The following is a 113,243-nucleotide window of genomic DNA, read 5'->3' as shown; positions in this document are numbered from 1 at the left end:
GCGTTGTACCAGCAGGTCGACAAAGGCCTGGGCCTGTTGCCGGAAGCCGAGCTGGACGCGCGCTACAGCGTGCTCGAATCCAGCCTGGGACGCTTCGGCACGCCGGAGCACTGGGTCAAGATCACCAGCAAGCTCAACCTGCTGGGCGAAGAAGACAAGCGCATCAATTTCTGGGTCATCAGCGGCGACCCGGCGTACGAGTACGGCAACGTCACCCCACCGATCCGCGCCTTCGCCCAAGGTCCGCTGGGCATGCGCGACCTGCACCTGCCGGGCCAGCCCTACCCGCTCAAAGTGCTGGTCAGCCAGCTCCCGGCCAAGGACCAGCGTCCGCCGCTACGCTTCATGATCGGCATCGACACCCAGACCGTCTATGAAACCCAGCATCACCTGCTGGTGGCCCTGATCAGCCTGGCCATCGTCGGTGTACTGTTGGCCTCGGCCTTGGGCTACTGGGTCGCCCGGATCGGCCTCAAACCGCTGATCAAACTGTCCGACGAAGTCCAGCGCCTGGCCCCTCCACTGCTGTCGGCGCGCCTGCAGTTGTCACCGTTGCCGCCAGAACTCAATCAGTTCGTCAGCTCGTTCAACTCCACCCTAGAACGGGTCGAGCAGGCGTACACGCGGCTGGAGTCGTTCAACGCCGACGTCGCCCATGAACTGCGCTCGCCCCTGACCAACCTGATCGGCCAGACCCAAGTGGCGCTGACACGCGGACGTTCGGCCGAACACTACTTTGAAGTGCTGCAATCGAACCTCGAAGAGCTGGAACGCCTGCGCAGCATCATCAACGACATGCTGTTCCTGGCCAGCGCCGACCAGGGCAGCAAAGCCACCCAACTCACCGCCACCTCGCTGGCCGCAGAAGTGGCCACGACCCTGGACTATCTGGACTTCATCCTCGAAGACGCCCAGGTCAAGGTGCACGTCAGTGGCGACGCCCTGGTGCGAATCGAAATCGCCCACCTGCGCCGAGCCCTGATCAACCTGCTGAACAACGCCGTGCAACACACCGAGCCCGGGCAAGTCATCGAGGTGCACATCGAAGCCCAGGAAGGCCGGGTACGCCTGGGCGTCGCCAACCCCGGCGAACCGATTGCCCGCGAGCACCTGACGCGGCTGTTCGAACGCTTCTATCGGGTCGACGCCTCACGCAGCAACAGCGGCGCCAACCATGGCCTGGGCCTGGCCATCGTCAAGGCAATAGCCCTGATGCACGGCGGCGATGTGTTTGCGCGCAGCGATGCTGGGATCAACACGTTTGGCATCTACCTGCCGGTGTGAGCTTGCTTGCGAAAGCCGTCAGGCAGAGAACTCGATACTGAGTGTCGGGCCGCTTTCGCCGGCAAGCCGCCCTCGCTCCCACAGAGGATCGAATACACCCGAGAAACATTGGTCGGCCGGAAGGCCGTCTTCGCGACGATGCGGCAATCCCACAAGGGATAATCGTTGCCTGGCTGTACACAGGACCAACCACTATTGCCGCTGACGCAACAGTCCTTTATCCAATCCACGCTGTTTCCCCCGCCTCTTGCCCCTTATCTTTGCCCGCACCAAACAGCACTTGCCAAGCAAGAAGGTCCTAAAGATGTCCAACAGTATGGGTATTGCCAGCGCGTTCGTTTTGTCGTCCCTGTTCCTCTCGCCGCTCGTCATGGCCGAGGAATCGCCGGCCTTTGTCGCGCACAACACCGCACGCGCCGCCGCCTTCGACCAGGCCCAGGCCGAACTGACCGCCAAGGCCCAAGCCCCATCCCAAGCCCCACAGGCAACGTTCAATCAAGCACAGCCACAGGCTGAAAAAGACAGCTGATTGCCAAGCCCCATCGCTTTCCCCGGACACTTGATCAGGCTCTTTCCCTCATCCAGTTGTCTTCCAGGCCGCTGCTATCAGCGGCTTTTTTTATGCTGTTTGAAAGCCCCGCCACCGATAACCACTGAACAAAAAACACCCTGACCACAAACACTACTGACCCCAGGCACTGCGCCTCACCGCCCCCTTCAAACCACCGTTCGTTGCAATCGCCGCAACGATAGCGACCTGGCCACCAACGATGACAATTACCCCCTGAACGGCACCGCATGACCTGGAGCGGCGGCTGGGGCTGGCCTTTTTCAGCCCCGGGATTTATATAGAGGCTTGGAAAAATAATCACTGAACTGATATCTGCCATGCCTCCCGAATCCGTTCGGGTACTACGCTGAAGACGTCCCCGTGCAGAAATCAGAACCATGACCCCCAGCCGCACGCACCTCCCCGTGACAGGTAATACCCGTCGGCCAGAGTTCATGCTGATTCTCGGTAGCTCACTGACCGTCATCGCCATCCTGGCCATCGTCACCTTCCTGCTGATTCGCGAACACGCCAACGCCATGCAGTCGGCCACCCGCTCGGCGACCAACATCGTGCAACTGATCAACGCCGATGTACTGCGCAACGTCGAACTCTATGACTTGGCGCTGCAAGGGTTGGTCGCGGCCTCCCAGCGTGACGACTTGCAAGGGGTCTCACCGCAGATCCGCCACCTGGTGCTGTTCGACCGTTCAAGCAGCGCGCGCTTCAAAGGCGACCTGTTGTTGCTCGACAAGCAGGGCAACGTGATCGCCGACTCATCGCTGCTCACGCCCAAGCCGGGGAACTTCGCCGACCGAGATTACTTCCAGGCCCATGTGCGCAGCAGCGACACCGGCCTGTTCATCAGCCGCCCGTTCAAGCCGCGCTGCGACTGTCCCGACGCCGATGAATGGCGCATCAGCTTCAGCCGGCGCATTTCCTCGCCCAGCGGTGAGTTTCTCGGCGTCGCGGTGGCGTCAATGCGCCTGGCGTACTTTAACGAACTGCTCAGCGCCCTGAACATCGGCATCGACAGCACCCTCAATGTGCTCGACAAGGACGGCATCCTGCTGGCGCAAGTACCGATGCTGGAAACCGACAGCATTGGCCGCAGCTATGGCGCCCGACCCAACGTGGCGCGGATGCTGCGCGAAGGCACCGGCAGCTTCAGCAGCATCTCCAGCCTGGACCAGCGCGGCCGCCTGTACACCTTCTCCCGTGTTGGCAATCTACCGCTGACGGTCAGCGTGGCCCTGTCGCTGGACGAGGTGTTCGCCACCTGGAAGCGCACGGCCTACATCATCAGCGGCGCAACCGGGGCGCTGTGCATCGGTCTGATGTGGCTGACCTTGCTGCTGTGCCGCGAGTTGCGCCTGCGCCATCACGCCGAGAAGGAGTTGGCACAACAGGCGGCCGTCGACGCCCTCACCGGCGTCGCCAACCGGCGCACCCTGGACCAGGTGCTGAAACGCGAATGGTCCCGCGCCATGCGTTCGGGCAAGCCGCTGTCGGTGCTGATGATCGATGCTGACCACTTCAAGGCCTTCAACGACCGCCACGGCCATCAGGGAGGTGACGATGCGCTGCGGGTACTGGCCAAGGTCATCGGCGAAAACATCCGTCGTCCCGCCGATCTTGTGGCCCGGTACGGCGGCGAGGAATTTGCCGTGGTGCTGGCCGAGACTGACGCCGCCGGCGCCTTGCGCACGGCCGAAAAGATCCGCGCAGCGGTCGAGCACATGTCGTCGTTCGAGGGCGATGAATCGCCGATGACCGTCAGCATCGGCCTCAGCACCTCCACCGCTGAACCAGGCCAGGACCTGGAGAACCTGATGCACACCGCCGACAAGGCGCTGTATGAGGCCAAGCGCCGCGGGCGCAATTGCGTGGTCAGTGCGCTGGGGTAATCGGTTCGGTGGATCGCCTCTTCGCGGGCAAGCCTCGCTCCTACAAGCGTTATGCCGGCATCCGCCTCGACACCCGGGCATAAAAAAAGGCCACCCGAAGGCAGCCCTTAAAAACTAGAGAGGTTTTTGGTTACACGGCCGCAACTGGACGCATGTAAGAGATCGGTGCAGTGCTGGCATCGTCGAAGGTCACAACTTCCCAAGCATCTGTCTGCTCAATCAATTTGCGCAGAAGCTGGTTGTTCAGTGCATGGCCCGACTTGAAACCCTTGAACTCACCAATCAGGCTATTGCCCAGCAGGTAGAGGTCGCCAATGGCGTCGAGGATCTTGTGCTTCACGAATTCGTCTTCATAGCGAAGGCCGTCTTCGTTCAGTACACCATCCGCATCCACCACGATGGCGTTTTCAACGCTACCGCCGAGTGCGAGGTTGTGCTTGCGCAGGTACTCGATATCACTCATGAAACCGAAGGTCCGGGCGCGGCTGACTTCTTTTACAAACGAAGTGCTGGAAAAATCCACGCTGGCACTTTGGGTGCGGTCACGGAACACTGGGTGATCAAAATCGATCTCGAAGCTCACCTTGAAGCCTTCGAAAGGGACGAAAGTGGCGCGCTTGTCGCCATCTTCCACTGTCACTTCACGCAGGATGCGGATGAACTTCTTCGGCGCGTCCTGTTCTTCCAGGCCGGCCGATTGAATCAGGAATACGAAAGGTCCAGCGCTACCATCCATGATCGGGACTTCGGACGCGGAGAGCTCGACGTAGGCGTTATCGATGCCCAGGCCAGCCATGGCCGAGAGCAAATGCTCCACCGTGTCTACTTTGACGTCACCGTTGACCAGAGTGGTCGACATCGTGGTTTCGCCAACGTTTTCTGCGCGAGCAGGGATCTGCACCACAGGGTCCAGGTCGGCACGACAAAACACGATGCCGGTGTCGACGGGCGCAGGCTTGAGGGTCAGGTATACCTTCTCCCCAGAGTGCAGGCCTACACCTGTGGCACGGATAATATTTTTCAGGGTGCGTTGTTTAATCATGGCTTGGACCGCTTCAGCGCAAATTGCGAACTGGTATCAACAAAGGCTGGCGATAATAGCAGACCAGACCTTTGCTGAACACCAATCACCTTCATAGCCCTGATACATTCCATCAATCGGCCTGACGACGCAGGAAGGCCGGGATGTCCAGGTAGTCCAGATCGTCTTGCGGATTGAGCTTCGCCGCTGCCGCGACACCGGCCTGGGCCTGGTTGCGCATGACGGTTGGACGATCCAGGTCACGGTAGTTGACCGACGGCAGGTCCTGGCGAGGTGCCGGGGCGGGTGCGGTCGACAGGGTCGTGTGGACGGTGTTGTCGATAACCTTCACCGGCTTCTCGATCTTCGCGCCCAGGCCCGTGGCAACCACGGTCACGTGCAGCTCGTCGCGCATGTCCGGGTCGATCACAGTGCCGACCTTGACCATCGCGTGCTCGGAAGCGAAGGCTTCGATGATGCTACCCACGTCGGAGTACTCACCCAGGGACAGGTCAGGACCGGCGGTGATGTTCACCAGGATGCCGCGTGCACCTTGCAGGTTCACGTCTTCGAGCAATGGATTGCGGATGGCCGCTTCGGTGGCCTCGCGTGCACGGTTCGGACCGCTGGCGCAGCCAGTGCCCATCATCGCCATGCCCATTTCGCTCATCACGGTACGCACGTCGGCAAAGTCGACGTTGATCATGCCCGGACGCTTGATGATGTCGGAGATACCGCGAACGGCACCGGCCAGTACATCGTCAGCCTTGGCAAACGCCGACAGCAGGCTGGCGTCCTTGCCCAGGATGGTCAGCAGCTTCTCATTGGGAATGGTGATCAACGAGTCGACGCTTTCGGACAACAGGCGGATGCCTTCGTCGGCCAGTTGCATGCGCTTGCGACCTTCGAACGGGAACGGACGGGTCACGACCGCAACGGTCAGGATCCCCATTTCCTTGGCCACTTCGGCAATGATCGGTGCCGCACCGGTACCGGTACCACCGCCCATGCCCGTGGTGATGAACACCATGTTGGTGCCTTGCAGCACTTCGGCAATGCGCTCGCGGTCTTCCAGGGCGGCCTGACGACCTACCTCAGGATTTGCGCCGGCACCCAGGCCTTTGGTCACGCTGGTGCCCAGTTGCAGGATGGTCCGCGCGCTGATGCTCTTGAGCGCCTGGGCATCAGTGTTGGCGCAGATGAATTCAACGCCTTCAATGTTGCTCTTGACCATGTGGTTGACAGCGTTGCCGCCGCCTCCGCCAACACCGATAACTTTAATGACCGGGCTTGCGGGGATGTTGTCTACGAGTTCGAACATTTTCCCTCTCCTTACGTTCTCTAGTTTTTTTCGCCTACTGCCTACTGCGTCCAACGGTGTTGCGGTAAATCGTTAGAAATTGCCTTGCACCCAGCTCTTGATGCGATCGATCAGCGGGCTCTTGGCCTCTTCATTGCTGTAGCTATCGCGGCTGCTGCTGATCCCCGAGAAGGAAATGCCGTCGGACTGCTTTTGCAGGCCGTACATCAGCAAACCAACGCTGGTGGAATAAATCGGGTTGCGCACCACATCACCCAGGCCCTTGACGCTGTGAGGCACGCCCAGGCGGACCGGCATGTGGAAAATCTCTTCGGCCAGCTCGGTAGCCCCTTCCATCTTCGAGGTACCACCGGTCAGCACGATGCCGGCCGGGATCAGGTCTTCGTAGCCACTGCGACGCAGCTCGGCCTGGATCAGGGTGAACAATTCGTCGTAGCGTGGCTCGACCACCTCGGCCAGGGCCTGGCGGGACAGTTCACGCGGTGGACGGTCACCAACGCTCGGCACCTTGATGGTTTCGCCGGCACCGGCCAGCTTGGCCAGGGCGCAGGCGTAACGGATCTTGATCTCTTCGGCGTACTGGGTCGGGGTGCGCAACGCCATGGCGATGTCGTTGGTCACCTGGTCGCCGGCAATCGGGATCACGGCGGTGTGGCGAATCGCGCCTTCGGTGAAGATCGCGATGTCAGTGGTGCCACCCCCGATGTCCACCAGGCACACGCCCAGCTCTTTCTCGTCATCGGTCAGCACCGCGTACGCCGACGCCAGTTGCTCAAGGATGATGTCGTCGATTTCCAGGCCACAGCGACGCACGCATTTTTCAATGTTCTGTGCCGCGTTCACCGCACAGGTGACCACGTGGACCTTGGCTTCCAGGCGTACGCCGGACATACCCAGTGGCTCGCGAACGCCTTCCTGATTGTCGATCACGTAGTCCTGCGGCAGCGTGTGCAGCACTCGCTGGTCGGCCGGGATCGCCACGGCCTGGGCCGCGTCCAAGACCCGTTCCAGGTCAGCCGAGCTGACTTCGCGGTCGCGAATCGCCACGATGCCGTGGGAGTTCAGGCTGCGGATGTGATTGCCCGCCACGCCCACGAATGCCGAGTGAATCCGGCAACCGGCCATCAGTTGCGCTTCTTCGATGGCGCGCTGGATCGATTGCACGGTGGACTCGATGTTCACCACCACGCCTTTCTTCAAGCCGCGGGACGGATGGGTACCGATCCCGACGATTTCCAATTGACCATCGGCCGCGACCTCGCCTACCAGCGCCACCACCTTGGAGGTGCCGATATCCAGACCGACGATCATTTTGCCGCTTTGCACGTTTGCCATGGTCCTGCCTCTTCTCAATTCTTCGCGACAGCGGGTTTGTCTGTCGTGGGCGCTACAGGTTCCCGCCAGCCGACGGCCAGGCCGTTGGCATAACGCAGGTCGATGCGCGCAATGTTCGTAATCTGGTCTTTAAGCGTCTTGTCATAGATGGCAAAGAAGCGTCGCATCTTTTCCACCAGGTTGCCGCGGCCCAACAACAACTCGATCCCCGGCCCCGCACTGCCCGCACCGGTGGTCAGGAACCAACTGCCGCGTTCACGCAGTTCCAGCCGGGCAATCGAAAAACCCATTGGCCGAAGCATCTGGCTCAACACCTGATACTGCTGCATCACTTGCTGCTGGGCCCGCTGTGGACCGAACAACTGTGGCAAATGTTCGTAGTTGGCCAGCTCACGCGGGGTAAACGCCTGGCCTTGATTGTTCAGCAATGCCTCGTCGCCCCAACGGGCCACCGGCAGTTGTTCTTCGAGGCGGATCACCACCTGGTCCGGCCACACGCGACGCACTTCGGCGTGGGCGATCCAGGGCATGGTCTCCAGCTCCGCCCGCATGCTCGCCAGGTCGATGGTGAAGAAGCTCGCGGCCACGAAGGGCGCGATCCGCTGCTGCACCGCTTGCTGGCTGATGTAGCTCAAGTCGCCCTGCACGTTGATCTTGGCGATCGGCCGGTCGGCGTAAGGCAGCAAACGCTGCGCGCCTTCATACGTACCGAACCCCAACGCCACCAGCAGCACCGGCCAGAACAGCGCCTTGAGAAAGCCGAAGTTGGCTTTGGGCAGGCGCACCGACATCGGCTCTTTAGCCACCATTCGGCTGGCACCCCGCGGCACCGGCTTGCGGCCGGGTGCGGGGGGCTGATGACGGAGCTGGGCGCCTTGCATGGCTTTAACCTCGCAACTCAATGCTGGCCGCCAGGATCGCCAACACCAACTGTTGGAAATCCAGGCCCGCGGCTTTCGCCGCCATCGGCACCAGGCTGTGATCGGTCATGCCCGGTGCCGTGTTGACCTCCAGGAACCAGAACTGCCCATCGGCGTCCTGCATGACATCTGCACGGCCCCAACCGGCGATACCCAGCGCCTCACAGGCCTTTGCCGTGAGGTCCATCAATTCCTGCTCCTTGGCGCTGTCCAGGCCACAGGGAATCCGGTACTGGGTATCGGATGCCAGGTACTTGGCGTCGTAGTCGTAGAACGTGTGGGGCGTGCCCAATGCAATCGGCGGCAACACCTGGTCACGCAGGGTGGCGATGGTGAACTCCGGGCCTTGAATCCATTGTTCGACCAACACTTGCGAATCGTAGACAGCGGCTGCTTTCCAGGCTTCGGTCAGCTCGGCTGTCGACGTCACTTTGGCCATGCCGATACTGGAACCTTCATGCGCCGGTTTGACGATCAAAGGGAAGCCCAGTTCCGCTGCCGCCGAAATACAGTCCGCTTCGCTGCTCAACACCGCGTGACGTGGCGTCGGAATCCCCAGCGTGTGCCACAACTGCTTGGTGCGCAGTTTGTCCATCGCCAGGGCCGAAGCCAGGATGCCGCTGCCGGTGTACGGAATGCCCAGGCACTCCAGCAGGCCCTGCATGCTGCCGTCTTCGCCGCCACGGCCGTGAAGAATGATGAACGCACGGTCGATCTTTTCGTTCAGCAGGCGTTGCAGCAAGTCGTCGCCAACATCGATACCGAACGCATCCACACCCGCGCCCTGCAGGGCTTCAAGCACCGCGTTGCCGGACTTGAGCGACACTTCGCGCTCGGCACTCTTGCCACCGAACAGCACGGCAACACGACCGAAGTCCTTCGGGGCGAGGGTGGAGAACAGGTTGGCGTAGGCAGCAGTCATTTCAACTTCCCCTCGCTGGACGCTACAACGGCGCCCGCGAACAACGGACTCTTCAACAGTTTCGGTGCGAGACCGCCGATATCGCCGGCGCCCTGGCACAACAAGATGTCACCGGCACGCAGCAGCGGCTTGACCAGCGGCGCCAGGTCGACGCCACGCTCGATGTAGATCGGGTCCAGTTGCCCGCGCTGGCGGATGCTGTTGCACAGCTTGCGGCTGTCGGCACCGGGGATCGGCTCTTCGCCGGCCGGATAGACTTCCATCAGCAGCAGCACGTTGGCATCGGCCAATACATTGACGAAATCGTCGTACAGGTCGCGGGTCCGGCTGTAGCGGTGCGGCTGGTAGACCATCACCAGGCGACGCTCCGGCCAGCCACCGCGTACGGCCTTGATCACGGCAGCGACTTCGGTCGGATGGTGGCCGTAGTCGTCCACCAACATCACGTGGCCGTCTTCGACCGGCAACTCGCCGTAGACCTGGAAGCGTCGACCCACACCCTGGAAGCCCGACAGGCCCTGGACGATGGCTTCGTCACTGACGCCTTCGTCGCTGGCGATGCAGATGGTCGCCAGGGAATTGAGCACATTGTGGTTGCCCGGCATGTTCACCGAGACATCCAGCGGCTCGCGGTCTGGACGCAGCACGGTGAAGAAGGTTTGCATGCCCTGCTGGCGTACATTGATCGCCCGCACATCGGCGTCTTCGCTGAAGCCATAGGTCACGGTCGGACGCTTGACCTGCGGCAGGATCTCGCGCACCACCGGATCGTCCAGGCACATCACCGCCAGACCATAGAACGGCAGGTTGTGCAGGAACTCGACGAAGGTTTTCTTCAATTTGTTGAAGTCGCCGTCGTAGGTGGCCATGTGGTCGGCGTCGATGTTGGTGACCACGGCGACCAGCGGTTGCAGGTGCAGGAAGCTGGCGTCGCTTTCATCGGCTTCGGCGATCAGGTAGCGGCTGGTACCCAGTTGTGCATTGGTGCCTGCTGCATTCAGCCGGCCACCAATCACGAAGGTAGGGTCCAGGCCACCGGCGGCGAACACCGAGGCGATCAGGCTGGTGGTGGTGGTCTTGCCGTGCGTACCCGCGACGGCGATGCCGTGACGGTAGCGCATCAACTCGGCGAGCATCTCGGCGCGCGGGACCACTGGGATACGACGTTCCAGGGCAGTGGCGACTTCCGGGTTGGAGGTGTTCACGGCGCTGGACACCACCAGCACATCGGCGCTCGCGGCGTTCTCGGCACGGTGGCCGATGAAGATATGGGCGCCAAAGGATTCCAGGCGCTCGGTGACCGGCGACGCCTTGAGGTCGGAACCGGACACTTCATAGCCCAGGTTCAGCAGCACTTCGGCGATCCCGCACATGCCCACGCCGCCGATCCCGACGAAGTGGATGCGACGGATGCGGCGCATTTCCGGTTGCGGCATGGCTTTCTGATTCTCAACCATGGGCCACCTCCAGGCAGATATCGACCACGCTACGGGTAGCGTCGGGTTTGGCCAGGCGACGGGCGGCGTCGGCCATGTCGTTGAGTCGTTGTGGTTGCATCAAGACCTCTGTCAGGCGTGCGGCAAGATCCGCGGCGCCAGTCGTTCTTTGTGGCATCAGGAAGGCAGCGCCTTCACGGGCCAAATAATCGGCATTGCGGGTCTGGTGATCGTCGATGGCGTGGGGCAAAGGCACCAGCATCGAGGGCAGACCGGCAGCAGCCAGCTCACTGACAGTCAGCGCGCCTGCGCGGCAGACCACCAGGTCGGCCCAGCCATAGGCGTGGGCCATGTCTTTGATGAAAGGCTGTACCTGTGCCTCGACACCGGCCGTGCGGTAACGCTCGGCGGTCACTTCATCGTGGTGCTTGCCAGCCTGGTGCAACACCTCTGGGCGCAGGTGTTCGGGAACCTGCGACAGGGCTTCAGGCAGCAATTTATTCAACGGTTCTGCCCCCAGGCTTCCACCCAGGATCAGCAAACGCGCCTTGCGCCCGGCCAATGCCGGACGCGGTGTTTCGAGGAACAACTCACTGCGCACCGGGTTCCCGGTGGTGCGGCGACGGCCGCTGGCAGCGAAGGTGTCCGGGAAAGCTTCGCAGACTCGCGCAGCCAACGGCACCAGCAGCCGATTGGCGGTACCGGCAACGGCGTTTTGTTCATGAACGATCACCGGCACGCCGGCCATCTTGGCTGCTACGCCACCAGGTCCGGTGACATATCCGCCAAAGCCCAGGACACACACCGGCTTGAGCTGGCGAATCACCGCCCGCGCCTGCCAGATCGCCTTGAGCAGGACAAACGGCGCCTTGAGCAGCGCCAGCTTGCCTTTGCCCCGCAAGCCACTGACGTTGATCAGGTGCAGCGGCAGGCCGGCATTGGGCACCAGTTCGTTCTCGATCCCACGTGGTGTGCCGAGCCAGTGCACGGTGTAGCCACGGGCCTGGAACTCGCGGGCACAGGCCAGCGCCGGGAACACGTGGCCGCCGGTGCCGCCCGCCATGATCAGCACGTTAGCGCCCATGGGTCGGCTCCTCGGCAAAGTCACTTTCCTTGAATTCCATCTCTTCGCTGCCCAGGTGGGTTCGTGTCTCCCATTCGATGCGCAGCAACAATCCCAGGCAGGCACAGCAGATCACCAGGGAGCTGCCGCCGTAACTGAGGAACGGCAGGGTCAGGCCCTTGGTCGGCAACAGCCCGACGTTCACCCCGATGTTGATCAGGAACTGACCAATCCAAAGGAACGACAAGCCGTAGGCCACATAGGCGGCGAAGAACTGCTTGGCCTTTTCCGCCCACAGGCCGATGTACATGCCGCGGATACACACGAAGCAAAACAGCGCGACGGTCGCCAGGGAACCGACGACACCCAGCTCCTCGGCCAACACCGAGAACACGAAGTCGGTGTGGGCTTCGGGCAAGTAGAACTGCTTCTGCACGCTGTTACCCAGGCCAACACCCAGCCACTCGCCACGCCCGAAGGCAATCAGCGCTTGGGTCAGTTGGTAACCGGAGCCGAACTGGTCGGCCCACGGGTCAGTGAAGGTAGTCAGGCGAGCCATCCGATAAGGCTGGACCTGGACCAGTACCACCACGGCCCCCACCGCCAGCACCACCATCAAGGCAAACCGGAACAGCCCGACGCCGCCGAGGAACAGCATCGCCGCGGCCGCCCCCATCATCACCACGGTGGCACCGAAGTCCGGCTCCATCAGCAACAGGCCGGCCATGGGCAGCAGCACGATGAATGGCTTGAAGAAGCCCATCCAGCTCTCGCGAACTTCTTTCTGGCGCCGCACCAGGTAGCCGGCGAGGTAGATCACCACGAACACCTTGGCGATTTCCGAGGGCTGGACGTTGAAGAAGCTGAAGCCGATCCAGCGCATCGAGCCGTTTACCTCTCGGCCGATCCCCGGAATGATCACCATCACCAGCAAACCGAATGCACCGATCAGCATCATCCAGCCCAGGCGTTGCCACGTGGCAATCGGGATCATCATGGTGACAACGCAGGCACACAGCCCCAGCACCACATAAACCAGGTGGCGGTTCATCATGTACAGGGTGTTACCTGCCTGCACGGCCGCCACTTCGGAGGACGCCGAGGTAATCATCACCAGGCCCAGGCCCAGCAATGCCAGGCAACCGGCCAACATCGGGAAGTCTAGGTCGATCCCACGCCCGGTGATCAGCGGCGAAGGATAGGGCTTGATGAAATTCTTCCAGTTCATGCCAAGTCCTCCACGGCGCGGGCGAACAGCTGGCCGCGCTCTTCGTAGTTCTTGAACATGTCGAAACTGGCACAGGCCGGCGACAGCAGCACGGCATCGCCCGCTTGCGCGAGGGCACGGCATTGTTCGACGGCTTCAATCAGCGAATTGACGCGCACCAGCGGTACCCCATCACCGATGGCCTGGCCGATCAGGTCGCTGTCGCGGCCCATCAGCACCACGGCGCGGCAGTTGACCGCCACCGGGTCGCGCAGGTCCTTGAACTCGGCGCCCTTGCCATCGCCACCGGCGATCAGCACCAGCTTGCCTTCGATGTCGGCGCCCAGGCCTTCGATGGCGGCCAGTGCGGCCCCCACGTTGGTCGCCTTGGAGTCGTTGTAGTAACTCACGCCATCCAGGTCACGGACCCACTGGCAGCGATGCTCAAGCCCGGCGAACGTGCGCAGGGTGGCGAGCATGGCATCGAACGGCAGGCCAACGGCGTGCCCCAGGGCCAGGGCCGCCAGCGCATTGGCCTGGTTGTGGGCGCCACGAATCTTCAACTCGCGCACCGGCATCAGGTTCTGGAACTCGAAGGCCAGGTACTTCTCGCCCTCTTCTTCACGAATGCCAAATGCCTTGAAATCAGGTTTGCCCAGGCCGAACGTCCAGCACGGCAGGCCTTCGCTCATCAGCGGACGACTCAACGCGTCCTGGCGATTGACCACCACTTGCCGGGCCCCGCGGAAAATCCGGTGCTTGGCCAGGTGATAGGCCGGCAGGCCGCTGTAGCGATCCATATGGTCTTCGCTGACGTTGAGCACGGTGGCCACTTCAGCGCCCAGTTGATCGGTGGTCTCCAACTGGAAGCTCGACAACTCCATCACGTACAGCTCGACGTCATCGCTGAGCAGATCCAGCGCCGGCGTCCCGAGGTTGCCGCCCACGGCGACGCGCTTGCCGGCCGCAGCCGCCATGTCGCCCACCAGGGTGGTCACGGTGCTCTTGGCGTTGGAGCCGCTGATGGCGACGATCGGCGCCTTGGCATTGCGGGCGAACAGTTCAATGTCGCCGGACAACTTCACGCCACGGGCAGCGGCCGCTTGCAGGGCCGGAGTCGCCAGCGCCAGGCCGGGGCTCACGTAGAGCTCGTCGGCACGGCAGAGGAATTCGACGTCCAGTTCGCCACAACGCACTTCCACGTGCGGATAGTCACGGCGCAGCGTGACCAGTTCCGGTGGATTTTCCCGCGTGTCGGCCACGGCAAACGACGTGCCCCGGCTCGCCAGGAAGCGAACCAGGGACATGCCGCTCTTGCCGAGGCCGACAACGATGCGGAAGTGGTCAGAAGCGATCAGAGACACTCGTTCTACCTCAGCTTCAGGGTGGCAAGGCCGACCAACACGAGAATCACGGTGATGATCCAGAAACGGACGATCACGCGTGGCTCAGGCCAGCCCTTGAGTTCAAAGTGGTGGTGGATCGGCGCCATGCGAAACACGCGGCGGCCGGTCAACTTGAAGGAAGCCACCTGGATCACCACCGACAGGGTTTCCATCACGAACACGCCGCCCATGATGAACAGGACGATTTCCTGACGGACGATCACCGCAATGGTGCCCAGGGCCGCGCCCAGCGCCAGGGCGCCGACATCACCCATGAACACTTGGGCCGGATAGGTGTTGAACCAGAGGAACCCCAGGCCTGCGCCGATCAGCGCGCCGCAGAACACGATCAACTCGCCCGCGCCCGGCACATAGGGGATCAGCAGGTATTCGGCGAACTTCACGTTACCCGACAGGTAGCAGAAGATCCCCAGCGCGCCGCCAACCATTACGGTGGGCATGATCGCCAGGCCGTCGAGGCCGTCGGTCAGGTTGACCGCGTTGCTGGAGCCGACGATCACGAAGTAAGTCAGGACAATGAAGCCTGCGCCCAGGGGAATGCTGTAGTCCTTGAGCATCGGCAGGATCAGCGTGGTTTCCACCGCCGTCGGGGCGGTCATATAAAGGAAGATCGCCGCGCCCAGGCCGAACACCGACTGCCAGAAGTACTTCCAGCGACTTGGCAACCCACGGGAGTTCTTCTCGATCACCTTGCGGTAGTCGTCGACCCAGCCGATGGCGCCGAACAACAGGGTGACCAGCAGCACCACCCAGACATACCGGTTGTGCAGGTCGGCCCACAGCAAGGTGCTGACGCCGATGGCGGACAGGATCAACGCGCCGCCCATGGTCGGGGTACCCGACTTGGACAGGTGCGATTGCGGACCGTCGTTACGCACGGACTGGCCGATCTGACGGTTCTGCAGGGTCCGGATCATCCAGGGGCCGAAGCACAACGACAGCACCAGGGCGGTCAGTACGCCCAGGATCCCGCGCAACGTCAGGTACTGGAAGACCGCGAAGCCCTTGTGGAACTGTTGCAGATACTCCGCTAGCAGCAGCAGCATTAATGTTTCTCCCCGCTCGAACCGCACAAAGCCGCGACGACGTTTTCCATCGCAGCGCTGCGCGAGCCCTTGATCAAAATAGTGGTGTTTGTATCGTGTTCGGCGCCCAGTGCTGCAATCAAGTCGGCCTGATTGGCGAAGTGGCGAGCGTGCTCGCCGAACGCCATGACCGCATGCGCCATCATCGGGCCGACGGCGTACAGAGCATCAACCTTGCCGCGGGCATAAGCGCCAACGTCGCGGTGCCCCTGCTCCGCCCACTCGCCCAACTCGCCGATATCTCCGAGCACCAGGACGGTGCGGCCGGAAAAGCCGGCGAGTATATCAACGGCGGCGCACATAGAGGTGGGGTTCGCGTTGTAAGTGTCATCGATAACGCGCATGCCGCGGGTCGACAGCTGTGCCACCGCACGTCCCTTGACCGGTTGCACCGCATTCAAGCCTGTGGCGATACCGAACAACGACACGCCCAGGGCGTGAGCGGCAGCCGCGGCGGCCAGGGCATTGGCCACGTTGTGGTTGCCCAGCAGGTTCAGTTGAACGTGCTCGACACCTTGCGGGCTATGCAGGTTGAAGGACGGGCAGCCCCGAGCATCTCGGCCCAGGTCGCTGGCATGGAAATCGGCACGCTGGTCGGCCAGGGCGAACGTCAGCACCTGGCGACCGGCGGCACGCGCCTGCCAAATGGCGAACGCCTTGTCGTCAAGGTTCAGCACGGCGATGCCATCGGCATCCAGCCCTTCGAGAATCTCGCCCTTGGCTTCAACGATTTTGTCCGGCCCGCCAAACTCGCCGACGTGGGCGGTCCCGGCGTTGTTGATCACGGCCACGTGCGGCTTGGTCATGTTGACGGTGTAGGCTATCTCGCCGATCCGCGAAGCCCCCAACTCGATGACCGCTGCCGTGTGCTCGGCCGTCAGTTCAAGCAGGGTCAACGGCACGCCGAGGTCGTTATTGAGGTTGCCGCGGGTCGCCAACACCGAGCCACGGGTACGCAGGATGCTGGCCAGCATTTCCTTGACCGTGGTCTTGCCGCTGGAGCCGGTAATCGCCGCCACCGGGTTGGTGTACGCCGCGCGGTTCAGCGCGCCGAGCTGGCCCAGGGCCAGGCGAGTGTCCTTGACCAGCAACTGCGCCAGGGTGGTGTTACTCACTTCACGCTCGACCAACGCGGCAACGGCACCTTTGCCGGCAACGTCGTTGAGGTAGTCATGACCGTCGAAATTGGGACCCGCCAGGGCGACGAACAGTTGCCTCGGGACAATGGCCCGGCTGTCGATGCTCACGCCATCAAAGCTGCAATCGCTGCTCAATAGGCGACCCGCCAAGGGTCCGGCCACTTCGCTGAGTTTCAAGGCCTTAAGCATGGGCCACCTCCCACGCGGTCAAGGCCCGATCGGCTTCGACCAGATCGGAAAACCCGTGGCGCTCGCCGTTGATTTCCTGGTAGTCCTCGTGCCCCTTGCCGGCCAGGACGATCACATCGTCGGCGCTGGCACTGGCAATCAACTCGGCAATCGCCTGGCCACGGCCGGCGACGAAGCGCACGTTATCCACAGCGCTGAAGCCGGCGCGGATATCGTCGAAAATCTGTGCAGGGTCTTCGCTGCGCGGGTTGTCATCGGTGACCAACACGCGGTCAGCCAGGCGCTCGACCACTTCGGCCATCAGCGGACGCTTGCCGCGATCACGATCGCCACCGCAACCAAACAGGCACAGCAACTGCCCCTTGGCGTGAGGACGCAGGGCCGTCAGGACTTTTTCCAGCGCGTCCGGGGTATGGGCGTAATCGACCACCACCAGCGGCTGCGTGCCGCCACCCAGGCGCTGCATACGACCGACCGGACCTTCGAGTTTCGGCAGTACGCTCAGGATCTCGTCCAGGGCGTAGTCCAGACCCAACAAGGCGCCAACGGCAGCCAGGACGTTGCTCAGGTTGAAGCGCCCCAGCAGGGTGCTGCGCAAATGGTGTTCGCCCTGCGGCGTCACCAGGGTCGCGCGAACGCCATCGTCGTCAAACTGCGCTTCACGGCAATACAGGTAGGCACTGGCGTCTGCCAGGCTATAGGTGATCAGCCGGGACTCACGTTTGTCGGCGGCCAACTGCCGGCCAAATTCGTCATCGAGGTTGATCACGCGGCACTTCAGGTCATTCCAGGCGAACAGCTTGGCCTTGGCCTCGCCGTAGGCTTGCATGCTGCCGTGATAGTCCAGGTGATCGCGGGACAGGTTGGTCATCACCGCCACATCAAAGGCCAGCGCCGTGACGCGCCCTTGGTCCAGCCCGTGGGACGAGACTTCCATGGCCACGGCCTTGGCGCCGGCCTTTTTCAGGTCGGCCAGGGTGGCCTGTACGGCAATCGGGTTAGGCGTGGTGTGCAGGCCGCTTTCCAGCGCACCGTAGAACCCGGTGCCGAGGGTACCGACGATGCCGCAGCGTTGTCCCAGCAGGTCCAGCGCCTGGGCCACCAACTGAGTCACGCTGGTCTTGCCGTTGGTGCCGGTCACGCCGATCAGATTCAGGTTGCGGCTAGGGTCGCCATAAAACCGCCCGGCGATATCCGACAGTTGTGCAGCGAGGCCTTTGACCGGAATCAACGGCACGTCGGTGATCGGCAATACGGTGGCACCATCGACTTCATAAGCGACGGCCGCCGCGCCGCGCTGCAGGGCGTCGGCGATGTGCGAGCGACCGTCGAGCTTGCCGCCCGGGACGGCGAGGAACAAGTCGCCAGCGCGCACGCTGCGGCTGTCCAGGGTCAACTCGCGAATCAGCAGGTCACGGCCGGCATGGGCGAAAATCTTGTTCAGGCTAAGAGACATCAGCCGCGCCCTCCATTGGCTTTAAGCGGGATCACCGGTGTCGCATTGGCTTGCTGGGTCTGCGGCAGGTTGTCCGGGGTGATGTTCATCAGGCGCAGGGTGCCCGACATCACTTTGCTGAACACCGGCGCCGACACCAGACCACCGAAATAGCCGGCCTTGGTCGGTTCATCGATCACCACGACGATCGCGTAACGTGGATCGTTCATCGGACCGAAACCGGCAAACAGTGAGCGGTAGGAGTTCTCGGCGTAGCCTTTGGTGCCCACCGACGTCTTACGCGCGGTACCGGATTTGCCGGCAACGTGATAGGCCGGCACTTGCGCACGGAATACGCCACGCGGGGCCTCGATCACTTGTTGCAACATGCCCTGCATGGTTTTCGCGACGGACTCCGGAATCACCTGGGTGGTCTGCGGGAGCTTGTCGGTCTTGATCAGGGTCAACGGCGCAAGGCGACCGTTGTTGGCCAGCGCGGAGAACGCGTGGACCAGTTGAATCGCGGTCACCGAAAGACCGTAGCCATAAGACAGCGTGGCGGTCTCGGCCTTGCGCCACTCACGGTAGTTGGGCAGGTTGCCAACGCGCTCGCCGGGGAAGCCCAGACCGGTGTCCTGGCCCAGGCCGACCTTCTGCGCCAGGCGGAAGATGGTTTCGCCGCCAATGTCGAAAGCGACCTTGCTCATGCCCACGTTACTGGAGTTGATCAAGATCCCGGTCAGGTCCAGAACGGGACCTTCGGTCTTGGACACGTCGCGAATGGTGTACTTGCCCAACTGCAGGGTGCCCGGGTAAACCTCGACCGTATCGCTCGGTTTCCAACGCCCGCTTTCCAGCGCAGCGCTCATGGAGATCGCTTTCATCGTCGAACCTGGCTCGAACACATCGATCATGGCGCGGTTACGCATCATCGCCGGCTGCAGGTTGCGACGGTTGTTGGGGTTGTAGGTCGGCTGGTTGACCATGGCCAGGATCTCGCCGGTCTTGACGTCCATGATCACCAGGCTGCCAGCCTTGGCGCCGTTCTCGATGATCGCGTTGCGCAACTCGCGGTTGGCCAGGTACTGCAGGCGCAGGTCAATCGACAACGCCAAGGGCTTGCCAGCCTTGGCGTTTTTGGTCACTTGCACGTCTTTGATCAACCGACCGCGCCGATCCTTGATCACCTGGCGCTTGCCGGGCACCCCGGCGAGCCACTCGTCATAGGCCAACTCCACGCCTTCACGGCCGTGGTCGTCGATGTCGGTAAAGCCGACCATGTGCGCGGTGACTTCGCCAGCCGGGTAGAACCGCCGGAACTCCTCGATGCCATAGACCCCAGGCACTTTCAGGTCGAGCACCGTCTGGCCCTGCTCGGGGGTCAGCCCACGCACCAGGTAGATGAATTCTTTATTGGCCTGGGCTTCCAGGCGTTCGGTCAATGCCTTGGGGTCCTGCCCCAGGGCTGCCGCGAGCGCCGGCCACATGCCTTTGGCTGCCTGCATCTCCTTGGCGTTGGCCCACAAGGTAGTGACCGGGGTACTCACGGCCAGGGGTTCGCCATTGCGGTCGGTGATCAAACCACGGTGAGCGGGGATCGGGATGTGCCTGAGACTGCGCGCATCGCCCTGGCCCTTGAGGAAGTCACGATTGAGCACTTGCAGGTAAATGATTTGGCAAGCGATAGCGCCTGCCAGCAGCGCCAGCAATGCCAGCACCACGCGAAAACGCCACGGGTAGAGTGCGCCTTCGAGTTTGATCATGGCGCAACCATCCGCACTTCGGCGGCGCTCGGGATACGCATCTTCAATTGCTCGGTGGCCAGCACTTCGATACGACTGTGGGCCGTCCAGGTGCTCTGCTCGAGAATCAACCGGCCCCACTCGGCCTGCGCCTTGTCACGCACGCTCAACTCGCCGTACAGCGCGTTGAGCAACTGACGGTTCCAGTGGGCGCTGTAAGACACGGCAATCGCCGAAACCAGCACGGCAATAAACAGCAGCAGCATGAAAAAGCTTCCGCCTGGAAGTGGCTTGGCGAAAAGCTTGCTCACCGAAGCTTCTCCGCGACACGCATGATGGCGCTACGGGAACGTGGGTTGGCTTTGAGTTCGGCCTCGGAGGCGGACTGCGCTTTGCCATGGACTTTGATTTTCGGTTCGAAGGCGACGTGACGTACTGGCAGGTTGCGTGGCAGGTTGTCGGCCTCGCCTTTCACCAGCTTGCGCATGAACAGCTTGACGATGCGGTCTTCCAGGGAGTGGAAGCTGATGACGACCAGGCGGCCGCCGATTTCCAGGCTTTGCAGCGCGGCTTCGAGGCCGGTTTCCAGGTCGCCCAGTTCGTTATTGACGTGGATGCGCAAACCCTGGAATGCACGGGTAGCCGGGTTCTTGCCCTTCTCCCAGGCAGGGTTGGCGACTTTCAGGACTTCGGCCAGGTCGCCGGTGCGCTCGAACGGCTTGATGTCACGGCGCTCGGCCACGGCACGGGCCATGCGTCCGGAGAAGCGCTCTTCGCCGTATTCCTTGAACACCCGGGCAATTTCTTCGACGGGCGCGGTGTTGACGAACTCCGCAGCGCTGATCCCACGGGAGGGATCCATGCGCATGTCCAGCGGGCCATCGTTGAGGAAGCTGAAGCCACGCTCCGGGTCGTCGAGCTGTGGCGACGACACGCCCAGATCGAGAAGGACACCGCTGACCTTGCCAGCCAGTCCGCGCTCGGCCACTTCAGAGCCCAGCTCCGCAAAACTACGCTGCACAACGACAAAGCGGCCGTCTTCGGCCGCTAGCGTTTGCCCGGTGGCAATCGCTTGTGGGTCCTTGTCGAACCCCAGCAACCGACCCTCGGGACCGAGCTGGCTGAGAATCAGGCGACTATGACCGCCGCGCCCGAATGTGCCATCCAGATAGCAACCATCAGGGCGTACGGCGAGAGCCTCGACGGCTTCGTCAAGCAATACGGTGATGTGGTTAAAGCCGCTATCAATAGTCACAGAATCAAATCACGCAGTTCATCAGGCATAGCGCCCGGTTGTTGAATAGCAGCCAGGTCAGCAGCAGACACTGCATCCCAGGCATCCTCGTCCCACAATTGGAACTTGTTCAGTTGGCCTACCAACATTGCGCGCTTATCCAACTTGGCATATTCGCGCAGACGTGGCGGAACCAGGAAACGACCACTGCCATCGAGTTCGAGGTCGACGGCATTACCAATCAGCAACCGTTGCAGGCGACGGTTCTCTTCGCGAAGCGAAGGCAGTGCGCGCAGTTTGGTTTCAATCAGCTCCCACTCATCGAGGGGGTAAACACACAAACAAGGATCAACGGCATCAATCGTGACAATTAACTGTCCGGAACTTCGCGAAACGAGCTCGTCACGATACCGGCTCGGCATGGCGAGACGGCCTTTTGCATCGAGACTGATAGCGTTAGCTCCGCGAAACACGTTTGCGTTTCTCCAAATTCTAGCGTTTTACGCTCAAAAAACCCACTTCATGCCACTTTCCGCCACTTGCGCACACTATAGGAATGCGCCCACCACACCGTCAAGGCGCTCTTTGAAGGAAAAGCCTTACAGATCGGAGATTTAGCGTCGTAACAGAAGGGGTTTTGAGTATTTGACGGAGAAAAAAAGCGGATAACTTGAAGCAGCACCGAAGGCTACGTTCGAAAGTTAAAGTAGTTTGTTAAGAGTAAGATTTTTTTGATATTACAAAAGCGCATCTGCTAGTGATTCAAGCAGGAAGGGAACGGGGTCACTGTCCGCGGTATCTCATCGACGACCCACCCAGGTGGGTCATGGATATTTATTGCCTAGGCCTTGCTCGATGATTCAAGCAAAGCGCAAAAAAAGGTGGAGAGTCGATCTGTAAGCCGGGTTCTGTCTTGAACAGTCATTCGTCTACGATGGCCATCACTGGACACCTTTAGCAACCTACCCGGTCCCAGCGCGGGCCACGCCTTGGGACCCTATTTGGTCTTGCTCCAAGTGGGGTTTACCTAGCCACGAACTGTTGCCAGTCGTGCGGTGCGCTCTTACCGCACCTTTTCACCCTTACCGGCACCGAAGTGCTTAGGCGGTTATTTTCTGTGGCACTTTCCGTAGGCTCACGCCTCCCAGGCATTACCTGGCACTTCGCCCTATGGAGCCCGGACTTTCCTCCCCCCCCTAATTTTCATAGAGGGCAGCGACTGTCCAATCGACTCTCCGCCGCGAAGGTTAACGGCACCGCGCCCGAAGAACAAGCAATAAAAGCCTTTTACCGCTCTGCAACCCCCGTTGTTACTCGCCCTTCTGCTTTTCCAGTGCCACCTGATAGAGCACATTCTTGCGCTCACCGGTAATTTGCGCTGCCAACGCAGCTGCACGCTTGAGTGGCATCTCTTCGAGCAGCAGATTGAGGATACGCATCGCTTCACTGCTGACGGCCTCGTCAGTCTCGGGCACGGTCCAGCCGGCCACCAACACCACGCACTCGCCACGCTGTTGATTGCTATCGTTCTCAACGAACGAGCGCAACTCAGCCAATGGCAGGCCCTTGAGGGTTTCAAAGGTTTTGGTCAGTTCTCGCGCCAGCAACGCCGGACGCTCGGGCCCGAAGACCAACTCCATGTCTTGCAGGCACTCGAGGATCCGATGCGGCGCTTCATAGAAGATCAGGGTGCGCGGCTCTTCCTTGATGGACTCCAGGCGCGCCCTTCGCCCAACAGCCTTGGCCGGCAGAAAGCCTTCAAAAATGAAGCGATCGGACGGCAATCCCGCCGCCGATAACGCCGCAATCAGCGCACAGGCCCCCGGAACCGGTACGACATTGATACCTGCCGCCCGAGCCTGTCGCACCAGGTGATAACCCGGATCGGAGATCAGTGGCGTGCCCGCATCCGAAATCAGCGCAACGTTGTCACCCGCCAGCAGGCGCGTAATGAAGCGGCTACCTTCTTCACGTTCGTTATGCTCATGACAGGCCGCCAGCGGCGTCCCGATCCCGAAGTGTTGCAGCAAGCGCAGGGAGTGACGCGTATCTTCGGCAGCAATCAGCGCAACCTCGCGCAAGATCTTCAGCGCACGAGCACTGATGTCATCCAGGTTGCCGATGGGCGTCGCCACCACATATAGCGAGCCAGCAGCGGAATTCAAAGCACCTGGAGCAGTCAAAGCACACACCTCACGGTCGATAAAGCCGGCATTGTAGCGCTTTCGAGCCCTTCAAATGCTCGCCACAACCACAGCGGCATGGTCTTTTTCCAGGCTACTCACCCGTTAGATGACCTAAATTGAACGTTTCACGCCAGTAACATCGCGCCCCGGCCAGTGCTTGGGTACAATTCCACGCTAATTTGATCGAGTATCAGGAACACTTACATGATCGCTTGCCTGCGGCTGCTCACTGCCCTCTGCCTCGCTGCCTTATTGGCGGCTTGCGCCAGCTCGCCCTCGTCCAGCCTTGGCGACTTGCCACGGACGGCTGATGCCAGTATCGAGCAACTGCTCGAACAAGCCGCCACCAGCAAAACGCCGGAAAAGGCGGCCCTATTGCGCCTGAGTGCGGCCGATCTGGCCTACCACCAAGGCAATGCCGCCCAATCCGCGCAAATCCTGCAGCAAGTGCCCATGGAACAGTTGAAGCCAGGCCAGCAGATTTTCGCCAGCACCCTGGCTGCCGAGCTGGCAATGACGCGCAACCAACCCAAGGCCGCGCTGACCGCTCTGAGCCATCCAAGCCTGCAACGCCTGGATGACATGCCCGTCGAGCAGCAAGTACGCACCGGCCTGGTGCGGGCTCGCGCGCTGGAAGCGGATGGCCAGACCCTGGCCGCTGCCCGCGAACGCATCAACATTGCCCCGATGCTGAAGGGCGAAGGCGCCAGCAAGAACCACGAGACCATCTGGGCGCTCATCGCGTCCCTGCCGACCGATCAGCTTCAACCAACCGGCACTGACGACCTCAATGGCTGGATGAGCCTGGCCCTGGCGGTGAAAACAGCCGGCACGCTGGAACAGCAGCAAGCCGCCATCGATAACTGGCGCGCACAGAATCCGAAACACCCGGCAGCGATTCAACTGCCTTTGCCACTGACCCAACTCAAGCAGATGGCCAACCAACCCATCAGCAAGATTGCCCTTCTACTGCCACAAGAAGGCCCTCTTGCGACTGTTGCCAAGGCCCTGCGCGAGGGTTTCATCGCCGCTCACTACCAGGCCCAGCAAGCCGGGCAGCAGCCACCTGCCATCGAGTTTTATGACAGCTCGCGCCTGACCTCGATTGACGAGTTCTATCGCAAGGCACAAGCCGACGGCGTGCAACTGGTGGTTGGCCCCCTGGAAAAACCACTGGTCAAGCAACTGAGCGCGCGCGCGCAACTGCCGATCACCACCCTGGCACTGAATTACAGCGAGGGCGAACAAGGCCCGCCGCAGTTGTTCCAGTTTGGCCTGGCCGCTGAAGACGAGGCCCGCGAAGTCTCCCGTCGCGCACGCGCAGACGGCCTGCATCGTGCCGCGGTACTGGTTCCCAAGGGTGAATGGGGCGATCGCGTCCTCAAGGCCTTCAGCCAGGACTGGCAGGCCAATGGCGGCAGCATCGTGGGTGTCGAACGTGTCGACCAACCCGTGCAACTGGCCCAACAGATCGCTGATCTGTTCCAGCTACGCCAGAGCGAAAGCCGCGCCAAGAGCCTGCAAAGCACCGTGGGGTCGCAAGTAGCCGCCCAGCCTTCGCGCCGCCAGGACATCGAGTTCATATTCCTCGCCTCGACTCCGCAACAGGCCCAGCAGATCAAGCCAACGCTAAATTTCCAATACGCAGGCGATGTTCCGGTCTACGCCACCTCCCACGTCTTCAGCGCCAGCGGTGACCAGAACCAGTACAACGACATGAACGGTATTCGCTTCTGCGATACCCCATGGCTGCTCAACCCAAGCGATCCGCTGCGCCAACAGGTTTCCGCGCAATGGCCACAAGCCAACGGTGCACTGGGCCGCCTGTATGCCATGGGTGTCGACGCCTATCGCCTGGCACCGCGCCTGAGCCAACTCAAGGCACTGCCCGACAGCACCATCGAAGGTCAGTCGGGCAGCCTGAGCATGAGCCCTTCGCAACGCATTCAACGCCAACTGCCTTGGGCACAGTTCGTAAACGGCCAGGTTCAACGCCTGCCGGATACCGCTCATTAATGCCCGACAGGTCACGCCAGCAAAGCGGCCGGGATGCCGAAGGCCTGGCGCTCAAGCATCTCCAGCAACAGGGTCTGCGCCTGCTGGCGCAGAACTGGTTGTGTAAGCGCGGCGAGCTTGATCTGGTCATGCTTGACGGCGATACAGTAGTATTCGTCGAAGTCCGCTACAGAAAAAACACCCAATGGGGTGGTGCGCTCGACAGCATCGACGCACGCAAGCGTCAAAAACTGATACTCGCCGCGCAGTACTTCCTGCAAAGCGAGTCGCGCTGGGCTGACTCTCCCTGCCGTTTTGATGTGGTCGCCATGGATAGCACCGCAAATGATCTGAACTGGCTACGGAACGCCTTTGATAGCTGAGCGCTTTCAATCTCAGCCATTATTCACCCACACTTTTGCTCTTTGCTTTGCGGGCCGCACATCGCTGTGCCACCAAGCCGCGCCACTTAAGGTCACACAGATGGACATGCAATCCCGAATTCGCCAGCTTTTTCAGGCCAGTATCGACACCAAGCAACAGGCGATGGACGTACTTGCACCGCACATCGAGCAAGCCAGTCAAGTGATGGTCAATGCCCTGCTCAACGAAGGCAAAATGCTTTCGTGCGGCAATGGCGGGTCGGCCGGCGATGCCCAGCATTTCTCATCCGAGCTGCTCAATCGCTTCGAACGCGAGCGCCCAAGCCTGCCGGCCATCGCACTGACCACCGACAGCTCGACGATCACCTCGATCGCCAACGACTACAGCTACAACGAAATCTTCTCCAAGCAGATCCGCGCCCTGGGACAACCAGGCGACGTCCTGCTGGCGATTTCCACCAGCGGTAACTCGGCCAACATTATTCAAGCGATCCAGGCCGCACATGATCGCGAAATGATTGTCGTAGCATTGACCGGTCGCGACGGCGGCGGCATGGCATCGCTGCTATTGCCCGAGGACGTCGAGATTCGCGTTCCGGCCAATGTCACTGCACGCATTCAGGAAGTTCACCTGCTGGCGATCCACTGCCTTTGCGACTTGATCGACAGCCAACTGTTCGGGAGTGAAGAATGACCCTTAATCGCCTAGGCCTTCTGGCCCTGACCTTGAGCGTAATCGCCATCAACGGCTGCACCTCCGTGGTGAGCGCCACCCGTGAAACCCCTATCGAGGATGATCGCGGCACGCGCACCTTCGGCAGCAAGATTGACGACTCCCTGATCGAAACCAAGGTCGGCGTCAACGTGGCCAAGGCCGATCCAGCCCTGGACAAGGATTCGCACATCGTCGTCACCAGCTTCAACGGCGTGGTGCTGCTGGCCGGGCAAACGCCTCGCGAAGACCTCAAGGCCAAGGCCGAACAGGCCGCAGCCGATGTCCAGCGGGTGAAAAAGGTCCACAACGAGCTGCAAATCCTGCCACCGTCCAGCTACCTCGCCCGGCAAAACGACGCCTGGCTGACGACCAAGATCAAAACCCAGATGCTGGCCGATGCGAACATCCCCGGCTCGCGCATCAAGGTCGTGACCGAGAACGGCATCGTCTACATGTTGGGCCTGCTGACCCAGCAGGAGGCGAACCAGGCCACCAATCTCGTGCAAAGTGTTTCCGGCGTGCAAAAGATTGTGAAGCTGTTCGAGTACATCAATTGATGTAGCCAGACCGGCAGGCACAAAAAAGGCGATCCTTCTGGATCGCCTTTTTTATTACTTCACCACTTTCAGACTTGGCCGACCGCTAGGGCGCGGCGGTTCGTTGTCCGGCGGCAGATCATCTTCCGGCTCGACCTCTTCCTCGTCGCCTACAGGCGACTCCAGATCGAACACCATGCCCTGACCATTCTCCCGGGCGTAAATGCCCAGGATCGCGGCAACAGGCACGTACAGCGTGTGCGGCACACCACCGAAGCGGCCTTCGAAACTTACGGCATCGTTATCCATGTGCAAATGACGCACGGCGGCCGGCGAAACGTTCAGGACGATCTGTCCATCGCTGGCAAAACCCTGCGGCACCTGTACCGATGGATACTCGGAATTGACCAGCATGTGCGGGGTGCAATCGTTGTCCACAATCCACTCATAGAGCGCACGGACCAAATAAGGTCGACTGGAGTTCATAACGGCTCCTTAAGCCTTAGCGCATGTCGCGCTCGACACCAGACAAACTCGCCTGGAATGCCTCACGCGCAAACTGGCGCTCCATATAATCAAGCAGCGGCTTGGCTGGCCGCGGCAGTTCAATACCCAGAATCGGTAAACGCCAGAGTATTGGCAATAGGCAGCAGTCCACCAGGCTTTGTTCCTCACTCAAGAAAAACGGCTTGTCGGCGAACAGCGGCGAAACACCCGTGAGGCTTTCACGCAGCTCTTTACGCGCCTGAACGCGAGCGGGCTCCTTGGTGCGCGAATCCAGGATCAGGTCCACAAGACCACACCAGTCGCGCTGAATGCGATGGATCAGCAGCCGACTGTTGGCACGCGCCACCGGATAAACCGGCAGGAGCGGCGGATGCGGGTAACGCTCATCCAGATATTCCATCACCACGGTAGATTCCCACAGCGCCAGGTCACGATCGACCAGCGTGGGCAAACTGCCGTAAGGGTTCACTTCGATCAGTTTTGGTGGATGACGACCCACCTCCACGCTAATGATCTCGGCGCTGACACCCTTCTCTGCCAGTACGATTCGCACTCGGTGGGAATAGTGGTCGGCGGGGTCGGAGTAACAGGCCAACCGATTGGTCACGCCCATGGCGGTCCTCCTCGCTTGTAGAAATTATCGGGAGCGGAAAAACGAGCGCGCCCAGAGGGCGCCTCCCGTAACACCTGGATCACCAGATTCGTTACGTTTCAGAGGCGCCCTTGGGCGCGCGCGATTAACAGCAATTGCTTGAAACTTTATCAGTGCACGTCTTTCCAGTATTCGCGCTTGAGCAAGTAAGCGAATACGAAGAAGAACGCCAGGTACAGCAATACATAGGTACCAATGCGCTGATGCTCCAGCTTAACCGGGTTAGCCGAGTAAGCGAGGAAGGTTACCAGATTCTTGACCTTCTCATCGAACTGCTCTTCAGTCAGAGCACCGGTCTTCGGCACGATGGTCAACTGATCGCACGCTTCATGCGTCAGCGGCGTACCGGTCAGCGGATCATATTGCTTCTTACCGTCTTCGACGATCTGAACCTGCTTGCAACCGACAACCTGGCGACCTTGAAGCCCGACCAACACGTTAGGCATACCCACGTTCGGGAACACCTTGTTGTTCACGCCCCAAGGACGTGTCGGATCTTCGTAGAACGATTTCAGGTAGTTGTAGAGCCAGTCAGTGCCGCGAACACGAGCTACCAGGGTCAGGTCAGGCGGTGCAGCACCGAACCAGGCCTTGGCGTCTGCCGGCTGCATGCCGATGCTCATGTGGTCGCCAATCTTGGCGCCGGTGAACACCAGGTTCTTGAGCATCACATCGTGGGGAATCCCCAGATCGTCGGCAACGCGCTCATAGCGCTGGAACTTGGCACTGTGGCAACCCATGCAGTAGTTGGCGAACGTACGCGCGCCATCTTGCATTGCCGCTTTGTCAGAGACGTCGATATCGACCTTTTCAAGCTCTGGACCACCGTGCTCGGCCGCGAAGGACAAGACAGGCAAAGCAGCAAGAATCAGTACAGCAAATAGCTTTTTCATCAGCCAGTCACCCTTTCCGGAACCGGTTTGGTCTTCTCGAGCCTGGTATAGAACGGCATCAGGAGGAAGTAGGCGAAGTACAGGAAGGTGCATACCTGCGACAGCAGCGTACGACCTGGTGTAGGCGCCAACACACCCAGCACACCCAGGATCACGAACGAAATGCAGAACACCCAGAGCCAAATCTTGCTCATCCAGCCTTTGTAGCGCATGGATTTGACCGGACTACGGTCAAGCCAGGGCAGGACGAACAACACGGCAATCGCAGCACCCATGGCAATCACGCCCAGGAGCTTGTCTGGAACCGCACGCAAAATCGCGTAGAACGGGGTGAAGTACCAGACCGGAGCGATGTGCTCAGGGGTCTTGAAGGCGTTCGCTACTTCAAAGTTCGGCTTCTCAAGGAAGTAACCGCCCATTTCCGGGAAGAAGAACACGATCGAGCAGAAGATGAACAGGAACACCACTACGCCGACGATATCTTTCACGGTGTAGTACGGGTGGAAGGCGATGCCATCCAGCGGTACGCCGTTTTCGTCCTTGTACTTCTTGATGTCCACGCCGTCCGGGTTGTTGGAACCGACTTCGTGCAGTGCCAGGACGTGCAACACCACCAGGCCGAGAATCACGATCGGCAGGGCCACGACGTGCAAGGCGAAGAAGCGGTTCAGGGTGATGCCCGAAATCAGGTAGTCACCACGGATCCACTGGGTCAGGTCGTCACCGATGACCGGGATCGCACCGAACAGCGAAATGATCACCTGGGCGCCCCAGTAGGACATCTGGCCCCACGGCAGCAGGTAGCCCATGAAGGCCTCTGCCATCAGCGCCAGGTAGATCAGCATGCCGAACACCCACACCAGCTCACGCGGCTTCTGGTACGAACCGTAGAGCAGGCCACGGAACATGTGCAGATAGACCACGATGAAGAACGCCGAAGCGCCAGTGGAGTGCAGCAGGCGCAGGATCGAGCCGTACTCGACGTCGCGCATGATGTATTCGACGGAGGCAAACGCCTCTTCTGCCGAGGGGGTGTAGCTCATGGTCAGCCAGACACCGGTAACGATCTGGTTAACCAGAACCAGCAGTGCCAGCGAGCCAAAGAAATAGAAGAAGTTGAAGTTCTTCGGGGCGTAATACTTGCTGAGATGGTCTTCCCACATTTTGGTCGCGGGAAAACGCGCATCAACCCAATCCATGAACTTGCTCATCACGCTTTCTCCGTATCGACGCCGATGATAATGATCTCATCGGTCTCATAGGAATGCGGGGGAACTGGCAGGTTCAAAGGCGCAGGTTGCGACTTGTAGACGCGGCCAGCCAGGTCGTAGTGGGAGCCATGGCAAGGGCAGAAATAGCCACCCACCCATTTCGGACCAAGATCCACTGGCGCCACTTCTGGACGGAAGGTTGGCGAGCACCCCAGGTGGGTGCAGATACCGATCAGCAGCAGAATTTCTGGCTTGATCGACCGCGTCTCCGGATTGACATAGGCCGGTTGCACCGAATTCTTGGAGTCCGGATCGGAGAGTTGGTCTTCGATCTTTTTCAGGTTGCCCAGAATCTCCTCGGTTCGACGAACGATAAACACCGGCTGACCGCGCCACTCAGCAATCAATTGCTGACCCGGCTCGATTTTGCTGACATTCACTTTCACCGGTGCACCGGCGGCTTTCGCCTTGGCACTAGGGAACCACGACCCCACGAACGGGACCGCAGCCCCCACCGCTCCTGCAGCACCCACCACGGATGTGGCTGCTACCAAGAAGCGACGCCGGCCTGTATTCACGCCGTCATTGCTCATCCAGTCCTCTCCCATCAGCTTTGTGGCCTGTTAAATCAGGCATCTACTAAGTAAAAATCTGAACTTATAAAAATTTTGCCGAATGGTAATGAAAAGCCCCAATTCTGACAAGGTAATTACCACCTGGGCAAACCGCCAAGCCTTGTAGTATAGGGCCCCTGCGGATGTGGCAAGTTGTCACACCAAAAAACTTCACCCATAAAAAACGCCCAGCTCCGCGAGGAGACTGGGCGTTTTGAACGCGAAAGCGAATTAACGCTTCGAGTACTGCGGACGCTTACGCGCTTTACGCAGACCGACTTTCTTACGTTCAACTTCACGGGCATCGCGAGTTACGAAGCCAGCTTTGCGCAGAGCGCCACGCAGGGTTTCGTCGTACTGCATCAGTGCGCGAGTGATACCGTGGCGGATTGCGCCAGCTTGACCACTTACACCACCACCGATCACGGTGACGTAGATGTCGAACTTCTCGACAGTCTCAGTCAATTCCAGCGGCTGGCGAACTACCATGCGGGCAGTTTCGCGACCGAAGAAATTTTCCAGGGTGCGGTTGTTGATGGAGATGTTACCGGTACCCGGACGCAGGAAAACGCGTGCGGTTGCGGTCTTGCGACGGCCAGTGCCGTAATTTTGAGTCGCCGACATAATGAACTATTCCGTTAAAACTTCAGTTCTTGGGGCTGCTGAGCAGTATGAGGGTGAGCAGCGCCCGCATAGACTTTCAGCTTACGGTACATGTCGCGACCCAGCGGGTTTTTAGGCAGCATGCCTTTAACCGCGGTCTCGATCACGCGCTCAGGGGCCTTGGCGATCAGCTTTTCAAAGTTGATCGACTTGATGCCGCCCGGGAAACCGGAGTGGGAGTAGTACATTTTGTCAGTGGTTTTAGCACCAGTAACACGTACTTGCTCAGCATTGATCACGACGATGTAGTCGCCAGTGTCAACGTGCGGAGTGTACTCAGGCTTGTGCTTGCCACGCAGACGGCTCGCGATTTCGGTGGCCAGACGACCCAGGGTCTGACCAGCAGCATCGACGACGAACCAGTCGTGCTTTACTGTTTCCGGTTTAGCAGTAAAAGTTTTCATTCTTTATAGCCTCAGGGGCCGCCTTGTAAATTAGACGGCGGATCTTACTGAATAGTGCGTACTTTGACAAGTCAAAGGCAGCCGGGTACAGACGCTATCGGGGGCTCGGGTCGGCGCGTCCGTTCAACGGCAAGATTCTTCGGCGGCGGCGCATCACTTCCACTGCAGAAAGAGGTGCGCAATTATGCAGATTGCGAAAAATATATCAACCTGCTTTTATGATTGTTTTGCCCAAGGAGCACCCGATGGACTATCGCCAACTAGGCCGCACCCAACTGAATGTGAGTGCCATCTGCCTCGGAACCATGACCTGGGGTGAGCAAAACAGCGAAGCTGAAGCCTTCGCGCAGATCGAGCGGGCTAAAAGCGCCGGGATCAATTTCATCGACACCGCCGAAATGTACCCGGTGCCACCCAAGGCAGAAACCTACGCCAGCACCGAACGCTACATCGGCAATTACTTCAAGACTCGTGGCGACCGCGCCGACTGGATCCTGGCCAGCAAGATCGCCGGCCCAGGCAACACCATCAACTATATTCGCGACGGCCACCTCAAGCACAACCGCGAACACATCGTGCAAGCCCTGGATGCCAGCCTCAAGCGCTTGCAGACCGACTACATCGACCTGTACCAACTGCACTGGCCGGAGCGCAGCACCAATTTCTTCGGGCAACTGGGCTACAAGCACACCAGCGAGGTCAACCTGACCCCGCTGGAAGACACGCTCGAAGCCCTGGACGAACAGGTCAAGGCTGGCAAGATTCGCCACATCGGCCTGTCCAATGAAACCCCGTGGGGCACCATGCGCTTCCTGGCCCTGGCCGAAGCCCGAGGCTGGCCGCGCGCAGTATCGATCCAAAACCCCTACAACCTGCTGAACCGCAGCTTCGAGATCGGCCTGGCGGAAGTCGCCATTCGCGAACAATGCGGCCTGCTCGCCTACTCGCCGCTGGCGTTCGGGTTCCTCTCGGGCAAGTACGAGGGCGGCGCGCGCCCGGCAAAAGGCCGCTTGAGCCTCTACAGCCGCTTCAGCCGCTATTTCAACCCACAGTCGGAAGCCGCCTGCAGCCGCTACGTGGCACTCGCCCGTGAGCACGGCCTGGACCCGGCACAGATGGCGCTGGCCTTTGTCACCCAACAACCGTTCGTCACCAGCAACATCATTGGCGCAACGACACTGGAGCAACTGGACAGCAACATCGCCAGCTTCGACCTGACGCTCTCGGACGAAGTCCTGGCGGGGATCGAGGCGATCCACAAGGACCACCCGAACCCGGCGCCTTGATCGCTCGCTAGCCCCCCATCGCGAGCAGGCTCGCTCCCACAGAAGATCTGCGTCGATGCACATCAGTGCGATCGACACAGGTCCTATCTCTGTGGGAGCGAGCCTGCTCGCGAAAACGGTCTGGAGCAATCACCGCCGACTCAAAGCGAGCGCGCAATGATCTCCTTCATGATTTCGTTGGTCCCGGCATAAATCCGCTGCACCCGCGCATCTGCCCAGGCCCTGGCCACCGGGTACTCCCACATGAAGCCGTAACCGCCGTGCAACTGCACGCACTCGTCGAGCACCTTGCATTGCAGGTCGGTGCCCCAGTACTTGGCCATCGCCGCCGTCGGCACGTCCAGTTTGCCTTGCAGGTGCAGTTCCAGGCAGCGATCGACAAAGACGCGGCCGATCTGAATCTCGGTGGCCATTTCCGCCAGCTTGAAACGCGTGTTCTGGAAGTCGGCAATCGACTTGCCAAACGCCTTGCGCTCACGGGTGTAGTCCAGCGTCCACTGCAACGCCGCTTCGGCCGAAGCCAGGCCACCGATGGCGACCGTCAGGCGCTCCTGCGGCAATTCCTGCATCAGGTAGGCAAAGCCCATCCCCGCCTGCCCCAGCAGATTTTCCTTGGGCACCCGCACGTCCTGAAAGAACAGCTCGGAGGTGTCCTGCGCCTTCATGCCCACTTTCTCCAGGCGCTTGCCCTTGTCGAAACCGGGGGTATTGGCCTCCACCAAGAATAGACTGGTTCCCTTGGCGCCAGCCTTGGGATCGGTCTTGGCCACGACAATCACCAGATCGGCGAGAAAGCCGTTGGTGATGAAGGTTTTCGAGCCGTTGATCACGTATTCATCGCCGTCCAGCACGGCAGTGGTCTTCACCCCTTGCAGGTCAGAGCCCGCCCCCGGCTCAGTCATGGCAATGGCGGTGACCATTTCACCGGACACCAGCCTGGGCAGGTACTTGTGCTTCAAGGCCTCACTGCCGTAATGCAGGATGTAGGGCGCCACGATGTCCGAGTGCAAAGAAAAGCCGATACCGGTCAGGCCCAGCCGCCCAACCTCTTCGATCACCACCGTACTGTAGAGAAAATCAGCACCGAAACCACCGTACTCTTCCGGCAGATGAGAGCAGAGCATCCCCGCCTCCCCCGCCTTGTTCCAGAGCGTGCGGTCGATGTAACCCTGCTTTTCCCACTGAGCATGAAACGGTACGGCTTCCTTTTCGAGGAAGGTTCGTACGGTGTCGCGAAACAATTCGTGCTCGGAGCTAAACAAGGTTCTGGGGATCATCGGGGCACCTGTCGTTATTGTGAGTTGGATACGAATCCCAGAGCCTAAGCCCCCAGCCTGGAACGGGACACTGGACACATCAGCCAAAAAATAAGACGATCCAGCCGCTTGGTGACCACTTTCTCCTATAAGAATAAATTGAATTATGTCTATCCAACTCACAACGCCCCTGCGGCGCGTCAGTATCCTGGCTATCGACCGGGTTTTTGCGTACACCCTCATGCAGGCCAAGGACTTTTTCCACCTGGCCAGCCTGCGCTATGGCAAACAACAGGGCCAAGGCCTGACGCCCGGCTTTGAAACCCGCGTGGTCAGCCCCGACGGCAAGCCCGTCAATAGTTTCAGCGATGTGCTCATGCCGGTCGATGGCGGCCTGGAAAACACCGACATCATCATCCTTCCCGCCTTCTGGGACGACTTCCAGACCCTCTGCCAGCGTTATCCACAGGTGCTGCCATGGTTGCGCGAGCAACACGCTCGCGGTGCGGTACTGTGCGGCGAGGCCACCGGGGTGTTTTGGCTGGCCGAAGCCGGGTTGCTCGATGGCAAGGAGGCCACCACCTACTGGCGCTTCTTCAATGCCTTCGAAGAACGCTTCCCCAACGTCCAGCTCAACAAAGACAAGCACCTGACCGACGCCGACAACCTGTATTGCGCCGGCGGCACCACCTCGGCTTGCGACTTGTACATCTATTTGATCGAGCGCTTCTGCGGGGCCAACGTGTCCCAGGCCGTGGCCCGTGACATCTTGTATGAAGTACAGCGCAGCTATTCGCCAGGGCGCATCGGTTTTGGTGGGCAGAAGCTGCACCAGGACGTGATCATCCTGCAGATCCAGCACTGGCTCGAAGAGCACTTCGCCGACAAGTTCCGCTTCGAAGATGTCGCCCGCGAGCACGGCATGAGCATTCGCAACTTCATGCGCCGCTTCCAGACCGCCACCGGCGACAAACCGTTGCACTACCTGCAGCGCCTGCGCATCGAGACGGCCAAGGGCTTGCTGTCCGGCAGCCGCAAGAGCATCAAGACCATCAGCTACGAAGTCGGCTACGACGATGCGAGCTTCTTCGCACGCCTGTTCCGCCAGCACACCGAACTGTCACCGAACCAGTATCGGCAGCAGTTCCAGCAGGCGGCCTAAGGCAAGGTGTACACAGGACAAATGTGGGCTTGCCCGCGAAGGCGATGTGTCAGCCTGCACATCTGTGACTGATGTACGGCGTTCGCGAGCAAGCCCGCTCCCACCCTGGTCCACGGTGAACACCCATCCCGTGTCAGGCCCGGATTCCTTGTAGGAGCGAGGCTTGCCCGCGAAGACGGTAAACCTGACGACATTGATGTTGGATGGACTGGCCGGTTCGCGGGCAAGCCTCGCTCCTACGGGCTCAACCCAGATTCCTGCTCGCGATGGCGGTGACGAGCGGCATGGCTAAGACAGTTGCTCCCACATTTGATCTCTGGCGTTAAACAGACTGCAAAAAAAGGCCTGCATCGCTGCAGGCCTTTTTTCATTTCAAGCACAGCACTTACGGCTTGTGCGCCCGCGACAGGAACTCGTGGGACTGCATTTCCAGCAAGCGGCTCAAGGTGCGCTGGAACTCGAAGTTCAGGCGACCGCCGGTGTAGAGGTCCTTGAGTTCGACCTCGGCCGAGATGATCAGCTTGACGTTACGGTCGTAGAATTCGTCGACCATATTGATGAACCGTCGAGCGATGTCATCGGTGGTGACGCTCATCTGCTCTACGCCACTGAGCAATACGGCGTGGAAGATCTTGCCGAGCTCAATGTAGTCGTTCTGGCTGCGCGGGCCGTCACACAACTCTCGGAAGTCGAACCAGGCCACGTCGTCGCAGGTACGCAGCGCGCGGATCTCGCGGTTCTCGATCATCAGCACGTCGTTTTCGATCGCCTGGGTGCATTCCGGCGTCAGGGCGCGGAAGCTTTTACGCAGGCTTTCGTGGGACGCTTCGTTGAGCGGGAAGTGGAACAACTCCGCCTGCTCCAGGTGACGCAGACGGTAGTCGACGCCACTGTCGACGTTGACGATGTCAGTGTGTTGCTTGATCAGCGCAATGGCCGGCAAGAACCGCGCACGCTGCAGGCCGTCCTTGTACAGGCCGTCCGGCACGATGTTGGACGTCGCCACCAGGGTCACGCCATTCTTGAACAGTTCTTCCATCAGGGTGCCGAGGATCATCGCGTCGGTGATGTCGGACACGAAGAACTCATCGAAACAAATGACCCGCGCTTCATCGGAGAAACGCTTGGCAATGATGGTCAGCGGGTTCTTCTCGCCCCCCAGGGTCTTCATCTCTTCGTGCACACGCTTCATGAAGCGGTGGAAGTGAGTACGGGACTTTTCCTTGAACGGCAGCGCCTCATAGAAGGTGTCGACCAGGTAAGTCTTGCCGCGACCTACCCCGCCCCAGAAGTACAGGCCCTTGACCGGCACCTGGTCCTTCTTGCCAAACAGCTTGCCGAACAGCCCCGGCTTGTTCTGCGAGGCCGCAACCAGGTCATCGTACAGACGCTGCAAATGACGCACGGCAGTTTCCTGGGCGGCGTCATGGAAGAAATCCGGACGTTTGAGATCAGCTTGATATCGTTCTAGGGGCATCATAATTCGTTAGCAAGGCAACAAAAACGGGCCGTCACTGTAGCGACGGCCCTGAAGAATGGCAATCGGCCCTTGGTCGGGCCACGCCGTGGATTATTCCTGGATCGGTGTCAGAGCGACCCGCAGGGCCTCGATGGCAAGGTCCCGCGCCGCACTGTCGGCGAACGCCGGGCTGTCGCCGACACATGCGCCCTCCAGCCATACGCTGAAGCTCAGGCCGTCGCTGCGCACGTCCAGCGGTTCGCCCGCTTGCAGTTGCTTGGTCACTTGACCGGCCGCCTTGCCGTCCGCGAAGTTGCGCGACAGCAGCAATTGCTCACCATCCGCCGCCAGCAGGCGGAAGCGGAAGCTGCCGTCCTCCTCGCGGAAGCTGACAAAGCGTGCGGCCTTCGCGGCTTTCTTCTTGGTGCTGGCAGCGACCTGGACCTGATTGACGAAGGAGCGCAGGCCAACCGCCTCACGCAACTCGCTGAGGAAAGGGGTCGCCACGGCACGGGCTTTTTTCGCGCCCGCCTGCAGGATGTCTTCCAGGTCCGACGGACGCTCGATCAGTTGGTAGTAACGCTCGCGGGACTCGCCCAGTTCGCTGTCGAGCAGTTGGAACAGACGGTTCTTCGCCTCGCCCCAGCCCAGGCCCTGCAACAGTTCGCTGCGGAACTCGTCGGCCTGCGCCGGAGTGGCGAACGCCTGGAACAAGGTGAACAGGTGCGAGTTGTCCGGGTCCTTGGCTTCGCCAGGGGCGCGGGAGTCGGTGACGATCCGCGAGATCGCGTCCTTCATTTCCTTGGCGCTGGAGAACAACGGGATAGTGTTGTCGTAGCTCTTGGACATCTTGCGGCCATCGAGGCCCGGCAAGGTGGCAACGCTTTCTTCGATCAGCGCCTCGGGCATGGTGAAGAACTCTTTGCCCTGGCCGAACAGATGGTTGAAGCGCTGACCGATGTCGCGGGCCATTTCCACGTGCTGGATCTGATCGCGACCGACCGGCACCTTGTGTGCGTTGAACATCAGGATGTCCGCCGCCATCAGTACCGGGTAGCTGTACAAGCCCATGGTGATGCCGGCATCCGGGTCTTCGCCGGTTTCCAGGTTCTTGTCCACCGAGGCCTTGTAGGCATGGGCGCGATTGAGCAGGCCCTTGGCCGCGACGCAGGTCAGCAACCAGGTCAGCTCGGGAATTTCCGGGATGTCGGACTGACGATAAAAGGTCACGCGGTCCACATCCAGGCCACCGGCCAGCCAGGTCGCGGCGATTTCCAGGCGCGAGCGCTGGATGCGCAGCGGGTCATCGCACTTGATCAGGGCGTGATAGTCGGCCAGGAAGTAGAACGAATCGGCATTGCTGTCACGGCTGGCCAGGATCGCCGGGCGAATGGCGCCCGCGTAGTTGCCCAGGTGCGGGGTGCCAGTGGTGGTAATGCCGGTGAGGATGCGCGTACGAGTCGTCATGGGTAATCGCTTATCTGACTGCAATCAATTCGAAAGGCGCGGCAGGATCAGATCCTTGAGATCGGTCAGCTTGCCGTGAAAAAAGTGTCCGCATTCTGCCACTTTCAGCAGCTCATGGGGACGTTCGAGCGCATCGGACCAATCGTAGACGCATTGCGGGTCGATAACTTCATCGGTTTCTGGCTGGATCAGTGTCAGTGCACAGTGCTGAGGCAACGGATCCTGATCCCCCAGGCGCATCACCGCCGGCGCCACCATGAACAGCCGGGCCACGGTTTCGCCTTGGGCTTCCAGGCGTCCGCCCAGGCTGGCCGCCACGAAGCCGCCGAAGGAAAAGCCAAACAGGGTCAGTGGCAGTTCGGGGTGCCGGGCGCGCAACCATAGGGCTGCCGCCAGGGCATCATCCACCTCGCCCGAGCCCATGTCATGGCTACCGGCACTGGCGCCGACGCCGCGGTAATTGAATCGTAATGTGATCAGGCCGGCGTCGCGCGCGGTGCGCTGCAAGGTCGACACGACTTTATTGAGCATGGTGCCACCCTGCACCGGGTTCGGATGGCAGATCAGCGCCAGGCCGCGGGGCTGGTCGTTGTCCAGGTAGAGGGCCTCAAGTTGGCCGACGGGGCCATCAATCACGACAGGGGTTTCACGCATTAGCAAGGAAGGAACTCCGTGACCTCGAATCGGGTCAACTCGTCTAGCAAATTGTCTGTGCCAATCTATTGCGAGTGAATCGCGGTATACAGCGCAGGTTCGAGCCGTTAACGTAAAGCAAAGCCGTTTATAGAGGAAGGACTCGTGGAACACTCGCTCTTAGTTTGGTTGTTGCCGACTCTTGCCCTGGTTGCCGGTGTCGCCATTGGATTCCTGGTCGCTCGCCTACTGCCCAACGCCGTGCCTAACAGCACACAGCGTCAGCTGGATGACATTCAGGAACGTTTTGACAGCTATCAAAATGAAGTGGTGACTCACTTCAACAGCACCGCGACCCTGGTAAAGAAGCTCACCCAGAGCTACCAGGAAGTACAGGATCACCTCGCCGAGGGCGCCAATCGCCTGGCCCTGGACGAACAGACTCGCCAACGCCTGCTGGCCGCTCTGCATGCCGATGCCGCACAAGCACCACGCGAACGCCTGACGCCACCGCGCGATCAGGAACCACCACGCGACTACGCACCCAAGTCGCCCAATGCGCCGGGTATGCTCGATGAGCACTACGGCCTGAAGAAGTAATCAGCCGGCATTAAAAAGCCCGCCCGATCTGATGATCGGGCGGGCTTTTTTACACCTGGGGTTCAATCAGGCGCTTAGGGGTACTGCTGGACCGTACCGGGTTGCTGGCCCTGTGGCTGGCCATACTGCTGACCAGGAATAGGCTTGAGGTTAACCTCGACACGACGGTTCTGCGCACGGCCATTCACGTCGGCGTTGCTGGCAATCGGGTTATCCGGACCGGCACCACGGGCGCTCAGGTTGGCACCGCTCACGCCCTGGGATGTCAGGTAAGCAGCCACGCTCTGGGCGCGACGCTGGGACAGGTCCATGTTGTGGGCCCGGCTGCCGGTGCTGTCGGTGTAACCAACGATTTCAATCTGGTTCTGGCTGAACTCCCGAAGCGAACCTGCCAGGTTATTCAACGGCTGGTAGAAACTTGGAGCGATGTTCGCCGAATCGGTAGCGAAGGTGATGTTACCCGGCATGATCAGCTTGATCTGGTCACCCTGGCGCTGCACCTCAACCCCGGTATTGGCCATGCTGGCCCGCAGTTTCTTCTCCTGCTGGTCCGCGTAATAGCCGTAACCGGCACCCGCCAGGCCCGCCAATGCGCCGCCGACCATGGCACCTTTGCCACGATTATCGTGGTTGATCAGCGCGCCCGCTGCAGCACCGGCCAGTGCGCCCAGGCCGCCGTACTTGGCGGTGTTGCTCACACCACCGCTGCTGGCCTGGCCCTGGTTGTCATACGGGTTGGGGGACGCACAACCGGACAACATGGCCACGGCAGTAGCGACAAGAATCAAATGACGCGAAGTGAACATGGAGACGCTCCTACTCTTACATTCTGTGGTGCAACGGACGTTGGCAAAAATAGACCCCTGCGGGCGTTGGATCACGGCGACCGGTAAAAATTCCATCGCCGCACCAACCGCCGCAGCGCTAGGCTCGCACAAAGGGATTCTCACGCATTTCATCACCCAGCCGGGTGTCCGGACCATGTCCGGTTATGACCGTTGCCTCTTCATCGAGGGTGTACAGACGCTGCTTGATCGAGCGCACGATGGTCGCCTGGTCGCCACCCCACAAGTCGGTGCGCCCTACCCCGCGACGAAACAACGTGTCACCGGCAATCAACAGCTTAGCCTCTGCAAACCAAAAGCTCATGGAGCCCGGTGTGTGACCCGGCGTATGCAACGCCACACCACAACCGCAGGCCAGTTCTTCATCATCGGCCAACCAACGATCCGGCGACGGCACCGGCGTGTACGGCACACCGAACATTTGGCACTGCATCTCCAGGTTGTCCCAGAGAAACTGATCGTCTTTGTGCAGGTGCAACGTGGCGCCGGTCTTCTCTTTCAACTGGCCCGAAGCCAGGAAGTGATCCAGGTGCGCATGCGTATGAATGATACTGACCACCTTCAGGCCCAAGGCATCGAGGCGCGCCAGGATCAACTCATGATTACCCCCTGGATCGACGACGATGGCTTTTTTGGTCAGCGGATCGCCGATGATCGTGCAGTTGCACTGCAACGGGCCGACGGGGAAGGTTTCGCGGATCAGCGCGGGATGGGCAGCGTCCATGGGCATTCCTGGAAAAGTGGATGGCCTATTCTGGCACAGCCTGCCCGACCCGCCGATGTCCACGGCGTGACAAAACCGTCATCCCGCCGGCCTTTAGGGCTCGATTGCCAAAGCGACTCAGAGTCAGAAGTCCAGTTGCAGGGTCTCTTTGCCTTCCAGCCCCAATAGAAACTGCTTGGCCTCAAGCCCACCGGCAAACCCGGTCAGGCTCCCCGACGCACCGATCACTCGATGGCAGGGTGTGACAATCGAGATCGGGTTCCTGCCGTTGGCCGCGCCCACTGCCCGCACCGCCGTGGGCCTGCCGATCTGCTGGGCGATCTGGCTGTAGCTGCGGGTCTCGCCGAAGGGGATGGTCAGCAGCGCCTGCCAGACGGCTTGCTGGAAGTCGGTGCCGGCAAAGTCCAATTCGAGTTCAAAACAGTCACGCTCGCCCGCGAAGTACTGCTTGAGTTGACGCTCGGTTTCCATCAGCACCGGGTGCTGGGGGGCTTGTTGCATGGGTCCGATGCGCACTCGATTGAGCTTCTCGTTCTCCCAGAGAATCGCGCACAGCTTGTGGCCCTTGGCGATCAGGGTCAGCGTGCCGACCGGGGACGGCATTAATTTGAATACGCATGACATGGGAAGACTCCTTGATCCGGCGCCGATGACGGCCGTTCATTTGTCAGAGGACGTATTCAGGGTAATTCGGCGTTCAAACGCAAGAACTACGTTTCTTGCGGTTGAACTGGATCAAGATTTGTCCAAACACCGTAGCGCCTTCAACGCTGCTCGCGAAGGCGCCCGTCAAAACGCGACAAGGTCAAAGCCGACCGTACTCCTGCGCCGTGCGATCCAGCGCCCGCAAGGTCTTGGCCACCAACTCATCCACTTCTTCACGGCTGGCAATCAACGCCGGGGCCATGATCATTCGGCCCAGGGTGGAACGAATGATCACCCCTTCCTCGAAACCCAGCGTGCGGCAGCGCCAGGCGATATCGTTCTCGTTGGCAAAGCGCTTGCGGCTGGTTTTGTCCTCCGCCAGTTGCAGCGCCGCAACCATGCCCACCCCCTGGATATCGCCCACCAGCGGGTGATTGCCGAACACCTCGCGCAGACAGCTTTGCAGGTACGGTCCGATGTCGTCCTTGACCCGGGTGACCACCCCTTCATCGCGCAGCGCCTTGAGGTTGGCAATCGCCACCGCCGCCGCCACCGGGTGCCCGGAATAGGTCAGGCCGTGGGCAAACACCCCGCCCTGCTCCACCAGGACCTGAGCCATTTTCTGGCTGAGGATCAGCCCGCCCATGGGGATGTAGCCCGAGGTCAGGCCCTTGGCGATGGACAGCGTGTCGGGCTCGAAGCCGAAGTGCTCGTGGGCGAACCATTCGCCCGTGCGGCCGAAGCCACCGATCACTTCGTCAGCACACAACAGCACATCGTATTGGCGGCAGATGCGCTGGATTTCCGGCCAGTAGCTTTCTGGCGGGAAGATCATCCCGCCGGCGCCCTGGAACGGCTCGGCGATGAAGCCGGCGACCTTGTCGGCGCCCAGCTCAAGAATTTTCGCTTCCAACTGCAGCGCCGCCCGCAAGCCGAATTCGGCCGGGGTGAGGTTGCCTTCATGAGCGAAGAAGTAAGGCTCGTCGATGTGTTCGATGTCCGGGATCATACCGCCCATTTCATGCATGAACTTCATGCCACCCAGCGCCGTGGCGGCCAGGGTCGAGCCGTGGTAACCGTTCCAGCGGCCGATCATCACCTTCTTCTCGGGCTTGCCCAGCACCTGCCAGTAGCGGCGAACGGTGCGGATCAGCACTTCGTTGGCCTCGGAGCCGGAGTTGGTGTAGATCGCGTGGCTGTAGTGCCCCGGCAGCAGGCTGAACAGCAGCTCGGACAGCTCGATCACCTGCGGGTGGGTGGTGTGGAAAAATAGGTTGTAGTACGGCAACTGCTCCAGCTGTTGCGCGGCGGCGGTGGCCAGGTCCTTGCGCCCGTAACCCAGGTTGGTGCACCACAGCCCGGACATCCCGTCCAGGTAGCGTCGCCCGTCGTTGTCCCACAGGTGCAGGCGATCGCCCCGGACCATCACCCGCGGCCCTTCTTCGTTGAGGGCTTTTTGATCGACGAATGCATGGATGTGGTGCGCAGCATCGGCGGCCTGGTAGTCGCGGCTGTCACGTGGGGTGGTCATCGCCTGCTCTCCGTTATTGTCATCACTTGGGGCGTTTCTGTGCAGTGGATAGTGGATCAGGCCGCGGCAGGGGAAAAATAGTAAATATGTGGTCGCAAGCGATGAAAAACCTCGCCTGCCACGTTCCCCTCAAGCGCGTCGGGCGGTTATTGTTCGGGCATAACAAAACCGTCGCCTGTGCGGATACAGGTGGCGCGCCAATTGCTTGGGTCCTGGCCGTCGAGAACGACACCTGACTCATCCACCCCCGAGGTTTGCGTGGCTGCCTACAACCTGCGTCAACTGAAATACTTCATCACCACCGTCGAATGCGGCAGCGTCGCCGAGGCGTCGCGCAAGCTGTACATCGCCCAACCGTCGATTTCCACGGCGATCAAGGGCCTGGAAGACAGTTTTGGCGTGCAACTGTTGATCCGTCATCACGCCCAGGGCGTGTCCCTCACCCCCAGCGGCGCGCGGTTTTACCGCAAGGCCCAGGAACTGCTGCGCATGGCCAAGGAATTCGAACAGAACGCCCTGGCCGATAACGACGTGGTGTCCGGGCAAATCGACATTGGCTGCTTTGAAACCGTTGCCCCCCTGTACCTGCCGCAACTGATGGCCGGGTTCTCGGCCCTGTACCCCGGGGTGGAGATCCGCATTCGCGATGGCGAGCAGCAAGAGTTGGTGCAGGGCCTGACGTCGGGCGCCTTTGACCTGGTGATCCTCTACGAACACGACCTGGATGCCACCATCGAAACCGAACCACTGATGCCCCAACAACGCCCCTACGCGCTGCTCCCCACCCATCACCGCTTCGCCCAGCAGGCCCAGGTGTCGCTGCGCGACCTATGCCTGGAGCCGATGATTCTGCTGGACGTACAGCCGAGCCGAACCTACTTCGTCAGCCTGTTCGAGGAGCTGGGACTGACGCCACGCATCGCCTTCAGTTCGCCGTCGATCGAGATGGTGCGCGGCATGGTCGGGCAAGGCTTCGGCTTTTCGATCCTGGTGACCCGGCCACACTCGGAATGCACCTACGACGGGCAGAAAGTGGCCTGCGTGGAGATTGTCGAAGACGTCACCGGCTCGGGACTGGTGGCGGCCAGGCTCAAGCGCGGGCAATTGACCAAGCCAGCGCAGTTGTTTGTCGACTATTGCCGTGAGCAGTTGACGGCCAAGGCTCGCAAGTCCGAATAATTGCCCCGGCCTTTACGCCAGCAACCCCAGTTCCTTGGCCCGGGCCACGGCCTGGGTACGACGCTCGACACCGAGCTTGCTGTTGATGTGACTGGCGTGGGTCTTGACCGTGTGCAGGGAGATGAACAGCTGATCGCTGATTTCCTGGTTCGAACACCCTAGGGCAATCAGTTGCAGCACCGCCTGTTCGCGGGCGCTGAGCGTTTCGCCGTGATGCTGGGGCTCCGTTTCGCGCATGGCCGCCCGAGGCAGGCGTTCGCTCAGGCTCTCGCGCAAGGCGCCCGGCGGGCAGTGCGCCAGTTGCTCGCGCAGCCAATCGGCACGTTCGCGCAGCAACCATTCAAACGGCTGCAGGGCGCCACCGAGGGCCGCCTCGAACGCTTGCTGCAACGCCCGCTGCGCCTCGGGTTCGCGGCCGAGCCCCAGCAGTAGCGCGACCTTCTGACTCAACACCAGCACGCACAGCATCTGTCGCCCGGATTCCTGGCCATGTTCCAGCAGAGTATTGAGCCGACCTTCGGCCAGCAGCGGTTGGCCTTGAATGACCTCCAACTGCGCTTGTTGCAGCTCGATGTGCAACGGCATCTGCGGTTGGAATTCGGGGGGCGCGGCGGCGTGTTCGCCGTTGTAGGTCTGGCCAAGCCGGGCCAGCCAGGCTTCGGCCAGGTCGGTACGGCCCTGGGCCAGCCACAGTTCGCATTTGACCAACGTAATCATCGCCAGGTAGTAGATCGGCGGGACGTCCCAGATGTGCATCAACCGTTCGGCCTCGGCCAGTTCGGCAAAGGCCTTGGCGAACTCGCCGATGTCACCTTCCAGCTTGGCGATGACGCAATGGCCGATCAGCACACTGATGTCGCGACAGGCCCGGGCCTCGCTCAACCCGGCATACAGGCACACCCGCGCGGCTTCAGGTTGCAGGCGCAAGGTCAGCAGGAACCCTTCATACAGGGTCAGCCGTGCGCGTATCGCATACAGCCGCTGGGGGGACAGCCCCTGCAATCGCTGCTGACCTTGGTGCACTTCATCCAGCGAGCGGAGAATCTCGCCCCGCGCCGCCAGCACCCGCGCCCGGTCGTAATGGGCCAGCGCCTCGAACAGCGGATTGCCGACCCGTTGCGCCAGCTCCAGTGATTCACGGTTCAAGCCCCGGGCACGCCACAGGTCGGCATCGGCAATCGCCAGGTTGGACAAGGTCGACAGGCACATCAAGCGTTGGCCGTAGCGTTTGTGCGGCAGGCTCTCCAGCGCTTCGCTGCAGTAGCGCAGTGTCAACGCATGCTGGCCACGGCCACGGGCGATAATCCCGCTCAACGCCAGCCACTGCGCGAGCATGGACTTTTGTGCGGTGGCCGACGGTGCGGGTAGAAAACGGCTCAGGTGGTTGGCCAAGTCTTCAGCCGCATCCAACTGGCACGCCAGGCCCAGGGCCCAGCTGTACAGCACGATCAACCGCGGCGTGCTGATCAGCAGGCTGTCGGGCAAGTCCATCTTCCAGCGCAGCAACATGCCGACGTTCTGCTCAGCCAGCAGTTGCTCTTCGGACAGGTTCTGCACCAGGTTTGCCGCGACATCCAGGTGCCCGGCACGCAAGGCTTGCTCTACGGCTTCGTCGAGCAGGCCCTGGGCGTTGAACCAGCGACAGGCCCGCAGGTGCAAGGAGGCAGTGGGCACCATGGCGTTGGCCGGGGGGCGGCTGCGCAGCAGGTCGGAAAACAGGTGATGGTAGCGATACCAGTGGCCATGCTCATCCAGCGGCACCAGGAACACTTGGTGGGACGACAGGAAGCGCAGGATATCGCCGCTGTCGTGGGCTTCGCGCACCGCATCGCACAGTTCGCTGCAAAAGCGCTCTTGCGGGGCGGTGTCGTAGAGGAACGACTGCACCTCGGCGGGCAGGCAGTCGATGACTTCTTCGAGCAGGTAATCGCGGATCAAGCCCTCGCCACCGTGCAACGGCGGCGGCAGCGCCCCTCCATGGCCAGCCTCGGAAGCGGCCAGCAACCAGAAGCGCAACCCCGCCACCCAACCTTCGCTGCGCTCGATCAGGTTTTCCAGGGCCTCGCCACGCAATGAACTGCTGTGCCGGTCGAGCAGGGCCAGGGATTCGTCATAGGTCAGGCGCAGGTCCTGCTCGTGCAACTCAAGCAGTTGCTGGGACAGGCGCAAGCGCGCCAGGTGCCAGTCCGGGCGCTGACGGCTGGTGACCAGCACCAACAGGCCTTCGGGCAGGTGATTGAGGAAAAACTGCAGGCAACGATCCAGCACCGGGCCCTGGGCCAGGTGGTAGTCATCCAGCACCAGCAGCAGTGGCGTGCTCGGTGACAGGTGGACTGCCAGTTCATCCAGCAAACCGTCCAACCATTCCTCGAAAGCAAACGGTTGATGACGCTGGCGCATTTTCAACAGGCCCAGGGCCTGGCTGCCCAGCGGCGCAAAATAGTGTTGCAGGCCTTCGAGCAACCGCTCCAGAAAGCGTCCCGGATCATTGTCGCGAGGACTGAGCCCCAACCACAGGCTCTGCCAGTGCGCCGGCAAGCTCTGGCAGAACTCCACCGCCAGCGAGCTTTTACCGAAACCGGCCGGTGCGCTGACCAACAGCAGTCGTCCCTGCAACCCAGCACTCAGCCGTTCGCACAGACGAGGTCGATGGACATGACCGTCGGGTAAGGGTGGACGATAAAAGCGCCCTTCCAGCAGCGGCATCGCAGTGCTGGAAGGGTCCTGAATCCGGAGCAGGTCAGTCATAGCCAACTCTTATTGAAGTGCTGTTGTCGGCATTGCAGATGACCGCAGACTAGCGGTAAACAGAATGGGATTGAAGGCAATTGCTACAAATGGCTACAAAAAGTCTACGAAACGAGGGGGCATCGCCGTAGCGTGGATTCCTGACGGACTGCTTCGCGAGCAGGCTCGCTCCCACAAGGGGGGTGAAGGTGGAGGCAGAATCTGTGTTCACTCAAGACCTGTGTGGAAGCGAGCCTGCTCGCGAAGAGGCCATCACCGCACCCATAGACATCAAGGCCGGACAATAAAAAACGCCCCGAACCAGTCGGGGCGTTTCCTGAGGGTGCAGCCTCGTTACAGGGTATTAGCGGACACCGTCCTGACGCAGTGCTGCCGGGGTGAAGTCGCTGGTGGTGGCGGTGAAGCCGAAGTCATACGCCTGCTTCTCTTCGTTCTTCATGCCCAGTGCCAGGTAGCGGCCCGATTGCAGGTCGTACAGCACTTCCAGGGCATACCACGGCACTTGCTTGTCGTAGTAGTCCTCGGAATGCGCCTCGGCGACGCGCCACAGTTGGTCGCGACCGTCGTAGTGGTCGATGACCGCGGCTTGCCAAGTGTCTTCGTCGATGTAGAAGTCACGCTTGGCGTAGATATGACGCTGGCCCGGCTTCAACGTGGCGACCACGTGCCACACACGGCGCAACTCGTAGCGGGTCAGGTCCTGGTTGATGTGACCGGCCTTGATGATGTCGGAGTACTTGAGCGTCGGCGAGTCGATCTTGTAGCTGTCGGAGGCGATGTACATCTCCTTCTTGCCTTCGAGCTTCCAGTCGTAGCGATCCGGTGCACCGTTGAACATGTCCAGGTTGTCGGAGGTACGCAGGCCATCGGCAGCCGTACCCGGTCCGTCATAGGACACTTGCGGCGCACGACGCACCCGACGCTGGCCGGCGTTGTAGACCCACGCCGAACGTGGTTCCTTGACCTGATCGAGGGTCTCGTGCACCAGCAGCACACCACCGGCCAGACGCGCCGGTGCAGTCACCTTCTGCTTGAAGTAGAACAGGATGTTGCCCGGGTTTTTCGGGTCGTAGTCCTTCATTTTGTCGCGGAACACGAACTGATCCTGGAAGTACACCAGGCTGTACGAGCCGTTGGCTTGCGGCGTGGCCTGGGTCACCAGGCGGGTCACGCTGCCACCACGATAGCGGGTGATGTGGTTCCAGATCACCTCAACCCCGCTTTTCGGAATCGGGAACGGCACCGCCGTGTCGAAGTTCTCCAGGCCGTTGCCGCCGGACACCAGGTTGGTCGTCGTGGCGTTTTTCTTGATGGCCGCGAACACTTCATCCGGCACGGTGGCGCCGCGATGGGAGGTGTAGACCGGCATTTTGAAGGTGTCCGGATAGCGCTTGAACATCGCCACCTGGCCCGGCGCCAGGTTGTCCTTGTACTTGTCGACGTTCTGCGCGGTGATGGTGAACAGCGGTTGTTCACTGGCGAACGGGTTGGACAGGAAGCCCCTGCTGTCGACGGTGCCGGCATTTTTCGGCATGGGCTTCCACGCCGGGATCGTGCCCGCGGCGTTACCCGCCATTTCGGCGCCCATCGGCGTCAGGCTCTTGCCCAGTTTGTCGGCTTCGGCAGCAGGGACTGCGGCCATGACACTCGTGGCCAATAGCGACAACCCCAGAACACCGGCTTGGAACAGACTCTTTGTTGTTTTCATATGTGTGTTCGTCCTGAAAAGCAATGCTTAGAAGTTCACGCCAACGCTGAGGGCAACGAAGTCACGGTCATCCACGGTGGAGTAGTCGCCACCGAAGAAGTTGGTGTACGCCAGGCTCGCGGTGTAGGTGTTCTGGTACTCGGCATCCAAGCCCAGGCTGATGGCCTTGCGACCTTCCTCGAAGTTGCCGCCCGGGCCAGGGGAGTAACCTTTGACGTCATGGGACCAGGCCACGTTCGGCTTGAGGTTCACCCCGGCGAATGCGTCGTTGTAATCCCAGATGGCACGACCGCGATAACCCCATGAGGATGAGGTGGTGAAGCCATCGTTATTGCAGTTGCTGCTCAGGTTGCTGTCCGAGGCGCCTGGACCCGCACCGGCGATGGTCTTGCCGTTCAGGAACTCGCAGGAGCCATTAGGCAGCTCACCCGGTCCGAACACCGGATCGCGGCCATAACGGGCCTTGGACTTGCTTTCCAGGCCGCCGACATAGGTCATGCCGATTTCACCCACCAGGGTCAAGCGGCTCGCGCCCATGACCTGGTCGAAGAAGTGGGTAAAGGTGGTCTGGATCTGGGTGATTTCCTTGCGGCGATAGCCATCCAGGTCCTCACCTGGGCCTGCGCTGAGCACCGAGGCGTCCTTCAAGTCACCGCCCAGGGGACGAACGCCGGCGAACAGGATGTCAGTGGAATTCAGTTGTACCGGCGCATTCGGCCGGTAGCTGATCTCGCCTTGCCACGCCGTGCCGGTAGGCAGGCTGGTGGAGAAGCTCAGGCCGTAGAGGCGAATGTCTTCCGGGTAGTCGATGAAGTAGCTGGAGTTACCGGCCACAATCAGCGGAGCAAGGGCGGAAAACGGCCCTTGCAGGGCGCCAGCGGAGTTGTAGACCGACTGCGGTGCGCCGGTGGCGCTGAAGATCGGCGCGCGGCTGTGGTAGTTCATGAAGTAGGCACCGAACTCGGTGTCCAGCGGTGCAAACATGTACTTCAAGGACGCGCCCCACTGACCGTTGTCCCGGGCGTTGCGGTTCGGTGAACGCGCCACCAGGACGCCTTCCTCGTTGATGTCGACCCCATTGTTCTCCAACAACGGCAAGATGACGGTTGGCAGTGGGATCGTCGAGCGCTTGTTCAGTACGCGCAGGTTGTCGTCGCAACCGGTGGTGACGATGTCCGGCTGGGAGAAGAACGTGCCGCAGTTATCGGTGACGGTTTTTTTCCAGCCGATCTGGTAGAAGCCCTCGGCCGAGAGGTTCTCGGTGATGCTCTGGGACAGGTAGAACATGTTGACCGGGATCAGGCCTTCCTTGATCTCGGCCCCCGGACGGCGGAATGCGGACACGTCGATCGGGTTGATCGCGTTGATGCCGCCGCCGATGAAGGTACTTTCACCCCAACTGATCACCTGTTTGCCCAAGCGCACCGTGCCCGGCTCATCGGCAATGGAGTAGTTGTGATAGACGAACGCATCGAGGAACTCGCCACCGGAAGAGCGGGCCGATTGATCGCGGTGGTCGTTGCTGACGTTCTTGAATTCCAGGTCCTGGTTTTGCAGCGCGAAGTCGTACCAGTATTTGCCCCGTACGAAGACGCCGGTGTCGCCATACTTCAACTCAAGGTCATGGATGCCCTTGAAGATCTTCGAGAAGGCTTGGCCGCTCTTGAAGTTCGCATGGCCGTCATCGGAGGTCTGGGACAAGCCCTTGCCGCCGTTGTTGACACCAATCAGGTCCTTGTTCGGCTGTTGGGTCGACACACTCATGCCCAGTGAGAGGGTCGAGTCGAACTGACCTTCAATTTCACCAACGTTGAAACTGACGCCGAATGCAGGCCCGGCGAGCGTAGAGGCAAGACTGACCGCCAGAGGCAGTTTCGCCCGGCGCCAGAACTGGTTTACTGATGTCATCGACGCTACTCCATGTGCTTTTATTGTTATGGCAAACAGCACTTTTAAAAACGCTCCGAAGGACGGCAGGCCAGGTGCTCGCCAAGTCGTTCAAAGTTGCATCGCCCCTGTTCCTGCGTGTGCCCCGTTCTTAAAAATCCGTGGATGGACTATATCCAGCAGGGTGTACTGCTTGATCCCTCTAAAGTGTGATTTGCAGCCCCCAGCCACTCTCCAACCGTCCGTTGCCAGCCCGGCAGAGCCCGGCACCGCAAGGATGGCTGAAAATTCCGAATACACAAGCCAAGCGCTTGCTTGGTGGGCCTGGCGCGCCCTTTCGGGCACGGCAACGGGCGCTCAGAGCGTCGACAGGAAGGTGCTGTTGTTCGCCTGCCACTCGGTGATGTCCAGGCGGATGCGCTTCTTGTCGAGCTTGCCGACGCTGGTCTTGGGAATTTCCGTAACAAGGGCGATCTGGCTCGGGATCGCCCACTTGCTCAGGTGTCCCAACTCCACGAATGGCTTGAGGTGATCCTTGAGTTCCCTGGCCCCAATCACATGGCCCTCACGGATCACCAGCAAGGCAAACGGGCGCTCGCCCCATTGCGGATCCGGGATGCCAACCACTGCTACTTCGCGTACCGATGCATGACGGCTGATCAGGTCTTCCAAGTCCAGGGAGGAGATCCACTCGCCCCCGGTCTTGATCACGTCCTTGATGCGGTCGCGAATGTCGATCACGCCCATGCTGTCCAGGGTCGCCACATCCCCCGTGTGCAGCCAGCCCCCGGCCCAGAGCTCGGCGCCCTTTTCCGGTTCTTTGAAATAACCCTCGGAGAGCCACGGTGCACGCAGCACCAGTTCGCCCTGGGTCTCGCCATCCGCCGGCAGGAAACACCCTTCGGCGTCGACAATCGCCGCGTCCACCAGCGGCCCGGGCACGCCAGCCTTGATCCGATAGGTCGTGCGCTCGTCTTCGGTACCCGCCATCAATTCGTCATTGAGGTGCGCACAGGACACCAGCGGCCCGGTTTCCGACATACCGTAGGCGGCGGTCAGTTGGATGCCGCGGGCCTTGGCCGTTTCATACAGTGTACGGTTCAAGGAGCTGCCGCCGATGACGATCTTCCACCCCGCAAAGTCGGTGCCCTGGGCCGCCTTGGCATTGAGCAGCATTTGCAGGATGGTCGGCACGCAGTGGGAGAAACTGACCTTTTCCTTCTGCCACAGTTGCACCAGGTACTCCGGATCGTAGCGCCCGGGGTAGACCTGCTTGAGCCCGAGCATCGTCGCGACGTAGGGCAAGCCCCAGGCGTGCACGTGGAACATCGGGGTGATCGGCATGTAGACGTCGTTGGTGCCCAGCAGGCGCACGCTGTCGATGCTGCCCATGATCGTCGACACGCCCATGGTGTGCAGCACCAACTGGCGATGGGTGAAGTACACCCCCTTGGGGTTGCCGGTGGTGCCGGTGGTGTAGAAGGTGGTCGCCACCGAGTTTTCGTCGAAGTCCTCGAAGGCATAGCTGGGACTCGCGCCCGCCAGCAGTTGTTCGTACTCACCCACCAGGTTGGGCAGGTCAGCGGTCTTGTCCGGCAAGTCGGTGAGCAGCAGGGTTTTTTCGACGGTGGTCAGGTGCCCGGCAATCGCCTGGTACAGCCCGACGAATTCGCTGTTGACCAGCACGAAGCGGTCCTCGGCGTGGTTCATGGTGTAGAGGATCTGCTCGGGGGACAGGCGCACGTTGATGGTGTGGATCACCGCGCCGATCATCGGGATGGCAAACATGCATTCCAGGTAGCGATGGCTGTCCCAGTCCATTACCGCCACGGTGTCACCGGCCTTGACCCCGGCCGCCGTCAGCACGTTGGCCAGGCGCGCGACCCGCTCGATCAAGGTCGGATAGGTGTAGCGCAACTGGTCGCGGTAGACGATCTCGCGGGTCTTCTCGTAGCGGCTGCCGGACATCAGCAGGCGCTTGATCAGCAGCGGGTATTGATAAGCGCCTTCGGCGGGAGGAATAACGCGAGTCTGCAACATAAGCATCCCTTTATCTGACTGCACGGTCTGGGCGTGAAGTGGCACTCTAGCCACCTCACACGTTCACCAAATCAGCCAAAGGAATGATTTGTCGCACCGCACAAATGCTAGCTTTGCGCCACCATCCATGCAGAATAAACCCGCTCCCCCACGCCACTTGGCCTACAGCCGCCTCGGCGGCTGGGCCACCATCCCGGGGAATACTTCACCCGATCAATGCATCTCGGTAAAGGCCAGCTTCACGCCGATACCAATCAGCACCACGCCCATCATGCGGTCGAACCAGTGGCCCATCCGGGCAAAGCCGGCGCGCACCCGTTGCTGGCTGAACAGCATCGCCACCAGGCAGAACCAGACCGCGGTGGCAACGGCCAGGTACACCCCGTAGCCGGCCTGGATCGCCAGTGGCGTGTGCGGGTTGATCACCACGGTGAACAGCGACAGGAAGAACAGCGTGGCCTTGGGGTTCAGGCCGTTGGTAACGAAACCCGAGGTGAAGGCGCCGCGAGCGGTGCGGACGCCGGCTTCCTTGTGCAGCGTTTCGGTGGCCGGTTTCGCCGGCTGGGCGCGCAGGGCCTTGAAGCCGATGTACAACAAATACGCGGCCGCCAGCCACTTCAGCGCGTTGAACAGTACGATCGATTGCGACACGATCAGGCCGATGCCCAGCAACGAGTAGCCAACGTGCAGGAAGATCGCGGTGCCCACCCCCAACGCCGTCCAGGTGCCCGCACGACGACCGTGGGTCACGGCTTCGCGCACCACCACGGCAAAGTCCGGCCCGGGGCTGGCCACGGCCAACAGGTGAATCAGGGCAACGGTCAAAAACTCTGTCCAGTACATGGGGGGCTCCTTTAGGCCAAGCGTAACTAGTTGTTTCATCTGATAGGCTCGGCAGATTACGCCTTCAGACTCATGCGCAAAAGGTACAGTTAATGACGAACAATCGCCGCGCCGTTTTCCTCGATCACCCTTCACTGGATTTGGGGGACCTGGACCTCAGCTCATTGCGTGACTGCTTCAGCGAACTGCAGCTGTTCGCCCAGACCGAACCCGACCAAGTGGCCGAACGCCTGCAAGGCGCCACGGTGGCGATCACCAACAAAATCGTGATCGATGCCGCTGCCATGGCCGCCAATCCTGAGCTCAAGCTGATCCTGATCAGCGCCACCGGCACCAACAACGTCGACCTGGCCGCTGCCCGCGCCCAGGGCATTACGGTGTGCAACTGCCAGGGCTATGGCACCCCGTCGGTGGCGCAACACACGATCATGCTGCTGCTCAACCTGGCCACCCGGCTGGGGGACTATCAAAAAGCCGTCGGCGAAGGCCGCTGGCAACAGGCCAAGCAGTTCTGCCTGCTGGACTACCCGATTGTCGAGCTGGAGGGAAAAACCCTGGGCCTGCTCGGCCACGGTGAGTTGGGGGGCGCCGTGGCACACCTGGCCGAAGCCTTTGGCATGCGCGTGCTGTCTGGGCAAATCCCCGGGCGCCCGGCCCGTGCCGAGCGCATCCCGCTGGACGAGTTGCTGCCCCAGGTCGACGCCTTGACCCTGCACTGCCCGCTGAACGAACACACCCGCCACTTTATCGGGGCCCGCGAACTGGCCCAGCTCAAGCCCGGGGCCTTTGTGGTCAACACCGCCCGTGGCGGCCTGATCGACGAACACGCCCTGGCCGATGCCCTGCGCAGTGGCCACCTGGGCGGCGCGGCGACCGACGTGCTGAGCGTCGAGCCGCCCACGACGGGTAATCCGCTGCTGGCCGGGGACATCCCGCGCCTGATCGTGACCCCGCACAACGCCTGGGGCAGCCGTGAAGCACGGCAGCGAATCGTCGGCCAATTGACCGAAAACGCTCGGGGCTTCTACAGCGCTACAGCGCTGCGGGTCGTCAGTTGATAAACTGCCGCACTTTTTTTCAAGGAGCAGAGTATGGATCCGCGCAGTGAAGTACTGCTTCGTCAGGCCGAATTGTTTCAAGGCGAGTTGCTGCTGGCCGGTTTACCCGCCGACGATTTGCTCGGCCGGTTACCCAACGCCCACGGCTGGTGCTGGCACGCCGGCGACCAGGCCGCGCTCGACGCGCGCTTTGCCGAGCGCAGCCACTTCGGGGTGAATGCGCCGAGCCGCGCGTTCGAGACGGCCGTGGTGTTCCTGCCCAAGTCCAAGGACCTGACCGACTACATCCTCAACGCCCTCGCCTCGCGCCTGGCGGGTCGAGAACTGTACCTGGTGGGTGAAAAGCGCAGCGGCATCGAGGGCGCGGCCAAGCAGCTCAACCCGTTCGGCAAGCCACGCAAGCTCGACAGCGCCCGCCACTGCCAGCTCTGGCAAGTGACAGTGGCCAACGCACCTGAAGCCAAATCGCTGGAAAGCCTGGCCCAGGAGTATGAGTTGCCGCTGGCCGAAGGCCCCTTGAAAGTCATCAGCCTGCCGGGCGTGTTCAGCCACGGCCGCCTGGATCGCGGTAGCGCCTTGCTGCTCGAACACCTGGACAAATTACCCAGCGGTCACGTGCTGGACTTCGGCTGTGGCGCCGGGGTGCTGGGGGCGGCAATCAAGCGTCGTTACCCGCACAATAGCGTCACGTTGCTCGACGTTGATGCATTTGCCGCGGCCAGCAGTCGCCTGACGCTGGCGGCCAACGGCCTGGAGGCCGAGGTGCTGACCGGGGACGGCATCGACGCCGCGCCCATGGGCTTGAGCGCCATCCTGAGCAACCCGCCGTTCCATGTCGGGGTGCACACCGATTATTTCGCCACCGAAAACTTGCTGCGAAAAGCACGCAATCATCTGAAAAATGGCGGCGAACTGCGCTTGGTAGCCAACAGCTTCCTGAAGTACCAACCGCTGATCGAGGAGCACCTGGGGCCCTGCGCGATCAAGGCCGAAGGTAACGGGTTCCGGATCTACCGGGCCAAGCGCGGTTGAGATCCTTCTGACAAGGAAGTTTGAAAAAGAACACTTGCCGAACGGATTCTGCCTAGGCAGAATCCGCTCCGTCCTAGGGGAGTAGTCTCCCACGAGCGCCTTGCTCGTCCGGCATACGTCAACATACTTGGTCCTCAGACCATGGCGTATGCGACCCCAGCGTCCACACAGATGGATTGCAGGGTTTGACAAGACCTATGACACGCACACCTTACCCGGGGCGGGAAGGCTGTACGTGTCATAGCCGTGTCGACCCGCCCCTTAGGAAAACCTAATGCTGGATTCTTTGCTCGTTCCCACCGCAATCGTTGCCTTGGCCGAAATCGGCGACAAGACGCAACTGCTCGCGCTTATTCTCGCCGCTCGCTTTCGCAAACCCTGGCCAATCATCGCCGGCATCGTCGCCGCGACCCTGGCCAACCACGCGGCTGCGGGGGTGGTCGGTGCCTGGTTTGGCAGTTTCTTCTCGGACGCCATGCTGCACTGGATCCTGGCCGCCAGCTTTGCCGCCACCGCGCTGTGGACCCTGGTGCCGGACAAAATGGATGACGACGAAGCCAGCACAGCCCGCAAGTACGGACCGTTCCTGACCACCTTGATCGCGTTCTTCCTCGCCGAGATGGGCGACAAGACCCAGGTCGCCACCGTGATGCTCGCGGCGCAGTACCCGGAGTTGTGGCTGGTGATCATTGGCACCACGCTCGGCATGCTGATCGCCAACGTGCCCGTGGTCCTGGCGGGTAACTTCGCCGCCGACAAATTGCCCCTGACCCTGATCCGTCGCCTCGCGGCTTCGGCGTTCCTGATCCTGGCCATCGTGGCGGTGTACAAGGCGATGCAGAGCAGTGGCTGGGTTTGACGGGGTAGGCCAATTGACCGTGTGACCATTGTTCGCGAGCAGGCTCGCTCCCACAGGGTCAGGTGGGCGCGAGCCTGCCCGCGAAGGCGCCTCTACAGGCGCCCCATGACCATCAGGACTTCTTGGCCTGCAGGTAAAGCGGCATCACCTTGGGAATCGCAGCGTCCAACGAAGCGATCCGGCTGCTGGAGGCCGGGTGGGTGCTCATGAACTCAGGTGGCGCGCCGTCGTTGACCTTGCTCATCTTGTTCCACAAGCTGATCGCCGCGTTCGGGTCATAGCCGGCGCGAGCGGCCAGTTCCAGGCCGATCAGGTCGGCTTCGTTTTCGTTGGCGCGGCTGTTGGGCAAGGTCATGCCGTAGTTGGCCACCGTGTCGGCGAGTGCCAGGGTGTCCTGACCCAAACCGAGCAAGGCACCGGCGCCCTGCTTGGCCATCTCAATGCCATAGGCCTTGGACATCGCTTCACGACCGTGCTCGCGCAGGGCGTGGGCGATTTCATGCCCCATGATCGCGGCGATTTCATCGTCGGTGAGCTTCAGGCTGTCGATCAGCCCGGTGTAAAAAATGATCTTGCCGCCAGGCCCGCAGTTGGCGTTGAGCTCGTCACTCTTGATCAGGTTGACTTCCCACTGCCATTGGGCCGAATCCGGACGAAAGGTCGGGGCCTGGGCAATCAGCCGGGTAGCGATCGCCTGGACCCGCTTGGCATCACTGCTGGTCTTGTCCAGCACACCCTTGCTGCCCGCCTCGCCCACGGTCTTTTGATAGGACTGGGCATACATGTTATTGACCTCATCGGTCGACAACATGCTGAACATCCACTGCGAACGCTCAACACCTACCGCGCCGCCGCTGGTGGTATTGACCGACTGACAACCGCCGAGCAACAGACTGGCGCCCAAGGCGCACACAACCCACTTTTTACCCACGAGCGCTCTCCCTGGAAATATGCCGCGTATCGTAGGCGGTGCCGTGTATCCGCGCCACACACAAAACGGTACAACCTGTGACTTTACGGCAGTGGCCGACGAGATACGCTACCGGCGCAGACACTGCTCAACCGGGCGTCAGGCATTCAGGTGCATTGAGCTTGGGATCGTTCACCAGGTTGGCCAACACCCGCTCACGCAAGGCGGTGGGCTCACTGGCCAGCAAGGCCTGCAAGGCGTGCAGCGGGGTCTCGGGGTTGAGCCAGGCTTCTTGCCCGGCGGCATCGAGGATCAGCGGACGGCGCTGGCTGGCTGCCGACTGGGTGATCACCGCCGTGCTCAGCCACACCTGCTCCTGCACCGGATAGGCCTCCCAGATCGCCGCAAAGAACAGCGCCGAACCCTCGCCCGGCGTCAACCAGTACGGGCGCTTGCGCACGGTGCCGCGCCACTCGTAGAAACCGTTGGCCGGCAACAGGCAACGGCGCTGGGCAAAGGCCTGGCGAAACATCGGTTGCTCGGCCACGGTTTCGGCCCGGGCATGGGCCGGCGTACGGGACAGGTCCGTCAGCCACGGTGGCGTCAGCCCCCAGCGAGCACGGGCCAGGGTGCGCTGGCCGGCCTCGGCGCGCAGGATCAGCACCGAGTCGTTCGGCGAAATATTCCACTGCGCCTGCTGATCGGCCGGAAAACCGGGCAAGGCCGCAAACGCGGGGTTCCAGCGAAACAGGGCAAAACGTCCACACATGGGGCATTACGACTCTTGATCAAACGGCCGCCAGCCTAACAGACCAGCACGCCAGGGAAGCTATCGGGTTCATCATCGGACACTGGCAGCGCGGCATTGTAGGCAGCAATCAGCTCGCGGGCGTATTGCGCCTGGTCATTGTCCACGACCAGGCCCAACAGCCCAAACACCGGCAGCTCCCCCGTAGCACCGAGCAAATCGCGCCCCACCAGGTGCGCCTCCACGCCTTCGCTGGCCAGCATCCCCTGCAGCAACTCGCCTTCCATCAGGTCTTCCGGTTCGTAGATGCGCTGCATGGCGCTCACCCCTTAATCATTTTCGCGGTGGACTTCGAGCATCCATTCCCGCCCATCGGTTTGCAGCGTGAACGTGATCGGCCGACAGCAGACCGGGCAGTCCTCTATATAGGTCTGGTCGCCTCCCGACAGATCCAGGACCGCTTCGGCTTGCTCACCACAATAAGGGCATTGATAACGCTCGGTTTCCAGCATCGCGGTCTCCCAAGTGACTTGTGCGTATAATCGCCGGTCTATTTGCAGGGCTATTTTTGTTTGAGCTAACTTTTCAGACCGTACCCTGTATGGATTCGACTCAATCCATTACTTACCCTAGCCGTTTCTAACAAGAGAGCATGATGGGCGAATTCGATGCCATCCGACCTTACGACGACAGCGAAGTCCCAGCGGTGCTGGCACGGTTGCTTGGCGACAAGGCGTTTTTAGATATCCTCACCCACTTCCGCTTCCCGCGATTGGCCAACGCCCTGGGCTGGTTGCTCAAACCCCTTATAGCTCATCGGCTACGCCGTGAGTTCGCCGGGGTCACCTCGGTTGCAACCCTGCAGGACAAAGTCGAAGTCTATGTCGACCACACCATCGAGCGCGCCACCGACGGCGTGACCTACACCGGGGTGGAACAATTCAAGTCCGGCAGCGCCTACCTGTTCCTGGCCAACCACCGCGACATCGTGATGGACCCGGCCTTCGTCAACTACGCGATCTACCACGCAGGCCTGCCAACGCCCCGCATCGCCATTGGCGACAACCTGCTGCAAAAGCCCTACGTCAGCGACCTGATGCGCCTGAACAAAAGCTTTATCGTGCATCGCTCCATCAGCGGCCGGCGCGAGAAGATGGCGGCCTACCAGTTGCTGTCGGCGTACATCAATCATTCGATTCGCAATGACTGCCAATCGATCTGGATCGCCCAGGCCGAAGGCCGCGCCAAGGACGGCGACGACCGTACCGAGTCGGCGATCCTCAAAATGTTCCACATGAGCCGCAAGGACGAGCCGTTCGGCGACGTCATCCAGTCGCTGAACCTGACCCCGGTGTCGATCAGCTACGAGTACGACCCATGCGACCAGGCCAAGGCCCGCGAGCTGTACATCCGCGCCACCACCGGCAGCTACACCAAGGTGCCGGGCGAGGATGACGCGAGCATCGCCAAGGGAATTACAGGCTACAAGGGCCGGGTCCACGTCAACTTCGCCGCCCCCATCCGCGAGCGATTCGAAGACACCAAGCAGCTGGCCATGGAAATGGACAGGCAAATCCTCGGCGGCTACCGCCTGTTCCCGGTGCACTACCTGGCTTATGCCCAATGGAAGGATGCCGACCCGCAACTGAACGTGCCGGACGCCGCCCAGGTATTCCCGGCCGAAGAACTGGCCAAGGCCCAGCTGCAATGGCAAAGCCGCCTCGACACCTGCCCCGAGGAACACCGGCCGTTCCTGGTGCTGCAATACGCCACGCCGGTGCGCAATCAGTACCGGGTCAAGGCAGGCCTGGCACTGTAGGGCGCCAACTCGTACGGTGTGGGATCGCTCCCACACCGACTGGCGTAATCGTCAGAACCGAGTGCTGATCCACGATACCAGCAACGCCAACCCCAGGCAGGCAAAGCCGAACGCGTAGAAAAACCGGTTCATGCGCAAGGTCTCGATGCTCAACAGGTGCATCCGGTTATCACGGCTCCCGCGCTCGGCCTGCGCCGCGAGACTGGCCCGCGCCAACTGCTCGCGACGGCGCGCAATGTGCAGCAGCCAACTGCCGGGGCAGGCAAACACCAGGGCGAGGACGTTGATCAGTTTGGCGGGGTGTGCGGCAAGCAGCGAGATCAATTGCAGTGACATCAAGAACCTCAAGCAAAACAGGACAAGCGGAGCGTCGACAACACCCACGGCGCGGATTCTACCCAAACCCCTCGCCCCTGCCCGGACTTTCCGACAAGTTACGAAACAATCCACCGACTCATGTTCTGCGTCACGTCTTCGTCATCTAAACACGTCACTCTGTCGCCCCTCGAAACCGACACGGAACTTGTCATGCTGCACGCCGAAAACCAGGACCGCCTCTACCTCATCACCCCCAGCGACGAACAACAAACCCTCGTCGGCAGCCTGGCCTTCAACGTCCAGGACCGCCACTGGCTGGTCTACTGCGCCCTGGGGGGCCACCAACACCCCGACCTACCGGAAACCGACCTGTTCACCGGCGTCAGCGTGCTGGACTTCTACTCACAGGCGGCATAACCACCGCCAAACTCCCAGCCACCCCGATACGCTCTTCACCACTCAACAGGCCGAGCGTTAGCTCGCCTGCCGCTCTTGATCTTGATCTTGATCCACCCGCCCCATCGGCAGGCTGAGCGCAGGTGTCCCTCTGGGGACTGGCGCACAGCGCCGTTCGACGCAGTCGAACACATCGCAGGGAGGTGCAGCGAAGCAAACAGGAGGGCGATGCCCCCAGAGGAATACCGCAGCGAAGGAACCCCGAGCCTTAGCGAGGGGCCGAACGCTCGGGGCAAAGCCTTTTGGTTACTTTTTGGCGCTTGAAAAAGTGACCCGCTGCAAGAGCGGAACCGCCAGCAGCCATGACCGCAGCAATGGATATGTACACCAACAAGAGATAGGCCAGCCGGCAAGCCGGGCTCGCTCCCACCGTTGGACCTGGGTACATCCGCAAGAGACCGGTTGGCTGACGACCGCCTTCGCGAGCAAGCCCGCTCCCACAATTTAGATCGCGGTACATCCGTCAGAGCCAGGCTGACTGTCAGGCTCTCCCCCACAAAAAAGCCCGACATCCTCACAGGCCATCGGGCTTCTCGACATCAGGCGAAACACTACTCGCCGAGGATCTGACCAACCGTCGGATCCTTGAACAGGCGGGTCAACGCATCGCTCAACACATCGCTGACCAGCTTGTTATTGGTTTCCTGATTCGGTGCCATGCCAAAACGCTGGTCCAGCGACGCACCATAGCGGCCACTGTAACGACGGTTGGCGTTCTGCACATCAGAACGGAAGGTCGCGCCGATCGTCGCCTCTGTCACATACAAACCTTCCTTGGGCGACTGATACTTCAGCTCGGCCAGGGTGACCGTCAGTTGCGGGGCATTCAGCGCATTGGCAGTCGGGGTAAAGCCCAGCAGGCGCACCGCCGCTTCGGCCTGGGCCTGCAACTTCGGCAGAATCTGCGCGCCCTGCACAGTAATGGCGCTGGTTTCAGGATACAGGCCACCACGGGTGCCCAAGGTCGGCGACGGACGGCCATCGACCACCCTCACCACCACCGGCTGGCCACGCCCGACCGGCGCCAGCTGCGCCGTCAGCTTCGGCTCCGGGGCAAGTTGCTGCGGGCTGTGGGCGCAGCCAACCAAGGTCAAACTGGTCACAGTGATCAAACCGAACAACAGGCGTTGCAACATGCGCTTCTCTCCAGAATCAGGCACAAACTTGAGGCGCAGTATAGCGGCGCGCACCGCCTGCAAACCAGCGACCCTGAACATGGGCTGAAGACAGTTGAAATGTCCCCCAGGCGCGCCGCCAGTAATCGGAGTGTCATGCCACACTGCTAACTTTACGCTGTCACTATTCGAGGGCCTTGCCATGCACTCTCTCTGGTTACTGTTCGCTCCGCGCCGCCAATATCGCCACTTCGCACAGCTCGACAAGCATGAGCGCTGCCTGGCATTCAAGCACTGTCGCATGCCTCCCAAAGGCGAAGACTGGGTGGAAATCAGCGAAGTTCGCCTCAACTGGTTGCACCAGCCCCTGCCGGCCAGTGCTCGCCTAAAACCACAGGCGGCCCAGGCAAGGCTGCACTCGGCGCTGGCCCGTTGACCCGATTGCTAATAAAAGTCATTAAACACGACCATTTCCCTGCGTTTCTTCGCTACAATCTCCCCCCGATTATAAGGACGTCTCCTGATCGGGCCTCGCAGCACCGCTGATACTTGCGTATTAGCATCCCCGAACCGCCCACAGAGAGCCGCCCACACAGATCGAGTGAAGCTGGCGAGCTTGCTGTTTGTCCTGCAAACCACCACTTTTCGCGCATCTGCCAGAGCTGTCATGACGCTCGGTCACTGAGTTGTTTGCCCGTTTATTTCGGGCACGGTGCCAGGCGCGGATAGCCCTTTTTTGAGGTTCACGTCTTCAAAAGAGCGTGAAAAAACGGGTTTTCACAACTTCACAAGAGTGTGGCGAGCAAATGAATAGTTTTGCGTCTGAATATGCACCATTAGCGTCTACAACAGCCCAACGACACAGGGCCGGGCGTTTCTCGAACGCCGGAGCCTGAAGCCTGTCCGCTACGGATTTGGTTGCACAAACAGATGTCTCGACCATAAGTCGAATTGCCACCCGCGCGCTGAAATGAGTTCATAGCAACTCTAAGCCCGGTGGGTAGCGTCTGTCGAAGTTGCGAAAAATTGCGAAGATTCGGACATGGCGATCCTGGCCATGGGTGACCTGGGGCTCTACAGAGCATGCCCCGTAACTCCTGGCAGCTATGCCGACAATTTGGTGCTGCAGATTTTGGAGACGCGTTAAATGGCGCATAACGAAGCAGTCGACGTAGTACTGGTTGGGGCCGGCATCATGAGTGCCACCCTCGCCGTACTGCTCAAAGAACTCGACCCGACGATCAAGCTGGAAGTCGTCGAGCTGATGGATTCCGGGGCCGCGGAGAGTTCCAACCCGTGGAACAACGCCGGTACCGGTCACGCTGGGCTGTGTGAGCTGAACTACACGCCACAGGCCGCTGACGGCAGCGTCGACATCAAGAAAGCGGTGCACATCAACACTCAGTTCGAAGTCTCGAAGCAGTTCTGGTCGTACTTGACCAAGAAAGGCACCTTCGGCTCGTGCAAGTCCTTTATCAGCCCGGTTCCGCACCTGAGCTTCGTGCAGGGTGACGCTGGCGTGTCGTTCCTCAAGGAACGCTTCAACGTACTCAAGCAGCACCATGCCTTCACTGACATGGAGTACACCGAAGACAAGGCCACCATGGCCGACTGGATGCCGCTGATGATGCCCGGGCGCCCGGCTGACGAAGTCATTGCCGCTACCCGTGTCATGAACGGCACCGACGTCAACTTCGGCGCCCTGACCAACCAACTGCTCAAGCACCTGACCAGCGCACCCGATGCCCAGGTCAAGTACTGCAAGCGCGTGACCGGTCTCAAGCGTAACGCCAACGGCTGGACCGTCAGCATCAAGGACGTCAACAGCGGCAACAGCCGTGACGTCGATGCCAAGTTCGTCTTCCTCGGCGCGGGCGGTGCGGCATTGCCGCTGCTGCAGGCCTCGGGCATCGAAGAAAGCAAAGGCTTTGGTGGTTTCCCCATCAGCGGCCAATGGCTGCGTTGCGACAACCCGGAAGTGGTCAAGCATCACCAGGCCAAGGTCTACAGCCAGGCCGCCGTCGGTTCGCCGCCGATGTCGGTGCCGCACCTGGACACCCGCGTGGTCGATGGCAAGAAATCCCTGCTGTTCGGACCGTACGCCGGTTTCACCACCAAGTTCCTCAAGCACGGCTCCTTCATGGACCTGCCGCTGTCGGTTCGCGCCGGCAACATCGGGCCGATGCTGGCCGTGGCCAAGAACAACATGGACCTGACCAAGTACCTGGTCAGCGAAGTGATGCAGTCGATGGAGCAACGCCTGGATTCCCTGCGTCGTTTCTATCCACAGGCCAAGGCCGAGGACTGGCGCCTGGAAGTGGCTGGCCAGCGTGTGCAGATCATCAAGAAAGACCCGAAAAAAGGCGGCATCCTGCAGTTCGGTACCGAACTGGTCGCGGCCCAGGACGGTTCGCTGGCCGCACTGCTCGGTGCTTCGCCAGGTGCCTCGGTGACGGTTTCGATCATGCTTGAGCTGATCGAGAAGTGCTTCCCGGCCAAGGCCTGCGGCGAATGGGCTGCCAAGCTGGCAGAGATCTTCCCGGCCCGCGAGAAGGTCCTGGAAACCGACGCTGCGCTGTATCGCAAGATCAACACGCAGAACAACGTCGCCCTGGAACTGGTTGAAGAAAGCCGCGAGGCGCCAAGCCTCGCTTGACGCTCAGCGCCATGAAAAACGCCCCGTCCTGATGCAGGACGGGGCGTTTTTTTTGTCGCGACGAAACCCTTAGCCGCGCGCCTTTTCGATCAACTCGATGTACTCGGCGCCGTTGCGCTGGTCCTTGATCACCTCGACAAAGGTCTGGCCGTGTTCATCCTTGCCGTCCAGGTCGTGCCCGGCCTCGACAAAGAACACCAGGAAACGCTCGAAATCGTCGATACGCAGGCCACGGTAGGCCTTGATCAGTTTGTGATGGGACGGTGAAGTCGCGTCAACCGGCTCGAAATCAAGGAACAACTTGACCTGGGCATCGCCGATTTCATCACCAATCAACTGTTTCTTATCTTTACGCATTGCCGACTCCAGCTCGCAGACATTTCACGGGGCGGGCAGTTTACCCCTGCACAGCGAATCGCCTCAACGTGCGCGCACGGCCCCGGTGTGCAGGTCCGCCCAGACATGGCCATTGGCGTAGCTCAGGAACTGGCAATACAGCGTGCCATTGCGCAGCAGGTCCATCACCACCGAGTACTGGGCCATGGGGTAATACAGGGTCAAGACTTTGCGCTTGTCGTCGTAGACCGGCTTTTTCAGGCTTTTGCTTTCGCCGTCAAAGTTCAGCAGCACCTGGTTGATGGTCGCGCCTTTGTTGAGGGGCTTGCCCTTGAGGCGAATCATCACCGGCGACGTCACGGGGATCGGTTGCTGATTGGACTGGCGCTGGCTGCCCACCACCACCGAGTACTCGGTGATCTGCAGCAGTTGCTGCTGCTCGGGTTGAGCGTCACGCAGGGTCAGGTCGTCGGGCGGCAGAAACTGTCCGTGCATCAGCGCAGGCGCGGCGGCCAGGGGCAGGCTGCAGCTCATTAGCAACAAGACGGCGCAACGACGAATCAACGGGCTCATGACAGGCTCCTGAGGGCGGGGCCGGGCACTCTAGCATGGGCGAGATGGAGCAACCGACCATCCGTAGGAGCGAGGCTTGCCCGCGAAGAGGGCCTGACCGCCAACACTTCGGTTGGCGGTGACATCGCTTCGCGGGCAAGCCTCGCGCCTACAAAGGGTTGGACCAGGTTCTTACATGCCTTTGACGGCAAAGATCCCGTTGGCGTTGCGCCAGTAGCCCTTGTAATCCATGCCGTAGCCGAAGATGTAGCGGTCGATGCACGGCAGGCCGACGAAATCGGCTTTCAGGTCCGGACGCGCCTTGCGGTCGTGGTCCTTGTCGATCAGTACCGCGGTATGCACCTTGCGGGCACCGGCGTGCTTGCAGAAGTCGATGATCGCGCCGAGGGTGTGACCTTCGTCAAGAATGTCGTCGATGATCAGGACGTCACGGTCGATGAACGAGACTTCCGGCTTGGCCTTCCAGAACAGGTCGCCGCCGCTGGTTTCGTTGCGATAGCGGGTGGCGTGCAGGTAGGACGCTTCCAGCGGGAACTGCAGGTAGGTCAGCAGCTTGCCGGCAAAGATCAGCCCGCCGTTCATCACACAGAACACCACTGGGTTGCTGTCAGCCAGTTGTTCGTTGATGTGTGCACCGACGCGGGCGATGGCGGCCTCGACTTCAGCTTCGGTGTACAGGCAGTCAGCCTCTCGCATGATTTGACGGATATGCTCGAGATCAGCGGACATGGCGCTCTCCAGGGGTGGCGGATTCAGGAAAAGCGGGCAAAGGTACGCATCCCGCCCGGTCTAATCAAGCATTTGTGGACTAACGTACTGTATGTCTATAGGACATCACCCCCTGGATAGATTAATCTAGGCCGGTTTTTTTGCCCGCCGCCGGAGCTTTTCCCTATGCCCATCCGTGAGATCCGCCATCCGCTGATCCGACACAAACTTGGCCTTATGCGCCGCGCAGACATTAGCACGAAGAATTTCCGCGAGCTTGCTCAGGAAGTCGGTGCCCTGCTGACCTACGAGGCCACCAAAGACCTGCCCCTTGAAACCTACGACATTCAAGGCTGGTGCGGCACTGTTTCGGTCGAGAAGATCGCCGGCAAGAAGATTACCGTGGTGCCGATCCTGCGCGCCGGTATCGGCATGCTCGAAGGCGTACTCAGCCTGATCCCGGGCGCCAAGGTCAGCGCCGTGGGCGTGGCCCGCAACGAAGAAACGCTGCAGGCCCACACCTACCTGGAGAAACTGGTTCCAGAAATCGACGAACGGTTGGCGATGATCATCGACCCCATGCTCGCCACCGGCAGCTCGATGGTCGCCACCATCGACCTGTTGAAAAAGGCTGGCTGCAAAGACATCTGCGCCATGGTTCTGGTTGCTGCGCCCGAAGGGATCGCCGCCGTGGAATTGGCTCACCCGGACGTGACCATCTACACCGCCTCGATCGATGAGCGACTCAACGAACACGGCTACATCATTCCTGGCCTGGGCGATGCGGGCGACAAGATCTTCGGCACCAAGCAGAAGGACGCGTAACCATGCAGGATGAGTTCAACGACCCGCTCTGGCGCCAGGTCCTGTCAGGCGCGCAAATGCTGTTCGTGGCATTTGGCGCACTGGTATTGATGCCGCTGATTACCGGCCTCGACCCGAACGTCGCGCTGTTCACCGCGGGCCTGGGGACCATCCTGTTCCAGGTGGTGACCGGGCGTCAGGTGCCGGTGTTCCTGGCGTCGAGCTTTGCCTTCATCACCCCGATCATTCTCGCCAAGGGCCAGTTCGGCCTCGCGGCGACCATGGGCGGGGTGATGGCCGCCGGTTTCGTCTATACGTTCCTGGGCCTGGCGGTGAAGATCAAAGGCACCGGGTTCATCGACCGCCTGCTACCGCCGGTGGTGATTGGCCCGGTGATCATTTCCATCGGCCTGGCCATGGCGCCGATTGCCGCGAACATGGCCATGGGCAAGGCCCCCGATGGCCGCGAGCTGATTCATTACCAGACGGCGATGATGATCTCGATGCCGGCGCTGCTGACCACCTTGATCGTGGCGGTGTTCGGCAAGGGCATCTTCCGCCTGGTGCCGATCATCTCTGGCGTGTTGGTGGGCTTTGGCATGGCGTTCTACTTCGGCGTCGTCGACACCGCGAAGATCGCTACCGCCCCCTGGTTCGCCATCCCGGCGTTCACCGCACCCGAGTTCAACTGGCAGGCGATCCTGTTCATTGTCCCGGTCGCGTTGGCGCCGGCCATCGAACACATCGGCGGGGTGATCGCGGTCGGTAGCGTCACCGGCCGCGACTACCTGAAGAAGCCTGGCCTGCACCGCACGCTGTTTGGTGACGGTATCGCCACCACTGCAGCCGGCCTGCTGGGCGGCCCACCCAACACCACCTACGCCGAAGTGACGGGCGCGGTGATGCTGACCAAGAACTACAACCCGAAAATCATGACCTGGGCGGCGATCTTCGCCATCAGCCTGGCGTTTATCGGCAAGTTCGGCGCACTGCTGCAAAGCATTCCAGAGCCGGTGATGGGCGGGATTCTGTGCCTGCTGTTCGGCTCGATCGCCGCGGTGGGCATGAACACCATGATCCGCCACAAGATCGACCTGGGCGAAGCACGCAACTTGGTGATCGTCTCGGTGACCCTGGTGTTCGGGATTGGCGGTATGCTGGTCGGCACCGGCACCGGGTCGGACGACTTCGGTCTCAAGGGGATCGCGCTGTGCGCCATCGTGGCGATTGCCTTGAACCTGCTGTTGCCGGGCAATGATGGCTGGAAGAACAAGCAGCCGGATGAGCCGTTGTTGTAAGCAGCGCCATGTCCTGGGCTGATTGACAGGACCTCTTCGCGAGCAGGCTCGCTCCCACAAGATCAACATAAACCTTGTGGGAGCGAGCCTGCTCGCGATGCTTCTAGAGGGCCAACGGCGCCCTGTCACACAGCGTATTCAACGCCTTCGCCCATTGCGGGTCATCGTTGAGACACGGCACCAGCACCAACTCCTCCCCTCCCGCTTCGCGGAACTGCTCCAACCCTCGATCACCAATCTCTTCCAAGGTCTCGATGCAATCGGCGACGAACGCCGGGCACATGACGAGGATCTTCTTCGCCCCGCTTTTGCCCAGCTCATCGAGACGCGCCTCGGTGTAGGGTTCGATCCACTTGGCGCGCCCCAGGCGTGACTGGAACGACACCGACCACTTGCCGTCCGGCAACCCCAGGCGCTCGGCAAACGCCGCCGCGGTGCGCAGGCACTGGCCGCGATAGCAGGTGGCAACGACTTGCGGCGGGGCGCCGGCACAGCAATCGCCAGCGCCGTCAAAACTATGGCCGGGATTGAGTTTCTTCAGGTGCCGCTCGGGCAACCCGTGGAAACTCAGCAGCAGGTGGTCGTAATCCTGCGCCAGGTAGGGCTTGGCACTGGCCACCAGAGCATCCAGGTACTCCGGCTGATCGTAGAACGGCTGGAGGATCGACAACTGCACGTCCAGCTTGCGCTCACGTATCACCCGTCGGGCTTCCTCGATCACCGTGGTCACCGTGCTGTCGGCGAACTGTGGATAAAGGGGCGCCAGGGTGATCTGCTTGATGCCCTGGGCGGCCAGGCGCGCGAGCACCGTGTCGATCGACGGCTCACCGTAACGCATGGCCAGTTCGACCGGGCCCTTGGTCCATTGCGTGGTCATGGCGTGTTGCAAGCGACGGCTGAGCACCACCAGGGGTGAGCCTTCATCCCACCAGATCGAGGCGTAGGCATGGGCCGACTGTTCGGGGCGCTTGATCAGAATCAGCGAGACCAGCAAACGCCGGACCGGCCATGGCAAGTCGATGACGTAAGGGTCCATCAGAAACTGATTGAGGTAGCTGCGCACGTCCGCCACCTGTGTGGAAGCGGGTGAACCCAGGTTGACCAGGAGCAACGCGTGATCGGTCATGCAACGTCCTATTTCAAAGGCGGCTGGACAGGTCGTCCAGGGCCGCGCGCAATTCAGTGAAGCGAAAGGTAAACCCGGCCGCCAACAGCCGCGCGGGGGTCGCCCGCTGGCCACCCAGCAACAACAGCGACAACTCGCCCAGCCCCAGCTTCAGGGCAAAGGCCGGCATCGGCATGAACGCCGGCCGATGCAGCACCGCGGCCAGGGTCTTGGCGAACTCGCGGTTGCGCACAGGTGTTGGTGCGCAGGCATTATAAGGACCACGGGCGTTATTCTCATGCAGAAGAAAATCAATCAGCGCGATTTGGTCCTCGATGTGAATCCATGACATCCACTGCCGGCCATTGCCAATCGGCCCGCCCAGCGCGGCCTTGAAGGGCAGCAGCAGGCGCGACAAAAAGCCGCCCTCGGCCGACAGCACCAGGCCCGTGCGCACCAGCACCACCCGCATGCCCAGCGCCTCGGCGCGCTGCGCGGTTTCTTCCCAGGCGATGCACAGGCGGCTGGCAAAGTCTTCGCTGACCGGCGGCGAATCCTCGGTCAACTCACGCTCGCCGCCGTCGCCGTACCAGCCCACCGCCGAGCCTGAAATCAATACCGACGGCTGGTGCTCGCGACTTTCCAGCCACAGCAGCAAGGTCTCGCTCAGGCGGATCCGGCTATCCCACAGCAACGTCTTGCGTCGGTGGGTCCACAGGCGATCGGCAATCGGCGCCCCGGCCAAGTTGATCACCGCATCCACCGGCGCCTCGCCAATGTCCTCCAGATGGGCAATGCCACGCACCTGGCTGCCGCATAACTTCGCGACTTTTTCGGGTGAGCGGCTCCACACCGTCAAGCTATGGCCCTGGCTCAACCATTGCCTGCAAAGTTGGCGTCCGATCAATCCAGTACCGCCGGTCAGCAAGATGTGCATGACATGTTCCTCGCGTGGCGTTTTACTCCGATCACTAGTCTATTTTTATAAACAGGGATGTTTCGGATCGGACAGGTCTATGGTTAACCATAGGCCAAGCTGTCAGAACGATAACGCCAAAAGTTATACCAATAATTAAAATTGTACAGGATTGGCAGCGCGCGAAGCCTGTAGAGAAAGGTAAACGAGGCCCCTATGACTGTCCCTATCGCAATCATCGGCACCGGCATCGCCGGGCTCTCTGCAGCCCAAGCCCTGCAAGCGGCCGGGTACGTCGTGCAGTTGTTCGATAAAAGCCGCAGCAGTGGCGGGCGCATGTCGAGCCAGCGCACGGAGGCCGGCGCACTGGACATGGGCGCGCAGTACTTCACCGCCCGGGATCGACGCTTCGTCAACGAGGTCCAGCGCTGGCAAGCCAACGGCTGGGTCGCCGAGTGGACACCGCTGCTCTACAACTGCCAGGGCGGCCAACTCAGCCCCTCGCCCGATGAACAAACCCGCTGGGTCGGCAGCCCGCGCATGAGCGCCATCCCGCGGGCGCTGATCGGCGACGCGCAGGTGCATTTCTCCTGCCGCATCACCGAAGTCTTTCGCGGTGAAGAGCACTGGCACCTGCAGGACGCCGAAGGCCTCGCCCACGGCCCGTTCAGCCATGTCGTGATTGCCGTGCCGGCGCCCCAGGCCACGGCCCTGCTCGCCGCCGCACCGAAACTGGCGAGCGCCGCCGCCGGGGTCAAGATGGACCCTACCTGGGCCGTCGCCCTGGCCTTCGACACCGCCCTCGATACACCGATGGAAGGCTGCTTCGTGCAAGACAGCCCCCTGGACTGGCTCGCCCGCAACCGCAGCAAGCCAGGACGCGACAACACCCTGGACACCTGGGTCCTGCACGCCACCAGCAGTTGGAGCCGGCAACATATCGACTTGCCCAAGGAGGCGGTGATCGAGCAATTGCACGGTGCCTTCGCCGAACTGCTGCACAGCGCCATGCCCGCCCCGACCTTCAGCCTGGCCCATCGCTGGCTCTATGCCCGCCCCGCCAGCAGCCACGAATGGGGCGCACTGGCCGATGCCGACCTGGGTCTCTACGTGTGCGGTGACTGGTGCCTGTCAGGTCGGGTCGAAGGCGCCTGGCTCAGCGGCCAGGAAGCCGCTCGCCGGTTGCACGAACACCAGCAGTAGAAACCGCCACCCCACCGGACCGTCCCGCCAGGGGTGGCGATCCGTGCTCACCGCAAAAAGTTATACAAAGTCTTTGACTTGTACACCATCGGATCTATCATCCAATAAAGCTGTACAGACCTATTAATCTGTACAAGGTTTTTATCCGAGGTTTCTCAATGTCGAGCCGTTGCGCCCACTCACTCACAATCGTCATGGGTGACGGCTGGCAAGACGAACCCCGGCTCGGCGACCTGGTCTTTCGTGCCGACACCCTCACCCGGATCCAGGTGTGCGCCGCGTGGCAGCACCGGCTGGAAACCGGCCTGAACCGCCGCGCCCTGACTGACTTCCACGCCCGCCACAAATACCTGCTGATGGCCCACAACCCGGTGCAATACAAGGTGCTGGGCAAACTCTTGGCCACCCTGCATCAAAACGACCCCGCCGAGCTTGGCCCGCGCTACTTCCGTGCACTGATGAGCGCCCTGCAACAACAGGCGACGCGTGGCACCCACGCCAATGTGTTGCAACACCTGAGCGGGTACTTCAAGCACCGCATCAGCCGGGAAGACAAACAGTACCTGCACCGCGCCATCGAGCAATACCGCCAAGGCCTCGCACCGCTGCGGGTGCCACTGAGCCTGCTCAGGCATCACGTGCGCCACCATCCCGATCCGTACGTGGCACAGCAGGTCTACCTGCAACCACACCCGGAACACCTCAGCCTCAGAAAGGCGATGTGATGAACCGCCAACCCGCCCCCCATCAGCCAACCGACAGCGAACACGGCTGGCTACCGATCCGAGAGGTCGCCCGCAGCACCGGCGTCAACGCCGTCACCCTGCGCGCCTGGGAACGCCGTTATGGCCTGATCGTGCCGCTGCGCTCACCCAAGGGGCACCGCCTGTTCTCGGCCGAGCACGTACAGCGCATCCACGACATCCTGACCTGGCTCAATCGTGGCGTGGCGGTCAGCCAGGTCAAGCCGCTGCTCGACACCCCGCCGACATTCGCCACTCCCCTGGGCAACGACTGGCAGATCCTGCGCCAACGCCTGATCCAGGCCATCAGCCAACTGGCCGAGCGCCAGCTCGATGACCGGTTCAACCAGGCGATGTCGCTGTATCCGCCCAGCACCTTGTGCCAACAGTTGTTGATGCCGCTGCTGGCCGAGCTTGAGCACCGCTGGCAAGGACAGTTCGGCGCGCGCATGGAGCAGGCGTTTTTCCAGGGTTGGCTGCGCAGCAAGTTCGGCGCCCGGATCTACCACAACAACCGCCAGTTGCGCGGTGCACCGCTGCTGCTGGTCAACCAATCCGACCTGCCCCTGGAACCGCACCTGTGGCTCTGCGCCTGGCTGGTGAGCAGTGCCGACTGCCCCGTGGAAGTGTTCGACTCACCGCTGCCGGTGGGTGAGCTGGCCCTGGCGGTCGAGCACCTGGGCGCCCGTGGCGTGCTGCTGTATTCGCGCAAGCCCCTGGACCTCAAACAACTGCCGCGCCTGCTGAGCAACATCGCCTGCCCAACACTGATCGCCGGCCCCTCGGTCTGCATCCACCACGCCGAGTTGTCGGCAAGCACCACTGAGATCCCTGACCTGCACCTGGCCCAAGACCCGGTCTCGGCACTCCAGTCCCTGATTTCCCGAGGCGTCATCTAATGCAACCGAGCCTGCAATTGATCTGGCTACGCAGCGACCTGCGCCTGCATGACAACACCGCCCTGAGCGCCGCTGCCGCGCGCGGCCCGTGCGTGGCGGTGTACCTACTGAGCCCGGCGCAATGGTTGGTTCACGATGACGCGCCGTGCAAGGTGGATTTCTGGCTGCGCAACCTGCGCCTGCTGAGCCAGGCCCTGGCGGCGTTGAACATCCCGCTGCTGATTCGCCACGCCCCGCGCTGGGACGATGCCCCCGGGGTACTGCTCCAGTTGTGCCGTGAACTGAAGGTCGACGCGGTGCACGTCAACGAGGAATACGGCGTCCATGAAACCCGTCGCGACGCCGCCGTACGCCAAACCCTGGAAAGCGCCGGCATCGGTTTTCATCATTACCTGGATCAACTGCTGTTCAAGCCCGGCAGTGTGCTGACCAAGACCGGCACCTGGTTCCAGGTGTTCAGCCAGTTCCGCAAGGTCTGCTACTCGCGCCTGCACACCGCCTTGCCCGCCCTTGTCGCGCCGCCCAAGATCCAGGCGCCGAGCGTCATCAACCGTGATCCGATCCCGGCGCAGGTCGCTGGCTTCACGCCGCCAAGCGAGTACCTGCGCGCCCTCTGGCCAGCCGGCGAAGACGAAGCGCAACGGCGCTTGAGCGAATTCGCCTCGGGCCAGATCGACCACTACAAGGACGAACGTGACTTCCCGGCCAAGCCCGGCACCAGCCAGCTCTCGGCGTACCTGGCGTGCGGTGTGATCTCACCGCGCCAATGCCTGCACGCCGCCCTGGCGGCCAATCAAGGCGAGTTCGAAAGCGGTCAGGTCGGCGCCATCACCTGGATCAACGAGCTGCTGTGGCGCGAGTTCTACAAGCACATCCTGGTGGGTTACCCACGTGTTTCGCGCCACCGGGCCTTCCGCCCGGAAACCGAAGCCCTGGCCTGGCGCCAGGCGCCGCAGGAACTGGCGGCCTGGAAAGAGGCGCGCACTGGCCTGCCGATCATCGATGCCGCCATGCGCCAGTTGCTGGAAACCGGCTGGATGCACAACCGCCTGCGGATGGTGGTGGCGATGTTCCTGACCAAGAACCTGTTGATCGACTGGCGCGAAGGCGAGCGCTTTTTCATGCAGCACTTGATCGACGGTGACCTGGCAGCGAACAACGGCGGCTGGCAGTGGAGCGCCTCCACGGGCACCGACGCCGCCCCCTGGTTTCGTATCTTCAACCCGCTGAATCAGTCAGAGAAGTTCGACGCCAATGGTGTGTTCATCAAGCGCTGGCTCCCGGAACTGGCCGCGCTCAATAGCACGCACGTGCACAACCCGGCCGCCCTCGGCGGCTTGTTCGGCGTGGTTGACTACCCACCGCCCATCGTCAACCTCGGCCAGTCGCGGGAGCGGGCACTGACGGCATTCAAGAACCTGCCTTCACGCGATGCCTGAGCGGTTTCGCGGTGACGGGCAGACGTCCGTCAGACCTTTCACACTCCAATGGCCGGCTGCCTTACACTGCCGGCCATGAACACCATCCCCCTCACCGAAATTGTCACACCGGCGGTCACCTGCTCGACCTGCGCGGCCTGCTGCTGCCAACTGGAAGTCATGCTGATCACCGACACCGGCGTACCGGACCGATTTATCGACACCGATGATTGGGGCGGGGAAGTCATGCTGCGCCTGGACGACGGTTGGTGCGCCGCCCTGGATCGCGACACGATGATGTGCACCATCTACGAAAAACGCCCGCTGATCTGCCGCGAGTTCGAGATGGGCGCACCGGAGTGCATCGAAGAGCGACGCGGGATTGCCACGGCGTATCGCTGAAGGACCGGCAGGGCCAGCATCCTGATTGACTGATCCACCGTCCTCGCGAGCAAGCCCCACCCTGGTCCACGGCGAACACGCATCCAGTGTCAGGCCCGGATCCTTGTGTGGAGCGGGCTTGCCCTAATGCCAGTCAGTTAAGCGAAACCCACGTGGGAGCGAGCCTGCTCGCGATAGCAGTAGGTCAGTCAACGGAGATGTTGGCTGTGTTGCCGTCTTCGCGAGCAGGCTCGCTCCCACAGGTTTGGCGCCTTAACTGACTGGCATTAGGGCTTGCCCGCGAACGCGGTAAGTCTGGCGACATCGATGTTGAATGGGCTGGCCTCTTCGCGGGCAAGCCTCGCTCCAGGCTCAACCCAGACCTGGGCTATGCAGATACTCATCCACTCGGTGTGACGGTCTATCGCGTGAAGCGTTGCACAACACCCGAGTCATTCCAGAGCAACGGCAAGATAGTTGTCAGGTGCTGCGCGTCGCCGCTGGTCCAGAACTGCGCAGGGCGTGCAGGCCCGGCGGCCAGCAGGTCGCGCTCGGCGAGCAGGCGTTGCAGTTGCCGGGCAACGGCGGCGCCGGTGTCGATCAGGCTGATGTCGGCGGGGATCAGTTGCTTGAGCAACGGCTTGAGGAAGGGGTAATGGGTACAGCCCAGAATGAGCGTGTCGCAACCCGCCGCGAGCAGAGGTTCGAGGTAGCCGGTCAGTAACTGGCGCAGGGTCTCGCTCTGCAGGTCGCCGGCCTCGATCAACTCCACCAGGCCCGGGCACGGCTGGGTCACCACCCGCACGTCAGTGGCGAAGCGGTCGAGCAAGGCGGCGAACTTGGCGCTTTGCAAGGTGCCAGTGGTGGCGAGCACGCCGACCACGCCGCTGCGGGTAGCGGCGGCAGCGGGCTTGACCGCTGGCTCCATGCCGACGATCGGCCACTGCGGATAATCCCGCCGAATGTCGGCAACACCCGCCACGGTGGCGGTGTTGCAGGCGACGACGATGGCCTTGGCGCCTTGTTCGAAGAAGAACCGCGCCATCACGCTGCACCGTTGGCGAATGAACTCCGGGGTCTTTTCGCCGTAGGGAATGTGCCCACAATCGCCGACATACAACAGCGACTCATTGGGCAGCAGGCGCTGGATTTCCGCCAGTACCGACAAGCCGCCGACGCCGGAATCGAACACCCCGACCGGCGCCTCACGCACGGGCGGGCCCACACACGCGGCAACCCGGATCGCGCTTGACCCGCAACTCGCGAAAGCGCGTGCCCAAGGCATCGATCAACAGCAAGCGCCCCACCAGCGGCTCACCGAAGCCCACCAGCAACTTCAGCGCTTCCAGGGCTTGCAGGCTGCCGACCAACCCCACCAGCGGCCCCAGCACACCGGCTTCGCTGCAGGTCAGTTCGGCTTCGCTGCCGTGGCCATATAAACAGTGGTAGCACGGGCTCTCGGCGCGACGCGGGTCGAACACCGACAACTGCCCTTCCAGGCGAATCGCGGCGCCACTGACCAGTGGCTTGCCGGCCGCCACGCACGCCGCATTCACCGCCTCGCGGGTGGCGAAGTTGTCGCTGCAATCGAGCACCAGGTCGACCGCTGAGACGGCCGCCGCCAACGAATCCTCGTCCAGCGCGGCGCGATGGGCGATCAACTGGATCTCGGGGTTGATCGCGCCCAGGCGCTTGATCGCCGAGTCGACCTTGCTCAGGCCAACGCTGTCGGTGTCGTGAATGACCTGGCGTTGCAGGTTGGTCAGATCCACGGTGTCGAAGTCCGCCAGGTGCAGCTCACCCACGCCTGCCGCAGCCAGGTACAGCGCGACCGGTGCCCCCAGACCACCGAGGCCGACGATCAGGGCTCGGCTGTGCTTGAGGCGCAACTGGCCGTCGATGTCGACGTGTTGCAACAGAATCTGTCGGCTGTACCGCAACAGTTCCTGATCATTCAGCACGGCAGGCGCCCCAGGCTGATGCGTTCGTGGCCGCCCAGGTCCTGGCGGCTATGGACCTCGACAAATCCCTGGGTCAGCAGCAGGTCGCGCACCGCATCGGCTTGATCGTAGCCGTGTTCGAGCATCAACCAGCCGCCCGCTTCCAAGTGTTGCGGCGCCTGGGCGATGATCAGCCGCAGGTCGTCCAAGCCGTCGGCACCGGCCACCAGCGCACTGGCGGGCTCGAAGCGCACGTCGCCGGCGGCCAGATGCGGGTCGGCGGCGGCGATGTACGGTGGGTTGCTGATGATCAGGGTGTAGCGATGGTCGTTGAGCGAGTCGAACCAGTGGCTGCTCAGTACCGTGACGTTGTTCAGGTGCAGGCGTTGGCGATTGCGCTCGGCCAGGGCCACGGCTTCGAGGATGCGGTCGACCGCGGTGACCTGCCAGGTCGGGCGCTCGCTGGCCAGGGCCAGGGCAATCGCGCCGCTGCCGGTGCCCAGGTCGAGCACCTTGGCGGGGGTTGCCGGCAACAGTTCCAGCGCGGTCTCCACCAGCAACTCGGTGTCCGGCCGCGGGATCAGCGTATGCGGTGCCACTTCCAGGTCCAGCTTCCAGAAGCCTTGCTGGCCGAGGATGTAGGCCACCGGCTCACCGGAGCGCCGACGCTGCAGGTACTCGGCAAACGTCAGCGCGGCTTCGCTGGGCACGATGCGTTCCGGCCAGGTGTGCAGGAAGCTGCGGGATTTGCCCAGGGCGGCGGCCAGCAGCAATTCGGCATCCAGGCGCGCGGTGGGCGAGTCAGGCAGGTCGGCTGCGCGCAACAAACTGGCAATGATGGTCATTTATTCACCTATCGCCGCCAGTTGGTCGGCCTGGTACTCGGCCAGCAACGGCTCGATCACGGCATCGACGCCACCGGCGAGGATTTCATCAAGGGAATACAGCGTCAGGTTGACCCGGTGGTCGGTGACCCGGCCCTGGGCGAAGTTGTAGGTGCGGATCCGCTCGGAGCGATCTCCCGAGCCCACCAGCAGTTTACGCTCGCTGGCGATGGCATTGGCCGCCGCGCTGGTTTGCTGGTCATTGAGCTTGGCCGAGAGCCAGGACATCGCCCGCGCCCGGTTCTTGTGCTGGGAGCGTTCTTCCTGGCACTCGACCACGATGCCCGAGGGCAAGTGGGTGATCCGGATCGCCGAGTCCGTCTTGTTGACGTGCTGGCCGCCGGCCCCGGAAGACTTGTAGGTGTCGATTCGCAAGTCCGAGGCATTGATCTCGATCGCTTCCTGCTCGTCCGGTTCCGGCAGTACCGCCACGGTACAAGCGGAGGTGTGGATCCGGCCCTGGGATTCAGTGGCCGGCACCCGCTGCACACGGTGTACGCCGGATTCGAACTTGAGCTTGCCGTAGACGTTTTCGCCTTCGACCCGGGCGATGACTTCTTTATAGCCGCCGTGTTCGCCCTCGTTCGCCGAGAGAATTTCGACCCGCCAGCCACGCCGCTCGGCGTAGCGCGAATACATGCGGAACAGGTCGCCGGAGAAGATCGCCGCCTCGTCACCGCCGGTGCCGGCGCGGATCTCCAGGAACACGTTGCGTCCGTCGTTCGGGTCCTTGGGCAACAGCATGCGTTGCAAGCTGGCTTCCAGTTCGAGCAGTTGCTCCTTGGCCTCGCGGACTTCTTCCACGGCCATCTCACGCATGTCCGGGTCGTTGTCCTTGAGCAGGGCCTGGGCCCCTTCGAGGTCGCCCTGAACCTTGAGCAACTGTTTATAGGTGGTGACAATCGGCTCAACTTCCGCGTATTCCTTGGAATAGGTGCGGAATTTGTTCTGATCGGAAATGACTTCGCCATCGCCAAGCAAGGCAGTCAGTTCCTCGAAACGGTCCTGGAGGATGTCCAGCTTATTGAGCAGTGACGCTTTCATTGCGGTTTTTTATCCGACGAGCTATCCGGGGAGCCCTCACCGAGGGCAAACAGTTCCTGGGCCATGGCCAGCGCATCGAGGCGGCCTTCGGCAGTAAGCTTTTTCAGTTGCACGCTGGGGGCGTGCAGCAGTTTGTTGGTCAGGCCACGGGCCAGTTGCACCAGCACGTCTTCGGCGTTGGCGCCATTGGCGAGCAGGCGCTGGGCCTTTTGCAGCTCTTCGTCGCGCAGGCGTTCGCTCTGTTGACGATAGGCCTTGAGCACATCGACCGCCGCCAGCTCGCGCAGGCGCACCATGAAATCATCGGCGCCAATCGACACCATCTCTTCGGCGGCCTGGGCGGCACCCTGGCGACTCTTGAGGTTCTCGGCGACCACTTCGTGCAGGTCGTCGACGCTATAGAGGTAGACGTCATCCAACTCGCCGACTTCCGGCTCGATATCCCGTGGCACGGCAATGTCGACCATGAAGATCGGCTTGTGCTTGCGCAGCTTCAGGGCGCTTTCCACGGCGCCCTTGCCCAGGATCGGCAACTGGCTGGCGGTGGAACTGATGACAATGTCGCTGCGCACCAGCTCCGCCGGGATGTCCGCGAGCAGCACGGCATGGGCGCCAAACTGCTCGGCCAGCAGGCTGGCACGCTCCAGGGTGCGGTTCGCGACGACGATGCGCTTGACCCCCAGCTCATGCAAATGACGGGCGACCAGGGTGATGGTCTCGCCCGCGCCGATCAGCAAGGCCTGGCTGCGTTGCAAGTCACTGAAGATCTGCTTGGCCAGGCTGACCGCGGCGAATGCCACGGACACCGGGTTCTCACCGATGGCGGTGTCGGTGCGCACTTGCTTGGCGGCATTGAAGGTGGCCTGGAACAAACGCCCGAGCAGCGGGCCGATGGTGCCCGCCTCGCGTGCCACGGCGTAGGCCGATTTCATCTGGCCGAGGATCTGCGGTTCGCCCAGCACCAGCGAATCAAGCCCGGAGGCGACCCGCATCATGTGACGAACTGCCGCATCCTCTTCATGCACATAAGCACACGCGCGCAGCTCATCGAGGCTTAAATGGTGATAGTCGGCCAGCCAGCGCAACACCACATCCGCAGAAAGTTGATCCTGTTCGATATAGAGTTCACTGCGATTGCAGGTGGAGAGGATCGCAGCTTCGCGGCTGTCGGTAAGTCGGCAGAGCTGCTGCAAGGCCTCAACCAGCTGCTCTGGAGTAAAGGCCACGCGCTCGCGGACGTCTACGGAAGCAGTCTTGTGGTTAATACCGAGTGCAAGGAAGGCCATTCAAGGTCGCTGATGATGTCGAGAAGCCGACAATTGTCCTACTTCGCCACACCGAGAACAACCTCCGCAGACTATTGTCCTTGTATACCGCCCGTGAAAAGGCCCGCATTGAGTCTCGGTTATGTTTGGCCGAAGGCTTGTGTCATGATGATCCGACCGCAGGTTAGTCGTCCTCTTCCTATATGAATAGATCTTCCGCGTTGCTCCTAAGTGTTGTCCTGCTCGGCGGCTGCCAGGCCATGGCCCCCGTATCGACAGACAACTCGTCGCCGGTTGCGGGTAGCAGCCCAGCCCCTGAAAAGCCCAAGGTCTACAGCTCGTTCAGCGAAGAAACCATCTTCAGCCTGCTCAGCGCTGAACTGGCCGGCCAGCGCAATCGCTATGACATTGCCCTGGATAACTACGTGACCCAGGCGATCAACACCCAGGACCCAGGCATTTCCGAGCGGGCATTTCGCATCGCCGAATACCTGGGGGCTGACCAGGCCGCGCTCGACAGCGCACTGATCTGGGCCAAAAACTCGCCGCAAGACCTTGAAGCGCAACGCGCCGCCGCCGTGCAACTGGCTCGCGCCGGGCGCTACGACGACTCCATGGTTTATATGGAGAAGGTCCTGCAAGGCAAGGGCGATACCCATTTCGACTTCCTCGCCCTGTCGGCGGCCGATACGGACCAGGACACGCGCAATGGCCTGATGAACAGCTTTGACCGCTTGTTGCTGCGCCACCCGAACAACGGCCAGTTGATTTTCGGCAAGGCCTTGCTGCTGCAACAGGACGGCGACTCCAAGGGCGCACTCGCCCTCCTGGAGAAAAACCCGCCGCAAGACGGCGAGGTAGCACCCATCCTGCTGCGTGCCCGTTTGTTGCAAAGCCTGGACCGCGGCGATGAAGCCCTGCCGCTGCTGCAAAAAAGCATTCGCCAATACCCGGACGACAAGCGCCTGCGCCTGACCTATGCCCGCCTGCTGGTTGAGCAGGACCGCATGGAGGATGCCAAGGTCGAGTTTTCGAACCTGGTTCAGCAGTACCCCGAAGACGACGAGTTGCGCTATTCCCTGGCGCTGGTCTGCCTGGAGGCCAAGGCCTGGGAGGAGGCCAAGGGTTATCTGGAAGACCTGATTGCCCGCGACAGCCATGTCGACTCCGCCCACCTGAACCTGGGACGCATCGCTGAAGAACGCAACGACCCACAAGGCGCCCTGATCGAGTACGCCCAGGTCACGCCGGGCAGCGATTACTTGCCGGCACAACTGCGCCAGGCCGACATCCTCATGCAGAACGGCCGCACCAACGACGCCCAGAGCACGTTGGCCAAGGAGCGCGACGAGCAACCCGACTACGCGATCCAGTTGTACCTGGTCGAAGCCGAGACCCTATCGGCCAATAAACAGGACGATCGCGCCTGGACGGTGCTCGACAAAGCCCTCAAGCAATTCCCGGACGACCTGAACCTGCTCTACTCCCGCGCCATGCTCGCGGAAAAACGCAATGACCTGGCACAGATGGAAAAAGACCTGCGCCAGATCATCAAGCGCGACCCGGACAACGCCATGGCGCTGAATGCGCTGGGCTACACCTTGTCCGACCGCACGACCCGCTACGCCGAAGCCAAGGTCCTGATCGAGCAGGCCCACCAGTTGAACCCGGAAGACCCGGCCGTGCTCGACAGCCTTGGCTGGGTCAACTACCGCCTGGGCAATCTCGACGAAGCCGAGCGCTACTTGCGCCAGGCCCTTGAGCGCCTCCCCGACCAAGAGGTTGCGGCTCACCTGGGCGAAGTCCTGTGGGCCAACGGCAAGCAACGCGAAGCCAAACAAATCTGGGCCAAGTACCTCAAGGAACAGCCTGACAGCACCATCCTGCGCAGCACCATCAAGCGCCTGACCGGATCCGAGACTCTTTAAAATCATGTTTTTGCGCCACGTCATAGTGTTCAGCTTCATCGCCCTGCTCGCCGGTTGCGCGGGCTTTGGCGCTCGCGAGTCGGTCGAAGGCCACGGCAATCCGGCCCAATGGCGCGAGCACAAACAACAACTGACCGCCCTGGATGGCTGGCAGATTGACGGCAAGATCGGTATTCGCGCGCCGAAGGATTCGGGGAGCGGTACGCTGTTCTGGCTGCAACGCCAGGATTACTACGATATCCGCCTCTCCGGCCCACTGGGCCGTGGCGCTGCCCGCCTGACCGGTCGACCGGGCAATGTCACGCTGGAAGTCGCGAACCAGGGACGCTACACCGCACCCAGCCCGGAAGCGCTGCTCGAAGAACAGCTGGGCTGGAAACTGCCGGTGTCCAACCTGGCGTGGTGGGTCCGCGGGCTCCCGGCCCCGGACAGTAAAAGCCGTCTGGCCCTGGATGCCGACAGCCGCCTCGCCACCCTTGAGCAGGATGGCTGGCAGATCGAATACATCGCCTACACCCAACAAAACGGTTACTGGCTGCCCGAGCGCATCAAGCTGCACGGCACCGACCTTGATATCACGCTGGTGATCAAGGCCTGGCAACCGCGCAAACTGGGGCAATGACATGCCTGCCAGTCGCCTGACGCTGCCCTCGCCCGCCAAACTGAATTTGATGCTGCACATTCTCGGTCGCCGTCCAGACGGCTACCACGAGCTGCAGACGCTGTTTCAATTCCTCGACTACGGCGATGAAATTACTTTCGCGGTGCGCGATGACGGTGTCATTCGCCTGCACACCGAATTCGAAGGCGTGCCTCACGACAGCAATCTGATCGTGCGCGCGGCGAAAAAACTCCAGGAACAATCCGCCTGTACGCTGGGCATCGACATCTGGATCGAAAAAATCTTGCCCATGGGCGGTGGAATCGGTGGCGGCAGTTCAAATGCGGCCACTACGTTGCTGGGCCTGAACCATCTCTGGCAACTGGGCTGGGATGAAGATCGCCTGGCCGTCCTGGGCCTGACCCTGGGGGCTGACGTCCCGGTTTTCGTGCGTGGGCACGCGGCTTTCGCCGAGGGCGTGGGGGAGAAACTGACCCCTGTAGACCCCGAAGAACCTTGGTATGTCGTACTTGTTCCGCAAGTATCTGTAAGTACAGCAGAAATTTTTTCAGATCCGTTGTTGACACGTAACTCATCTCCCATTAAAGTGCGCCCCGTTCCCAAGGGAAACAGTCGAAATGACTGCTTACCGGTGGTAACAAGGCGTTATCCAGATGTACGTAACGCTTTGAATTTGTTAGGTAAATTTACCGAAGCAAAACTCACCGGAACTGGAAGTTGTGTGTTTGGGGGCTTCCCAAACAAAGCTGAAGCTGATAAAGTCTCGGCCCTTCTTACAGAGACCCTTACAGGGTTTGTAGCAAAGGGAAGCAACATTTCGATGTTGCATCGCAAGTTGCAAAGTCTGCTCTAAAAGGAACCGAGTACTGGGTACTCGTTGCAACAGATACAGGGGCGTCGCCAAGCGGTAAGGCAGCAGGTTTTGATCCTGCCATGCGTTGGTTCGAATCCAGCCGCCCCTGCCATTTTCTATACTCATCCAGGTTACCCTCAGCCTCTAGGTACTGCGCGTGTCCAAGATGATGGTCTTTACGGGGAACGCTAACCCCGATCTGGCTCGGCGTGTTGTACGTCAGCTGCATATCCCTCTCGGTGACATCTCTGTCGGTAAATTTTCCGACGGCGAGATTACAGCCGAGATCAATGAAAATGTCCGCGGTAAAGACGTCTTCATTATTCAGCCGACTTGCGCTCCGACCAACGATAACCTGATGGAACTCGTCGTGATGGCTGATGCCTTCCGCCGCTCCTCAGCGACTCGAATCACTGCGGTGATCCCCTACTTTGGTTATGCCCGTCAGGATCGCCGTCCGCGTTCCGCACGTGTAGCTATCAGCGCGAAAGTCGTTGCTGACATGCTTACCGTAGTCGGCATCGATCGTGTTCTCACGGTTGACTTGCATGCTGACCAGATCCAGGGCTTCTTCGATATTCCGGTAGATAACATCTACGGCTCCCCAGTATTGGTGGATGACATCGAAGACCAACGCTTCGAAAACCTGATGATTGTGTCCCCGGACATTGGTGGCGTCGTGCGTGCACGTGCGGTTGCCAAGTCCCTGGGCGTTGATCTCGGGATCATCGACAAGCGCCGTGAGAAAGCCAATCACTCTGAAGTGATGCATATCATCGGTGATGTCGAAGGGCGTACCTGTATCCTGGTTGACGACATGGTCGATACCGCCGGCACCCTGTGCCACGCGGCTAAAGCCTTGAAAGAGCATGGCGCTGCCAAGGTCTTTGCCTACTGCACACACCCTGTGCTGTCGGGTCGGGCAATCGAGAACATTGAAAATTCCGTGCTGGACGAGCTGGTGGTGACTAACACCATCCCGCTGTCCGCTGCAGCACAAGCCTGTGCACGTATCCGCCAACTGGATATCGCACCGGTTGTTGCCGAAGCGGTTCGCCGCATCAGCAACGAAGAATCGATCAGCGCGATGTTCCGCTAAGGGCCCTGCCCTTCGCCTACATCTCGATGACGAAAAGCGCCCCGCCCCGGCATAACCTGTCGGGGCGGGGCTTTTTTGCCCATATCGCCTTTAGCGCTGGTCGCAAACGCTGGGGCGAATGTGGTTATTTTGGAGATACAACATGAACGATTTTACCCTGAATGCTGAAGTGCGTTCCGACCTGGGGAAAGGTGCGAGCCGCCGCCTGCGTCGTCTCGCAAGCCTGGTTCCAGCTGTAGTTTACGGTGGCGAAAAAGCCCCTGAATCCATCAGCATGCTGGCCAAAGAAGTTGCCAAACTGCTCGAAAACGAAGCGGCTTACAGCCACATCATCGAGCTGAACGTTGGCGGCACCAAGCAAAACGTAATCATCAAAGCCCTGCAGCGTCACCCGGCCAAAGGCCACGTGATGCACGCTGACTTCGTACGCGTTGTAGCTGGCCAGAAACTGACCGCTATCGTACCTGTACACTTCGTTGGCGAAGCTGCTCCGATCAAGAAAGGCGGCGAAATTTCGCACGTTATCGCTGAAGTCGAAGTAACTTGCCTGCCGAAAGACCTGCCTGAATTCATCGAAGTCGACCTGGCTAACGCCGAAATCGGCTCGATCATTCACCTGTCTGACCTCAAAGCCCCTAAAGGCGTTGAGTTCGTTGCTCTGGCACACGGTGATGACAAGGCTGTTGCCAATGTTCACGCTCCACGTGTTGCACCAGAAGCAGAAAGCGCTGCAGAGTAATTCACTCTGCAATGCCGGAGCTTGAGGAAACATCGCGGACCGGAACGTAGCGAGAAAGCGGGCGACAACGCGAAGTTTATCTCTGGATAAGTTAGCTCTTGCCGTCCACTTTCGCCGCACCCAGGTTGCGGCGATGTTATCCACAACTCCAAAGGAAGGGCCCCTGTCGTGACTGCCATTAAACTGATCGTTGGCCTGGGAAATCCAGGCGCCGAATACGAACAGACCCGGCATAACGCGGGGGCCCTTTTTGTTGAGCGCATCGCCCACGCCCAAGGCGTCAACCTTGTGGCCGATCGCAAATATTTCGGCCTGACCGGGCGCTTCTCGCATCAAGGTCAGGACATTCGCCTGCTGATTCCCACCACCTACATGAACCGCAGCGGCCAGGCCGTCGCGGCACTTGCGGGCTTCTTCCGGATCAAACCCGAAGAAATCCTGGTGGCGCATGACGAACTCGACTTGCCTCCCGGCGTTGCCAAGCTCAAACAGGGCGGCGGGCATGGCGGTCACAACGGGTTGCGCGACATCATCGCGCAACTGGGCAATCAGAATACGTTTTACCGCCTGCGGCTTGGCATTGGCCACCCGGGCGTGGCCAGTATGGTTTCAAACTTCGTCCTGGGTCGTGCGCCACGCGCCGAACAGGAAAAACTCGATGCCAGCATCGACTTTGCCCTCGGCGTGCTGCCGGATATCCTCGCCGGTGAATGGAACCGCGCGATGAAAAACCTGCACAGCCAGAAGGCCTGACTCTTATCCAAGGGGAAACACCATGGGATTCAATTGCGGCATCGTCGGCCTACCTAACGTCGGCAAGTCCACCCTGTTCAACGCCCTGACCAAATCCGGGATCGCGGCCGAGAACTTCCCCTTCTGCACCATCGAGCCGAACACCGGCATCGTGCCGATGCCCGACAAGCGCCTGGACGCCTTGGCAGCCATCGTCAATCCAAAGCGCATCCTGCCGACCACCATGGAATTCGTCGACATCGCAGGCCTGGTGGCCGGCGCGTCGAAAGGTGAAGGCCTGGGCAACAAGTTCCTCGCCAACATCCGCGAGACCGATGCCATCGCCCACGTGGTACGCTGCTTCGAAGACGAGAACGTGATTCACGTCTCCAACAGCGTCGACCCGAAACGCGACATCGAGATCATCGACCTGGAACTGATCTTTGCCGACCTCGACAGCTGCGAGAAGCAACTGCAGAAAGTCGCGCGCAACGCCAAGGGTGGCGACAAGGACGCTGTCGTCCAGAAAGCCCTGCTTGAGCAGTTGATCGCTCACTTCACCGAAGGCAAGCCAGCGCGCAGCCTGATGAAGAACATGAGCACCGACGAGAAGGCCGTGATCAAGGGCTTCCACCTGCTGACCACCAAGCCGGTGATGTACATCGCCAACGTTGCTGAAGACGGCTTCGAGAACAACCCACTGCTCGACGTGGTCATGGCCATCGCCGAAGAAGAAGGCGCCATCGTTGTACCGGTGTGCAACAAGATCGAAGCGGAAATCGCCGAACTCGAAGACGGCGAAGAAAAAGACATGTTCCTCGAGGCCCTGGGCCTGGAAGAGCCTGGTCTGAACCGCGTGATCCGCGCCGGCTACGAAATGCTGCACCTGCAGACCTACTTCACTGCAGGCGTTGAAGAAGTCCGTGCCTGGACCGTCAAGGTCGGGGCCACCGCACCACAAGCCGCTGGCGTGATCCACACCGACTTCGAGAAAGGCTTCATCCGCGCCGAAGTCATCGCCTACAACGACTTCATCCAGTACAAGGGTGAAGCCGGTGCCAAGGAAGCCGGTAAATGGCGCCTGGAAGGCAAGGAATACATCGTCAAGGATGGCGACGTGATGCACTTCCGCTTTAACGTCTGACGAAGGCCGTGGATGCCCACGGACCTCGATAAACGAAAAATCCCCGTAATCATTCGTTGATACGGGGATTTTTGCGTCTTAGCGCTGGTCATCATGCGTCCGCCGCCCAGTTGACCGAGCATCACGGCAGCGGCCTTTTCAACTTATGTCGGGGCCGCACCGAGCAATTGCGTAATGATCGCTGCCGTTCTGGGTACGGCTTGAGTGGCGATATCCAGATCCAGCGAGTTCAAGGCAACCACACCCACACAGGCTTCAAAAGAATGCTGGTCGTGTGGACAACTGATCGGGCTCGCCACACCAATGGCCCCAGGCTGCAATTGACCGCGAGTCAGGCTGTAGCCCAACTCACGCGCCTGGATCACGGCCTCTGAATCATTGGGCAGCGCCTTGCGCCCGGAAAGAATTGCAATCCCCGCCGCGCCTTGATCAAGAGGATGGCGACTGCCGATTCGATACCCCACGCGCATCATCGACTCTGCGGGGTCGGCGACCATGATCACCATGCATTCATTGCCCTGCGTCACGGAAATGAATGCACTGGCTTGAGCCTGCCTGGCCAACTTGATCTGGGCAACGTTCTTCATGGCGTTGATCTTGCTGTACTTCATGGTGAGCTGGCTGCCGACCTTGCTCAAACAGAACGGCGTCGACCTCAGTGAAGCGAACTTGATCACTTCATTGTTCCTGTTTGCCGGGACGATCGGCGCAGGCGCGATGTCCTACTTTGCCGACCGCGTCGCCAACAAGGCAAAACTGTTGTGTGTCGTGCTCGCTGCCGCTGGATTGTTCACCATCCTGATCGGCCTGTTTCATGACAACAAGGTGGTGATGATCGGGCTGGTTTTCGCCACCGGTATGTGTGTGATAGGCGGGCAACTGACACTTAACGCGTTCAGCAGTAACTTCTACCCGGCCCATTGTCGCGCGACGGGTGCCGGCTGGGCCTTGGGCGTGGGGCGATTCGGGTCGATTCTGGGCCCGCTGTTCGGCAGTTTATTTATCGCCATGCAGATGCCGGTCAGTCAGATTTTCATCCTCAGCGCTATCCCGGCTATTTTGGCAGCACTGTTCATCTCGCAGGTGCGAGCCCCCAAGGCCAAGGCAGAAACGTACCAGTGGACCGCCACGATCAAGGACGGCAGCGCGCTATAAGCCAAACGAACGCCCCTGGCCGAATAAAGGCAGGGGCGTTCGCCGTTGAGCCTGGAGCGTTCGATCAGGCCTTCTTGGTCCGCGGCAAGAAGATCGCCAGCACACCCAGCAACGGCAGGAACGAGCACAGGTAGTACACGTATTCGATCCCGTGAATGTCCGCCAAGTACCCCAGCAACGCGGCGCCAATACCGCCGAAGCCGAACATCAGGCCGAAGAACACCCCGGCGATCATCCCCACGTTGCCCGGCACCAACTCCTGGGCGTAGACCACGATGGCCGAGAATGCCGAGGCCAGGATGAAGCCGATCACCACGCTCAGGACACTGGTCCAGAACAGGTCGACATGGGGCAACAGCAAGGTGAACGGTGCCACGCCGAGGATCGAGAACCAGATCACCGCCTTACGCCCGATCTTGTCGCCAATCGGCCCGCCGAAGAAGGTCCCCGCCGCCACCGCGCCCAGGAACAGGAACAGGTGCAACTGCGAGCTGGCCACCGACAGGTCGAACTTCTCGATCAGGTAGAAGGTGAAGTAGCTGGTCAGGCTGGACATGTAGAAGTACTTGGAGAACACCAGCAGCCCCAGCACCACCAATGCCCCGATGACCCGATTCTTCGACAGCCCGTGCGTCGCAGCCTGGCCCTGCTTGAGTTTGAACAGGCTCAAGTGATTGGCGTACCAGCGGCTGATCCGATACAGCACAAACAACGCAAACACCGCGAACAGCCCGAACCATGCCACTTGGCCTTGACCGTAAGGAATGATGATCGCTGCCGCCAACAACGGACCAAGCGCCGAACCTGCGTTGCCACCGACCTGGAACGTCGATTGCGCCAGGCCAAAACGCCCGCCCGAGGCCAGGCGTGCGATACGCGAAGCCTCCGGGTGGAAGGTCGACGAACCCACCCCGATCAACCCTGACGCCAGCAGGATCAGCGCAAAGCTCCCGACCTGGGACATCATCAGGATGCCTATCAGCGTGCACACCGTCCCGGCCGGCAACAGCCAGGGCTTGGGGTGACGGTCGGTGTAATACCCGACCCACGGCTGCAACAGCGACGCCGTGAGCTGGAAGGTCAAGGTAATCAGGCCAATCTGGGTGAAGCTCAGGCCATAGCTGGCCTTGAGCATCGGGTAGATCGACGGCAGGACCGCCTGGATCAAGTCATTGATCAAATGCGCCAATGCCACTGCGCCAATGATGCTCATGACCAACGGACTGCTTTGCGATGTCGCAGGAGCCGTTGAAACGGCCGCTTGAGGGGTGTCGGTTGCCATAACAGTTTCCATACAACGGATGAGAGTGCATTTGCCGGTGCAACAATGTGCCACTTTTGAGTGCGGCAGCGCCATCCTATTAGGCAGCTAACGAGTTTTCGACGGGGGGTGTGGGCGGTTTTCCCCAAGCACGGGGATAAGCAGTTGAAAGCGTAGAGAAATATTTTAGATTTACGCTTGACACTTCCTCATAACGAGCCAATAATGCGCGCCACTTGGCTACATAGCTCAGTTGGTTAGAGCATAGCATTCATAATGCTGGGGTCCGGGGTTCAAGTCCCTGTGTAGCCACCAAGTACCGATCCATAGATGTCTACAGCAGTCTATGAATCACCTCAAGAAGCCCGCCTCGTGCGGGCTTTCTTGTTTCTGGCTGTCTGTAATTGTCTCTCCCTATACTTCCCATCGTGTGATGCCGCCGAAGGCAAAAATCCGATGGCCACGAACCTGGCGCGCAAGGCTGCTGAGGTCGAGGCGGCAAACGATACCTTTGAAACACTCGCCCGCGAATGGCATACCTCACGCCTCAGCGGTTGGGACGCAGGTACTGCAAAGCGTATGATCGGGGCACTTGAGCGTCACGTCTTCCCAGAACTCGGCAAACGCCCTTACACCGGCATCCTGTCGATGGAATGGATGAGCCTTCTACGCGCACTCGAAAAGCAGGGCATCCTTGAGCAGATGAGCCGGGTAACCAAAAAAACATTTTTGGGTTACCCGTGGAAACCATCCATTTTCGGAGTGAAAACCTCCGGCCACCCTTTGAGGGTCATGCCGGGGCAGCATTCAGATTGGTGACCTTGAGCGGTACTACGAGTAAGTGCCCGGCGGATCAATCAACGCTATCAGCTAGCTGCCAACTCAATGAACGCTTTCTTTTTGGCATGCGCCCCCAGCGTGGCGAACCGGTGCCAGAAGCTTCTGGACGTGCCCTTACCAAGCCTTCCCGATGCCTGGAGTGGTTGGAGTGCACTCAGCGCCTCCTCCTCTGTAAAGGTTGGGCCAAGCGCCTCAAGTGCCAATCGCGCATTACGTCGATAGCCGTAGTTCAAATCGTGCCCGGCTTGGCTCAGGCGATACCTGGTCATAATTTCAGCCCTCAAGGGTCATGGACCCTTGAGATTAGCCGGGGTTAAGACCTGGCTCGCAGCAAAACCGGCCTTTTCAGGCTGCGTACTGATCGAGGGTGCCAGCCACTCCACGCACGGCTCCACGCAAACTTCCACGCAAGGCGCCGTGCGCGGAATCAGAAAAGCTGCGCACCGAGCTGCGCAAAACCGTCCGCGCAGTTTTGGTCTGCCTACCAGCACCACTTAGGTCGAACGCGAAACTACGCAAGTTTCTACGCAAGGCACCTTGCGTAACTCTGAGGCTGACCAGGTACGCACCGCCGACCATTCCGCGCAGGTTCCGCGCAAACTTTCGCGCATGACCAGGTGCGCGGAAACTCAAAGCTACGAGTGGTTCTACGAATGAAACTACGAACTTCGGCGCTCGTAGTTTCGACGGATCTGAAACTTTAGGTTACCGAGCAAAATTGACCGACATTCGTTTTGAACGACAAGCTCCCCCGGCTCTACATGAAGCGATACAAGGTCTTGTCATGAACAAGGATAAAAAGAAAAACCCTTTTGACGATGAATGGAGTCGGAGACTTCCGAACGGTGGTGCCTCATGGGCCGCGTTTAATCCACCCCGAGAGCCAGAGCCGGTCGTCCACCTTAAAAAAGATGAATGGCCACGCCCCAAGGAACGTACAGACCTGGTCTTTGCTAAGTCCTGCGTACCTGAAAGCTGGAGCTGCACTAAGCCCGGTACTGCCACCGTCCCCGCCTCAGACTTTGGCAAGGTCATGCTGGTCGCGCCCATGCTTGTCCCCTCGTCAATCGAAGCGCTTAAACTCGCGGTAGGCTTCGACGCAGTGCTGGGGCGCATCGCTGGTAGCGGCCTACTACAAAAGGGTTTCAGGTGGGCCTTGCGCGGCAACCCTACAGGGGTGTTCATTGCGGGAATGCTCTCCACCCAGATGGGCGACGGGACACTGTACAAAGACGATGATCTGCGCCAACTGAGCCGTGCACCCACCCGTGTACGCTTTCAGTTCCGTCGTGATGCCGAAGGCGTAATGCAGGTCTATGGCATTCATACCGGCCCGTCCGGCGATGATTCCGTGCGCACAGTCCAGGTCAAATGGAATGCCACCAAAACCGTACTGGAAGCGGACCTGAACGGCATCACCATTTTGTGGACTCCCAGAGGACCGCTAGCCCTCCCGCCGTTGGTCCACCCTGAGCAGCGCAACGCCGACCCCGTCATTCTGGTTCATCCCATACCGGAAAACACAGACTCCCAGATTGAGGGCTATCCGGCTGGGGACGACATCGAAACCGACGACTGTATTCTGGTCTTTCCGGCGGGAACGGGCCTTAGCTCGCTGTACATCGTGTTTTCAAAGACTGGCCCACGCTACGGCCCCGGCACTGTGACTGGTATCGGGGAGGACGTATCGGGCATCTGGCTTGCTGGCGCCGGTGAAGGCCTAGGCGCACCGATACCGACACGCATCGCGGACGCGCTCCGAGGGCGTGAGTTCTCCAGCTTTGATAAATTCAGGGAGGCGTTCTGGGAAGAGGTGGCGAGCGATCCAACGCTGCTAAGTCAGTTCAAGCGCACAAACAAAAGTAAGCTGATGGATGGCAGGGCGCCTTTTGCCCCTATGCCGGATCACTACGGGGAAAAAGCGAAGTACGAGATACATCACATCGAGCATATCCAGCATGGTGGTGCGGTTTATGATGTTGATAACCTAGCTGTAATGACTCCAAAGCGGCACGTAGAGATTCACAAGGAAAATAAAAATGGCGACTAAACAAAGTTTTTCGGATTACACAGAACAAGAGTTCATAGACCTGCTTGAGCGCATCATGGGGAATGATGAGAGCGAAGAGGAAGAAAGCAAGCTTGTGTTTCACTTCAATTCAATTTGCGGACATCCGAAGGGGTCCGATTTGATTTTTTATCCTGAGGACGACGCCGATGACTCGGCGGAAGGCGTAACCAAAACCGTCAAAGAGTGGCGCGAAGCAAACGGCCTGCCGGGGTTCAAACAGTAGCTCGTCGATGGAAGCAATCGAGGCGCCGAACCTAGATCACCAGGAATACTCCGATCTGAAATCGGGAGACCTCGGACGATATTAGCGGACCATTCAAATCCCGGGTGGTTCGCGCCTACCTCGGCGTTTCAAACGCGAAGGCGACGCCACCAAGTACCGATCCATGGATGCCTACAGCCGTCTATGAATCACCTCAAGAAGCCCGCCTCGAGCGTAGCGCTGGTCACTCAAACATCCGGTAGCGCCGACAGGGCCTTTTCCCAGATCTGCCGGGTGCGCACCCAGACCATCTCCTGCCAGTCCGGGTCGGCGGGGTAAAACTGTTCCAGCAGGCCCAACTTGATGGCCCGCCCCTCTTCGCTGCCGGGGTTGCCGTGCAGGTGCAGCCAATGATCATCACGTAGATGTTCATGCACCACTGCGCCCGGATAGGTGCCGCACTCGATCACGAACGGCATCACCCGCGTGTGGGGCAATGCCTCGAGCAACGCTTGCGAGGTATAGCCGGTGGCCGTTGCCGCAATCCCGGTGTCACTCAGTACCTGCGCGCCGGTCTGGATCGGATAGAGCCATGGGCCATACAGCGCCTGCGCCTGATCCAGCGCCGGGTAGACGGCCTGGGTCACGGTCAGCAACATCGGATGGCCGTACTCGCCGGCACCGGTATGCAGGTCGAAGCACAGGGCGACGTCAGCGTGGGCCAGATGAGCCGTGATGATCTGGTGCAGGGTGCGATTCGACCAGCTCGGCGCCAGCCCGCCATAGAACAGCCCATCGGGATGGCTGTGCTGGCCGCCCTCGACGATCGACATCACCGCCGGCCAGCCCTGTTCGCGCAACTGCGCGGCGAGCATGGCATCGGCACGCTCACGCTGTGGCCCCCGCAGCTCGGTAAAGGCGTAGATGTCGTGCAGCGCGGCGTAGGCCCGGTTGTCCGGCAACGGTGCATCGAAGTCCAGGTGGTTGCGGTTCAGGTCGATGTTGTCTTCGTTGACCCGACGCATCCACGCGGTCCCCCAGGGGTTGATCAGGTGGATCATCACCACCGCCACGTCATCGGGCAACGGGCGCCTGGCCAGTTCCTTGAGCCACTGGGTCTGGCATTGCGAACCGTAGAACCCTTCGACCCCGTGGGTTCCGCTCAGGGCCACCAGGACACGCTTGGCGCCGGGGTTGCCGAGCACGGCCACGTCGGTGGCCAGCGCCTCGCCAAACGGCCCCTTGAGTGGGTGCGGGTACTCGGTCAAGTGGGCACCGGCGTCGGTCGCCGCCGCGAGGAACAACTCACGCAACCCACGGTAGCTGGGCAGGTCTGGGAACTCAGTGTGCATGTCAGCCTCTTGTTGTTTTTGGCGTAGCTCGCATGCCCTCGACCCTACAGAAAATATATGGATTGATGAAGGAAAAACGCCCGCTCGCTACGTCAGCCGCCGCACAACCGCATTGCCGTGGATTCTTCACGCCGATACAGTCGCCCAATTCTTTAGCCAACGGACGGAGTCGCCACGTGTTTCCAGCCTTTAGTCACTCTCGCCGCTGCGCCCTGTCGTTGATCGCCGTCGCCCTGACCCTCGCCGCCTGCAATGGCTCGCTCACTGCACCGACCAGCAGCCCGTTACCGGTCGCCCCGGAAGTCGCTTCCGGCTATCGCACGGACCTGCACACCCAATACGCCAGCAAGCACATGGCGGCGGCCGCCAACCCGCTGGCTGCGGCGACCGGGCGGGAGATGCTGCGCCAGGGTGGTTCGGCCATCGACGCGGCCATCGCCATGCAAGCCGTGTTGACCCTGGTCGAGCCACAATCCTCGGGGATCGGTGGCGGTGCGCTGATCGTGTTGTGGGACGGCAAGGCCGTGCGCACCTACGACGGTCGCGAAACCGCTCCGGCCGGCGCCACTGAACGCTTGTTCCTGCAAGCGGATGGCAAACCCATGCCCTTCCCCCAAGCCCAGATCGGCGGACGCTCGGTCGGCACCCCCGGGGTGTTGCGCGCCCTGGAACTGGCCCATCAGCAACATGGCCGCCTGCCGTGGGCCAAGCTGTTCGAGCCGGCCATCGCGCTGGCGGAAAAAGGCTTTGCGATCTCGCCGCGCCTGCACACGATGATCGCCGCCGATCCGTTCCTGCCACGCGCCCCCGAGATGGCCGCGTACTTCCTCAACACCGATGGCAGTCCGAAGGCAGTGGGCACGCAACTGAAGAATCCGGCGCTGGCCAATGTCCTCAAACGCATTGCCGCCGAAGGCCCCGACGCGCTGTATCAGGGCCCGATTGCCCAGGAGATCGTGGCCAAGGTCCAGGGCAACGCCAACCCTGGCAGCCTGTCCCTCAATGACCTCAAGGGCTATCGCGCCAAGGAGCGTGCGCCGCTGTGCACCGATTACCAGCGCTGGCAGGTGTGCGGTATGCCGCCGCCGTCCTCGGGCGGGATTGCCGTGGCGCAGATCCTCGGCACCTTGCAGGCCCTGCAAGCCCGCGACTCGCGCTGGAGCCTGGCGGCCCTCAAGCCGCTCAAGACCGATAAACCCGCCGGCATGGAGCCTGCGCCCGAGGCGGTGCACCTGATCAGCGAGGCCGAGCGCCTGGCCTACGCCGACCGGGCGTTGTACGTGGCTGACGCGGACTTCGTGCCGGTCCCGGTCGAAGGCCTGGTCTCCCCCGCCTACCTGGCCAGTCGCGCGACGCTGATTGGCGAACGCAGCATGGGCAGCGCCAAGCCGGGCACACCGCCGGGCATCCAGGTGGCCTACGCACCGGATCGCTCACCGCTGCGCATCTCCACCTCACACGTGGTGGCCGTGGATGACCTGGGTGGTGCGGTGTCGATGACCACCACCGTGGAAGCCGCCTTCGGCTCGCACCTGATGGTCCAGGGCTTCATGCTCAACAACCAGATGACCGACTTCTCCTTCATCCCCGAAGAAAACGGCCAGCCGGTGGCCAACCGCGTCGAGCCCGGCAAGCGCCCACGCTCGTCCATGGCCCCGACCCTGATCTTCGACCGCGACAGTGGTGAACTGCTGGCCACGGTGGGCTCTCCCGGCGGTTCGCAGATCATCGAGTACGTGGCCAAGTCGGTGGTCGGCATGCTCGATTGGAACCTCGACCCGCAAGCCGCGATCAGCCTGCCCAACTTCGGCAGCCGCAACGGCCCGACTGAACTGGAGCAAGGCCAGTTCAGCCCGATGCTGATCCAGGCCCTCAAGGACAAGGGCCACGTGGTCAACGAGATCGACATGACCAGCGGCACCCAGGCCATCGTCCGGGTGCGTGATGCTCAAGGCAGAGCCGCCTGGGCCGGTGGTGCCGATCCACGAAGAGAGGGTGCGGCGCTGGGGGATTGAGCGACAGCGCGCACAAGAAAGGGCTTACCCAGGGGTAGGCCCTTTTTTATAAGCTCGGGCGCTAAATCACCTTCCTCACTCAGCCTGCCACTGACAGCCATCGACCTGGCCAGGACGTAAGCTCCTGAGCGTTCAGCACGCCAGCCTGTCGCCTCACCCCTTCATAGCCTTGCAACAGTCCCACCACGGGACTAGGATCACGCCATGAGAATCATCGCGATGAGTCATCTGAAAGGGTTTTGGGAGAGATTCCCCGACTCCCAGCAGCCGCTACTGGCCTGGATCGACGAAGCGAAGCACGCGAACTGGACAACGCCAGCCGATATCAAGGCGCACTTTCGCAGCGCCAGCATCCTCAAGGGGTCCAGGGTCGTGTTCAACATCAAGGGCAACGACTATCGGCTGGTCGTCTGCGTGGCCTATCGCTTCGCCGCCATCTACATAAAGTTTGTCGGCACCCATACGCAGTGCGACGCTATCGATGCCGATATCGTTGAAATGGAGTAACCCATGAATATTCGTCCGATCCATACCGAACAGGACTACCGTGCGGCTCTCAAGGACGTCTCTGCACTGTTTGATAACCCACCCGAGCCTGGAACGCCTGAGGGTGACTATTTCGACGTCATGATTACCCTCATCCAGGCCTACGAAGCCAAGCAATTCCCCGTCGATTTGCCCAACCCCATTGATGCGATCAAGTTCCGCATGGAGCAGTCGGGGCTATCGGCCGCAGACCTGGCACCCGCCATTGGCCGGACAAACAGGGTGTATGAGGTACTCAATGGCAAACGGGCACTCACGCTGCCCATGATCTGGAAGCTCCATGAGCTGTTCGGGATTCCGGCACAAAGCCTGATCAAACCCATGCGCAGCCATTAAACACGACCCTAGCGCCCGCATCCGGCCAGCACCACGCCATGATCCGCCTTGGCGGCTGACAGCCCGCCCACCGCTGCGTCACCGTGTCGCCATCGTCGCCCCTGCCATGCAGACTTTTCATGAGCAAGCCCAAGCCCCCTACCAACTGGCTTCACCGCACCCCGAAAACGGACGGGGTGGAGCGTATCGAGGCGTTTTTCTCGGGACATGCCTATGAGCTTCACCGCCACGACACCTACGCCATTGGCCGTACGCTGACCGGTGTACAAAGCTTCCAGTATCGCGGTGGCTGGCAACACAACCTGCCCGGCAGGACCATGGTGCTGCACCCGGATGAAGCCCACGATGGCGAGGCCGGCACCGAGGAAGGTTTCAAGTCTCTACGTGGAACCGGCGCTGATCCAGCAAATGCTCGGCGGCCAGCCGCTGTCCTTCATCAAGCATGGGATCTCCACCGATCCACGCTTGTTCGCCACCACTGAACATGCACCGCCCGCCAGGCGCAGGTAGCGGTCACTCACATCACGTCGACAGCTGGTTGGCGAACTGCCCCACCGCGTTGACGACCTTCTGCGCGCCGTCCTGGATCTCGACAATCACCGTGCCCGCCTCGGCCGCCAGCGCCAGCCCTTGCTCGGCCTGGAGCTTGCCATCGGTCATCAGCACCACGGCGTCGCGCGCCAGGTCCTGGTTCTTGCGCACCACGCCAACGATCTCTTCGGTGGCCTTGCTGGTCCGCGAGGCCAACTGCCTGACCTCGTCCGCCACCACGGCAAACCCCCGGCCCTGTTCACCGGCACGGGCCGCTTCGATGGCGGCGTTGAGCGCCAGCAAGTTGGTTTGCTCGGCAATGCTGCTGATGGTCTTGACGATGGAGCCGATGACCAGCGACTGCTCGTTCAGCGCCTCGATGCCTTCGCCGGCCTGTTGCATGTGCTTGGCCAGTTCACGCATCACGTCCACCGCCTGGGTGACCACGGCGGTACCGCGTTGCGCGCTACTGTCGGTCTGCAACGAGGTGCTATAGGCAATGTTCGCCGCTTGCGCGACGGCTTGCTCCTGATTGACCTGGTCGGTGATGACGGTGGCGAACTTCACCACCTTGTAGAGCTTTTCGTTGGCATCGCGCACGGGGTTGTAGGAGGCTTCGAGCCAGACCGTCCGACCGTGGCTGTCGACACGCTTGAAGCGCTCGGCAACAAATTCGCCGGCATTCAAGCGCTGCCAGAACGCCGGGTACTCCGGGCTGTTGTACGCCTGCGGATCGCAGAACATCCGGTGATGTTTGCCCTTGATCTGCGCCAGGCTGTAACCCATGCCGTTGAGGAAGCGATCATTGGCCGTCAGCACGTGCCCGCCAAGGTCGAACTCGATCACCGCGGTCGAGCGGATCAACGCGCCGATCAGGTCTTCATGCTCACGGGAGGTCGCGATGGTGCGAGTCAGGTCACTGGAGTAGATCGACACGTGCTTGACCTTGCCGTCCGGGCCGCGCACTGGCTGGGAGATCGAGCGCAACCACGCCTCCTCGCCGTTGCCCCGCAGCAAGCGCACGGCACCGGCAAAATGCTCGCCCCGGGCCAGCGATTGCTTGAAGCGCAGGTAGAACTCATCGTTTTTAACGTGCGTCGGGACCAGCTCTTCGAGCAGGCGACCGTCCAGCTCGTGCTCCTTGTAGAGCATTTCCTGGGCAAAGTTGTGGTTGATCCACTGCACTCGTCCGTCTGTGTCCAGGGTGAGCACGAGCATCTCGCTTTCCAGGCTGTCCTTCACTTGTTGCAGGGTGGAGAGTTCCTCGCGAAGAGCCGACAGCTCCTGCTTCAAACGTTTGTTGAACATGGGGGGGTACACCGATGGGCAGAGTGGGAGCGTCAAGCCTAGCCATCGGCATTTCGAGATATTTCTGAAGCGCCTTTTGGGATTTGTCCTACAAAAAACCTGATCGCTGAGCACACCTTGTCCGGCCGCCGACAGTTTGAACTCGCCGTCATCGCGCTATAGTCGGCGCAGTCCAATCGCCCACCCGGAGAGTCACCCATGGATCAATCGCGCCAGGCCCTGTTCGACGATGTCGCCCGTCACCTGGGCCATCGCTTCGACGGCGAGCTACGCATCGGCGGCAACTATGTGCCGGCCGTGCGCAACGGCAACCAGGTGTATGTCAGCGGGCAGATCCCACGGATTGACAATACGGTGATGGTGGTCGGCCGGGTCGGCGCCGAGGTCTCGCTGGAGCAAGGCCAGCACGCGGCGAAGATCTGCACGATGCGCGCCCTGGCCATCCTGGCGCAGATGCTCGGTGATCTTGAGTGCATCGACAGCGTGCTGCGCATCAATGTCTATGTGCGCAGCGATGCCGAATTCAGCCAACAGAGTGAAGTCGCCGATGGCGCATCCGCCGTGCTCTATGCCATCTTTGCCGACGCGGGCCGGCATACGCGCACCTCGGTAGGTGTGTTCCAGCTCCCCAAGGGCGCCGCCGTCGAGGTCGACATGATCGTCGCGCTCAAGCCTGGCAGGTGATGCCCTTCAGGGATAACAGGTCGTGCCAGCCGGCTGGCCGACCTGCGGCAGGCGCGAACCGAAGTACAGCGCCGCACCAATGCCCACCGCGCCCATCACTGCGCTGAACATCACGCAGATCCAGGGGCTCCACGGCATCAGGCCAATCAACAGCAGCGGCGTGATACTTGCCCAGATGGCGTAGGCAATGTTGTAGGTGAACGAGATCCCCGAGACGCGAATCCGCGCCGGGAACAAGCTGACCATCACCGATGGCACCGCCCCCACGACGCCGCAACACAGACCGGCAATCGCGTAGGCCGCACCCACCCACAGCCCGCCGCCCACCAGGCTGGTGTAGAGCACGCCAATCCCCAGCGGCAGCAGCAGGCTATACAGCATCACCGTGCGCCAGGCACCGATGCGGTCGACGATCAACCCGGCGATCACACAACCGATGTTCAGGAACACAATGCCCAGGCTGCTCAGGGCGAAGGTGTGGCTGGCCGTCATGCCGAAGGTTTTCTGCATCATGGTGGGGGTGATGACGACGAAGGTCACCACCGCCGAGGTCAGCACGCAGGTGAGGATCACTGCCGGCCACATCGCCAGGCGATGCTCGCGCAGCACGGTGCGCAGCGGCAGTTCGTCGTGCTGCTCGCGGCTGGCCTGCATGGCCATGAACACCGGGGTCTCATTGAGCCAGCGGCGCAACCACACGCCAATCACGCCGAATACGCCCCCCAGCAGGAACGGGTAGCGCCAGGCGTAGTCGAGGATTTGCTCCGGGGTGAACGCCTGCGCCAGCAAGGTCGCGGTCAAGGCACCGATCAGGTAGCCGAACGTCAGCCCGGCCTGCAGGAAGCCCAGGGCGTAGCCGCGATGACCGGCCGGTGCGTGCTCGGCCACGAACACCCAGGCACTGGGCACTTCACCGCCCACCGCCGCGCCTTGAAACACCCGCAGCACCAGCAACAGCAGTGGTGCGAAATAGCCGATCTGGGCGTAGGTCGGCATGATCCCGATCAGCAGGCACGGCAGCGCCATCATCAGGATGCTCAAGCTGAACACCTTCTTGCGCCCCAGTCGGTCGGCGAAGTGCGCCATCAGGATCCCGCCCAGTGGCCGGGCCAGGTAGCCGGTGACGAAGATCCCGAAGCTCTGCAGCAGCCGCAGCCACTCGGGCATATCGGGCGGGAAGAACAACTGGCTCAAGGTCAGGGCGAAAAATACGAAGATGATGAAGTCGTAGATTTCCAGCGCCCCGCCGAGCGCTGCCAGGCCCAGGGTCTTGTAGTCGGACCGGGAGAATGGCATGGGTCGAGTGTCAGGGGTGGCAGTCATAAATCTGGCTCTGGAATAGACGTAGGCATCACGCCGCACATGGTCTACGCAAACGCGCCCTTGAACAACCCGTCAGGCCAAAGTCCCCCCTTCAATAGCCCCGGCCAGTTCGCCGGCCATTTAGGTGAAGGAAGCACTTGCCCTGCCTGGGCGTCCTTTCCACCTGTCAGATCTGACAGTAGACACTTCGTTTAATTTACGAGACGCTTTGCTCCAGGCCACGGGTTGTAAGGCTGACGGGGTAGTCTCCCCCCAAGCGAGCAGCGAAAAAGGTCGACAGGATCGTGATGAAAAGCCATCCCAAACACCCACTGCAGGCACCACCCGGCAAGGGTATTTACCCCAGTCCGATACTCAGCGTGCGCGAAGGCTACCCCAGCGCCAGAAATTTCCGTCTGGTCCAAGCCCAGGATGACGCGGCAGCGGCCATCATCGCCAGGCGCCACGCCCTGCGCATCAGCAGGCTCTGTCGAGTGTCCGGGCAACTGACCCACGAACGGCAGCGCCATACCGTGCAGCTCTTGCCGGGCATTCACATGTACGACCCGTTCTTTTGTGGGTTGCTGCCGCACTCTTGTGACCCCAGCGTCTTTCTGGACATGAGTGAGCTGTGGCTATGGTCGCTGCAAGACATTCGCCCGGGCTGCGCACTGAGCATGGACTACACCACCACGGAAGACCGGCTGCTGCGCCAGTTTGCCTGCCAGTGCGGTTCGCCCCAGTGCCGGGGTTGGATCACCGGCTACGATGAGTCGCCAAACGCCGAGGGCCTGGCGTACCTGCAACGCTGGCGCAGGCACAGCCTCGACTGAAGAGTAATGCTGCCAGTGGCGAGCAAGCTCGCTCGCCACGGGTGTTCTTCTTCGGCGGGACGCGGGCTTTAGAGTGCGCCAACCGGGCGCAAGCGATACTGCGGCGGCAGTTGCTCGAATCCGCTGATGGTGGCGTTGAGGCTCTTCCAGCGACCGTCCTTGATGCCGTAGATGCAGCCATGGATCGACAGGCTCTGCCCACGGTGCCAGGCATTTTGCACGATGCTGGTGTGGCCGACGTTGGCCACTTGCTGGATCACGTTCAACTCACACAAGCGGTCGACCCGCTCTTCTTCGGTGGGCAACAGGCCCAGGACTTCGCGGTTTTCGTAGTACAGGTCGCGAATCGAGCGCAACCAGCCGTCGATCAGCCCCAACTGGCGGTCCTGCATCGAGGCACGCACGCCACCGCAACCGTAGTGGCCGGTGACCAGGATGTGCTTGACCTTGAGCACGTCCACCGCGTACTGGATCACTGACAGGCAGTTGAGATCGGTGTGCAGCACCACGTTGGCCACGTTACGGTGCACGAACAGGTCACCGGGCAGCATGCCCACGATCTCGTTGGCCGGGACCCGGGCGTCGGAGCAGCCGATCCACAAGTACTCCGGCGTCTGCTGGCGCGCCAGCTTGGCGAAGAAGTCCGGGTCTTCCTGGGTAATCGCATCTGCCCAGCGCTCGTTGTTATCAATCAGGTCTTGTAGTTCGTTCATGGTCTGAAACCTCAAGCAGGAATGATGCGCAGGTATGACAGGCGACCGTCCGTCGAGGTCACGTCGTGGGAGCATTTAGCAACGGGCCCCGGCGGGATCAATCCACCAGGGTACAGGCCATGACCACCGCATCTTCGCGCCCACCCACGGCCGGGTAGTAATCGCGGCGCCGGCCTACCTCATTAAAACCATAGCGCTCATACAGGCGAAACGCCGCGCGGTTGCTGTCGCGCACTTCCAGGAAGCACTCCCGTGCCTCGGCCTTGTAGGCAATCGACATCAGGTATTCGAGCAAGGTCAGGCCCAAGCCACGCCCCTGATTTTCGGGCTTGACCGTGATGTTCAGCAGGTGCGCCTCATCGAGGATGATCTGCACCACGCCGTGGCCCACCTGTTGCTGGCCTTCGAACATCAGCCAGATCTGGTACTTGCCCAGGCCATCGAGAAAAATCCCACGGGTCCAGGGATGGCTGAACGCCGCGTATTCGATCTTGAGTACAGCCTCCAGGTCCGCTTCGGTCATGGGGCGGAACGATACAGCGTCACTCATTCGATTCTTTCCAGCGCGCCATCAGCCGACGCATGGCTTGCCAGACATCAGCCTTACGCTGTGGCTCTTCCATTAATAACTCCAGGCCAGGCAGCGCCCAGACTGACCCCAGGCCTTCGACCTGGAGTTCACGGTTGTAGGCTTGGGCATCCGCCTCACCGGCAAAACGTACCGCTGGCAGGCCGATCAACCACAGGCAGACACAGGGTTCATCTTCCAGGCGTGCCGACACGAAGCCCTGGACAAAGTCCCGGGCCGCTTCCGGGCCTTGATCCATCGTGCCGCGTGTCAGCAGTGGCCAACGCACCGGCTCACCGACGATTTGCGGGCTGTCTGGCAGGCCGGCGGCGCGCAACATGTCCTTGAGCAACAGGTAGGCGGGATCACGCGTCTGGAACGCCCCGCCTGTGGGTAACTCCACCAGCAGCAGGCAACGACCGGCACGCAGCAATTGCAGGGCAAAGCGCGGCGGCGGTACGACCGGGGCCTTGGCCACCGCTGGGGTGACGTCTGGCTCGACCTTGGCGTTCGTCCGCGTACTGGCCAGCGAGGGCCGTGGCACCTCGACCTTCACCCGCGCCGCTGGCGTCGCGAGCGGCTCGACGACCGCCGGGGCACTGGCCGCCGGGGCAGCGGCCGGCACCGCAGGCTCGGCGACCAACGGCACGAGCATCTCCAGCCGTTCGGGCCGCGACGGGGCGGCAAAGGGCAATTCGGTGCGCGGCAGCCAATTGACCACCTGCATGGCGGTCAAATAGGCGCGGCGACGGGACTCGATAAGCAAAGGTCGGCCACTTGTGGATAACTAAAGTGCAGGGATTCTACCGCCCTTCGCCCAAGATCGCCCGCTGTTGATCGATAGAATCATGACTGTCCGTCCCATCGATCCGGCGAGGGGGGATTCCGATCACGCCCGATGCAGTACAATCGCTGCTTTTAATCGCCAACCAGCCGGCCAATCCAATGATCGAACCCAAGCGCGTCTTGCGCGCCCTCGCCGAACACTGGGCACTTCTGGAGCCACTGTGTGAGCATTTCGACCAAGGCACCCTGAGCCTCAACGAACTGCGCTCGCAACTGGCCGCCCAGCAACTGGACAGCACGCCACAGGACATCACCAGCCTGCTGGACGTGTGGATCCGCCTCGACATTCTGGTACCCGTGGCCAAAAGCCCGAACCGCTTTGAACTGAACGCGCAGATCCACGACTTCCTCGCCTACCTGCGCCGTGAGCATCGCCTGGGCCTGTGCCTGGAAATCGAAGCCTACCTGCGCCACCTGGAGCGGCTGGCCGGCTACATCCAGGACGCCTTCGACATTCGCGATGGCCACGACCTGGCACGGCAACTGCGTCTGCTCGATATGCGTGTACGCGATGTCCTGAAGAAACTCGCCAACGACGAACAGGCCCTGGTGGCCGTCGCCGAACGGGCCAAGACCAGCGACCGGCAGATCCCGCTGCGCCAGCGCTACGCCGAAGTGCTGGCGACCTGGGACGAGTATGTCGAGCCGATGATCCAGTTGGTGAACGCCGACGGGGCCTTCGAGCAAGGCGTGCGCAAGGTCGAGAACGTGCTGCTGCGTATGCTCAGCGAGCAGCAGCGCCTCGGCCACCTGGTCGACGACGATATGCTGCTGCGCACCCACGCCCGCATCCTCGAAATGCAGACCAGCGCCCAATTGACCCTGCGTCACGCCCGCGAACTGCTGTTGCCGCTGCGTGAAGAAGCGCGCCGGCACAACGCCGTGACCCGTGGCGCGGCGCTGGCCCTGTCGATGATTCGACGCAAGGGCATCGACGCCGTGCCCCAGGCCGCGATGCCGATGTTCACCCGCCCGCAAAGCACCTTCCTCGGCAGCGCCAGCCAGGTCGAGGCGTACGTCTACGCCCTGGCGCGCTTCGAGCCCAAGCCGGCGCGCTTCCCCAAGGCCCACAAGACCCAGAAGGGCGAGGCCCCGCGTGCCCCGCGTACCGTTCGGGAGATGCTCGAACGCTGCGAAGATGCCTTGCCGATGCCAGACCTGATGACCTGGCTGCTGGAGCAGGAGCCGGACGGCGCGACCGACGAATTGCTGTACTGGTTCTCGCGCCTGTCGCGGGAAAAACGCTTCACCCGCGAGCGCCTGGCGCGTCGCGACTACCATACCCACGAGCACCAGGTCAGCCTGCGCTCCTTCGCCCTGCTCTCGGCCGGCACCGAGGCCACCGAGAATTCCGCGAGCACTCCCCATGCATCTTGATCTATCCGAACTGTCCCAATTGGCGCCGATCTTTCGCGAACTGTTCAAGGGCTACCACGTCAGCCGTCGCGATCCTGAGCTGTATGCGCAGTTGTCGAACTTCCAGGACCAGTACCGCACGCTGTTCAAGGCCCTGGGCTTTGAGCTGGTCTGCGACACCCGCGGCTTTTATTACTTCGTGCCGGACCTGGCCGCCGCGGCCGTGAACAAGACCGCCCAGCGCCTGGCGCTGTTCACCTTCATCCTGGTCGAGCACCTGGCCGACCAGGGTCGCGACCCGGTGGCCGTGCTCGACGGCGGCAGCCTCGGCCGTGATGAACTGCCTTCGCTGCTGGAGAAGTACCGCGACCTGTTCATCCAGGCCGAAGTGCAAACCGTTGAGGAGCTGGAGGAGAAGATCATGCGCCGCATGACCCAGCTCGGCTTCGCCGCCGAAGAGAACGGCATCTACCGCTTCCTGCCGCCGATGCACCGTTTCCTCGACGTATGCCTGTCGGTGCAGCAGGACCGCGACCTGGCGGCCAGCCTGCACAGCGTGCTGCCTCTGCCGGTCCCGGTGCTGATCGACGACGACAGCGACGAAAAACTGCTGCACACCGATGACCCGCTGGACCTCAGCGACTTCACGCAAGAAAGCGAAGAAGACGCCCTGGCCCGCGCCATTGCCGAAGAACAGGAGACCGACGCATGAGCAAGGAACGCTACGGCATTCGCCGCTTTGCCCTTTTGAACACCGCCGGCTACAGCCTCGGCCTGTTCCCGCTGGAGGAACCGCTGTCGGTCTACGGCGCGAACAACCTCGGCAAGTCCGCCTCGATCAACGCCCTGCAGTTCCCGATCCTGGCGCGCATGTCGGACATGAGCTTCGGCAAGTACAGCCTGGAGCAATCGCGACGCTTCTACTTCGCCTCCGACACCAGCTACATCCTGGTGGAAGTCGCGCTGCCCCACGGCCCCCACGTGATTGGCGTGGTCGGACGCGGTCCGGGCGGTGGTTTCGGTCACCAGTTCTTCGCCTACGCCGGCAAGCTGGACCTGGCCCACTACCAGAAGAACGACACCTGCCTGCGCCAGAAAGAACTGTTCAGCAACCTGGAGCGCGAAGGCTTGAAAGCCTACGAGCTCAAGCCCGATGAACTGCGCCGCCTGCTGGTCGGCGGTCACACCTCGATTCCCCTGGACCTGACGCTGATCCCGCTGCGCTCCACCAGCGAGCAGAGCCTCAAGACCTTCCGCGCCCTGTTCATCAACCTGCTGCACATGCGCGAAATCACCGCCGCCAAACTCAAGCAACTGTTCCTCGATGCGTTCGAGCACAGCCTGCGTTCCGGCAGCGTCGATTACATTGCCGCGTGCGAAGAAGCCTTCCGCGACGTGCGCCGCATGGAACAGGACTACAACTCGCTGGTGATTGCCGGCCCGTTGGTCGAAGCACTGGCGGCTGGCGTCAGCCAACGCAATATCCTGCGCGGCAAACTGCATCGCCTCTCCCCCCTGCTCGACTCCCTGCTGGGCACCTGGTCGGACTACGCCGGAGCGCGCAAGGAAGAACTGACGATCCAGGCCGAGCACTACCGCAACGAACAGGACGCCCTGCAGAACGACCAGCGCGGCGGCACCCAGGAGCTGATGCGCCTGGAGCGTGAGATCAGTGGCGTGCAGCGCTGGCTTGGCGAGTTGGCGGTGCTCAAGCATCGCTTCGCCCTGATCGACGACGTCAAGGTTCTGGAGCAGCAACTGCTGGCTGCCAAGGATGCCCACGACGAACTGGCCGGCGCCCTGGCCCAGTCCCGGCAATTCAGCGCCGAAGACCTTGAAGAGCGTCTGCGGGACCTGGAAAAGCGTCTCAAGTCGGTCAAGCAACAACTCGATCACGCCGACAACAACAGCTACGCCCGCCTGCGCGAAGAGTTTTCGCAACAGGACGTCGAGCGCCTGATGCGCCTGTTCAACAGCGCGCTGTTCAGCCTGCCGCTGGGCGAGCACGGGATTGCCCTGGATGAAGACGGCCAGTGGGTCAAATCCCTGGAGCTGATTCTCGATGGCTTCAAGGGCGAGCGCTTCGAAGTGCCGGGCCTGTCCATCGACATCTCGCACATCGAGCCGCCGGCCCTGCAAGCCCTGGCGGACCGCGCCGCGTTGCGCGATCAGAAAGAGCGCCTGGACAAAGAGCTCAAGCAACTCAAGACCCAGGCCGCCGTCGTCGCCGACCGCGCCGCGAGCAAAACCCAGACCGAAGCGTTGTACCAGCAGGTGCTGGACGCGCAAAAAGCCCTGGAAGACTTCCGCCGTGCACAAACCCTGAGCGCCGAAGAAGACGACAAGCTCGAACAACTGGCACAGATGGAAGCCGCGCAAGACGAGTTGAAACGCTCCAGCGACGCCTTCACCGAGCGCGTCCAGCAACTGTCGGCCAAGCTGCAACTGGTCGGCCGGCAGATCGCCGACATGGAAGCCAAGCAACGTACCCTCGATGACGCGCTGCGCCGCCGCCAGCTGTTGCCGACCGACCTGCCGTTCGGCACGCCCTTCATGGACCCGGTCGACGACTCGATGGACAACCTGCTGCCGCTGCTCAACGACTACCAGGACAGCTGGCAGGGCTTGCTGCGCTCAGACGGTCAGATCGAAGCGCTGTATGCCCAGGTCCGCCTCAAGGGCGTGGCCAAGTTCGACAGCGAAGACGACATGGAGCGCCGCCTGCAACTGCTGATCAACGCCTATGCGCACCGTACCGACGAGGCCCTGACCCTGGGCAAGGCGCGCCGTGCGGCGGTCACTGACATCGCCCGGACCCTGCGCAACATCCGCAGCGACTACGACAGCCTTGAGCACCAACTGGCCCTGTTCAACCGCGAGATCAACAAGCGCCAGGTGTCCAACCTGCAAAGCTTCCGCATCGTCCTCGCGCCGAACAAGGAAGCCCTCAAGCACATCGACCAGATCATCCACAGTGCCGGCCAGTACGAAGAGGGCGAAACGCTCTCGGTCTTCGACCTCAGCCAAAGCGCCGATCAGGACAACAAGAACGAAGAAGCCAAGGAATACCTGGCACGGCTGGTGGCGGCCAACCACAACCAGCTCGGCCTCAAGGACTTGTTCGAACTGGCGTTCGAGATCACCAAGGTCAATGGCCAACCGGTGATCCACACCGACATCGACGGCGCCGCCTCCAACGGCACCACCATGACCATCAAGGCGCTGACCAACATGTACTTGTTGCTGCACTTGATGGACCGCGACCAGGCCGGGCGCGTGCGCTTGCCGTACTACCTCGACGAAGCGGCCGACATCGATGAAAAGAACCAGGCCGCGCTGCTGGAGACCAGCTTGCAGTTGGGCTTCGTGCCGATCCTGGCCAGTGTGAAGCCGCAGGTCTGCGCCAGTGTCGCCATCGACCTGGAAGGTGGCAGCGGGCCGAATGGCATCTACATCGACGAGGCGGACTGGAAGTACATTCGCCGTCACGATGAAGTGAAGCCGAGCGTCACCGCGCATGCGGACGAGCCGGAGCTGGATGCAGTCTGACCGGTGGTAAACAGCACCAACGAAAAGGCCGCGATCCGATGGGATCGCGGCCTTTTTTGTGGACGCTCGGTCCTCTTCGCGAGCAGGCTCGCTCCCACATGAATGGGTCATTCGGTGCGCTTTGCGAGCAAGCTCCCACATGAATGGACCATTCCGGTCCCCTGTGGGAGCGAGCCTGCTCGCGAAAGCGCCGCTACTGGCCCTTGCCGAGTGGAATCTTCGGCGCCCAGGTCAGCCACTCATCCTCGAACTTGTCGAACAACGGGAAGGTCTGCTCGGGCCGGGCTGGATTGCCCATGCGCTCGCCGTCCGGGGTGGCGAAGGCGATCCCGCCCTGGATCAGGGTTTCCAGCGACTCAGTGCGCACCGTCGCGCCCTTGAACAGACCGAAGTCCACGCCAAAGCCACTGCTGTTCCAGAACCGCGTGCCGCTGCGCACCAGCGGCGCGTACTTGGGTTCGATCAGGATGTGCACCAGGACCCGGTCGGCTGTCTGCCCCAGTTCATAGCCCGTCACCTTGCCCACGGTGATCTCGCGATAGGTGACCGGCACGCCGGTCTTCAACGAGCCACGGCGCGCGGCACTCAACACCAGACTCAAGCCGGGTTCCTGGACGCTTGCCTCGGGAGGTTGAGGCACGGCGACGAAGTTTTTCTGCTGCCCGAGGTTCTTCGACGCGGGCAGGACTTCGAGGTATTGCCCGGTCACCAGGGTTTCCAGGTTAGACGTCTTCATCAGGCCCAGCTCTGGCTTGACCACCCAGAACTGGCTGCCGACCCGCGCAATGCGTTCCGGCACTTCAGTGATGCGCGCTGTGAGCAGCACGGACTGCAAGTCATCGCTGAGGTCGACATCTTCGACCTTGCCCACATCCAATCCCTTGTAACGAATCGGCGTGCCGCTGCGCAGGCCGTCGGCGCGGTCGAGCTTGATGGTCACCACCACGCCTTTCTGCGTCGCCTCATCATGATCGGCGAACAGGCGGAAACGGGGGATGCGCTTCTGCAACGGGGCCTTGGCTTCCGGGGTTTCGAAGGCAATGCCGCCCGCCATCAGGCTTTGCAGGGACTCACTCTTGACCTGGATACCGCCTGTCAGGCCACCCGTCAGGGTAATCCCGCTGGCGTTCCAGAAGCGCGTCGAGGCGTTGACCAGGCCTTCGTACTCTTTCTCGATGTGGACGCCGATCACCAGCTGTTTTTTGGTCCGCGAGAACTGGTAGCTCTGCACCGAGCCGACCTTGACCTGCTTGTAGAGGATCGGGCTGCCGACTTCCAGCGAACCGAGGTTCTCGGTAAACAGCACCAGGTGCAGGCCCGGCGAGCGCAGGTCGAGTGGCGGGGCCTTGGGCCGCGCCTCGAACTCACGCTTTGGCGCCGCGCCTTTATCGCCAGGTCGCACGGCAATGTAGTTACCTTTGACCAACGCCTCCAAGCCCGTGATACCCGCCAGGGAAATCGACGGTTTGACCACCCAGAACTGCGTCCCTTCGACCAGGTAATCCTCGGCCAATGGGTCGAGCGTCAACTCGGCGGTGGCGCTGGACAGATCAGCGTCGACCTTGAGCGCCTTGAGGTTGCCGACCTGAATCCCTTTGTACATGACCGGTGTACGACCGGCTTGCAGGCCTTCGAAATCGCCGAGCTTGACCTTGATCCGGATCCCGGCCTGGGCCGCATCGAAATCCTCATAGAGACGGAACGGCAGGCTCGGATCGGTTGGCGGGCTGTCTTTGCGGTTCTCCGGCGTGGCAAAGGCAATGCCGCCCGCGACGATGCTGGCCAACGACTCGCTGCGAATCTTCACTCCTGACAGGCTGGCATCGATGCTGACCCCGCTCGCGTTCCAGAAGCGCGTGTGTTTACGCACCAGATTGGCGTACATGGGCTCAATGAACACTTTGACCTCGACCGTACTCTGGTCCTCGGACAGCAGGTAGCTTTTCACCTCACCGACCTGGATCTGCTTGTAGAACACCGGGCTTCCGCGGTTCAGGGAGCCAAGACGATCGGCCTTGATGGTCAGGTGCAGGCCCGGCTTGGCGTCAGACAGCGGCGGTTCCTCGGCCAGGGCCTTGAACTTGCGTGAGGGTTCGCCCTCACCCGGGCTAATCGCGACATAGTTGCCCGAAACCAGGGTTTCCAGGCCAGTGATCCCCGCGAGGGTGACGCTCGGTTTGACCAGCCAGAAGCGTGTGCTCTTGCGCAGGTACTGCTCGACGTCTTTGTTCATCTCGATGGTGGCAATGACCCCGCGAGTAGCGCCTTCTTCATCCAGGGCCAGGCTTTTCACCTTGCCCACCGACATGCCTTTGTAAACGACTTCGGTCTTGTTGGCCTGAATCCCTTCGCCGCTTTCGAAGCGAACCTGGACCTGTATCCCGGTTTCGTTATACGCACGCCAGCCTAGCCAGCCACCGATCACCAAGGCGATGAGGGGCAAGACCCAGATGGCCGACCAGTTTGAAGCCGGTCGAGTTTTAGCTGTAGGCAAATCAGTCATGGTCGTCGTCCGACTCCGTGTTATCCCAAATCAGTCGGGGATCAAAAGTTACTGCGGCAAGCATTGTCAAAATCACCACACTGGCAAAGGCCACCGCGCCGAGATTGGCTTCGATAGTGGCCAGTCGCCCAAAGCTCACCACCGCCACCAGAATGGCGATGACAAAAATATCGAGCATTGACCAACGGCCAATGAACTCGATGAACCGATACATCACGATGCGTTGCTGCGCGGATAAGGGCTGGCGGCGTTGTACCGAAAATAACAACAGCGCAATGCCGACCAACTTGAAGGTCGGCACCAGGATACTGGCGACAAACACCACGGCAGCGATGGGAAACATCCCGTGCTGCATCAGGGTGATGACGCCGGACATGATCGTGTCCCCTTCACCCTGTCCCAGGGCGCTGACGGTCATGATCGGCAACACGTTGGCGGGGATGTACAAGATCGCTGCCGTAATCAGCAACGCCCAGGTTCGCACCAGGCTATTGGGTCGGCGTGCATGAACCTGCGCGCCGCAGCGGGTACAGATCTGCTCGTCGGTGTCCGGTTGTTGCTTGTTCAACTGGTGGCATTCAGCACAAATCAGAACGCCTGCATCAATCGCCCGCATGAAGGTCTTCTCCCGACAGTGCTTCCCAGATCTGATGCGGCGACATCACCACTTCAAGCCAAACCTGAACCAATAACAAACTGACAAAACACACCAGGCCCAGACCCACGGTGATCGATGCCAGATCAGCCAGTTTGACCATGGCCACCAGCACCCCCATCAAATAGACCTCCAGCATCCCCCAGTCACGAAGGTGGTGATAAATGCGGTAGAGCAGCAAGCCGTAACTGCGGCCGATATCAAAACGAACACTGAGCAAAACCAATAGCTGACAGAGCAGCTTGAGCAGTGGAATCCCCATGCTGCACAGGAACACCACCACCGCTACGCCCTGCATGCCGGTATCGAACAGACCCACAACCCCCGTCCATACCGTGTCCTGGGAGGACTGCCCGAGTAAATTGAGTTGCATGATGGGTAGAAAGTTCGCGGGGACGTACAGCAGCAGCGCTGCGATCACAAGTGCCAGGCTACGCTCTACCACATTGTGCCGGTGGGCATAGAGTTCGTAGCCGCAGCGCAGGCAGACGGCTTTATCACCATGGGCAAGTTGTGGCTTGCGCATCAGCAAGTCGCACTCATGGCAGGCCACCAAGTCTTCCAGCGGTAAATCTGACAGCCCAGGGGCGTCAACCGGATCTGGCATAAAGGGCTCGGGTTCTAAAAATGAGCCGCCTATTCTAGTGTTCTGGCTCAAAAATAACTGTGCAAATTTGTCCTGAATACGGAATCAACTTTTTCGCAGGCAAAAACAAAACCCCAACTGCTTTCGCAATTGGGGTTTCGGAATTTAATCTTGACGATGACCTACTCTCACATGGGGAAACCCCACACTACCATCGGCGATGCATCGTTTCACTGCTGAGTTCGGGATGGGATCAGGTGGTTCCAATGCTCTATGGTCGTCAAGAAATTCGGGTACCGAATCGTGGCCAGCTGGCCGCGCTTCAGCAAATTGGGTACGTGATAGATTTCGGTGTTTTGCAAGATCTCGAACTTTCGGTTCGTTTCGTCTTCACACACCGCAATCTGGTCTCTTTCGCTTTTCAGCTTGGAGCATGCAAATTGCTTGGGTGTTATATG

Annotated in this window: 106 protein-coding genes, 2 tRNA genes, 1 rRNA gene, 1 other RNA gene, 4 pseudogenes and 1 riboswitch (1 of these 115 running past the window's edge); of the genes and pseudogenes, 47 read left to right on the top strand and 67 right to left on the bottom strand. The window is 61.2% G+C overall.

Annotated features, from left to right (window positions below):
- Together BMW74_RS18725 and BMW74_RS18720 are read left to right on the top strand one after the other, a co-directional pair.
- A protein-coding gene (locus BMW74_RS18725; protein WP_093424918.1) for a heavy metal sensor histidine kinase crosses the window boundary here: on the top strand, positions 1-1,284 show its 3' portion. The gene continues 81 nt to the left of window position 1, outside the view; 1,284 of the gene's 1,365 nt are visible here — the last part of the coding sequence; its start codon lies off the left edge, out of view; its stop codon occupies positions 1,282-1,284.
- A gap of 304 nt (positions 1,285-1,588) precedes the next feature.
- Positions 1,589-1,813 (top strand): hypothetical protein, encoded by a 225-nt coding sequence (locus tag BMW74_RS18720; RefSeq protein ID WP_093424915.1) that lies wholly within the window; start codon positions 1,589-1,591, stop codon positions 1,811-1,813.
- A gap of 34 nt (positions 1,814-1,847) precedes the next feature.
- Here the strand turns inward: BMW74_RS18720 and BMW74_RS24945 are convergent, their stop codons facing one another.
- Entirely contained in the window at positions 1,848-2,174 is a 327-nt protein-coding gene (locus BMW74_RS24945) for a hypothetical protein (RefSeq protein WP_139208429.1), read from the bottom strand.
- Between the two features lie 58 nt (positions 2,175-2,232).
- On the opposite strand from BMW74_RS24945, the gene BMW74_RS18715 reads away from it, so the two are divergent.
- Entirely contained in the window at positions 2,233-3,741 is a 1,509-nt protein-coding gene (locus BMW74_RS18715; RefSeq protein ID WP_093424912.1) for a sensor domain-containing diguanylate cyclase, read from the top strand.
- Positions 3,742-3,871: 130 nt separating this feature from the next.
- Here BMW74_RS18715 and lpxC read toward each other — a convergent pair whose 3' ends face one another.
- From lpxC to rsmI, 18 genes are all read right to left on the bottom strand, one after another.
- Positions 3,872-4,783: a UDP-3-O-acyl-N-acetylglucosamine deacetylase gene (gene lpxC, locus BMW74_RS18710; protein WP_093424909.1), complete on the bottom strand. Its 912-nt coding sequence runs from the start codon at positions 4,781-4,783 to the stop codon at positions 3,872-3,874.
- A gap of 112 nt (positions 4,784-4,895) precedes the next feature.
- Positions 4,896-6,083, bottom strand: a complete 1,188-nt coding sequence (gene ftsZ, locus BMW74_RS18705) for a cell division protein FtsZ (RefSeq protein ID WP_093424905.1) — start codon at positions 6,081-6,083, stop codon at positions 4,896-4,898.
- A gap of 72 nt (positions 6,084-6,155) precedes the next feature.
- On the bottom strand, positions 6,156-7,418 hold the full coding sequence (ftsA, locus tag BMW74_RS18700; protein ID WP_093424901.1) for a cell division protein FtsA: 1,263 nt from the start codon (positions 7,416-7,418) through the stop codon (positions 6,156-6,158).
- Positions 7,419-7,432: 14 nt separating this feature from the next.
- Positions 7,433-8,299 carry a cell division protein FtsQ/DivIB gene (locus BMW74_RS18695; protein ID WP_093424898.1) on the bottom strand — a complete coding sequence of 289 codons (867 nt, stop codon included), beginning with the start codon at positions 8,297-8,299 and terminating at the stop codon, positions 7,433-7,435.
- 4 nt (positions 8,300-8,303) lie between these two features.
- Entirely contained in the window at positions 8,304-9,260 is a 957-nt protein-coding gene (locus BMW74_RS18690; protein WP_093424895.1) for a D-alanine--D-alanine ligase, read from the bottom strand.
- Positions 9,257-10,717, bottom strand: a complete 1,461-nt coding sequence (gene murC, locus BMW74_RS18685; RefSeq protein WP_093424892.1) for a UDP-N-acetylmuramate--L-alanine ligase — start codon at positions 10,715-10,717, stop codon at positions 9,257-9,259. Before murC ends, BMW74_RS18690 begins: the two co-directional genes overlap by 4 nt.
- A complete protein-coding gene (gene murG, locus BMW74_RS18680) occupies positions 10,710-11,780 on the bottom strand; it encodes an undecaprenyldiphospho-muramoylpentapeptide beta-N-acetylglucosaminyltransferase (RefSeq protein ID WP_093424889.1) in 1,071 nt (356 codons plus the stop codon). Before murG ends, murC begins: the two co-directional genes overlap by 8 nt.
- Positions 11,770-12,987 (bottom strand): putative lipid II flippase FtsW, encoded by a 1,218-nt coding sequence (gene ftsW / locus BMW74_RS18675; RefSeq protein WP_093424886.1) that lies wholly within the window; start codon positions 12,985-12,987, stop codon positions 11,770-11,772. The genes murG and ftsW overlap by 11 nt, the downstream gene beginning before the upstream one ends.
- On the bottom strand, positions 12,984-14,330 hold the full coding sequence (gene murD / locus BMW74_RS18670) for a UDP-N-acetylmuramoyl-L-alanine--D-glutamate ligase (RefSeq protein WP_093424882.1): 1,347 nt from the start codon (positions 14,328-14,330) through the stop codon (positions 12,984-12,986). Before murD ends, ftsW begins: the two co-directional genes overlap by 4 nt.
- Positions 14,331-14,335: 5 nt before the next feature.
- Complete coding sequence (mraY, locus tag BMW74_RS18665) at positions 14,336-15,418, bottom strand: phospho-N-acetylmuramoyl-pentapeptide-transferase (RefSeq protein ID WP_093424879.1); 1,083 nt, start codon at positions 15,416-15,418, stop codon at positions 14,336-14,338.
- Positions 15,418-16,785 carry a UDP-N-acetylmuramoyl-tripeptide--D-alanyl-D-alanine ligase gene (gene murF, locus BMW74_RS18660; protein ID WP_093424876.1) on the bottom strand — a complete coding sequence of 456 codons (1,368 nt, stop codon included), beginning with the start codon at positions 16,783-16,785 and terminating at the stop codon, positions 15,418-15,420. The genes mraY and murF overlap by 1 nt, the downstream gene beginning before the upstream one ends.
- On the bottom strand, positions 16,778-18,241 hold the full coding sequence (locus BMW74_RS18655) for a UDP-N-acetylmuramoyl-L-alanyl-D-glutamate--2,6-diaminopimelate ligase (RefSeq protein WP_093424873.1): 1,464 nt from the start codon (positions 18,239-18,241) through the stop codon (positions 16,778-16,780). The genes murF and BMW74_RS18655 overlap by 8 nt, the downstream gene beginning before the upstream one ends.
- Positions 18,241-19,983 carry a peptidoglycan D,D-transpeptidase FtsI family protein gene (locus BMW74_RS18650; RefSeq protein ID WP_093424870.1) on the bottom strand — a complete coding sequence of 581 codons (1,743 nt, stop codon included), beginning with the start codon at positions 19,981-19,983 and terminating at the stop codon, positions 18,241-18,243. Before BMW74_RS18650 ends, BMW74_RS18655 begins: the two co-directional genes overlap by 1 nt.
- Positions 19,980-20,273, bottom strand: coding sequence for a cell division protein FtsL (gene ftsL / locus BMW74_RS18645; protein ID WP_093424867.1), 294 nt, complete (start codon positions 20,271-20,273; stop codon positions 19,980-19,982). The genes BMW74_RS18650 and ftsL overlap by 4 nt, the downstream gene beginning before the upstream one ends.
- Complete coding sequence (gene rsmH / locus BMW74_RS18640) at positions 20,270-21,217, bottom strand: 16S rRNA (cytosine(1402)-N(4))-methyltransferase RsmH (protein ID WP_371911778.1); 948 nt, start codon at positions 21,215-21,217, stop codon at positions 20,270-20,272. Before rsmH ends, ftsL begins: the two co-directional genes overlap by 4 nt.
- A complete protein-coding gene (gene mraZ / locus BMW74_RS18635; RefSeq protein WP_019693566.1) occupies positions 21,214-21,669 on the bottom strand; it encodes a division/cell wall cluster transcriptional repressor MraZ in 456 nt (151 codons plus the stop codon). Before mraZ ends, rsmH begins: the two co-directional genes overlap by 4 nt.
- A gap of 408 nt (positions 21,670-22,077) precedes the next feature.
- An RNA gene (rnpB, locus tag BMW74_RS18630) (RNase P RNA component class A) lies at positions 22,078-22,431 on the bottom strand.
- 75 nt (positions 22,432-22,506) lie between these two features.
- Positions 22,507-23,379 carry a 16S rRNA (cytidine(1402)-2'-O)-methyltransferase gene (gene rsmI / locus BMW74_RS18625; protein WP_093424864.1) on the bottom strand — a complete coding sequence of 291 codons (873 nt, stop codon included), beginning with the start codon at positions 23,377-23,379 and terminating at the stop codon, positions 22,507-22,509.
- Positions 23,380-23,586: 207 nt separating this feature from the next.
- Here rsmI and BMW74_RS18620 point away from each other — a divergent pair, with 207 nt between their 5' ends.
- The 4 genes from BMW74_RS18620 to BMW74_RS18605 all read left to right on the top strand — a co-directional run bounded on the left by BMW74_RS18620 (position 23,587) and on the right by BMW74_RS18605 (position 27,032).
- On the top strand, positions 23,587-25,398 hold the full coding sequence (locus tag BMW74_RS18620) for a penicillin-binding protein activator (protein ID WP_093424861.1): 1,812 nt from the start codon (positions 23,587-23,589) through the stop codon (positions 25,396-25,398).
- Positions 25,398-25,760: a YraN family protein gene (locus BMW74_RS18615; RefSeq protein WP_093424858.1), complete on the top strand. Its 363-nt coding sequence runs from the start codon at positions 25,398-25,400 to the stop codon at positions 25,758-25,760. The genes BMW74_RS18620 and BMW74_RS18615 overlap by 1 nt, the downstream gene beginning before the upstream one ends.
- 100 nt (positions 25,761-25,860) lie before the next feature.
- Complete coding sequence (locus BMW74_RS18610; protein ID WP_007904374.1) at positions 25,861-26,454, top strand: phosphoheptose isomerase; 594 nt, start codon at positions 25,861-25,863, stop codon at positions 26,452-26,454.
- A complete protein-coding gene (locus BMW74_RS18605; protein ID WP_093424855.1) occupies positions 26,451-27,032 on the top strand; it encodes a BON domain-containing protein in 582 nt (193 codons plus the stop codon). The genes BMW74_RS18610 and BMW74_RS18605 overlap by 4 nt, the downstream gene beginning before the upstream one ends.
- A gap of 54 nt (positions 27,033-27,086) precedes the next feature.
- Here the strand turns inward: BMW74_RS18605 and BMW74_RS18600 are convergent, their stop codons facing one another.
- The 7 genes from BMW74_RS18600 to rplM form a co-directional block, all read right to left on the bottom strand.
- On the bottom strand, positions 27,087-27,497 hold the full coding sequence (locus BMW74_RS18600; RefSeq protein WP_093424852.1) for a ClpXP protease specificity-enhancing factor: 411 nt from the start codon (positions 27,495-27,497) through the stop codon (positions 27,087-27,089).
- A gap of 16 nt (positions 27,498-27,513) precedes the next feature.
- Positions 27,514-28,131 carry a glutathione S-transferase N-terminal domain-containing protein gene (locus tag BMW74_RS18595; RefSeq protein WP_093424848.1) on the bottom strand — a complete coding sequence of 206 codons (618 nt, stop codon included), beginning with the start codon at positions 28,129-28,131 and terminating at the stop codon, positions 27,514-27,516.
- A gap of 149 nt (positions 28,132-28,280) precedes the next feature.
- Positions 28,281-29,063 carry a cytochrome c1 gene (locus BMW74_RS18590; protein ID WP_093424845.1) on the bottom strand — a complete coding sequence of 261 codons (783 nt, stop codon included), beginning with the start codon at positions 29,061-29,063 and terminating at the stop codon, positions 28,281-28,283.
- Positions 29,063-30,274, bottom strand: a complete 1,212-nt coding sequence (locus BMW74_RS18585; protein WP_093424843.1) for a cytochrome b — start codon at positions 30,272-30,274, stop codon at positions 29,063-29,065. The genes BMW74_RS18590 and BMW74_RS18585 overlap by 1 nt, the downstream gene beginning before the upstream one ends.
- Positions 30,274-30,867 carry a ubiquinol-cytochrome c reductase iron-sulfur subunit gene (gene petA / locus BMW74_RS18580; protein ID WP_093424840.1) on the bottom strand — a complete coding sequence of 198 codons (594 nt, stop codon included), beginning with the start codon at positions 30,865-30,867 and terminating at the stop codon, positions 30,274-30,276. The genes BMW74_RS18585 and petA overlap by 1 nt, the downstream gene beginning before the upstream one ends.
- Positions 30,868-31,119: 252 nt before the next feature.
- On the bottom strand, positions 31,120-31,512 hold the full coding sequence (rpsI, locus tag BMW74_RS18575) for a 30S ribosomal protein S9 (protein ID WP_003216038.1): 393 nt from the start codon (positions 31,510-31,512) through the stop codon (positions 31,120-31,122).
- Between the two features lie 14 nt (positions 31,513-31,526).
- Positions 31,527-31,955: a 50S ribosomal protein L13 gene (gene rplM / locus BMW74_RS18570; protein WP_093424838.1), complete on the bottom strand. Its 429-nt coding sequence runs from the start codon at positions 31,953-31,955 to the stop codon at positions 31,527-31,529.
- A 245-nt stretch (positions 31,956-32,200) separates the two neighbouring features.
- Between rplM and BMW74_RS18565 the strand changes: the two genes are divergently transcribed.
- On the top strand, positions 32,201-33,241 hold the full coding sequence (locus BMW74_RS18565) for an NADP(H)-dependent aldo-keto reductase (protein ID WP_093424836.1): 1,041 nt from the start codon (positions 32,201-32,203) through the stop codon (positions 33,239-33,241).
- A 140-nt stretch (positions 33,242-33,381) separates the two neighbouring features.
- On the opposite strand, the gene BMW74_RS18560 is transcribed toward BMW74_RS18565, so the two are convergent.
- A complete protein-coding gene (locus BMW74_RS18560) occupies positions 33,382-34,518 on the bottom strand; it encodes an acyl-CoA dehydrogenase family protein (RefSeq protein ID WP_093424834.1) in 1,137 nt (378 codons plus the stop codon).
- Between the two features lie 244 nt (positions 34,519-34,762).
- Here BMW74_RS18560 and BMW74_RS18555 point away from each other — a divergent pair, with 244 nt between their 5' ends.
- Positions 34,763-35,659 carry a GlxA family transcriptional regulator gene (locus BMW74_RS18555; protein ID WP_175479261.1) on the top strand — a complete coding sequence of 299 codons (897 nt, stop codon included), beginning with the start codon at positions 34,763-34,765 and terminating at the stop codon, positions 35,657-35,659.
- A 385-nt stretch (positions 35,660-36,044) separates the two neighbouring features.
- Here BMW74_RS18555 and zapE read toward each other — a convergent pair whose 3' ends face one another.
- The 3 genes from zapE to BMW74_RS18540 form a co-directional block, all read right to left on the bottom strand.
- Entirely contained in the window at positions 36,045-37,139 is a 1,095-nt protein-coding gene (gene zapE / locus BMW74_RS18550; protein ID WP_093424826.1) for a cell division protein ZapE, read from the bottom strand.
- Positions 37,140-37,229: 90 nt separating this feature from the next.
- Positions 37,230-38,585 (bottom strand): tryptophan--tRNA ligase, encoded by a 1,356-nt coding sequence (locus BMW74_RS18545; protein ID WP_093424823.1) that lies wholly within the window; start codon positions 38,583-38,585, stop codon positions 37,230-37,232.
- A 24-nt stretch (positions 38,586-38,609) separates the two neighbouring features.
- A complete protein-coding gene (locus BMW74_RS18540) occupies positions 38,610-39,239 on the bottom strand; it encodes an alpha/beta hydrolase (RefSeq protein ID WP_093424820.1) in 630 nt (209 codons plus the stop codon).
- Positions 39,240-39,383: 144 nt separating this feature from the next.
- Here BMW74_RS18540 and BMW74_RS18535 point away from each other — a divergent pair, with 144 nt between their 5' ends.
- A complete protein-coding gene (locus tag BMW74_RS18535; protein WP_093424817.1) occupies positions 39,384-39,818 on the top strand; it encodes a Z-ring associated ZapG family protein in 435 nt (144 codons plus the stop codon).
- Positions 39,819-39,892: 74 nt separating this feature from the next.
- On the opposite strand, the gene BMW74_RS18530 is transcribed toward BMW74_RS18535, so the two are convergent.
- The 4 genes from BMW74_RS18530 to BMW74_RS18515 all read right to left on the bottom strand — a co-directional run bounded on the left by BMW74_RS18530 (position 39,893) and on the right by BMW74_RS18515 (position 43,563).
- On the bottom strand, positions 39,893-40,624 hold the full coding sequence (locus tag BMW74_RS18530; protein ID WP_093424815.1) for a YiaD family glycine zipper/OmpA-like lipoprotein: 732 nt from the start codon (positions 40,622-40,624) through the stop codon (positions 39,893-39,895).
- Positions 40,625-40,742: 118 nt separating this feature from the next.
- Positions 40,743-41,387 (bottom strand): MBL fold metallo-hydrolase, encoded by a 645-nt coding sequence (locus tag BMW74_RS18525; protein ID WP_093424812.1) that lies wholly within the window; start codon positions 41,385-41,387, stop codon positions 40,743-40,745.
- 123 nt (positions 41,388-41,510) lie between these two features.
- Positions 41,511-42,011, bottom strand: coding sequence for a methylated-DNA--[protein]-cysteine S-methyltransferase (locus BMW74_RS18520; RefSeq protein WP_093424809.1), 501 nt, complete (start codon positions 42,009-42,011; stop codon positions 41,511-41,513).
- Positions 42,012-42,192: 181 nt separating this feature from the next.
- A complete protein-coding gene (locus tag BMW74_RS18515) occupies positions 42,193-43,563 on the bottom strand; it encodes an aspartate aminotransferase family protein (protein ID WP_093424806.1) in 1,371 nt (456 codons plus the stop codon).
- Positions 43,564-43,821: 258 nt separating this feature from the next.
- Here BMW74_RS18515 and BMW74_RS18510 point away from each other — a divergent pair, with 258 nt between their 5' ends.
- Positions 43,822-44,742, top strand: a complete 921-nt coding sequence (locus BMW74_RS18510) for a LysR family transcriptional regulator (RefSeq protein WP_093424803.1) — start codon at positions 43,822-43,824, stop codon at positions 44,740-44,742.
- A gap of 12 nt (positions 44,743-44,754) precedes the next feature.
- On the opposite strand, the gene BMW74_RS18505 is transcribed toward BMW74_RS18510, so the two are convergent.
- From BMW74_RS18505 to BMW74_RS18485, 5 genes are all read right to left on the bottom strand, one after another.
- Positions 44,755-47,490, bottom strand: coding sequence for a winged helix-turn-helix domain-containing protein (locus tag BMW74_RS18505; protein ID WP_093424800.1), 2,736 nt, complete (start codon positions 47,488-47,490; stop codon positions 44,755-44,757).
- A gap of 343 nt (positions 47,491-47,833) precedes the next feature.
- Positions 47,834-49,198, bottom strand: coding sequence for a DUF1329 domain-containing protein (locus BMW74_RS18500; RefSeq protein WP_093424796.1), 1,365 nt, complete (start codon positions 49,196-49,198; stop codon positions 47,834-47,836).
- A 27-nt stretch (positions 49,199-49,225) separates the two neighbouring features.
- The gene (locus tag BMW74_RS18495) at positions 49,226-51,106 is read right to left on the bottom strand and encodes a DUF1302 domain-containing protein (RefSeq protein ID WP_093424793.1); all 1,881 of its coding nucleotides are present in this window, start codon (positions 51,104-51,106) and stop codon (positions 49,226-49,228) included.
- Positions 51,107-51,442: 336 nt separating this feature from the next.
- Positions 51,443-53,125, bottom strand: coding sequence for a fatty acid--CoA ligase (locus tag BMW74_RS18490; RefSeq protein ID WP_093424790.1), 1,683 nt, complete (start codon positions 53,123-53,125; stop codon positions 51,443-51,445).
- Positions 53,126-53,338: 213 nt separating this feature from the next.
- Positions 53,339-53,968 carry a LysE family translocator gene (locus BMW74_RS18485; RefSeq protein ID WP_093424787.1) on the bottom strand — a complete coding sequence of 210 codons (630 nt, stop codon included), beginning with the start codon at positions 53,966-53,968 and terminating at the stop codon, positions 53,339-53,341.
- Between the two features lie 92 nt (positions 53,969-54,060).
- On the opposite strand from BMW74_RS18485, the gene BMW74_RS18480 reads away from it, so the two are divergent.
- From BMW74_RS18480 to BMW74_RS18470, 3 genes are all read left to right on the top strand, one after another.
- Complete coding sequence (locus tag BMW74_RS18480) at positions 54,061-55,026, top strand: 2-hydroxyacid dehydrogenase (protein ID WP_093424784.1); 966 nt, start codon at positions 54,061-54,063, stop codon at positions 55,024-55,026.
- Between the two features lie 33 nt (positions 55,027-55,059).
- Positions 55,060-56,058: a class I SAM-dependent methyltransferase gene (locus tag BMW74_RS18475; RefSeq protein WP_093424781.1), complete on the top strand. Its 999-nt coding sequence runs from the start codon at positions 55,060-55,062 to the stop codon at positions 56,056-56,058.
- Positions 56,059-56,122: 64 nt separating this feature from the next.
- Positions 56,123-56,258: riboswitch (yybP-ykoY riboswitch) on the top strand.
- A gap of 74 nt (positions 56,259-56,332) precedes the next feature.
- Entirely contained in the window at positions 56,333-56,917 is a 585-nt protein-coding gene (locus tag BMW74_RS18470) for a TMEM165/GDT1 family protein (protein ID WP_093424778.1), read from the top strand.
- Between the two features lie 112 nt (positions 56,918-57,029).
- Here BMW74_RS18470 and BMW74_RS18465 read toward each other — a convergent pair whose 3' ends face one another.
- From BMW74_RS18465 to BMW74_RS18450, 4 genes are all read right to left on the bottom strand, one after another.
- Positions 57,030-57,848, bottom strand: coding sequence for a M48 family metallopeptidase (locus BMW74_RS18465; protein WP_093424775.1), 819 nt, complete (start codon positions 57,846-57,848; stop codon positions 57,030-57,032).
- 127 nt (positions 57,849-57,975) lie between these two features.
- Positions 57,976-58,596, bottom strand: a complete 621-nt coding sequence (locus BMW74_RS18460; RefSeq protein WP_093424772.1) for an SOS response-associated peptidase — start codon at positions 58,594-58,596, stop codon at positions 57,976-57,978.
- 35 nt (positions 58,597-58,631) lie between these two features.
- Positions 58,632-58,892 carry a putative signal transducing protein gene (locus tag BMW74_RS18455; RefSeq protein WP_093425055.1) on the bottom strand — a complete coding sequence of 87 codons (261 nt, stop codon included), beginning with the start codon at positions 58,890-58,892 and terminating at the stop codon, positions 58,632-58,634.
- Positions 58,893-58,904: 12 nt separating this feature from the next.
- Complete coding sequence (locus tag BMW74_RS18450; RefSeq protein ID WP_093424769.1) at positions 58,905-59,087, bottom strand: CPXCG motif-containing cysteine-rich protein; 183 nt, start codon at positions 59,085-59,087, stop codon at positions 58,905-58,907.
- A 143-nt stretch (positions 59,088-59,230) separates the two neighbouring features.
- On the opposite strand from BMW74_RS18450, the gene BMW74_RS18445 reads away from it, so the two are divergent.
- Positions 59,231-60,394 carry a 1-acyl-sn-glycerol-3-phosphate acyltransferase gene (locus tag BMW74_RS18445; RefSeq protein WP_175479256.1) on the top strand — a complete coding sequence of 388 codons (1,164 nt, stop codon included), beginning with the start codon at positions 59,231-59,233 and terminating at the stop codon, positions 60,392-60,394.
- Between the two features lie 51 nt (positions 60,395-60,445).
- Here the strand turns inward: BMW74_RS18445 and BMW74_RS18440 are convergent, their stop codons facing one another.
- Positions 60,446-60,730 carry a hypothetical protein gene (locus BMW74_RS18440; RefSeq protein ID WP_093424763.1) on the bottom strand — a complete coding sequence of 95 codons (285 nt, stop codon included), beginning with the start codon at positions 60,728-60,730 and terminating at the stop codon, positions 60,446-60,448.
- Positions 60,731-60,922: 192 nt separating this feature from the next.
- Here BMW74_RS18440 and BMW74_RS18435 point away from each other — a divergent pair, with 192 nt between their 5' ends.
- The gene (locus tag BMW74_RS18435) at positions 60,923-61,129 is read left to right on the top strand and encodes a hypothetical protein (protein ID WP_093424761.1); all 207 of its coding nucleotides are present in this window, start codon (positions 60,923-60,925) and stop codon (positions 61,127-61,129) included.
- A gap of 590 nt (positions 61,130-61,719) precedes the next feature.
- On the opposite strand, the gene BMW74_RS18425 is transcribed toward BMW74_RS18435, so the two are convergent.
- On the bottom strand, positions 61,720-62,304 hold the full coding sequence (locus BMW74_RS18425) for a YajG family lipoprotein (protein ID WP_093424758.1): 585 nt from the start codon (positions 62,302-62,304) through the stop codon (positions 61,720-61,722).
- A gap of 181 nt (positions 62,305-62,485) precedes the next feature.
- Between BMW74_RS18425 and BMW74_RS18420 the strand changes: the two genes are divergently transcribed.
- Both BMW74_RS18420 and mqo read left to right on the top strand, forming a co-directional pair.
- Positions 62,486-62,719 (top strand): hypothetical protein, encoded by a 234-nt coding sequence (locus BMW74_RS18420; RefSeq protein ID WP_093424757.1) that lies wholly within the window; start codon positions 62,486-62,488, stop codon positions 62,717-62,719.
- 711 nt (positions 62,720-63,430) lie between these two features.
- Positions 63,431-64,939 (top strand): malate dehydrogenase (quinone), encoded by a 1,509-nt coding sequence (mqo, locus tag BMW74_RS18415; RefSeq protein WP_093424755.1) that lies wholly within the window; start codon positions 63,431-63,433, stop codon positions 64,937-64,939.
- A 69-nt stretch (positions 64,940-65,008) separates the two neighbouring features.
- Here mqo and BMW74_RS18410 read toward each other — a convergent pair whose 3' ends face one another.
- The 3 genes from BMW74_RS18410 to BMW74_RS18400 all read right to left on the bottom strand — a co-directional run bounded on the left by BMW74_RS18410 (position 65,009) and on the right by BMW74_RS18400 (position 66,577).
- The gene (locus BMW74_RS18410) at positions 65,009-65,296 is read right to left on the bottom strand and encodes a PA4642 family protein (protein WP_093424753.1); all 288 of its coding nucleotides are present in this window, start codon (positions 65,294-65,296) and stop codon (positions 65,009-65,011) included.
- A 63-nt stretch (positions 65,297-65,359) separates the two neighbouring features.
- Positions 65,360-65,848, bottom strand: coding sequence for a hypothetical protein (locus BMW74_RS18405; protein WP_093424751.1), 489 nt, complete (start codon positions 65,846-65,848; stop codon positions 65,360-65,362).
- Positions 65,849-66,019: 171 nt separating this feature from the next.
- Entirely contained in the window at positions 66,020-66,577 is a 558-nt protein-coding gene (locus BMW74_RS18400; RefSeq protein ID WP_093424749.1) for a hypoxanthine-guanine phosphoribosyltransferase, read from the bottom strand.
- A gap of 165 nt (positions 66,578-66,742) precedes the next feature.
- Between BMW74_RS18400 and upp the strand changes: the two genes are divergently transcribed.
- The gene (gene upp, locus BMW74_RS18395; RefSeq protein ID WP_093424747.1) at positions 66,743-67,381 is read left to right on the top strand and encodes a uracil phosphoribosyltransferase; all 639 of its coding nucleotides are present in this window, start codon (positions 66,743-66,745) and stop codon (positions 67,379-67,381) included.
- A gap of 2 nt (positions 67,382-67,383) precedes the next feature.
- Complete coding sequence (locus tag BMW74_RS18390) at positions 67,384-68,658, top strand: uracil-xanthine permease family protein (RefSeq protein ID WP_093424745.1); 1,275 nt, start codon at positions 67,384-67,386, stop codon at positions 68,656-68,658.
- 103 nt (positions 68,659-68,761) lie between these two features.
- On the opposite strand, the gene hemH is transcribed toward BMW74_RS18390, so the two are convergent.
- Both hemH and BMW74_RS18380 read right to left on the bottom strand, forming a co-directional pair.
- Positions 68,762-69,784 carry a ferrochelatase gene (gene hemH, locus BMW74_RS18385; RefSeq protein WP_093424743.1) on the bottom strand — a complete coding sequence of 341 codons (1,023 nt, stop codon included), beginning with the start codon at positions 69,782-69,784 and terminating at the stop codon, positions 68,762-68,764.
- A 13-nt stretch (positions 69,785-69,797) separates the two neighbouring features.
- Positions 69,798-70,700: a TIGR01777 family oxidoreductase gene (locus tag BMW74_RS18380; RefSeq protein ID WP_093424741.1), complete on the bottom strand. Its 903-nt coding sequence runs from the start codon at positions 70,698-70,700 to the stop codon at positions 69,798-69,800.
- Between the two features lie 195 nt (positions 70,701-70,895).
- Between BMW74_RS18380 and BMW74_RS18375 the strand changes: the two genes are divergently transcribed.
- The 5 genes and pseudogenes from BMW74_RS18375 to BMW74_RS18355 all read left to right on the top strand — a co-directional run bounded on the left by BMW74_RS18375 (position 70,896) and on the right by BMW74_RS18355 (position 75,344).
- Positions 70,896-71,882, top strand: coding sequence for an NAD(P)/FAD-dependent oxidoreductase (locus BMW74_RS18375; protein ID WP_093424738.1), 987 nt, complete (start codon positions 70,896-70,898; stop codon positions 71,880-71,882).
- A gap of 209 nt (positions 71,883-72,091) precedes the next feature.
- Positions 72,092-72,607: pseudogene (locus BMW74_RS18370) on the top strand (YbgA family protein); the annotation flags it as partial.
- A complete protein-coding gene (locus tag BMW74_RS18365; protein WP_093424730.1) occupies positions 72,607-73,524 on the top strand; it encodes a MerR family transcriptional regulator in 918 nt (305 codons plus the stop codon). The pseudogene BMW74_RS18370 and the gene BMW74_RS18365, both read left to right, overlap by 1 nt.
- An 11-nt stretch (positions 73,525-73,535) precedes the next feature.
- The gene (phrB, locus tag BMW74_RS18360) at positions 73,536-74,963 is read left to right on the top strand and encodes a deoxyribodipyrimidine photo-lyase (RefSeq protein WP_093425053.1); all 1,428 of its coding nucleotides are present in this window, start codon (positions 73,536-73,538) and stop codon (positions 74,961-74,963) included.
- Positions 74,964-75,038: 75 nt separating this feature from the next.
- The gene (locus tag BMW74_RS18355) at positions 75,039-75,344 is read left to right on the top strand and encodes a YkgJ family cysteine cluster protein (protein ID WP_093424728.1); all 306 of its coding nucleotides are present in this window, start codon (positions 75,039-75,041) and stop codon (positions 75,342-75,344) included.
- Between the two features lie 400 nt (positions 75,345-75,744).
- On the opposite strand, the gene murI is transcribed toward BMW74_RS18355, so the two are convergent.
- From murI to hemA, 5 genes are read right to left on the bottom strand one after another with little or no spacing between them, the layout of a single operon-like run.
- A complete protein-coding gene (murI, locus tag BMW74_RS18350) occupies positions 75,745-76,536 on the bottom strand; it encodes a glutamate racemase (RefSeq protein ID WP_093425051.1) in 792 nt (263 codons plus the stop codon).
- Complete coding sequence (locus BMW74_RS18345; RefSeq protein ID WP_093424725.1) at positions 76,529-77,284, bottom strand: molybdopterin-synthase adenylyltransferase MoeB; 756 nt, start codon at positions 77,282-77,284, stop codon at positions 76,529-76,531. The genes murI and BMW74_RS18345 overlap by 8 nt, the downstream gene beginning before the upstream one ends.
- Positions 77,278-78,108, bottom strand: coding sequence for a peptide chain release factor N(5)-glutamine methyltransferase (gene prmC / locus BMW74_RS18340; RefSeq protein WP_093424722.1), 831 nt, complete (start codon positions 78,106-78,108; stop codon positions 77,278-77,280). The genes BMW74_RS18345 and prmC overlap by 7 nt, the downstream gene beginning before the upstream one ends.
- Positions 78,109-79,191: a peptide chain release factor 1 gene (gene prfA, locus BMW74_RS18335; protein ID WP_093424720.1), complete on the bottom strand. Its 1,083-nt coding sequence runs from the start codon at positions 79,189-79,191 to the stop codon at positions 78,109-78,111. It abuts the gene before it with no gap.
- On the bottom strand, positions 79,188-80,477 hold the full coding sequence (gene hemA / locus BMW74_RS18330; RefSeq protein WP_093424718.1) for a glutamyl-tRNA reductase: 1,290 nt from the start codon (positions 80,475-80,477) through the stop codon (positions 79,188-79,190). Before hemA ends, prfA begins: the two co-directional genes overlap by 4 nt.
- Before the next feature lie 182 nt (positions 80,478-80,659).
- Between hemA and BMW74_RS18325 the strand changes: the two genes are divergently transcribed.
- The 8 genes from BMW74_RS18325 to ychF all read left to right on the top strand — a co-directional run bounded on the left by BMW74_RS18325 (position 80,660) and on the right by ychF (position 87,573).
- The gene (locus BMW74_RS18325) at positions 80,660-82,384 is read left to right on the top strand and encodes a tetratricopeptide repeat protein (protein ID WP_093424716.1); all 1,725 of its coding nucleotides are present in this window, start codon (positions 80,660-80,662) and stop codon (positions 82,382-82,384) included.
- A gap of 4 nt (positions 82,385-82,388) precedes the next feature.
- The gene (lolB, locus tag BMW74_RS18320) at positions 82,389-83,006 is read left to right on the top strand and encodes a lipoprotein insertase outer membrane protein LolB (protein WP_093424714.1); all 618 of its coding nucleotides are present in this window, start codon (positions 82,389-82,391) and stop codon (positions 83,004-83,006) included.
- Between the two features lies 1 nt (position 83,007).
- Complete coding sequence (gene ispE / locus BMW74_RS18315) at positions 83,008-83,859, top strand: 4-(cytidine 5'-diphospho)-2-C-methyl-D-erythritol kinase (protein WP_093424711.1); 852 nt, start codon at positions 83,008-83,010, stop codon at positions 83,857-83,859.
- Between the two features lie 37 nt (positions 83,860-83,896).
- Positions 83,897-83,971 (top strand) — tRNA-Gln (locus tag BMW74_RS18310).
- A gap of 45 nt (positions 83,972-84,016) precedes the next feature.
- Complete coding sequence (locus BMW74_RS18305; RefSeq protein ID WP_003171603.1) at positions 84,017-84,958, top strand: ribose-phosphate pyrophosphokinase; 942 nt, start codon at positions 84,017-84,019, stop codon at positions 84,956-84,958.
- Positions 84,959-85,100: 142 nt separating this feature from the next.
- Positions 85,101-85,697, top strand: a complete 597-nt coding sequence (locus BMW74_RS18300) for a 50S ribosomal protein L25/general stress protein Ctc (RefSeq protein ID WP_093424709.1) — start codon at positions 85,101-85,103, stop codon at positions 85,695-85,697.
- Positions 85,698-85,865: 168 nt separating this feature from the next.
- On the top strand, positions 85,866-86,450 hold the full coding sequence (pth, locus tag BMW74_RS18295) for an aminoacyl-tRNA hydrolase (protein WP_093424707.1): 585 nt from the start codon (positions 85,866-85,868) through the stop codon (positions 86,448-86,450).
- Positions 86,451-86,472: 22 nt separating this feature from the next.
- Positions 86,473-87,573, top strand: coding sequence for a redox-regulated ATPase YchF (gene ychF, locus BMW74_RS18290; protein WP_093424705.1), 1,101 nt, complete (start codon positions 86,473-86,475; stop codon positions 87,571-87,573).
- Between the two features lie 143 nt (positions 87,574-87,716).
- Here the strand turns inward: ychF and BMW74_RS18285 are convergent, their stop codons facing one another.
- The gene (locus BMW74_RS18285; RefSeq protein ID WP_256562614.1) at positions 87,717-88,184 is read right to left on the bottom strand and encodes an IclR family transcriptional regulator; all 468 of its coding nucleotides are present in this window, start codon (positions 88,182-88,184) and stop codon (positions 87,717-87,719) included.
- On the opposite strand from BMW74_RS18285, the pseudogene BMW74_RS18280 reads away from it, so the two are divergent.
- A pseudogene (locus BMW74_RS18280) lies at positions 88,138-88,728 on the top strand (MFS transporter); the annotation flags it as partial. The gene BMW74_RS18285 and the pseudogene BMW74_RS18280 sit on opposite strands and share 47 nt — an antisense overlap.
- A 64-nt stretch (positions 88,729-88,792) precedes the next feature.
- On the opposite strand, the gene BMW74_RS18275 reads toward BMW74_RS18280, so the two are convergent.
- Positions 88,793-90,010: an MFS transporter gene (locus BMW74_RS18275; protein WP_093424703.1), complete on the bottom strand. Its 1,218-nt coding sequence runs from the start codon at positions 90,008-90,010 to the stop codon at positions 88,793-88,795.
- Positions 90,011-90,227: 217 nt separating this feature from the next.
- Here BMW74_RS18275 and BMW74_RS18270 point away from each other — a divergent pair.
- The 4 genes and pseudogenes from BMW74_RS18270 (at position 90,228) to BMW74_RS18250 (ending at position 93,123) form a co-directional block, all read left to right on the top strand.
- Positions 90,228-90,304: transfer RNA gene (locus BMW74_RS18270), tRNA-Met, on the top strand.
- A 117-nt stretch (positions 90,305-90,421) separates the two neighbouring features.
- A pseudogene (locus BMW74_RS18265) lies at positions 90,422-90,703 on the top strand (integrase); the annotation flags it as partial.
- 844 nt (positions 90,704-91,547) lie between these two features.
- Positions 91,548-92,879 carry an S-type pyocin domain-containing protein gene (locus tag BMW74_RS18255; RefSeq protein WP_256562609.1) on the top strand — a complete coding sequence of 444 codons (1,332 nt, stop codon included), beginning with the start codon at positions 91,548-91,550 and terminating at the stop codon, positions 92,877-92,879.
- Positions 92,869-93,123, top strand: a complete 255-nt coding sequence (locus BMW74_RS18250; RefSeq protein WP_093424696.1) for a bacteriocin immunity protein — start codon at positions 92,869-92,871, stop codon at positions 93,121-93,123. The genes BMW74_RS18255 and BMW74_RS18250 overlap by 11 nt, the downstream gene beginning before the upstream one ends.
- 227 nt (positions 93,124-93,350) lie before the next feature.
- On the opposite strand, the gene BMW74_RS18245 is transcribed toward BMW74_RS18250, so the two are convergent.
- A complete protein-coding gene (locus tag BMW74_RS18245) occupies positions 93,351-94,454 on the bottom strand; it encodes a DUF2817 domain-containing protein (RefSeq protein ID WP_093424693.1) in 1,104 nt (367 codons plus the stop codon).
- A 176-nt stretch (positions 94,455-94,630) separates the two neighbouring features.
- Between BMW74_RS18245 and ggt the strand changes: the two genes are divergently transcribed.
- From ggt to BMW74_RS18225, 4 genes and pseudogenes are all read left to right on the top strand, one after another.
- Positions 94,631-96,469, top strand: coding sequence for a gamma-glutamyltransferase (gene ggt / locus BMW74_RS18240; protein ID WP_256562608.1), 1,839 nt, complete (start codon positions 94,631-94,633; stop codon positions 96,467-96,469).
- 204 nt (positions 96,470-96,673) lie between these two features.
- Complete coding sequence (locus BMW74_RS18235) at positions 96,674-96,976, top strand: type II toxin-antitoxin system HigB family toxin (protein WP_093424688.1); 303 nt, start codon at positions 96,674-96,676, stop codon at positions 96,974-96,976.
- Between the two features lie 3 nt (positions 96,977-96,979).
- Complete coding sequence (locus BMW74_RS18230; protein ID WP_093424685.1) at positions 96,980-97,351, top strand: helix-turn-helix domain-containing protein; 372 nt, start codon at positions 96,980-96,982, stop codon at positions 97,349-97,351.
- A 119-nt stretch (positions 97,352-97,470) separates the two neighbouring features.
- Positions 97,471-97,834, top strand: a pseudogene (locus BMW74_RS18225) (AraC family ligand binding domain-containing protein); the annotation flags it as partial.
- Between the two features lie 39 nt (positions 97,835-97,873).
- Here BMW74_RS18225 and BMW74_RS25630 read toward each other — a convergent pair.
- On the bottom strand, positions 97,874-99,190 hold the full coding sequence (locus tag BMW74_RS25630; protein ID WP_093424682.1) for a methyl-accepting chemotaxis protein: 1,317 nt from the start codon (positions 99,188-99,190) through the stop codon (positions 97,874-97,876).
- 198 nt (positions 99,191-99,388) lie between these two features.
- On the opposite strand from BMW74_RS25630, the gene BMW74_RS18215 reads away from it, so the two are divergent.
- Positions 99,389-99,874, top strand: a complete 486-nt coding sequence (locus tag BMW74_RS18215; RefSeq protein ID WP_093424679.1) for a RidA family protein — start codon at positions 99,389-99,391, stop codon at positions 99,872-99,874.
- 6 nt (positions 99,875-99,880) lie between these two features.
- Here the strand turns inward: BMW74_RS18215 and BMW74_RS18210 are convergent, their stop codons facing one another.
- Entirely contained in the window at positions 99,881-101,197 is a 1,317-nt protein-coding gene (locus BMW74_RS18210) for an MFS transporter (RefSeq protein ID WP_093424676.1), read from the bottom strand.
- 287 nt (positions 101,198-101,484) lie between these two features.
- Here BMW74_RS18210 and BMW74_RS18205 point away from each other — a divergent pair, with 287 nt between their 5' ends.
- Complete coding sequence (locus BMW74_RS18205; RefSeq protein WP_093424674.1) at positions 101,485-102,009, top strand: SET domain-containing protein; 525 nt, start codon at positions 101,485-101,487, stop codon at positions 102,007-102,009.
- Between the two features lie 68 nt (positions 102,010-102,077).
- On the opposite strand, the gene can is transcribed toward BMW74_RS18205, so the two are convergent.
- The 3 genes from can to BMW74_RS18190 all read right to left on the bottom strand — a co-directional run bounded on the left by can (position 102,078) and on the right by BMW74_RS18190 (position 104,017).
- Entirely contained in the window at positions 102,078-102,722 is a 645-nt protein-coding gene (gene can, locus BMW74_RS18200) for a carbonate dehydratase (RefSeq protein ID WP_093424671.1), read from the bottom strand.
- A 97-nt stretch (positions 102,723-102,819) separates the two neighbouring features.
- Entirely contained in the window at positions 102,820-103,272 is a 453-nt protein-coding gene (rimI, locus tag BMW74_RS18195; RefSeq protein ID WP_093424669.1) for a ribosomal protein S18-alanine N-acetyltransferase, read from the bottom strand.
- Positions 103,265-104,017, bottom strand: coding sequence for an energy transducer TonB (locus BMW74_RS18190; RefSeq protein WP_093424666.1), 753 nt, complete (start codon positions 104,015-104,017; stop codon positions 103,265-103,267). The genes rimI and BMW74_RS18190 overlap by 8 nt, the downstream gene beginning before the upstream one ends.
- Before the next feature lie 218 nt (positions 104,018-104,235).
- Here BMW74_RS18190 and mksB point away from each other — a divergent pair, with 218 nt between their 5' ends.
- From mksB to mksF, 3 genes are read left to right on the top strand one after another with little or no spacing between them, the layout of a single operon-like run.
- On the top strand, positions 104,236-105,513 hold the full coding sequence (gene mksB / locus BMW74_RS18185) for an Mks condensin complex protein MksB (protein WP_175479255.1): 1,278 nt from the start codon (positions 104,236-104,238) through the stop codon (positions 105,511-105,513).
- Positions 105,503-106,204: an Mks condensin complex protein MksE gene (mksE, locus tag BMW74_RS18180; protein ID WP_093424660.1), complete on the top strand. Its 702-nt coding sequence runs from the start codon at positions 105,503-105,505 to the stop codon at positions 106,202-106,204. The genes mksB and mksE overlap by 11 nt, the downstream gene beginning before the upstream one ends.
- Complete coding sequence (gene mksF / locus BMW74_RS18175; RefSeq protein ID WP_093424657.1) at positions 106,201-109,041, top strand: Mks condensin complex protein MksF; 2,841 nt, start codon at positions 106,201-106,203, stop codon at positions 109,039-109,041. The genes mksE and mksF overlap by 4 nt, the downstream gene beginning before the upstream one ends.
- 193 nt (positions 109,042-109,234) lie before the next feature.
- Here the strand turns inward: mksF and BMW74_RS18170 are convergent, their stop codons facing one another.
- The 4 genes from BMW74_RS18170 to rrf all read right to left on the bottom strand — a co-directional run bounded on the left by BMW74_RS18170 (position 109,235) and on the right by rrf (position 113,070).
- Positions 109,235-111,544, bottom strand: coding sequence for a PqiB family protein (locus tag BMW74_RS18170; protein ID WP_093424654.1), 2,310 nt, complete (start codon positions 111,542-111,544; stop codon positions 109,235-109,237).
- The gene (locus BMW74_RS18165; RefSeq protein ID WP_093424651.1) at positions 111,537-112,160 is read right to left on the bottom strand and encodes a paraquat-inducible protein A; all 624 of its coding nucleotides are present in this window, start codon (positions 112,158-112,160) and stop codon (positions 111,537-111,539) included. The genes BMW74_RS18170 and BMW74_RS18165 overlap by 8 nt, the downstream gene beginning before the upstream one ends.
- The gene (locus BMW74_RS18160) at positions 112,147-112,806 is read right to left on the bottom strand and encodes a paraquat-inducible protein A (protein WP_093424648.1); all 660 of its coding nucleotides are present in this window, start codon (positions 112,804-112,806) and stop codon (positions 112,147-112,149) included. The genes BMW74_RS18165 and BMW74_RS18160 overlap by 14 nt, the downstream gene beginning before the upstream one ends.
- 148 nt (positions 112,807-112,954) lie before the next feature.
- Positions 112,955-113,070, bottom strand: a 5S ribosomal RNA gene (gene rrf, locus BMW74_RS18155).
- Positions 113,071-113,243: the final 173 nt, after the last annotated feature.

It is taken from the genome of Pseudomonas sp. ok272 (genome assembly GCF_900109995.1).
Taxonomy (GTDB): domain Bacteria; phylum Pseudomonadota; class Gammaproteobacteria; order Pseudomonadales; family Pseudomonadaceae; genus Aquipseudomonas.
The sequence above is the reverse complement of the archived record's forward strand: the minus strand, read 5'-3'. Positions and strand labels throughout refer to the sequence as shown.

Excerpts from the sequence above, each read along its gene's own strand:
- BMW74_RS18720 (WP_093424915.1), top strand. The coding sequence starts at position 1,589 with ATGTCCAACAGTATGGGTATTGCCAGCGCGTTCGTTTTGTCGTCCCTG.
- BMW74_RS24945 (WP_139208429.1), bottom strand. The coding sequence starts at position 2,174 with ATGGCAGATATCAGTTCAGTGATTATTTTTCCAAGCCTCTATATAAAT.
- BMW74_RS18715 (WP_093424912.1), top strand. The coding sequence starts at position 2,233 with ATGACCCCCAGCCGCACGCACCTCCCCGTGACAGGTAATACCCGTCGG.
- lpxC (WP_093424909.1), bottom strand. The coding sequence starts at position 4,783 with ATGATTAAACAACGCACCCTGAAAAATATTATCCGTGCCACAGGTGTA.
- ftsZ (WP_093424905.1), bottom strand. The coding sequence starts at position 6,083 with ATGTTCGAACTCGTAGACAACATCCCCGCAAGCCCGGTCATTAAAGTT.
- ftsA (WP_093424901.1), bottom strand. The coding sequence starts at position 7,418 with ATGGCAAACGTGCAAAGCGGCAAAATGATCGTCGGTCTGGATATCGGC.
- BMW74_RS18695 (WP_093424898.1), bottom strand. The coding sequence starts at position 8,299 with ATGCAAGGCGCCCAGCTCCGTCATCAGCCCCCCGCACCCGGCCGCAAG.
- BMW74_RS18690 (WP_093424895.1), bottom strand. The coding sequence starts at position 9,260 with ATGACTGCTGCCTACGCCAACCTGTTCTCCACCCTCGCCCCGAAGGAC.
- murC (WP_093424892.1), bottom strand. The coding sequence starts at position 10,717 with ATGGTTGAGAATCAGAAAGCCATGCCGCAACCGGAAATGCGCCGCATC.
- murG (WP_093424889.1), bottom strand. The coding sequence starts at position 11,780 with ATGGGCGCTAACGTGCTGATCATGGCGGGCGGCACCGGCGGCCACGTG.
- ftsW (WP_093424886.1), bottom strand. The coding sequence starts at position 12,987 with ATGAACTGGAAGAATTTCATCAAGCCCTATCCTTCGCCGCTGATCACC.
- mraY (WP_093424879.1), bottom strand. The coding sequence starts at position 15,418 with ATGCTGCTGCTGCTAGCGGAGTATCTGCAACAGTTCCACAAGGGCTTC.
- murF (WP_093424876.1), bottom strand. The coding sequence starts at position 16,785 with ATGCTTAAGGCCTTGAAACTCAGCGAAGTGGCCGGACCCTTGGCGGGT.
- BMW74_RS18655 (WP_093424873.1), bottom strand. The coding sequence starts at position 18,241 with ATGTCTCTTAGCCTGAACAAGATTTTCGCCCATGCCGGCCGTGACCTG.
- BMW74_RS18650 (WP_093424870.1), bottom strand. The coding sequence starts at position 19,983 with ATGATCAAACTCGAAGGCGCACTCTACCCGTGGCGTTTTCGCGTGGTG.
- BMW74_RS18620 (WP_093424861.1), top strand. The coding sequence starts at position 23,587 with ATGATCGCTTGCCTGCGGCTGCTCACTGCCCTCTGCCTCGCTGCCTTA.
- BMW74_RS18615 (WP_093424858.1), top strand. The coding sequence starts at position 25,398 with ATGCCCGACAGGTCACGCCAGCAAAGCGGCCGGGATGCCGAAGGCCTG.
- BMW74_RS18610 (WP_007904374.1), top strand. The coding sequence starts at position 25,861 with ATGGACATGCAATCCCGAATTCGCCAGCTTTTTCAGGCCAGTATCGAC.
- BMW74_RS18605 (WP_093424855.1), top strand. The coding sequence starts at position 26,451 with ATGACCCTTAATCGCCTAGGCCTTCTGGCCCTGACCTTGAGCGTAATC.
- BMW74_RS18600 (WP_093424852.1), bottom strand. The coding sequence starts at position 27,497 with ATGAACTCCAGTCGACCTTATTTGGTCCGTGCGCTCTATGAGTGGATT.
- BMW74_RS18595 (WP_093424848.1), bottom strand. The coding sequence starts at position 28,131 with ATGGGCGTGACCAATCGGTTGGCCTGTTACTCCGACCCCGCCGACCAC.
- BMW74_RS18590 (WP_093424845.1), bottom strand. The coding sequence starts at position 29,063 with ATGAAAAAGCTATTTGCTGTACTGATTCTTGCTGCTTTGCCTGTCTTG.
- BMW74_RS18585 (WP_093424843.1), bottom strand. The coding sequence starts at position 30,274 with ATGAGCAAGTTCATGGATTGGGTTGATGCGCGTTTTCCCGCGACCAAA.
- petA (WP_093424840.1), bottom strand. The coding sequence starts at position 30,867 with ATGAGCAATGACGGCGTGAATACAGGCCGGCGTCGCTTCTTGGTAGCA.
- rpsI (WP_003216038.1), bottom strand. The coding sequence starts at position 31,512 with ATGTCGGCGACTCAAAATTACGGCACTGGCCGTCGCAAGACCGCAACC.
- rplM (WP_093424838.1), bottom strand. The coding sequence starts at position 31,955 with ATGAAAACTTTTACTGCTAAACCGGAAACAGTAAAGCACGACTGGTTC.
- BMW74_RS18565 (WP_093424836.1), top strand. The coding sequence starts at position 32,201 with ATGGACTATCGCCAACTAGGCCGCACCCAACTGAATGTGAGTGCCATC.
- BMW74_RS18560 (WP_093424834.1), bottom strand. The coding sequence starts at position 34,518 with ATGATCCCCAGAACCTTGTTTAGCTCCGAGCACGAATTGTTTCGCGAC.
- zapE (WP_093424826.1), bottom strand. The coding sequence starts at position 37,139 with ATGATGCCCCTAGAACGATATCAAGCTGATCTCAAACGTCCGGATTTC.
- BMW74_RS18545 (WP_093424823.1), bottom strand. The coding sequence starts at position 38,585 with ATGACGACTCGTACGCGCATCCTCACCGGCATTACCACCACTGGCACC.
- BMW74_RS18540 (WP_093424820.1), bottom strand. The coding sequence starts at position 39,239 with ATGCGTGAAACCCCTGTCGTGATTGATGGCCCCGTCGGCCAACTTGAG.
- BMW74_RS18530 (WP_093424815.1), bottom strand. The coding sequence starts at position 40,624 with ATGTTCACTTCGCGTCATTTGATTCTTGTCGCTACTGCCGTGGCCATG.
- BMW74_RS18525 (WP_093424812.1), bottom strand. The coding sequence starts at position 41,387 with ATGGACGCTGCCCATCCCGCGCTGATCCGCGAAACCTTCCCCGTCGGC.
- BMW74_RS18520 (WP_093424809.1), bottom strand. The coding sequence starts at position 42,011 with ATGTCATGCGTATTCAAATTAATGCCGTCCCCGGTCGGCACGCTGACC.
- BMW74_RS18515 (WP_093424806.1), bottom strand. The coding sequence starts at position 43,563 with ATGACCACCCCACGTGACAGCCGCGACTACCAGGCCGCCGATGCTGCG.
- BMW74_RS18505 (WP_093424800.1), bottom strand. The coding sequence starts at position 47,490 with ATGACTGACCTGCTCCGGATTCAGGACCCTTCCAGCACTGCGATGCCG.
- BMW74_RS18500 (WP_093424796.1), bottom strand. The coding sequence starts at position 49,198 with ATGAAAACAACAAAGAGTCTGTTCCAAGCCGGTGTTCTGGGGTTGTCG.
- BMW74_RS18495 (WP_093424793.1), bottom strand. The coding sequence starts at position 51,106 with ATGACATCAGTAAACCAGTTCTGGCGCCGGGCGAAACTGCCTCTGGCG.
- BMW74_RS18490 (WP_093424790.1), bottom strand. The coding sequence starts at position 53,125 with ATGTTGCAGACTCGCGTTATTCCTCCCGCCGAAGGCGCTTATCAATAC.
- BMW74_RS18485 (WP_093424787.1), bottom strand. The coding sequence starts at position 53,968 with ATGTACTGGACAGAGTTTTTGACCGTTGCCCTGATTCACCTGTTGGCC.
- BMW74_RS18480 (WP_093424784.1), top strand. The coding sequence starts at position 54,061 with ATGACGAACAATCGCCGCGCCGTTTTCCTCGATCACCCTTCACTGGAT.
- BMW74_RS18475 (WP_093424781.1), top strand. The coding sequence starts at position 55,060 with ATGGATCCGCGCAGTGAAGTACTGCTTCGTCAGGCCGAATTGTTTCAA.
- BMW74_RS18470 (WP_093424778.1), top strand. The coding sequence starts at position 56,333 with ATGCTGGATTCTTTGCTCGTTCCCACCGCAATCGTTGCCTTGGCCGAA.
- BMW74_RS18460 (WP_093424772.1), bottom strand. The coding sequence starts at position 58,596 with ATGTGTGGACGTTTTGCCCTGTTTCGCTGGAACCCCGCGTTTGCGGCC.
- BMW74_RS18455 (WP_093425055.1), bottom strand. The coding sequence starts at position 58,892 with ATGCAGCGCATCTACGAACCGGAAGACCTGATGGAAGGCGAGTTGCTG.
- BMW74_RS18450 (WP_093424769.1), bottom strand. The coding sequence starts at position 59,087 with ATGCTGGAAACCGAGCGTTATCAATGCCCTTATTGTGGTGAGCAAGCC.
- BMW74_RS18445 (WP_175479256.1), top strand. The coding sequence starts at position 59,231 with ATGGGCGAATTCGATGCCATCCGACCTTACGACGACAGCGAAGTCCCA.
- BMW74_RS18440 (WP_093424763.1), bottom strand. The coding sequence starts at position 60,730 with ATGTCACTGCAATTGATCTCGCTGCTTGCCGCACACCCCGCCAAACTG.
- BMW74_RS18435 (WP_093424761.1), top strand. The coding sequence starts at position 60,923 with ATGCTGCACGCCGAAAACCAGGACCGCCTCTACCTCATCACCCCCAGC.
- BMW74_RS18425 (WP_093424758.1), bottom strand. The coding sequence starts at position 62,304 with ATGTTGCAACGCCTGTTGTTCGGTTTGATCACTGTGACCAGTTTGACC.
- BMW74_RS18420 (WP_093424757.1), top strand. The coding sequence starts at position 62,486 with ATGCACTCTCTCTGGTTACTGTTCGCTCCGCGCCGCCAATATCGCCAC.
- mqo (WP_093424755.1), top strand. The coding sequence starts at position 63,431 with ATGGCGCATAACGAAGCAGTCGACGTAGTACTGGTTGGGGCCGGCATC.
- BMW74_RS18410 (WP_093424753.1), bottom strand. The coding sequence starts at position 65,296 with ATGCGTAAAGATAAGAAACAGTTGATTGGTGATGAAATCGGCGATGCC.
- BMW74_RS18405 (WP_093424751.1), bottom strand. The coding sequence starts at position 65,848 with ATGAGCCCGTTGATTCGTCGTTGCGCCGTCTTGTTGCTAATGAGCTGC.
- BMW74_RS18400 (WP_093424749.1), bottom strand. The coding sequence starts at position 66,577 with ATGTCCGCTGATCTCGAGCATATCCGTCAAATCATGCGAGAGGCTGAC.
- upp (WP_093424747.1), top strand. The coding sequence starts at position 66,743 with ATGCCCATCCGTGAGATCCGCCATCCGCTGATCCGACACAAACTTGGC.
- BMW74_RS18390 (WP_093424745.1), top strand. The coding sequence starts at position 67,384 with ATGCAGGATGAGTTCAACGACCCGCTCTGGCGCCAGGTCCTGTCAGGC.
- hemH (WP_093424743.1), bottom strand. The coding sequence starts at position 69,784 with ATGACCGATCACGCGTTGCTCCTGGTCAACCTGGGTTCACCCGCTTCC.
- BMW74_RS18380 (WP_093424741.1), bottom strand. The coding sequence starts at position 70,700 with ATGCACATCTTGCTGACCGGCGGTACTGGATTGATCGGACGCCAACTT.
- BMW74_RS18375 (WP_093424738.1), top strand. The coding sequence starts at position 70,896 with ATGACTGTCCCTATCGCAATCATCGGCACCGGCATCGCCGGGCTCTCT.
- BMW74_RS18365 (WP_093424730.1), top strand. The coding sequence starts at position 72,607 with ATGAACCGCCAACCCGCCCCCCATCAGCCAACCGACAGCGAACACGGC.
- BMW74_RS18355 (WP_093424728.1), top strand. The coding sequence starts at position 75,039 with ATGAACACCATCCCCCTCACCGAAATTGTCACACCGGCGGTCACCTGC.
- prmC (WP_093424722.1), bottom strand. The coding sequence starts at position 78,108 with ATGACCATCATTGCCAGTTTGTTGCGCGCAGCCGACCTGCCTGACTCG.
- prfA (WP_093424720.1), bottom strand. The coding sequence starts at position 79,191 with ATGAAAGCGTCACTGCTCAATAAGCTGGACATCCTCCAGGACCGTTTC.
- hemA (WP_093424718.1), bottom strand. The coding sequence starts at position 80,477 with ATGGCCTTCCTTGCACTCGGTATTAACCACAAGACTGCTTCCGTAGAC.
- BMW74_RS18325 (WP_093424716.1), top strand. The coding sequence starts at position 80,660 with ATGAATAGATCTTCCGCGTTGCTCCTAAGTGTTGTCCTGCTCGGCGGC.
- lolB (WP_093424714.1), top strand. The coding sequence starts at position 82,389 with ATGTTTTTGCGCCACGTCATAGTGTTCAGCTTCATCGCCCTGCTCGCC.
- ispE (WP_093424711.1), top strand. The coding sequence starts at position 83,008 with ATGCCTGCCAGTCGCCTGACGCTGCCCTCGCCCGCCAAACTGAATTTG.
- BMW74_RS18300 (WP_093424709.1), top strand. The coding sequence starts at position 85,101 with ATGAACGATTTTACCCTGAATGCTGAAGTGCGTTCCGACCTGGGGAAA.
- ychF (WP_093424705.1), top strand. The coding sequence starts at position 86,473 with ATGGGATTCAATTGCGGCATCGTCGGCCTACCTAACGTCGGCAAGTCC.
- BMW74_RS18285 (WP_256562614.1), bottom strand. The coding sequence starts at position 88,184 with ATGAAGTACAGCAAGATCAACGCCATGAAGAACGTTGCCCAGATCAAG.
- BMW74_RS18275 (WP_093424703.1), bottom strand. The coding sequence starts at position 90,010 with ATGGCAACCGACACCCCTCAAGCGGCCGTTTCAACGGCTCCTGCGACA.
- BMW74_RS18250 (WP_093424696.1), top strand. The coding sequence starts at position 92,869 with ATGGCGACTAAACAAAGTTTTTCGGATTACACAGAACAAGAGTTCATA.
- BMW74_RS18245 (WP_093424693.1), bottom strand. The coding sequence starts at position 94,454 with ATGCACACTGAGTTCCCAGACCTGCCCAGCTACCGTGGGTTGCGTGAG.
- BMW74_RS18235 (WP_093424688.1), top strand. The coding sequence starts at position 96,674 with ATGAGAATCATCGCGATGAGTCATCTGAAAGGGTTTTGGGAGAGATTC.
- BMW74_RS18230 (WP_093424685.1), top strand. The coding sequence starts at position 96,980 with ATGAATATTCGTCCGATCCATACCGAACAGGACTACCGTGCGGCTCTC.
- BMW74_RS25630 (WP_093424682.1), bottom strand. The coding sequence starts at position 99,190 with ATGTTCAACAAACGTTTGAAGCAGGAGCTGTCGGCTCTTCGCGAGGAA.
- BMW74_RS18215 (WP_093424679.1), top strand. The coding sequence starts at position 99,389 with ATGGATCAATCGCGCCAGGCCCTGTTCGACGATGTCGCCCGTCACCTG.
- BMW74_RS18210 (WP_093424676.1), bottom strand. The coding sequence starts at position 101,197 with ATGACTGCCACCCCTGACACTCGACCCATGCCATTCTCCCGGTCCGAC.
- BMW74_RS18205 (WP_093424674.1), top strand. The coding sequence starts at position 101,485 with ATGAAAAGCCATCCCAAACACCCACTGCAGGCACCACCCGGCAAGGGT.
- can (WP_093424671.1), bottom strand. The coding sequence starts at position 102,722 with ATGAACGAACTACAAGACCTGATTGATAACAACGAGCGCTGGGCAGAT.
- rimI (WP_093424669.1), bottom strand. The coding sequence starts at position 103,272 with ATGAGTGACGCTGTATCGTTCCGCCCCATGACCGAAGCGGACCTGGAG.
- BMW74_RS18190 (WP_093424666.1), bottom strand. The coding sequence starts at position 104,017 with ATGCAGGTGGTCAATTGGCTGCCGCGCACCGAATTGCCCTTTGCCGCC.
- mksB (WP_175479255.1), top strand. The coding sequence starts at position 104,236 with ATGATCGAACCCAAGCGCGTCTTGCGCGCCCTCGCCGAACACTGGGCA.
- mksE (WP_093424660.1), top strand. The coding sequence starts at position 105,503 with ATGCATCTTGATCTATCCGAACTGTCCCAATTGGCGCCGATCTTTCGC.
- mksF (WP_093424657.1), top strand. The coding sequence starts at position 106,201 with ATGAGCAAGGAACGCTACGGCATTCGCCGCTTTGCCCTTTTGAACACC.
- BMW74_RS18170 (WP_093424654.1), bottom strand. The coding sequence starts at position 111,544 with ATGACTGATTTGCCTACAGCTAAAACTCGACCGGCTTCAAACTGGTCG.
- BMW74_RS18165 (WP_093424651.1), bottom strand. The coding sequence starts at position 112,160 with ATGCGGGCGATTGATGCAGGCGTTCTGATTTGTGCTGAATGCCACCAG.
- BMW74_RS18160 (WP_093424648.1), bottom strand. The coding sequence starts at position 112,806 with ATGCCAGATCCGGTTGACGCCCCTGGGCTGTCAGATTTACCGCTGGAA.